At 66.8% G+C, this 113,459-nt stretch carries 101 protein-coding genes (2 of these 101 cut by a window edge); 53 read left to right on the forward strand and 48 right to left on the reverse strand.

What is annotated here, in order from left to right; all coding sequences use genetic code 11:
* From corA to RT282_RS03570, 6 genes are all read left to right on the forward strand, one after another.
* A protein-coding gene (gene corA, locus RT282_RS03545; protein ID WP_313311793.1) for a magnesium/cobalt transporter CorA crosses the window boundary here: on the forward strand, positions 1-927 show its 3' portion. Its footprint begins 216 nt before the window's first position; the window shows 927 of its 1,143 coding nt (coding positions 217-1,143); its start codon lies off the left edge, out of view; its stop codon occupies positions 925-927.
* A 208-nt stretch (positions 928-1,135) separates the two neighbouring features.
* The gene (locus tag RT282_RS03550; protein WP_312306836.1) at positions 1,136-1,807 is read left to right on the forward strand and encodes a glycosyltransferase family A protein; all 672 of its coding nucleotides are present in this window, start codon (positions 1,136-1,138) and stop codon (positions 1,805-1,807) included.
* A complete protein-coding gene (locus RT282_RS03555; RefSeq protein WP_313311795.1) occupies positions 1,804-2,853 on the forward strand; it encodes an acyl-CoA dehydrogenase in 1,050 nt (349 codons plus the stop codon). Before RT282_RS03550 ends, RT282_RS03555 begins: the two co-directional genes overlap by 4 nt.
* Positions 2,850-3,611, forward strand: a complete 762-nt coding sequence (locus RT282_RS03560; RefSeq protein WP_313081702.1) for a PIG-L deacetylase family protein — start codon at positions 2,850-2,852, stop codon at positions 3,609-3,611. The genes RT282_RS03555 and RT282_RS03560 overlap by 4 nt, the downstream gene beginning before the upstream one ends.
* Positions 3,598-4,224 carry an SAM-dependent methyltransferase gene (locus tag RT282_RS03565; protein WP_313311797.1) on the forward strand — a complete coding sequence of 209 codons (627 nt, stop codon included), beginning with the start codon at positions 3,598-3,600 and terminating at the stop codon, positions 4,222-4,224. The genes RT282_RS03560 and RT282_RS03565 overlap by 14 nt, the downstream gene beginning before the upstream one ends.
* Positions 4,225-4,361: 137 nt before the next feature.
* Positions 4,362-4,634: a hypothetical protein gene (locus RT282_RS03570; protein WP_312756677.1), complete on the forward strand. Its 273-nt coding sequence runs from the start codon at positions 4,362-4,364 to the stop codon at positions 4,632-4,634.
* A 167-nt stretch (positions 4,635-4,801) separates the two neighbouring features.
* Here the strand turns inward: RT282_RS03570 and RT282_RS03575 are convergent, their stop codons facing one another.
* Positions 4,802-5,173 (reverse strand): ribbon-helix-helix domain-containing protein, encoded by a 372-nt coding sequence (locus RT282_RS03575; RefSeq protein ID WP_313311798.1) that lies wholly within the window; start codon positions 5,171-5,173, stop codon positions 4,802-4,804.
* Positions 5,174-5,244: 71 nt separating this feature from the next.
* Positions 5,245-5,826, reverse strand: a complete 582-nt coding sequence (locus RT282_RS03580; RefSeq protein ID WP_312305045.1) for a DJ-1/PfpI family protein — start codon at positions 5,824-5,826, stop codon at positions 5,245-5,247.
* 198 nt (positions 5,827-6,024) lie between these two features.
* On the opposite strand from RT282_RS03580, the gene RT282_RS03585 reads away from it, so the two are divergent.
* The 4 genes from RT282_RS03585 to RT282_RS03600 are packed head-to-tail and all read left to right on the forward strand — an operon-like array spanning position 6,025 to position 12,076.
* Positions 6,025-9,477 (forward strand): response regulator, encoded by a 3,453-nt coding sequence (locus RT282_RS03585; protein WP_313311799.1) that lies wholly within the window; start codon positions 6,025-6,027, stop codon positions 9,475-9,477.
* A gap of 15 nt (positions 9,478-9,492) precedes the next feature.
* Positions 9,493-10,326, forward strand: coding sequence for a protein-glutamate O-methyltransferase CheR (locus RT282_RS03590; protein ID WP_312305041.1), 834 nt, complete (start codon positions 9,493-9,495; stop codon positions 10,324-10,326).
* Positions 10,323-10,913 (forward strand): chemotaxis protein CheB, encoded by a 591-nt coding sequence (locus RT282_RS03595; protein WP_313311800.1) that lies wholly within the window; start codon positions 10,323-10,325, stop codon positions 10,911-10,913. The genes RT282_RS03590 and RT282_RS03595 overlap by 4 nt, the downstream gene beginning before the upstream one ends.
* Positions 10,910-12,076 carry an ATP-binding protein gene (locus tag RT282_RS03600; RefSeq protein WP_409519441.1) on the forward strand — a complete coding sequence of 389 codons (1,167 nt, stop codon included), beginning with the start codon at positions 10,910-10,912 and terminating at the stop codon, positions 12,074-12,076. The genes RT282_RS03595 and RT282_RS03600 overlap by 4 nt, the downstream gene beginning before the upstream one ends.
* Positions 12,077-12,078: 2 nt before the next feature.
* On the opposite strand, the gene RT282_RS03605 is transcribed toward RT282_RS03600, so the two are convergent.
* Positions 12,079-12,450: a response regulator gene (locus tag RT282_RS03605; RefSeq protein WP_313311802.1), complete on the reverse strand. Its 372-nt coding sequence runs from the start codon at positions 12,448-12,450 to the stop codon at positions 12,079-12,081.
* A gap of 246 nt (positions 12,451-12,696) precedes the next feature.
* On the opposite strand from RT282_RS03605, the gene RT282_RS03610 reads away from it, so the two are divergent.
* Both RT282_RS03610 and RT282_RS03615 read left to right on the forward strand, forming a co-directional pair.
* Entirely contained in the window at positions 12,697-14,238 is a 1,542-nt protein-coding gene (locus RT282_RS03610) for an AMP-binding protein (protein WP_313311804.1), read from the forward strand.
* Between the two features lie 10 nt (positions 14,239-14,248).
* Positions 14,249-14,920 carry a DsbA family oxidoreductase gene (locus tag RT282_RS03615; RefSeq protein WP_409519442.1) on the forward strand — a complete coding sequence of 224 codons (672 nt, stop codon included), beginning with the start codon at positions 14,249-14,251 and terminating at the stop codon, positions 14,918-14,920.
* Between the two features lie 78 nt (positions 14,921-14,998).
* Here the strand turns inward: RT282_RS03615 and RT282_RS03620 are convergent, their stop codons facing one another.
* From RT282_RS03620 to cphA (RT282_RS03630), 3 genes are all read right to left on the reverse strand, one after another.
* Entirely contained in the window at positions 14,999-15,481 is a 483-nt protein-coding gene (locus RT282_RS03620; protein ID WP_312756663.1) for a CreA family protein, read from the reverse strand.
* Positions 15,481-18,066, reverse strand: coding sequence for a cyanophycin synthetase (gene cphA, locus RT282_RS03625; protein WP_313311806.1), 2,586 nt, complete (start codon positions 18,064-18,066; stop codon positions 15,481-15,483). The genes RT282_RS03620 and cphA (RT282_RS03625) overlap by 1 nt, the downstream gene beginning before the upstream one ends.
* A 96-nt stretch (positions 18,067-18,162) precedes the next feature.
* Entirely contained in the window at positions 18,163-20,334 is a 2,172-nt protein-coding gene (cphA, locus tag RT282_RS03630; protein WP_313311809.1) for a cyanophycin synthetase, read from the reverse strand.
* 296 nt (positions 20,335-20,630) lie between these two features.
* Between cphA (RT282_RS03630) and RT282_RS03635 the strand changes: the two genes are divergently transcribed.
* The 3 genes from RT282_RS03635 (at position 20,631) to RT282_RS03645 (ending at position 24,090) form a co-directional block, all read left to right on the forward strand.
* Positions 20,631-22,934 (forward strand): ABC transporter ATP-binding protein, encoded by a 2,304-nt coding sequence (locus RT282_RS03635; RefSeq protein ID WP_313311811.1) that lies wholly within the window; start codon positions 20,631-20,633, stop codon positions 22,932-22,934.
* Positions 22,935-22,948: 14 nt separating this feature from the next.
* Positions 22,949-23,446 (forward strand): DUF1854 domain-containing protein, encoded by a 498-nt coding sequence (locus tag RT282_RS03640; protein ID WP_312305021.1) that lies wholly within the window; start codon positions 22,949-22,951, stop codon positions 23,444-23,446.
* A gap of 200 nt (positions 23,447-23,646) precedes the next feature.
* Positions 23,647-24,090 carry a hypothetical protein gene (locus RT282_RS03645; RefSeq protein ID WP_313311813.1) on the forward strand — a complete coding sequence of 148 codons (444 nt, stop codon included), beginning with the start codon at positions 23,647-23,649 and terminating at the stop codon, positions 24,088-24,090.
* Between the two features lie 78 nt (positions 24,091-24,168).
* Here the strand turns inward: RT282_RS03645 and RT282_RS03650 are convergent, their stop codons facing one another.
* The 3 genes from RT282_RS03650 to RT282_RS03660 all read right to left on the reverse strand — a co-directional run bounded on the left by RT282_RS03650 (position 24,169) and on the right by RT282_RS03660 (position 27,548).
* Positions 24,169-25,095, reverse strand: a complete 927-nt coding sequence (locus tag RT282_RS03650; RefSeq protein WP_313311815.1) for a 5'-nucleotidase — start codon at positions 25,093-25,095, stop codon at positions 24,169-24,171.
* 148 nt (positions 25,096-25,243) lie between these two features.
* Entirely contained in the window at positions 25,244-26,470 is a 1,227-nt protein-coding gene (gene gspF, locus RT282_RS03655) for a type II secretion system inner membrane protein GspF (protein ID WP_313311817.1), read from the reverse strand.
* A 79-nt stretch (positions 26,471-26,549) separates the two neighbouring features.
* The gene (locus tag RT282_RS03660; protein ID WP_313311819.1) at positions 26,550-27,548 is read right to left on the reverse strand and encodes an LLM class flavin-dependent oxidoreductase; all 999 of its coding nucleotides are present in this window, start codon (positions 27,546-27,548) and stop codon (positions 26,550-26,552) included.
* Between the two features lie 181 nt (positions 27,549-27,729).
* Here RT282_RS03660 and RT282_RS03665 point away from each other — a divergent pair, with 181 nt between their 5' ends.
* Positions 27,730-28,251, forward strand: coding sequence for a CZB domain-containing protein (locus tag RT282_RS03665; RefSeq protein WP_313311821.1), 522 nt, complete (start codon positions 27,730-27,732; stop codon positions 28,249-28,251).
* Between the two features lie 148 nt (positions 28,252-28,399).
* Here RT282_RS03665 and RT282_RS03670 read toward each other — a convergent pair whose 3' ends face one another.
* The 10 genes from RT282_RS03670 to gspG form a co-directional block, all read right to left on the reverse strand.
* Positions 28,400-29,788, reverse strand: coding sequence for a GspE/PulE family protein (locus tag RT282_RS03670; protein WP_313311824.1), 1,389 nt, complete (start codon positions 29,786-29,788; stop codon positions 28,400-28,402).
* A gap of 12 nt (positions 29,789-29,800) precedes the next feature.
* Complete coding sequence (gene gspD, locus RT282_RS03675; protein ID WP_313311827.1) at positions 29,801-32,131, reverse strand: type II secretion system secretin GspD; 2,331 nt, start codon at positions 32,129-32,131, stop codon at positions 29,801-29,803.
* Positions 32,132-32,141: 10 nt separating this feature from the next.
* Entirely contained in the window at positions 32,142-32,951 is an 810-nt protein-coding gene (gene gspN / locus RT282_RS03680) for a type II secretion system protein N (protein ID WP_313311830.1), read from the reverse strand.
* Positions 32,952-32,962: 11 nt separating this feature from the next.
* A complete protein-coding gene (gspM, locus tag RT282_RS03685) occupies positions 32,963-33,463 on the reverse strand; it encodes a type II secretion system protein GspM (protein WP_312304996.1) in 501 nt (166 codons plus the stop codon).
* The gene (gene gspL / locus RT282_RS03690; RefSeq protein WP_313311834.1) at positions 33,460-34,698 is read right to left on the reverse strand and encodes a type II secretion system protein GspL; all 1,239 of its coding nucleotides are present in this window, start codon (positions 34,696-34,698) and stop codon (positions 33,460-33,462) included. The genes gspM and gspL overlap by 4 nt, the downstream gene beginning before the upstream one ends.
* A complete protein-coding gene (gene gspK, locus RT282_RS03695; RefSeq protein WP_313311837.1) occupies positions 34,695-35,708 on the reverse strand; it encodes a type II secretion system minor pseudopilin GspK in 1,014 nt (337 codons plus the stop codon). Before gspK ends, gspL begins: the two co-directional genes overlap by 4 nt.
* Complete coding sequence (locus tag RT282_RS03700) at positions 35,705-36,358, reverse strand: type II secretion system protein J (protein ID WP_409519443.1); 654 nt, start codon at positions 36,356-36,358, stop codon at positions 35,705-35,707. The genes gspK and RT282_RS03700 overlap by 4 nt, the downstream gene beginning before the upstream one ends.
* A gap of 151 nt (positions 36,359-36,509) precedes the next feature.
* Positions 36,510-36,890: a type II secretion system minor pseudopilin GspI gene (gene gspI / locus RT282_RS03705; RefSeq protein WP_312756636.1), complete on the reverse strand. Its 381-nt coding sequence runs from the start codon at positions 36,888-36,890 to the stop codon at positions 36,510-36,512.
* Positions 36,887-37,360: a prepilin-type N-terminal cleavage/methylation domain-containing protein gene (locus tag RT282_RS03710; RefSeq protein WP_313312610.1), complete on the reverse strand. Its 474-nt coding sequence runs from the start codon at positions 37,358-37,360 to the stop codon at positions 36,887-36,889. Before RT282_RS03710 ends, gspI begins: the two co-directional genes overlap by 4 nt.
* A gap of 88 nt (positions 37,361-37,448) precedes the next feature.
* On the reverse strand, positions 37,449-37,937 hold the full coding sequence (gene gspG / locus RT282_RS03715) for a type II secretion system major pseudopilin GspG (RefSeq protein WP_313311841.1): 489 nt from the start codon (positions 37,935-37,937) through the stop codon (positions 37,449-37,451).
* A 27-nt stretch (positions 37,938-37,964) separates the two neighbouring features.
* On the opposite strand from gspG, the gene RT282_RS03720 reads away from it, so the two are divergent.
* Complete coding sequence (locus tag RT282_RS03720; protein WP_313311844.1) at positions 37,965-38,435, forward strand: type II secretion system protein N; 471 nt, start codon at positions 37,965-37,967, stop codon at positions 38,433-38,435.
* On the opposite strand, the gene RT282_RS03725 is transcribed toward RT282_RS03720, so the two are convergent.
* The 3 genes from RT282_RS03725 to ilvA form a co-directional block, all read right to left on the reverse strand.
* Positions 38,432-39,016 carry a histidine phosphatase family protein gene (locus RT282_RS03725; RefSeq protein WP_313311847.1) on the reverse strand — a complete coding sequence of 195 codons (585 nt, stop codon included), beginning with the start codon at positions 39,014-39,016 and terminating at the stop codon, positions 38,432-38,434. The genes RT282_RS03720 and RT282_RS03725 overlap by 4 nt on opposite strands.
* The gene (locus RT282_RS03730; RefSeq protein WP_313311849.1) at positions 39,013-39,834 is read right to left on the reverse strand and encodes an adenosylcobinamide-GDP ribazoletransferase; all 822 of its coding nucleotides are present in this window, start codon (positions 39,832-39,834) and stop codon (positions 39,013-39,015) included. Before RT282_RS03730 ends, RT282_RS03725 begins: the two co-directional genes overlap by 4 nt.
* A gap of 79 nt (positions 39,835-39,913) precedes the next feature.
* A complete protein-coding gene (ilvA, locus tag RT282_RS03735) occupies positions 39,914-41,476 on the reverse strand; it encodes a threonine ammonia-lyase, biosynthetic (protein WP_313311851.1) in 1,563 nt (520 codons plus the stop codon).
* A 293-nt stretch (positions 41,477-41,769) separates the two neighbouring features.
* On the opposite strand from ilvA, the gene RT282_RS03740 reads away from it, so the two are divergent.
* Entirely contained in the window at positions 41,770-42,219 is a 450-nt protein-coding gene (locus tag RT282_RS03740) for an OsmC family protein (RefSeq protein WP_312307362.1), read from the forward strand.
* A gap of 8 nt (positions 42,220-42,227) precedes the next feature.
* Here RT282_RS03740 and coq7 read toward each other — a convergent pair whose 3' ends face one another.
* Positions 42,228-42,812: a 2-polyprenyl-3-methyl-6-methoxy-1,4-benzoquinone monooxygenase gene (gene coq7 / locus RT282_RS03745; protein ID WP_313312613.1), complete on the reverse strand. Its 585-nt coding sequence runs from the start codon at positions 42,810-42,812 to the stop codon at positions 42,228-42,230.
* Between coq7 and RT282_RS03750 the strand changes: the two genes are divergently transcribed.
* From RT282_RS03750 to RT282_RS03795, 10 genes are all read left to right on the forward strand, one after another.
* Positions 42,697-43,038 carry a hypothetical protein gene (locus RT282_RS03750; protein ID WP_313312655.1) on the forward strand — a complete coding sequence of 114 codons (342 nt, stop codon included), beginning with the start codon at positions 42,697-42,699 and terminating at the stop codon, positions 43,036-43,038. The two genes, coq7 and RT282_RS03750, sit on opposite strands and share 116 nt — an antisense overlap.
* Before the next feature lie 114 nt (positions 43,039-43,152).
* The gene (locus tag RT282_RS03755; RefSeq protein WP_313311854.1) at positions 43,153-44,205 is read left to right on the forward strand and encodes a porin; all 1,053 of its coding nucleotides are present in this window, start codon (positions 43,153-43,155) and stop codon (positions 44,203-44,205) included.
* A gap of 200 nt (positions 44,206-44,405) precedes the next feature.
* Entirely contained in the window at positions 44,406-45,653 is a 1,248-nt protein-coding gene (locus tag RT282_RS03760) for a porin (RefSeq protein ID WP_312307206.1), read from the forward strand.
* Between the two features lie 207 nt (positions 45,654-45,860).
* Entirely contained in the window at positions 45,861-47,441 is a 1,581-nt protein-coding gene (locus tag RT282_RS03765) for an ABC transporter substrate-binding protein (protein WP_313311857.1), read from the forward strand.
* A gap of 128 nt (positions 47,442-47,569) precedes the next feature.
* On the forward strand, positions 47,570-48,547 hold the full coding sequence (locus tag RT282_RS03770) for an ABC transporter permease (RefSeq protein WP_312307204.1): 978 nt from the start codon (positions 47,570-47,572) through the stop codon (positions 48,545-48,547).
* Between the two features lie 4 nt (positions 48,548-48,551).
* Positions 48,552-49,778, forward strand: a complete 1,227-nt coding sequence (locus tag RT282_RS03775; RefSeq protein WP_313311865.1) for a M20 aminoacylase family protein — start codon at positions 48,552-48,554, stop codon at positions 49,776-49,778.
* A 164-nt stretch (positions 49,779-49,942) separates the two neighbouring features.
* The gene (locus RT282_RS03780) at positions 49,943-50,854 is read left to right on the forward strand and encodes an ABC transporter permease (protein ID WP_312756619.1); all 912 of its coding nucleotides are present in this window, start codon (positions 49,943-49,945) and stop codon (positions 50,852-50,854) included.
* Between the two features lie 16 nt (positions 50,855-50,870).
* Positions 50,871-51,848 (forward strand): ABC transporter ATP-binding protein, encoded by a 978-nt coding sequence (locus tag RT282_RS03785; RefSeq protein WP_313311870.1) that lies wholly within the window; start codon positions 50,871-50,873, stop codon positions 51,846-51,848.
* Positions 51,849-51,985: 137 nt separating this feature from the next.
* Positions 51,986-52,990, forward strand: a complete 1,005-nt coding sequence (locus tag RT282_RS03790) for an oligopeptide/dipeptide ABC transporter ATP-binding protein (RefSeq protein ID WP_313081716.1) — start codon at positions 51,986-51,988, stop codon at positions 52,988-52,990.
* 62 nt (positions 52,991-53,052) lie between these two features.
* Positions 53,053-53,550, forward strand: a complete 498-nt coding sequence (locus tag RT282_RS03795) for a YbhB/YbcL family Raf kinase inhibitor-like protein (RefSeq protein WP_313311875.1) — start codon at positions 53,053-53,055, stop codon at positions 53,548-53,550.
* A 90-nt stretch (positions 53,551-53,640) separates the two neighbouring features.
* Here RT282_RS03795 and RT282_RS03800 read toward each other — a convergent pair whose 3' ends face one another.
* Positions 53,641-54,267 (reverse strand): TetR/AcrR family transcriptional regulator, encoded by a 627-nt coding sequence (locus RT282_RS03800; RefSeq protein ID WP_313311878.1) that lies wholly within the window; start codon positions 54,265-54,267, stop codon positions 53,641-53,643.
* An 88-nt stretch (positions 54,268-54,355) separates the two neighbouring features.
* Here RT282_RS03800 and fabF point away from each other — a divergent pair, with 88 nt between their 5' ends.
* Positions 54,356-55,645, forward strand: coding sequence for a beta-ketoacyl-ACP synthase II (fabF, locus tag RT282_RS03805; RefSeq protein ID WP_313311881.1), 1,290 nt, complete (start codon positions 54,356-54,358; stop codon positions 55,643-55,645).
* Positions 55,646-55,648: 3 nt separating this feature from the next.
* On the opposite strand, the gene RT282_RS03810 is transcribed toward fabF, so the two are convergent.
* Together RT282_RS03810 and zwf are read right to left on the reverse strand one after the other, a co-directional pair.
* On the reverse strand, positions 55,649-56,494 hold the full coding sequence (locus RT282_RS03810) for an SIS domain-containing protein (protein ID WP_312756609.1): 846 nt from the start codon (positions 56,492-56,494) through the stop codon (positions 55,649-55,651).
* On the reverse strand, positions 56,488-57,969 hold the full coding sequence (gene zwf, locus RT282_RS03815) for a glucose-6-phosphate dehydrogenase (RefSeq protein WP_313311885.1): 1,482 nt from the start codon (positions 57,967-57,969) through the stop codon (positions 56,488-56,490). The genes RT282_RS03810 and zwf overlap by 7 nt, the downstream gene beginning before the upstream one ends.
* 133 nt (positions 57,970-58,102) lie before the next feature.
* Between zwf and tal the strand changes: the two genes are divergently transcribed.
* Together tal and pgi are read left to right on the forward strand one after the other, a co-directional pair.
* A complete protein-coding gene (gene tal / locus RT282_RS03820; RefSeq protein ID WP_313311887.1) occupies positions 58,103-59,059 on the forward strand; it encodes a transaldolase in 957 nt (318 codons plus the stop codon).
* Positions 59,056-60,642, forward strand: coding sequence for a glucose-6-phosphate isomerase (gene pgi / locus RT282_RS03825; protein WP_313311889.1), 1,587 nt, complete (start codon positions 59,056-59,058; stop codon positions 60,640-60,642). Before tal ends, pgi begins: the two co-directional genes overlap by 4 nt.
* A 157-nt stretch (positions 60,643-60,799) precedes the next feature.
* On the opposite strand, the gene groL is transcribed toward pgi, so the two are convergent.
* Both groL and groES read right to left on the reverse strand, forming a co-directional pair.
* Positions 60,800-62,446: a chaperonin GroEL gene (gene groL / locus RT282_RS03830; RefSeq protein WP_313311891.1), complete on the reverse strand. Its 1,647-nt coding sequence runs from the start codon at positions 62,444-62,446 to the stop codon at positions 60,800-60,802.
* A 99-nt stretch (positions 62,447-62,545) separates the two neighbouring features.
* A complete protein-coding gene (groES, locus tag RT282_RS03835) occupies positions 62,546-62,836 on the reverse strand; it encodes a co-chaperone GroES (RefSeq protein WP_313311893.1) in 291 nt (96 codons plus the stop codon).
* Between the two features lie 346 nt (positions 62,837-63,182).
* On the opposite strand from groES, the gene RT282_RS03840 reads away from it, so the two are divergent.
* The 16 genes from RT282_RS03840 (at position 63,183) to RT282_RS03915 (ending at position 82,487) form a co-directional block, all read left to right on the forward strand.
* Positions 63,183-63,566: a DUF2304 domain-containing protein gene (locus RT282_RS03840; RefSeq protein WP_313311894.1), complete on the forward strand. Its 384-nt coding sequence runs from the start codon at positions 63,183-63,185 to the stop codon at positions 63,564-63,566.
* On the forward strand, positions 63,566-65,026 hold the full coding sequence (locus tag RT282_RS03845) for a mannose-1-phosphate guanylyltransferase/mannose-6-phosphate isomerase (protein WP_313311896.1): 1,461 nt from the start codon (positions 63,566-63,568) through the stop codon (positions 65,024-65,026). The genes RT282_RS03840 and RT282_RS03845 overlap by 1 nt, the downstream gene beginning before the upstream one ends.
* Positions 65,027-65,142: 116 nt before the next feature.
* Positions 65,143-66,168 (forward strand): glycosyltransferase, encoded by a 1,026-nt coding sequence (locus tag RT282_RS03850; RefSeq protein WP_313311898.1) that lies wholly within the window; start codon positions 65,143-65,145, stop codon positions 66,166-66,168.
* Positions 66,165-67,229: a dTDP-glucose 4,6-dehydratase gene (gene rfbB, locus RT282_RS03855; protein WP_313311901.1), complete on the forward strand. Its 1,065-nt coding sequence runs from the start codon at positions 66,165-66,167 to the stop codon at positions 67,227-67,229. The genes RT282_RS03850 and rfbB overlap by 4 nt, the downstream gene beginning before the upstream one ends.
* Positions 67,230-67,238: 9 nt before the next feature.
* On the forward strand, positions 67,239-68,132 hold the full coding sequence (gene rfbA / locus RT282_RS03860; protein ID WP_313311903.1) for a glucose-1-phosphate thymidylyltransferase RfbA: 894 nt from the start codon (positions 67,239-67,241) through the stop codon (positions 68,130-68,132).
* Between the two features lie 2 nt (positions 68,133-68,134).
* Positions 68,135-68,680 (forward strand): dTDP-4-dehydrorhamnose 3,5-epimerase, encoded by a 546-nt coding sequence (gene rfbC / locus RT282_RS03865; protein WP_313311905.1) that lies wholly within the window; start codon positions 68,135-68,137, stop codon positions 68,678-68,680.
* Entirely contained in the window at positions 68,680-69,498 is an 819-nt protein-coding gene (locus tag RT282_RS03870; RefSeq protein ID WP_313311908.1) for an ABC transporter permease, read from the forward strand. The genes rfbC and RT282_RS03870 overlap by 1 nt, the downstream gene beginning before the upstream one ends.
* Positions 69,488-70,819 (forward strand): ABC transporter ATP-binding protein, encoded by a 1,332-nt coding sequence (locus RT282_RS03875; RefSeq protein ID WP_313311911.1) that lies wholly within the window; start codon positions 69,488-69,490, stop codon positions 70,817-70,819. The genes RT282_RS03870 and RT282_RS03875 overlap by 11 nt, the downstream gene beginning before the upstream one ends.
* Before the next feature lie 3 nt (positions 70,820-70,822).
* Entirely contained in the window at positions 70,823-74,863 is a 4,041-nt protein-coding gene (locus RT282_RS03880) for a glycosyltransferase (RefSeq protein WP_313311913.1), read from the forward strand.
* A 19-nt stretch (positions 74,864-74,882) separates the two neighbouring features.
* Positions 74,883-76,709, forward strand: a complete 1,827-nt coding sequence (locus RT282_RS03885) for a hypothetical protein (RefSeq protein WP_313311915.1) — start codon at positions 74,883-74,885, stop codon at positions 76,707-76,709.
* Between the two features lie 121 nt (positions 76,710-76,830).
* On the forward strand, positions 76,831-78,198 hold the full coding sequence (locus tag RT282_RS03890) for a hypothetical protein (protein ID WP_313311917.1): 1,368 nt from the start codon (positions 76,831-76,833) through the stop codon (positions 78,196-78,198).
* Between the two features lie 23 nt (positions 78,199-78,221).
* A complete protein-coding gene (locus RT282_RS03895) occupies positions 78,222-79,316 on the forward strand; it encodes a DegT/DnrJ/EryC1/StrS family aminotransferase (RefSeq protein ID WP_313311918.1) in 1,095 nt (364 codons plus the stop codon).
* Positions 79,313-80,254 carry a glycosyltransferase family 2 protein gene (locus RT282_RS03900; protein WP_313311920.1) on the forward strand — a complete coding sequence of 314 codons (942 nt, stop codon included), beginning with the start codon at positions 79,313-79,315 and terminating at the stop codon, positions 80,252-80,254. Before RT282_RS03895 ends, RT282_RS03900 begins: the two co-directional genes overlap by 4 nt.
* Positions 80,251-81,165, forward strand: coding sequence for a hypothetical protein (locus tag RT282_RS03905; RefSeq protein WP_313311922.1), 915 nt, complete (start codon positions 80,251-80,253; stop codon positions 81,163-81,165). The genes RT282_RS03900 and RT282_RS03905 overlap by 4 nt, the downstream gene beginning before the upstream one ends.
* Positions 81,166-82,044 (forward strand): WxcM-like domain-containing protein, encoded by an 879-nt coding sequence (locus RT282_RS03910; RefSeq protein ID WP_313311924.1) that lies wholly within the window; start codon positions 81,166-81,168, stop codon positions 82,042-82,044.
* Positions 82,041-82,487 carry a GtrA family protein gene (locus tag RT282_RS03915; RefSeq protein ID WP_313311926.1) on the forward strand — a complete coding sequence of 149 codons (447 nt, stop codon included), beginning with the start codon at positions 82,041-82,043 and terminating at the stop codon, positions 82,485-82,487. Before RT282_RS03910 ends, RT282_RS03915 begins: the two co-directional genes overlap by 4 nt.
* Positions 82,488-82,500: 13 nt before the next feature.
* Here the strand turns inward: RT282_RS03915 and RT282_RS03920 are convergent, their stop codons facing one another.
* From RT282_RS03920 to RT282_RS03995, 16 genes are all read right to left on the reverse strand, one after another.
* Positions 82,501-84,351, reverse strand: a complete 1,851-nt coding sequence (locus RT282_RS03920; RefSeq protein WP_313311929.1) for a glycosyltransferase — start codon at positions 84,349-84,351, stop codon at positions 82,501-82,503.
* Positions 84,352-84,387: 36 nt separating this feature from the next.
* Positions 84,388-86,403 (reverse strand): tetratricopeptide repeat protein, encoded by a 2,016-nt coding sequence (locus RT282_RS03925; protein ID WP_313311931.1) that lies wholly within the window; start codon positions 86,401-86,403, stop codon positions 84,388-84,390.
* A gap of 132 nt (positions 86,404-86,535) precedes the next feature.
* Positions 86,536-87,411 carry an alpha/beta hydrolase gene (locus RT282_RS03930; RefSeq protein WP_313311933.1) on the reverse strand — a complete coding sequence of 292 codons (876 nt, stop codon included), beginning with the start codon at positions 87,409-87,411 and terminating at the stop codon, positions 86,536-86,538.
* 28 nt (positions 87,412-87,439) lie between these two features.
* The gene (locus RT282_RS03935) at positions 87,440-88,597 is read right to left on the reverse strand and encodes an ABC transporter substrate-binding protein (protein ID WP_313311935.1); all 1,158 of its coding nucleotides are present in this window, start codon (positions 88,595-88,597) and stop codon (positions 87,440-87,442) included.
* A gap of 7 nt (positions 88,598-88,604) precedes the next feature.
* Positions 88,605-90,803 carry a 3-hydroxybutyrate oligomer hydrolase family protein gene (locus tag RT282_RS03940; protein ID WP_313311937.1) on the reverse strand — a complete coding sequence of 733 codons (2,199 nt, stop codon included), beginning with the start codon at positions 90,801-90,803 and terminating at the stop codon, positions 88,605-88,607.
* Between the two features lie 25 nt (positions 90,804-90,828).
* A complete protein-coding gene (locus RT282_RS03945; protein ID WP_313311939.1) occupies positions 90,829-91,887 on the reverse strand; it encodes a branched-chain amino acid ABC transporter permease in 1,059 nt (352 codons plus the stop codon).
* A gap of 160 nt (positions 91,888-92,047) precedes the next feature.
* Positions 92,048-93,031 (reverse strand): branched-chain amino acid ABC transporter permease, encoded by a 984-nt coding sequence (locus tag RT282_RS03950; RefSeq protein WP_313311941.1) that lies wholly within the window; start codon positions 93,029-93,031, stop codon positions 92,048-92,050.
* Between the two features lie 82 nt (positions 93,032-93,113).
* Complete coding sequence (locus tag RT282_RS03955) at positions 93,114-93,854, reverse strand: ABC transporter ATP-binding protein (RefSeq protein WP_313311943.1); 741 nt, start codon at positions 93,852-93,854, stop codon at positions 93,114-93,116.
* Entirely contained in the window at positions 93,851-94,624 is a 774-nt protein-coding gene (locus RT282_RS03960) for an ABC transporter ATP-binding protein (protein WP_312759722.1), read from the reverse strand. Before RT282_RS03960 ends, RT282_RS03955 begins: the two co-directional genes overlap by 4 nt.
* A gap of 33 nt (positions 94,625-94,657) precedes the next feature.
* Positions 94,658-96,196, reverse strand: a complete 1,539-nt coding sequence (locus RT282_RS03965) for a fibronectin type III domain-containing protein (protein ID WP_313311946.1) — start codon at positions 96,194-96,196, stop codon at positions 94,658-94,660.
* A 120-nt stretch (positions 96,197-96,316) separates the two neighbouring features.
* The gene (locus tag RT282_RS03970; RefSeq protein WP_313311949.1) at positions 96,317-97,507 is read right to left on the reverse strand and encodes a substrate-binding domain-containing protein; all 1,191 of its coding nucleotides are present in this window, start codon (positions 97,505-97,507) and stop codon (positions 96,317-96,319) included.
* Positions 97,508-97,656: 149 nt separating this feature from the next.
* Positions 97,657-99,168, reverse strand: a complete 1,512-nt coding sequence (locus tag RT282_RS03975; protein WP_313311951.1) for a sigma 54-interacting transcriptional regulator — start codon at positions 99,166-99,168, stop codon at positions 97,657-97,659.
* A gap of 28 nt (positions 99,169-99,196) precedes the next feature.
* Positions 99,197-100,237 (reverse strand): bifunctional nicotinamide-nucleotide adenylyltransferase/Nudix hydroxylase, encoded by a 1,041-nt coding sequence (locus RT282_RS03980; protein ID WP_313311955.1) that lies wholly within the window; start codon positions 100,235-100,237, stop codon positions 99,197-99,199.
* An 84-nt stretch (positions 100,238-100,321) separates the two neighbouring features.
* Entirely contained in the window at positions 100,322-102,013 is a 1,692-nt protein-coding gene (locus tag RT282_RS03985) for an NAD+ synthase (protein ID WP_313311957.1), read from the reverse strand.
* 16 nt (positions 102,014-102,029) lie between these two features.
* A complete protein-coding gene (gene pncB, locus RT282_RS03990; protein ID WP_312307114.1) occupies positions 102,030-103,220 on the reverse strand; it encodes a nicotinate phosphoribosyltransferase in 1,191 nt (396 codons plus the stop codon).
* 45 nt (positions 103,221-103,265) lie between these two features.
* Positions 103,266-104,120 (reverse strand): cysteine hydrolase, encoded by an 855-nt coding sequence (locus tag RT282_RS03995; protein WP_313311959.1) that lies wholly within the window; start codon positions 104,118-104,120, stop codon positions 103,266-103,268.
* Between the two features lie 118 nt (positions 104,121-104,238).
* Here RT282_RS03995 and RT282_RS04000 point away from each other — a divergent pair, with 118 nt between their 5' ends.
* The gene (locus tag RT282_RS04000; RefSeq protein ID WP_313311960.1) at positions 104,239-104,931 is read left to right on the forward strand and encodes an NUDIX hydrolase; all 693 of its coding nucleotides are present in this window, start codon (positions 104,239-104,241) and stop codon (positions 104,929-104,931) included.
* A gap of 2 nt (positions 104,932-104,933) precedes the next feature.
* Here the strand turns inward: RT282_RS04000 and RT282_RS04005 are convergent, their stop codons facing one another.
* Positions 104,934-105,119 (reverse strand): DUF1328 domain-containing protein, encoded by a 186-nt coding sequence (locus RT282_RS04005; RefSeq protein WP_312760109.1) that lies wholly within the window; start codon positions 105,117-105,119, stop codon positions 104,934-104,936.
* Between the two features lie 267 nt (positions 105,120-105,386).
* Positions 105,387-106,568, reverse strand: coding sequence for a methionine adenosyltransferase (gene metK / locus RT282_RS04010; protein WP_312307117.1), 1,182 nt, complete (start codon positions 106,566-106,568; stop codon positions 105,387-105,389).
* 144 nt (positions 106,569-106,712) lie between these two features.
* Here metK and RT282_RS04015 point away from each other — a divergent pair, with 144 nt between their 5' ends.
* A complete protein-coding gene (locus RT282_RS04015) occupies positions 106,713-107,582 on the forward strand; it encodes a lysophospholipid acyltransferase family protein (RefSeq protein WP_313311963.1) in 870 nt (289 codons plus the stop codon).
* Between the two features lie 2 nt (positions 107,583-107,584).
* Positions 107,585-108,457 carry a lipid A biosynthesis acyltransferase gene (locus RT282_RS04020; RefSeq protein WP_312307033.1) on the forward strand — a complete coding sequence of 291 codons (873 nt, stop codon included), beginning with the start codon at positions 107,585-107,587 and terminating at the stop codon, positions 108,455-108,457.
* A 55-nt stretch (positions 108,458-108,512) separates the two neighbouring features.
* Here the strand turns inward: RT282_RS04020 and RT282_RS04025 are convergent, their stop codons facing one another.
* Together RT282_RS04025 and yihA are read right to left on the reverse strand one after the other, a co-directional pair.
* Positions 108,513-109,415 carry an alpha/beta hydrolase gene (locus RT282_RS04025; RefSeq protein ID WP_313311966.1) on the reverse strand — a complete coding sequence of 301 codons (903 nt, stop codon included), beginning with the start codon at positions 109,413-109,415 and terminating at the stop codon, positions 108,513-108,515.
* Between the two features lie 43 nt (positions 109,416-109,458).
* Entirely contained in the window at positions 109,459-110,169 is a 711-nt protein-coding gene (gene yihA / locus RT282_RS04030) for a ribosome biogenesis GTP-binding protein YihA/YsxC (RefSeq protein ID WP_312307027.1), read from the reverse strand.
* A gap of 107 nt (positions 110,170-110,276) precedes the next feature.
* Between yihA and RT282_RS04035 the strand changes: the two genes are divergently transcribed.
* From RT282_RS04035 to ccsB, 3 genes are all read left to right on the forward strand, one after another.
* A complete protein-coding gene (locus tag RT282_RS04035; protein WP_312307028.1) occupies positions 110,277-110,924 on the forward strand; it encodes a c-type cytochrome in 648 nt (215 codons plus the stop codon).
* Between the two features lie 160 nt (positions 110,925-111,084).
* Entirely contained in the window at positions 111,085-113,235 is a 2,151-nt protein-coding gene (locus RT282_RS04040) for a cytochrome c biogenesis protein ResB (protein ID WP_313311967.1), read from the forward strand.
* Positions 113,232-113,459: the 5' end (the start) of a c-type cytochrome biogenesis protein CcsB gene (gene ccsB / locus RT282_RS04045; protein WP_312307030.1), read on the forward strand. The gene runs 1,125 nt beyond the window's last position; only the first 228 of its 1,353 coding nucleotides appear in the window; it begins with the start codon at positions 113,232-113,234; the stop codon falls past the right edge of the window. Before RT282_RS04040 ends, ccsB begins: the two co-directional genes overlap by 4 nt.

The raw sequence follows: 113,459 nt of genomic DNA on the forward strand, positions 1-113,459 counted from the left end.
GCCCTGGCAGAGACCAGGCATGTCTTTTGGCTGCACCTGCAGGGCCTGCCCAGTCCGCAGCAGCTGCAAAGCCTGAAGGAGTCCATGGGCCTGCACCCGCTGGCGCTGGAGGACGTATTGCACCGCGGCCAGCGCGCCAAGGCCGAGGCCTACGACGCGCACCAGTTCGTCATCCTGAACCTGGTGCGGCGCGACAAGGGCGGCGATGGCGAATGCGGAGCCTGCCGGGTGGACCAGGTCAGCCTGTTCCTCGGCCGCAACTTCGTGGTCAGCATCAACGACGGCAGCCAGGACATCTTCGAGCCGGTGCGCCAGCGCATCCGGGCCAACGGCAAGATCCGCCGCCTGGGCGCCGACTACCTGCTGTACGCGCTGCTGGACACCATCGTGGACTCGGGCTTTCCCCTGCTGGACGAACTGGGTGACGAGCTGGAGGCGCTGGAGGACGAGATACTGCTCGACGACGACCGCGACGCGCGCAACAAGCTGCACTACGCCAAGCGCGAGCTGGTGGTCATGCGCCGCGCCTGGTGGCCGCAGCGTGAGGCCATCGCCAGCCTCATGCGGGGGGATGCCCCGTTCATCCACGAGAGCACGCGCGTGTACCTGCGCGACTGCCACGACCACAGCGTGGTCATGATCGATTTTGTCGAGACCTATCGCGAGATGGCCTCCAGCCTGCTGGATGTGTACCTGTCGGCCGTCAGCCGGCGCATGAACAACATCATGAAGGGGCTGACCATCGTCGCCACCATCTTCCTGCCGCTGACCTTCATCACCGGGCTGTACGGCATGAATTTCGACACCGGCAGCCGTTTCAACATGCCCGAGCTGCACTGGCGCTACGGGTATCTGTATGTGCTGGGCGTCATGGCGGCCGTGGTGCTGGGCATGCTGGTGTACTTCCGGCGCAAGCGCTGGCTTTGACGGCGTGAGCCTGCCCGAAGGGCAGGTGCCGCACCCACGGCCGGGCTGGCGGCGGATGGGTCCGCTCCCGCTTGTCCTACACCCCCTGTCGAGCGGAATTTCTACGATCAGGCAGCCGCGCCGCTGTGCGCGTCCAAAACACTGTCGTGGAAAACTTGCCCATGCTCCCCACCCCTTGGCCCGCGTGCCGCCGCACGGAGAGGGCATCTTGATTGCGGTCATCATTCCTGCGCACGATGAGGAGCGGCACCTGCCGGCCTGTCTGCGCTCGGTGGCGCGTGCCGCCGAGTGTGCCGAGCTGGCGGGCGAGTCGGTGCGCGTGATCGTGGTGCTGGACGCCTGCACCGATGGCTCGGCCCGCGTCGCCGCACGGCATGGGGCACAGGCCGTGCGGCTGCAGGCGCGCAACGTCGGCAAGGCGCGGGCCGCGGGGGCGGCCCTGGCGCTGGAGCAAGGCGCTCGCTGGCTCAGTTTCACCGACGCCGACAGCGAAGTGGCTCCGGACTGGATCGCCGCGCAGTTGGCCGAGGCGGCGCAGTGCGTCTGCGGCACAGTGCAGGTGGCGGACTGGAGCGGCTACGGAACGGCCGTGCGCCGCCAGTACGAGGCAGCCTACCGGGACGAACCGGGACACCGTCACATCCACGGCGCCAACCTGGGCGTGTGCGCGCAGTCCTACCAGGCCGCAGGGGGGTTCGCGCCGCTGCGTTCGCATGAGGACGTGGCTTTGGTAGAGGCGCTGGCGGTCAGCGGCGCGCGCATTGCCTGGTCCAACCGCCCGCGGGTGCGCACCAGCGCGCGCGCCGACTACCGGGCGCCGCAGGGCTTTGGCGCCTATCTGGATCGGCTGCACGCAGAAGCGTTAGGGGTGGCGGCATGAACTCGCACGCATCGTTGATCGAGCGGCTGACGTGCCAGCTGGGCCAGCTGGCCGTGCCACTCGCATACCCGTCGCAGGAGCTGCGACAGCTGGTGGAGGCCAGACTGGACGCCCTGCCATTGCCCGGCCGCGGCTGCACCTTGGAACGCTGGCGCGCCCTTGCCGCCGTGGGGGCATGTGACCTCTCGCTGGCGAAACTGTATGAGGGCCACACCGATGCACTGGCCATCCTGCACGAGCTGGGCGCGGCGGGCCATGCAGAGGCCGATACCCCGAGCACCTGGGCTGTCTGGGCCGCCGAGGCGCCCGGTGCCAGGGTGCGGCTGCATGTCGATGGTGACAGTGCCCGCATCAGCGGCACCAAGGCCTGGTGCTCGGGCGCGCAGGACGTGAGCCACGCCGTGCTGACGGCCTGGGCCCCGGATGCAGAGCAACCCCAGCTGGTGGCAGTGGCCTTGCGCCAGCCCGGAGTGTCGATCTCCACCGCTGCCTGGCAGGCGGTCGGCATGGCCGCCAGCGCCAGCGCGGATGTGCATTTCGACGAGGTGCCGGCGCAGCAGGTGGGCGCTGCAGGTGCCTATCTGGCCCGGCCAGGCTTCTGGCAGGGCGGCGCGGGCGTGGCCGCTTGCTGGCTGGGTGGTGCCGCGGCGCTGGCGCAGGCGCTGCACCGCGCCTGCGATCCTGCCAGCGGGCGGCCGCCCGACGTCCATCGCCTGGCTGCGTTGGGGCGGGTGGATGTGCAGCTCGCTGCCGCCGCCGCGCTGCTGCGCGAGACGGCGGCGTGGATCGACGCCCATCCACAGGCCGATGCCCAGTGGATGGCATTGCGCGCGCGCCAATGCGTGGAGGCCGCAGCGCGGCAGGTGCTGGACGAAACCACGCGTGCATTGGGCGCGACGTCGCTATGCCGCGACGCAGCCTTTGCCCGCCGCGCCGCCGATTTGTCCGTGTTCATCCGACAGAGCCATGCCGCTCGCGACGACGCCGCCATCGGCGGGCAGTTGGCGCAGCGGCACAGCCCAGGAGTACCCGCTTGGACACTGTGAACAACGCCGCATCGCGCCGTATTACGGCGGCCCAGGTGCCGGCCGCGCAGTGGCATGGCTGGCTGATGCACTGTGTGCCCACAAGCGTGCGGCCGCTCGTGGCACCCGAACGGCGCCTGGTGGTGCTGACCCCGCACCCAGACGATGAGGTGCTGGCCTGCGCGCTGCTGATGCAGCAGCACGCCGAGTCCGGCGGCGCAGTGCACATCGTGGCCGCCACCGACGGGGAGGCCAGCCACGCCGAGGCATGCTGGCCCATGCCGCAAGTGCAGGCCATCCGCTGCAGCGAGCGCGATGAAGGACTGGCGGCCTTGGGCCTGGGGCATGTGCCTGTCACCCATCTGCACCTGCCCGACGGCGGCGTGGCCGAAGCTGGCGGGCGGCTGCACGCAGCCCTGCTGGAGCTGGTAGAGCCGTCGGATGCACTGGTGACGACCTGGCGCCTGGACGGCCACCCTGACCATGAATGCTGTGGCCGCGTGGCGTTGGATGTGGCGCGCCGCCTGCGCATTCCTTTGCTACAGGCGCCGGTGTGGATGTGGCACTGGGCCCGACCAGGCGCACCGCAGATTCCGTGGCAGGACCTGTACGCCCTGGACGCTCCCCCCGCCGCGCTGCAGCGCAAGATCGCGGCGCTGCAGGCACACCGCTCGCAGCTGCAGCCACGCTCGGCGCGGCTGGGCGCCGTGCTGGATGCGGCCATCGTCGAGCGCGCGCATTGGCCGCGCGAATACTTCTTCTGTCATGGCTCCTCTTGATCCGCCGCACACATGGACGGCCCAGCGCTTCGACGGCCTGTATGCCGCGTCGACCGACCCCTGGGCCATGGATGGCAGCTGGTATGAGGAACGCAAACGCGCGCTGCTGTTGGCCAGCCTGCCCGGACGCCGCTACGCCCATGCCTTCGAGCCGGGCTGCGGCCATGGGCTGCTGAGCGCACAACTGGCCCTGCGCTGCGATCGGCTGCAGGCCTGGGACTGCTCGGCCCGGGCGCTGGAGACCGCCCGCCTGCGGCTGGAGAGCAACAATTGCCAAGCCTGGTTCAGGCAGGCCTGCGTGCCCGACCAGTGGCCGCAGGAGGTTTTCGATCTGGTGGTGCTGAGCGAGTTGCTGTACTACCTGACGTACGAGGATCTGGATCAGCTCATGACACGCCTGCTTCAGGGGCTGGCGCCGCAGGCCACGGTCGTGGCCTGCCATTGGACGCATGCCATTGAAGGCTGCGCCCAGACGGGAAGCCAGGTGCACGAGCGCTTGCACGCCGGCCTGTCCTTGCCGCGCGTCACGCATGTGCGGGATGCGGATTTTGTGCTCGACGTGTGGACCCGAGGCGAGGCAGAAAGCCTGGCCCTGCGGGAAGGGCGGGGCTGAGCACGACAAGCTAAGGCCCTTGTCCGACAAATGGAAGCAGCATGCAGGAAGGCCGGTGGCGCCCGCAGACATGCACCATGACACCACGATAGGCCGCAATGACAGCAGCCATACTCTTCTTTCAGAGAGGCAGATGCATGACCAATCCCTCTTCACGCCTGGATAAGCTGCTGGACTCCGAGCAGCGGGACCGTGCCCGCGACCAGGGGCACTTCACCATGTACGGGATGCGCGTGGACGCGCGCGAGCACAAGGGGCCGGAAAGCGAGAATCCCGGCAATGGCGACAACGCACGGCGCTTCGCCTCCGGCGGCGACCTGTCTACCTATGCCAATCGCTCACCAGAAGCGGAGCAGGTTCCCGGGCGCGATACCGGCTCCGATGCGCCGGCGCACAAGCCTATTCCCTGACATGGCATATTGCTCGTCCATTCCCACGCCCCAGCCCAGCGTGCCGCAGGCTCCGCCACCTGCGCCTGTGCACTGGCCTTCGGAGGTGCCAATCGAAGACCCGCCGGCGCAGCCCGTCGAGCCTCCCGTGCAGGATCCGCCGGCCCATCATTGATGAGCGACCGACTTCACACAGCGCGCAAGCGGCGCTGTGGCGGCGCATCCAACTGGCTGGCTAGCACCTGCGCCGCATCGAGGCTTCGGATCGAAACGCGCGTATCGCGCGGAATGCCGCCCGATAGCTGCAGCGCCAGATAGCGGCCACAGCACACGCGCAGGAAGGAAGCAAAATTCTCCACCTGCCCACACTGCTGCGTCAGTTCGTCGTGCAGCCGGGCGCACAACTGCGGCACTGTCATGCCATCGCGCGCGGAGATTTCCTCCAGCACCTGCCAGAATAGGTTTTCCAGCCTGATGCTTGTCGCCACACCGTGCAGCCGTACGGAGCGCGCACGGCTTTCGTACAGGGCGGGATCGGCGCTGGTGAATACCTGGCACATCGCTCATCTCCTCGTCATCGTCGCTGCGCGCCAGCCGTGGCGGCTGCGCTGCATTGTGCCGCTGGCGCGGCTCAGTGCGTGACGCGCGTTCCCAGCAGAACCAGGAACTGGGCGATCCAGTCCGGGTGCGCCGGCCAAGCCGGTGCGGATACCAGATTGCCCTCGGTATAGGCCTTGTCCACAGCGATGTCGGCATAGGTGCCGCCGGCCAGCTCCACCTCCGCGCGGCAGGCGGGGTAGGCGGAACATGTCCTGCCCTTAAGCACACCGGCGCCGGCCAGCAACTGCGCGCCATGGCACACGGCGGCCACCGGCTTGTTGGCCTCGAAGAAGTGGCGCACCGCCGAGAGCACCGCCGGGTAGCCGCGCAGGTACTCGGGTCCCCGGCCGCCGGGCACGACCAGAGCGTCATAGTCCTCCGGCCGGACCTCGGCAAAGCTGGCGTTCAGCACGAAGTTGTGGCCCGGCTTCTCGCTGTAGGTCTGAGCGCCCTCGAAATCGTGAATGGCTGTCTTGATGTGGTCGCCGGCGCTCTTGTCGGGACATACGGCATGCACCGCGTGCCCCACGGCCTGCAGTGCCTGGAAGGGCACCATGGTCTCGTAGTCCTCGCAGTAGTCGCCACAGATCATCAATATCTTCTTGCCTGCCATGTCATGTCTCCTGTTGCTTTCGGGTTAGGCTCAGGCATTGTTGGACCGGCTGCGCGCAAGCGGGTGTTAGCCCGCTACTACAACAGATCTGGCCCGACGGCAAGCAGCGCATCTCTGCGCCGCCATGCGGCGTTGCCCTACAGGGCAAGGCCACGGCGCTCCCTATCATCGCGCGGCGCCATTTACCAGAAGTCACAAATGCCAGCTTCCTCCCTTCCCTCACGGCCTCTCGTAAGGCCGGGTTCAGGTTTTCCGTTTCGCATTCTGTCCGGCTTCATGGTGGCCGCCGTGGCCGCCTTCTTGATTGCCGTGCTGACTTGGCGCTCCAGCGAAGACCGGGCGCAGATCGTCACCGACATGAATACCGCGGTGGACTCCATCGCGCAGGTTCAGCTGGTGTGGGCTCACATCAAGAACGGCGAAACGGCCCAGCGTGGCTACCTGGTCACGAATGACGAAGAGTTGCTGGCGCCCTACACCGTGGCAGAGGCAGCGCTGCCGGTGGAGTTGGCCAAGCTGCAGCGCTTTGCCAATGGTTCCCTCACCAAGAAACAGCGCCTGGACCAGCTGCAGGGCCTGGCCAGCAAGAAGATGGGCGAGCTGGCCCGCATGATCGCGCTGCAGCGCGAGGGCCGGCGCGACGAAGCCGTGACCATCATGCGCACCGAGGCGCGCGTGACCATGGAAAGCCTGCGCGCCGTGGTGCGTGACCTGCTGAACGCCGAGCGCGAGGATCTGCAGCAGCGCCGTACGGTGTGGGAGAGCGAATTCAGCACCGCCACATACCTGGTCTGGGTCAGCACGGCGCTGCTGCTGGCGCTGATCTGCGCTGCCGGGGCCATGGCCCTGACCGACCACCGCAAGCGCGAGCGGGAGAACTGGATCAAGAGCGGCATCGTGGGGCTGGGCACGCGCCTGCAGGGCGAGCAGCGCATCCAAGAGCTGGCCCCGGCCATCGTCGAATACCTCGCCTACTGGCTGGATGCCAGGGTGGGTGCCATGTACGTCACCCAGGGCCATGGCGTGTACGAGCGCCAGGGCAGCTACGCCCTCATGCCGGGCAGCGCGGCGGACGTGGTGCACCCGGGCGAAGGCCTGGTGGGGCAGGCGCTGCAGTCGCGCACGCTGATGCACGTGCGCGATGTGCCGGCGGGCTACCTGCCGGTCAGCTCCAGCAGCGGCCAGGCCGCGCCGTCCGAGCTGGTCATCCTGCCCATCCGGCTCAGCGGCGTGACGCTGGCCGTGGTGGAGTTGGGCCTGTTCACGCCCCTGGGCGAGGAGGGCCGCGAGTTCCTGGACCGGGCTGACGAGCAACTGGCCCAAGCGGTGCGCGGCGCGCTGGACCGCTCGCGTCTTGAGGCGCTGCTGGATGAAACCCAGCGCCAGGCAGAGGAGCTGCAGGCGCAGCAGGAAGAGCTGCGCGTGAATAACGAGGAGCTGGAGCAACAAAGCAATTCGCTGCAGGAGTCGCAGCGGCTCATGCAGGCGCAGCAGGTGGCGCTGGAGGAATCCAATGCCCAGCTGGAGGAGCAGACCCAGGAGCTGGAATACCAGAAGGAGCAGTTGCTGCGCACCCAGGACACACTGCAGGCCCAGGCGGAGCAGCTGAGCCGCGCCAGCCAGTACAAAAGCGAGTTTTTGGCCAACATGAGCCACGAGCTGCGCACGCCGCTCAACTCCAGCCTCATCCTGTCCAAGCTGCTGGCCGACAACAAGAACGGCAACCTGACACCCGAGCAGGTGCGCTACGCCCAGACCATCCAGAGCGCCGGCAACGACCTGCTGGCCCTGATCAACGACATCCTGGACCTGGCCAAGATCGAGGCTGGCCAGACCAGCGTGGACATCGACGACGTGAGCCTGGCCAGATTGGCGCGCGAGGTCGTCGACCCGTTGCGCCCCCTGGCCGAGGAAAAGGGCCTGGCGCTGCACATGAAGATCGAGCCGGGCGTCCCCGAGAGCATCGCCACCGACGCGCAGCGCCTCTCGCAGATTCTCAAGAACCTGCTGTTCAACGCCCTCAAGTTCACGGAACGCGGGGAGGTCTCGCTGCGCATCTACCGCGGCAGCGCCGAGCAGGTCTGCCTGGCCGTGAACGACACCGGTATCGGGATCGCACCCGACCAGCAGGAAGAGATGTTCGAGGCCTTCCGCCAGGCCGACGGCAGCATGCACCGCAAGTACGGCGGCACCGGCCTGGGGCTGTCGATCTCGCGCAAGCTGGCCGGCGTGCTGGGCGGCACCCTGTCCGTGCAGAGCGCACTGGGACAGGGCAGCACCTTCACCTTGACGCTGCCCCTGACGGCGCCCGCCGTGGCGTCCCTGCCGGCGGTGGCGCCGCTGCCCATGCCGCCCGCCGTGACCCCGCCCGTGATCCGGCGCGACGCGCCGTCTCCTTCGCCCACCGCCGCCCGGGCCTCCGGGGATCCTCTGGCCGACGACCGCGAGCAGATCGAGCCCGGCCGCCGCCTGATCCTGGTGATCGAAGACGACCCCTACTTCGCCGGCATCCTGTACGAGCTGGTGCACGAGATGGACTTCCAGTGCATCGTCTGCGACACCGGCCGCGAGGGTCTGGCCGCCGCCCAGCAGTACAGCCCCAGCGGCGTGCTGCTGGACATGAACCTGCCTGACTACTCGGGCCTGGGTGTGCTGGACCAGCTCAAGCGCGACCCGGCCACGCGCCACATCCCGGTGCACGTGGTGTCGGTGGCGGACTATTCGCAAAAGGCCATGGAGCAGGGCGCCATCGGTTACGCCCTCAAGCCCGTGCAGCGCGACGAGCTGGTGGAAGCGCTGCAGCGCATGGAGGCCAAGTTCACCCAGAGCATGCGCCGCCTGCTGGTGGTAGAGGATGACGAGCGCCAGCGCCAGAGCATGTGCGAGCTGCTGGCCGCCGACGACGTGGAGATCGCCGGCGCCGCCACGGCGCAGGAAGCACTGAAGCTCCTGAGCGCAGGCAGCTTCGACTGCATGGTCATGGATCTGAACCTGCCCGACCTGTCCGGCTATGAGCTGCTCCAGCAGATGGCCGAGCAGGAAGGCATGGATTTCCCGCCCGTCATCGTCTACACCGGCCGCTCGCTGTCGGCGGGCGAAGAGCAGGAGCTGCGGCGTTTTTCCAAGTCCATCATCATCAAGGACGCACGTTCGCCCGAGCGGCTGCTGGATGAGGTCACGCTGTTTCTGCACCAGGTGGAGTCTTCCCTGCCCGACGACCGGCGCCGGCTGCTGCAGCGCGCCCGCGCGCGCGACGAGGCCTTCGAGGGCCGCACCATCCTGGTGGTGGAGGACGATGTGCGCAACGTGTTCGCGCTGTCCAGCGTGCTGGAGCCCACGGGTGTGCAGGTGCAGATCGCGCGCAACGGCCGCGAGGCGCTGCAGGCGCTGGAGCGCGCCGGCAGCGAGGGCCGCCCGCCCGTGGACCTGGTGCTGATGGACATCATGATGCCGGAGATGGACGGCCTGACCGCCATGCGCGAGATCCGCAAGCGCGCGCAATGGCGCCGTCTGCCCATCATCGCCCTCACGGCCAAGGCCATGAAGGACGACCAGGACAAGTGCCTGGCCGCCGGCGCCAGCGACTACATCGCCAAGCCGCTGGACGTGGAAAAGCTCCTGTCCCTGCTGCGCGTCTGGATGCCCAAGTAACGCCGCCCTGATACCGTGCCGCACACCCGCAAGACCGCCGAGATCGAGCAGCATCTGCTGATCGAGGCCATCTATCGCCGCTACCACTATGACTTCCGGGGCTATGCCCAGGCCTCGCTCAAGCGCCGGCTGCAGACCGCGCTGGTGCACTTCAACTGCCGCACCCTGTCGCAGCTGCAGCACCTGGTGCTGCATGAGCCGACCGTGTTCCCGGCGCTGCTGCAATACCTCACGGTGCAGGTCAGCGAGATGTTCCGCGACCCGGAGTATTTCCGCGCGCTGCGCGAGAAGGTGGTGCCGATACTGCGCACCTACCCCTCGCTCAAGATCTGGGTGGCCGGCTGCAGCGCGGGCGAGGAGGTCTATTCCATGGCCATCCTGCTGCGCGAGGAAGGGCTGCTGGAGCGCTCCCTGATCTACGCCACCGACATCAACGCCAGCGCCCTGCAAAAGGCCGAGGCCGGTGTGTACGACATCGACCGCGTGCCCGGCTTCACCGAAAACCATGCGCGCTCGGGAGGCCACACCTCGCTGTCGGAGCACTACAGCGCCGCCTACGGCCGCGTGGTGTTCGACAAGAGCTTGCGCCGGCACATCGTGTTTTCCGACCACAGCCTGGCCACGGACAGCGTGTTTGCCGAGGTGCAGCTGATTTCCTGCCGCAACGTGCTGATCTACTTTGACCGGCAGTTGCAGGACCGCGCCCTGGCGCTGTTCCACGAGGCGCTGTGCCGCCGGGGCTTTCTGGGCCTGGGCTCCAAGGAATCACTGCGCTTTTCCTCCCACGCGGCGCAGTTCGACGAGTTCGTGCCCGGCCAGCGCATCTACCAAAAGCGAGGCGACGCATGACCGGCGCTGCGTCCGTGCCGCGAGCAGTGGTCATCGGCGGCTCGGCCGGCAGCCTTGAGGTGCTGAGCCAGGTGCTGCCGGCGCTGGCCGGCCAGCTCGACGCCGTGGTGGTGGTGGCGCTGCACCTGCCGCGCGAACAGCCCAGCCTGCTGTGCGACATCTTCCGCCACCGGTGCGCGCTGGCCGTTCGCGAGGCGCAGGACAAGGAGCCCCTGAAGGCAGGGCAGATTTTCTTTGCGCCACCCGACTACCATCTGCTGGTGGATGCGGGGCCGTCGCTGGCCCTGTCCATCGATCCGCCGCTGCACTTTTCGCGGCCTTCCATCGACGTGCTGTTCGAGTCCGCCGCCGACGTGTACGGCCCGGCGCTCACGGCACTGCTGCTGTCGGGCGCCAATGCCGACGGTGCACGCGGCCTGGCCGTGGTGCAGCGCATGGGCGGCACCACCTGCGTGCAGTCGCCCGCCAGCGCCAGCGCCGCGGCCATGCCAGAGGCGGCTTTGGCACTGCTCCAGCCGGACTACGTGCTGGCGCCCGCGGACATGGCGCCCCTGCTGAACCAATTGCACCAAGGGAGAGTTTCGTGATCTTCGCCAATGCTGCCAAAGCCACCTGCGCCAGCATTTCCTGCCCCCAGCAGGGTGCGCGGGTGCGCTGCCTGCTGGTGGACGACGTGCCGGAAAACCTGGTGGCCCTGGAGGCGTTGTTGCAGGGCGAGGACGTGGACATCCTCAAGGCGGCCTCCGGCGCCGAAGCGCTGGAGCTGCTGCTGCGCGAAAACGATGTGGCCCTGGCACTGCTGGACGTGCAGATGCCCGAGATGAACGGCTTCGAGCTGGCCGAGCTGATCCGCGGGGCCGAGCGCACGCGCCACATTCCGCTGATCTTCATGACCGCCGGCGCGCACGACCAGCGGCGCCAGTTCGTGGGCTATGAAAGCGGCGCGGTGGACTTTCTGTACAAGCCCATCGATCCGCACATGCTGATCAACAAGGCGCGCGTGTTCTTCGACCTGCACCGGCAAAAGCACGCCCTGGCCTGCGAGTTGCAGCAGCGCACCGAGGCGCTGTACATCAACGAGATGTTCATGGCGGTGCTGGGGCACGACCTGCGCACGCCGTTGTCGGCCATCCTGGCCAGCACGGCCGTGCTGCAGCGGCCGCTGGAGCCGCAGAAGGTGCAGGCGTTGGCGATCAAGGCCGAGCAGGCAGGCCGGCGCATGCTGGCGATGATCGAGGACCTGCTGGACGTGACGCGCGCGCGCCAGAACGGGGGGCTGGTCATGCTGGCCGCGCCCACCGATCTGGCCGAGCAGGCCGAGCGCGTGCTGCAGGAAGTGCGGGCCAGCCACCCACAGCGCGAACTGCAGCTGCAGTGTCAGGGCGACCTCCATGGCTCTTGGGACGGCGAACGCCTGGGCCAGATGCTGGCCAACCTGCTGGGCAACGCCATGCACCATGGCACGCCGCAGGTGCCGGTGCAGCTGCGGCTGGACGGCAGCGCCCCCGATGGCGTGACGGTCTGCGTCACCAACGGCGGCGAGATACCGCAAGAGCTGCTGCCGCGCCTGTTCGAGCCCTTTCGCGGGCGCACCAGCGGCACGGGCGGAGGGCACAACGGCCTGGGCCTGGGGCTGTTCATCGTGCACCAGATCGTGCAGGCGCACTGCGGCAGCATCGAGGCCACCTCGCGGGATGGGCGCACCTGCTTCACGGTCTGGCTGCCGCGCACGAGTGCGCAGCGGGGCTGAAATCAGCTGGCGGAGCTTTGCAGCTGGGCCTGGGCGTCGTCCAGCAGCTCCTCCAGCGCCCCGATATCGAAGGGTTTGTGCAGCAGCTGCACCTGGGCGCCGCAGCCGGCCAGCTCTTCCTCCAGGTGGTAGCCCGAGCACAGCACGATGCGCTGCTGCCCGTGGCGCGCCAGCAGGGCGCGGCACAGCTCGGGCCCGCTCATGCCGGGCAGGCTGACGTCCGTCATCACCAGGTCGAAGGGCCCCTGATCGCCGTCGTGGGCCAGCGCCTCCTCGGCGCTGGCGCAGCTGACGATGCTGCGCCCTGGCGCTTCCATGAGCATGGCAATGGTGTCGCGCAGTTCGGGGTTGTCTTCGACGTACAGGATGCGCAAGGCGGAGTTCCTCAAAAGATGGACTGACAGCAGAAAGGCAAGCCCGCATTGTGGGCAAGCCAGGAATGTCCTGGGCGTAGGACGCCGCCGATGGGTGCCAGGCTCTATGCATGAAAAGTGCCTCCAGGCGTTACTGGAAAAGCGCAAGCAGCTATGTTTTGCATAGCGGTACAGGGTGTGCGACTGCAAATCCCGGGCAGGCTGCCTATAGTGGGGCGACCGTTTTTCTTTCCTCTTCATCACGCCATGAATATCTCCCGATTGCTTGCTCGCAGCGCCCAGGTGCACGGCGCGCGCCCTGCCGTGCTGGCGGGTGCGCGCGTGCTGCACGACTACCGCACCCTGGGCGCCCGCGTGGCGGCGCTGGCAGGGCACCTGCGCCAGCACTGCTGCGTGGCGCCGGGCGACCGGGTGGTGCTGTTTTCGGCCAACTGCCCGCAGTACCTGGAGGCGCTGCACGCCATCCACTGGGCCGGCGCCATCAGCGTGCCCGTCAACTACAAGCTGCACGAGCGCGAGCTGGCCTACGTGCTGCAGCACAGCGGCGCGCGCGTGGTCTGTGCCTCGCAGGTGCTGCACGGCGCGGTGCTGGCGGCGGGAGCCGATCCTGCCGCCGTGCTGCAGATGGGCAGCGCCGAATGGGAGCGCGCCGCCGCCGGGGCGCCGCTGGCGCTGCAGGAGCGCGCCCCGCAGGACGTGGCCTCGCTGTTCTACACCTCCGGCACCACCGGCCGGCCCAAGGGCGTCATGCAGACGCACCGCAACCTGCTGGCCATGACCATGGCCTATTTCACCGACGTGGACGAGGTGGACGCGGCCGACGCCATGGTCTACGCCGCGCCGCTGTCGCACGGCGCCGGCCTGTACAACTATGCCCATATGCTGCGCGGCGCACGCCACGTGCTGCCTGAGTCCGGCGGGTTCGATCCGGCCGAGCTGGTGCAGCTGGCCGCCGACGTCGGCCGGCTGTCGCTGTTTGCCGCGCCCACCATGGTGCAGCGCCTGGTGGCGCACGTGGAGGCCACGGGTGCCAGCACCGACGGCTTCAAGACCATCGTCTACGGCGGCGGCCCCATGTACGTGGAAGACCTGCGCCGGGCGCTGGCCGCCATGGGCCAGAAGTTCGTGCAGATCTACGGCCAGGGCGAGTGCCCCATGACCATCACCGCGCTGTCGCGCCAGCACATCGCCGATGCGCAGCACCCGCGCTGGGCCGAGCGCATCGCCTCGGTCGGTGTGGCGCATTCCTGCGTCGAAGTGCGGGTGGTCGATGCCGATGGCGCGCCCGTGCCCGCCGGCGAGCTGGGCGAGGTGGCCGTGCGCGGCGAGACCGTCATGGCCGGCTACTGGGCCAACGAGCAGGCCAGCAGCGACACGCTGCGCGGCGGCTGGCTGCACACGGGCGACGTCGGCAGCCTGGACGAGGACGGCTTTCTCACCCTGCGCGACCGCGCCAAGGACGTGATCATCTCCGGCGGCTCCAACATCTACCCGCGCGAGGTGGAGGAGGTGCTGCTGCTGCACCCCGGCGTGCAGGAGGTGGCCGTCATCGGCCAGCCCGACGCCGAGTGGGGCGAGGTGGTGCTGGCCTTCGTCGTCGCCGCGCCGGGCGCCGCACCCGTGACCGGCGACGAGCTGGACGCGCTGTGCCTGGCGCACATCGCCCGCTTCAAGCGGCCCAAGGCCTACCGCTTCGTGCCGGCGCTGCCCAAGAACAGCTACGGCAAGGTGCTCAAGACCGGGCTGCGGCAGTGGGCAAGCGATCCCGCTGCCGCTCTCCAGGTCTAGGATCGCTGTGATGAGCATGACCCTGAGCCGCAAACCCCTGCACCTGGACTTCGTCTCCGACATCACTTGCCCGTGGTGCGCCATCGCCCACAAGACGCTGGAGCTGGTGCGCCAGCGCCTGGCCGGCGAGGTGAGCTTCACTCTGCACCTGCAGCCCTTCGAACTCAATCCCGCCATGGGCTCCGACGGCGAGCCGCTGCTGCAGCACCTGGCGGGCAAGTATGGCAGCACGCCCGAGCAGCTGGCGCAGATGCACCAGAGCATCGCCGAGCGCGGGCGCGAGCTGGGCTTTGCCTTCAACGACGAGCGCCGCACCCACATCTACAACACCTTCGACGCGCACCGGCTGCTGTACTGGGCGCTGAAGGAGGGTTCTGCCGCGCAGCAGCTGGCGCTGGGCGGGGCGCTGCTGCAGGCTTACTTCGGCCGCGGCGAGAACCCGGGCGACCATGCCCTGCTGCAGCGCCTGGCGGCCGAGGCGGGGCTGGACGCCCAGCGCGCCGCCCAGGTGCTGGCCAGCGATGAATTCGCCACCGAGGTGCGCGAGCGCGAGAACCACTGGCAGGCCCAGGGCATCCGCTCGGTGCCGGCCGTCATCATCAACGGACGCCACCTGGTGCAGGGCGGCCAGCCGGTGCAAGTGTTCGAGCAGGCGTTGCGCCAGGTCGCGGCGCAGGGCTGAAAACTCCCTTTTTGATAGCTGCCAGCGCTTGACTGGCAAGGGTTTGAGGCCGATTTGGCTTGAAACCCTGCCGGCGCGCTACTTGACCGGAATCGGCGTTTCGCGCGGCACCGGCACGGCCGACACGCTGTTTTGCGGCGAGCCATCGATCAGCTTGTCCGAATACGTGAGGTAGACCAGGGCGTTGCGCTGCGCGTCCACCATGCGCACCACGCGCAGGCGCTTGAACAGCACGGAAATGCGTTCGCTGAAGACCTGCTGCTGGCGCGCCAGCGGCTCGGCGATGCGGATGGGCCCGACCTGATGGCAGGAAATCGACGCCTCGGCCCGGTCCTCCGCCAGACCCAGCGTGCCCTTGATGCCGCCCGTGCGAGCGCGCGAGACGTAGCACGTCACGCCCTGCACGAGCGGGTCGTCGTAGGCCTCCACGACGATGTCGTGGTCGCGCCCCAGCCACTGGAAGGCCGTGTCCACGCTGCCAATGCGCTCGGGCTGGGCCCAGGCGCCACCGGCGGCCAGCAGGACCAGGGCGGCAGCGGCCAGGCGGGCGGCGCGGCGCATCAGCGGGCCTCGGCGGCAGCGGCGTCGCAGCGGCCGGCCAGGTGCGCCAGGGCCTCTTCCACCTGGTCCACCAGCACCAGGCACAGGTCGCCGGGGCGCAGGCGCTCCAAAGCGTGGTCGATGGCGGCGAACTCGCCGTGGATCTCCGTCACGTAGCCGGTGCGCTCGGCGCCCTGCAGGCCCTTTTGCAGCAGGGCCAGCACCTCGCCGTCCTCGCGCCCGCGCTGGCAGGCGTCCTGGTACAGCACCACTTCGTCGAAGGCCCCGCCCAAGATCTGCGTCTGCTCGGTGATGTCCTCGTCGCGTCGGTCGCCCGCACCGCTGATGACCACGCTGCGCCGCTGCGCCGGCATGGCCTGCACGGCCTGCACCAGGGCGCGCATGGCGTCCGGGTTGTGGCCGTAGTCGGCGATCACGGTGGCGCCGCGGTAGTCCATGACGTTGAAGCGGCCGGGAGCGTTGTCGCTGTCGTTCATGAAGCCGGCCAGGCCCCGGCGGATGGTGTCCCACGGCAGGCCGGCGGCCCAGGCGGCGCCGATGGAGGCCATGGCGTTCTCCACCTGGAAGCCGATGGTCCCGCCGCGCGTGAGCGGGATGTCGCGCAGCGGCACGCTCTCGCGCCACGAGCCCTCGGCCGCCACGATGTGGTCGCCGTCCACGTAGACCACGCGGTTGCCCTGGGCGCGGTGCGTGGCCATGACCGGGTGGTGGCGGTCGGCGGCGAAGAAGATGACCTTGCCCGGGCACACCGTGGCCATGGCGGCCACGTGCGGGTCGGCGGCGTTCAGCACGGCCCAGCCGGTGGGCGCCACGTTCTGCACGATGACGCGCTTGAGCACGGCCACGTCGTCCACCGTGGTGATGAAGTTCAGCCCCAGGTGGTCGCCCGCGCCCACGTTGGTGACCACGGCCACCTCGCAGCGGTCGAAGCCCAGGCCCTCGCGCAGGATGCCGCCGCGCGCGCACTCCAGCACGGCGGCGTCCACCTCGGGGTGGAACAGCACGTTGCGGGCGCTCTTCGGGCCCGAGCAGTCGCCGCTGTCGATCTGCCGGCCGGCGACGTACACGCCGTCGGTGTTGGTCATGCCCACGCGCAGGCCGTGCGAGGCCATCAGGTGGGTGATCAGGCGCGTGGTGGTGGTCTTGCCGTTGGTGCCGGTGACGGCAATCACGGGGATGCGCCCGTCCTCGCCCGGGGCGAACAGCTCATCCACCATGGGCGCGCCCACATTGCGCGGCCGCCCGAACGAGGGCGACAGGTGCATGCGCAGGCCGGGCGCGGCGTTGACCTCGACGATGCCGCCGTTTTGCTCCTCCAGCGGGCGCAGCATGGTCTCGCAGACCACGTCCACGCCGCAGATGTGCAGGCCGATGGTCTGCGCGGCCTCCACGGCCCGGGCAGCGATGTCCGGGTGCACGTCGTCCGTCACGTCGGTGGCGCTGCCGCCGGTGGACAGGTTGGCGTTGTTGCGCAGCACCACGCGCTGGCCCTGCACGGGCACGGACTCGGGCGTGAGGCCCTCGGCGGCCAGGCGGCCCAGGGCGATGTCGTCCAGGCGGATGCGCGTCAGCGCCGTGCCGTGGCCGGTGCCGCGGCGCGGGTCCTGGTTGACGATGTCGACCAGCTCGCGCACTGTGTGCTGGCCGTCGCCCAGCACCTGCGGCGGGTCGCGCCGCGCGGCGGCCACCAGCTGGCGGCCCACCACCAGCAGACGGAAGTCGTGCCCGGGCAGAAAGCGCTCGACCATGATCTCGTCGCCGTACTCGCGCGCCGCGTTCCACGCGGCCTCCAGCTGCTCGCGGGTGGCGATGTTCACCGTCACGCCCTTGCCCTGGTTGCCGTCCTGGGGCTTGACGACCACCGGCAGACCGACCTCCTGGGCCACGGCCCAGGCGTCCTCCAGGTCGGCCACGGGGCGGCCCAGGGGCACGGGCACGCCGGCGGCGTGCAACAGGCGCTTGGTCAGGTCCTTGTCCTGGGCGATGGATTCGGCCACGGCGCTGGTGGTGTCCAGCTCGGCAGCCTGAATGCGCCGCGCCTTGGAGCCCCAGCCCAGCTGCACCAGCGATCCGCTGGTCAGCCGCCGGAATGGGATACCGCGCGCCACAGCCGCGTCGACGATGGAGCCGGTGGACGGGCCGATGCGCTCGTCCTCGTCCAGCTCGCGCAGGCGGGCGATGACGGCGTCGGCGTCGAACGGCGTGTCCTGCAGCGTGGCCTGGATCAGCGCGCCGGCCTGCTCCATGGCCAGGCGGCCCACGGCTTCCTCGGTGTACTCCACCACCACTTGGTAGGTGCCGGCTTCCACCGTCTGCTGGGTGCGGCTGAACGTGACGGGGCAGCCGGCCTGCGCCTGCAGCTGCAGCGCGGCCACCTCCAGCACGTGCGCCAGCGTCAGGACGTGATCGGCGCCGTGCGGCTGCAGCGCGCCGATGGCCGGAAAGCGCGCGCGCAGCCGGTCCTCGAAGCCGGGCAGGGCGGCGTGGTTGCACTCGCCGGGGTCGCAGTGCACGACGGCCTCGATGGCGGTGGCGCGGGTCCAGAGGTTGGGGCCGCGCAGGGGGCGGATGCGGGTGATCTGCATGGGGTTTCTTCTCTCAGCAGTCTTTGAAGTCAAATAGGCCTCTAGGGCTTATGGAGCATGCGCTGACAGCTATTGTTTTGATAGTTTCCGGGACGCTCACGCCAGGTATTCGAAGGTCTTGATGCCCGCGGCGATCAGCTCCGGGGTGATGTCCAGCGCCCAGGCCGTGGCGATGGCCGCCAGCAGCGGCGCCGTGTCCGGCTGCTGCCCGCCGGGCAGGCTGAGCGTGGCCAGCGTGCCCAGCACGCGCTCGCTGGCGCCGGTGGCCAGGATGACCTGGCCAGCGCGGGCGAACACCGCCCGGCCCTCGCCCTGTGCGCGGTGCTCCGTCACCCGCGGGTTGTCGGCCTCGGTGGAGTACAGCAGCACCTCGCCGTCGCACAGGCGAGCCAGGTCGGCCACCTGGGCGATGTCGGCGTTCAGCACGCCGGCGCCATCGCCCAGCACCACGTCGATCTGGGTGCGCAGCACGCGCGTCATCTGCGCGGCCTCGCGCACGTCGTGGTCGGCCAGGTCTTCGAAGCCGTCCATGTCGGTGACCACGCCTACCAGGCAGCGGTCATAGGCCAGGCCCTCGTCCAGGATGGAGCGGGCCGTGGTCTGGATGACGGCGGCCTCGGCCAGGCGGTTGGTCAGCAGGCGGTGCGCGCCGGCCCAGTGCGCGGCGCTGCCGGCCTGCGTGCGGCGGTTGGCCAGGAACATGCCTTCGCTGCTGGCCACGCCCGTCAGGCGGCCGGACAGCTGCAGCAGCCAGCCCACCAGGCGGGCGGTGAAGGCGTTGCCCTGCGTGCCGGCGATGCCCACGATGGGGATGCGCCCGCCCTCCGCGCTGCCTTCGGTACGCGGAAAGAGGTGGTCCACGATGGCCATGCCCACCGGGCGCGGCGCGCCGCTGGTGGGTTTGAGGTGCATCAGCAGGCCGGGGCCGGCGTTCACCTCCAGGATGGCGCCGCCCTGGGGCTTCATCGGCTGGGAGACGTCCTTCAGGATCATGTCCATGCCGGCGATGTCCAGGCCGACGATCTTCGCGGCCAGCTGCGCGTAGTAGGCAACGTCGGGATGCACCTCGTCGGTACAGTCGATGGCCATGTTGCCGTTGCGCTGCAGCAGCACCGTCTGGCCCTGAGGAATGACGCTGTCGGGCGTGACCTGCTGGCGCTTGAGCTCCAGCTGCACGGCCGGCGCCTGCAGGTTGATCCAGTCCAGCGGGTATTCCTGCTCGGGACCGCGGCGCGGGTCCTGGTTGACCACGTCTACCAGGGCGCGCAGGGTGTCGGTGCCGTTGCCGGTCACGCTGACCTGCTCACCACGGCAGGCGGCCACCACCTTGCCGCCCACCACCAGCAGGCGGTGCTCGGTGCCCTCGATGAAGCGCTCGACGATGACCTCCGAGCCCTCGGGCTCGGCCAGGGCGAAGGCCGCCTTGATCTCGGCCTCGCCGGACAGCTCCAGCGTCACGCCGCGCGCATGGTTGCCGTCGCTGGGCTTGACGGTGACGGGCAGGCCGATCTCCTGCGCCACTTCCCAGCCCTCGTCGGCGCTGGCCACCACCTGGCCCTCGGGCACGGGCACGCCGCAGGAGGCCAGCAGGCGCTTGGTGAAGTCCTTGTCCTGGGCGATGCCCTCGGCGATGGCGCTGGTCTGGTCGCTCTCGGCCGTCCAGATGCGCCGCTGCGCCGCGCCGTAGCCCAGCTGTACCAGGTTGCCGTCGTTCAGGCGGATGTGCGGGATGCGCCGCTCGCCGGCCGCGGCCACGATGCAGCCGGTGCTGGGGCCCAGGTAGCGGTCGTTGATGGCGGTCTTGATGTCCTGGATGGCGGCGGCCAGGTCGAACGGCTGGTCGTTGATGGCGGCCATGGTCAGGCGGTGGCCATGGGTCAGCGCCACGCGGGCCACGGCCTCCTCGGGGCAGCGGAAGACCATGCGGTAGACGCCGCGCTGCGAGGTCTCGCGCGTCTGGCCGAACTCCGCCGGCATGCCCGAGAGGTTGAGCAGCTCGATGATGACGTGCTCCAGCACGTGGCCGCACCAGGTGCCGCCCTCCAGCCGCTGCAAAAAGCCTCCGCGCTCGCCCACGCCGCAGTGGTGCTCGACCAGGTCGGGCAGCCAGCGCGTCAGGCGCTCGCTGAAGCCCGGCAGCTTGTTGGAGGGGTAGTCCTCCAGCGCGCCCAGGTCCAGCCAGACCTCCAGGACGGGGCGGTAGGTCCAGACGCTGGGGCCGCGCAGATAGGTGGTGCGCAGCAGTCGGATGTCTTCGAATGTGGCCATGGGAAACAGCGTGGGAGGAAAAGCGGCGGGCGAGGGCTGCGGCCCGGCCCGCGAGGGAGATTCTTCGGTCAGCGGCAGGCCGGCAGGGGCAGGCCGCTCTGGCCGATTGTGCGCCGGAAGTATGGTGCGGACAGCGGGGCGGCGCATGTCAGCCGGCACCGGGTGCGGTGCGTTACAGGGCGATACGGGCATTGCGGCGCCTTGCGCCTTCCGCTCCGGGACAATCCCCCGTCATCCTGTGGCGCGCCAGCCTGGCGGCGCCCGCGGCCCCGGCCTTCAAGGCCCGACCCAACGACATGCAACATCAACATCCCCTGGACGCACCTGGCGTCCTGTCTGGCCCCTGTGCGGAGCAGGTGCGAGCGGCGCTCGCCCCCGAGGAGAACGTGCTGGCCGCGTTCGAGGTTGACCTCACCCCCGGTTTGAACTTCGCCCCCGGCCTGCTGGCGCTGACCGGCACCCGCCTGCTGGCCTGCGGGCCGGAGGGCGCCGTGCAGTCCTGGCCGCTGGCGCCCGGCCAGCAATTGCGCCTGCTGGACCATGGTGGCGTGGGCACCGTGGAGCTGCACGATGCACAGCAGCGCCTGGGGCTGTGGCGCTTCACCCTGGCGCGCCACGCCCAGGCGCTGGGCTTTGCGCAGCGGCTGGAGCAGCAGCTGGAGCACCTGCAGCATCCGGACCGGGCGCTGGCCGCCCAGGACGACGTGCCGCGCTGCCCCGTCTGCCAGACGCCGCTGCCGCAGGACGCCGAGGAATGCCCGGCCTGCGCCCGCCAGCAGGCGCCGCAGACGTCCACCTGGGTGCTGCTGCGCCTGTGGCGCTTCGCCCGGCCCTACAAGAAGCAGCTGGCCGCCGGCTTCACGCTGACCCTGGCCTCCACCGCTGCGTCGCTGGTGCCGCCGTACATGACCATCCCGCTCATGGACGATATCCTCATCCCCTACCAGAACGGCCAGCAGATCCCCGCCAGCCAGGTGGCGCTGTACCTGGGCGGCCTGCTGCTGGCGGCGCTGCTGGCCTGGGGCCTGGGGTGGGCGCGCACCTACATCCTGGCCCTGGTCTCCGAGCGCATCGGCGCCGATCTGCGCACGGCCACCTACGAGCATCTGCTGCGCCTGTCGCTGGAGTATTTCGGCAGCAAGCGCACGGGCGACCTGATGGCGCGCATCGGCTCGGAAACCGACCGCATCAACGTCTTTCTGTCGCTGAACGCGCTGGATTTCGCCACCGACGTGCTGATGATCGTCATGACGGCGGCCATCCTGTTTTCCATCAACCCCTGGCTGGCCCTGGTCACGCTGGTGCCGCTGCCCTTCATTGCCTGGCTGATCCACACCGTGCGCGACAAGCTGCGCACCGGCTTCGAGCGCATCGACCGCGTCTGGAGCGAGGTGACCAACGTGCTGGCCGACACCATCCCCGGCATCCGCGTGGTCAAGGCCTTCGCCCAGGAAAAGCGCGAGGCCGAGCGCTTTCGCGCCGCCAACCAGCACAACCTGGAAGTCAATGACCGCCTGAACAAGACCTGGAGCCTGTTCTCGCCCACCGTCTCGCTGATGACCGAAATCGGCCTGCTGGTGGTCTGGGCCTTCGGCATCTGGCTGGTGGCGAAGAACCAGATCACGGTGGGCGTGCTGGCGGCCTTCATTGCCTACATCGGGCGCTTCTACACGCGGCTCGACTCCATGAGCCGCATCGTTTCGGTCACGCAGAAGGCGGCCGCCGGCGCCAAGCGCATCTTCGACATCCTGGACCACGTGAGCAACGTGCCCGACCCGGTCAACCCGGTGCGGGTGCCGCGTGTGGCCGGTGCCATCGAGATGCAGGGCGTGGGCTTCCGCTACGGCAGCCGCACGGTGATCAAGAACCTGTCCCTGTCCATCCGCCCCGGCGAGATGATCGGCCTGGTAGGCCACAGCGGCTCGGGCAAGAGCACGCTGGTCAACCTGATCAGCCGTTTTTACGACGTCAGCGACGGCGCCATCCTGGTCGACGGCGTGGACATCCGCCGCATGGCCGTGGCGGACTTCCGCCGTCACATCGGCCTGGTGCTGCAGGAGCCGTTTCTGTTCTTCGGCACCATTGCCGAGAACATCGCCTATGGCAAGCCGGAGGCCACGCGCGAGGAGATCGTGGCCGCCGCGCGCGCCGCGCACGCGCACGAGTTCATCCTGCGCCTGCCCCACGGCTACGACAGCCTGGTGGGCGAGCGCGGCCAGGGCCTGTCGGGCGGCGAGCGCCAGCGCATCAGCATCGCCCGCGCGCTGCTCATCGACCCACGCATTCTGATATTGGACGAGGCCACCTCCGCCGTGGACACCGAGACCGAGCGCGAGATCCAGAAGGCCCTGGACAACCTGGTGCAGGGCCGCACCACCATCGCCATTGCCCACCGCCTGTCCACGCTGCGCAAGGCCGACCGGCTGGTGGTCATGGACCGCGGCGAGATCGTGGAGGTCGGCCCGCACGACGAGCTGATGGACAAGCAGGGCGCCTACTGGCGCCTGTACGAGGCCCAGGCCCGCCGCGCCGAGGAAGACGCCCAGGCCGCCGGCCTGCAGATCACCAGCCACCCGCGCCACCTGGCGGGGCTGGCGTGAAAGGAGCCAGCGCCATGGCCAACGACCCCACTCACGCACCGCAGCAGGGCGACATCACCCTGACGCGCAACGCCCACGGCCGCCTGGTGCTGCGCCTGCCCGATGGCACGCAGCACGAGGGCGTCACGCCCGTGCGCGCCTTCCCCATCGCCGCGCCGGATGAGGGCGTGTCGCTGGTCGGCAGCGACGGGCGCGAGATCGCCTGGCTGCCCCGGCTGGGCGACGTGGCCTCGCCCGTGCGGGCGCTGATCCAGGAGGAACTGGCCGCGCGCGAGTTCGTGCCCGTCGTCACGCGGCTGGTGTCGGTCTCGGGCTTTGCTACGCCCAGCACCTGGCAGGTGGAGACCGACCGCGGTCCGGCCGAACTGATCCTCAAGGGCGAGGAGGACATCCGCCGGCTGGAGGAACGCACCCACCTGCTCATCACCGCCAGCGGCGGCCTGCAGTTCCGTGTGCCGGATGTGACGGCGCTGGACCGGCATTCGCGCAAGCTGCTGGAGCGCTTTCTATAGCAGCCAGCGCAGGCTGGACGGGCGCTGGAGTCCGAAAAGGCCGTCAATCCCGTTGAGTGCGAGAAGCAAGGGTAAACACCTAATTTCGGCCGATCGCCGAAAAAAGGCTTAATTCACCCTTCTTTTTGCCGTTATGGATGTACGACGAGGCGCTGGCTGCGACCAGCGCGTTTGCATTCATGCACTGGAGGGCCTTCGCCATGCAATTGCCACCCGTTGACCGTTCGACCCAGCCTTGGCGCCCGGCCACGGCGGGCGACCTGTATTCCACAGGAGCGGGCGGAGCCGTGCCCGTGCGCCCCGTGCAGTCTCCCAATGCCGTCGAGTCCACCGACCGCCTGGGTGAAGGCTCGGTCATCCGCGAACCCAATCGTCCCAGCGACCCGGACGAGACCCACCGCGACTGGACCCTGGCCGAGACTAAGAAGGAAGCGCCCGAGCAGCCCGAGGAGCCGCCGCGCGAGCCGCCGCTGTACCAGCAGATGCTGGAGTTCATCCAGTCCATGTGGCGCGCCAGCGGCAGCGCCGTGGAGATGGCGCAGGACATCAACAAGACGACCCTGGCCGAGCGCATGGCCCAGCAGGTCAAGAATAACGAGCCGCTGACCTACGCCGATCCCAAGGTCAAGCGCACGGGCGGTTGATTCCCGCCTTCGAGGTCTGCGAGTTGCTATTGAAAAAATAGCTATCAGCGTTTTCCCCGCGGGCGTTTGAGGCGCTTTTTACCGTATTGTTTGCACATTGGCTGGCGGCGCGTTGGCGATGCCCGCGCTGACGTGCCCGGCCGGCACATGCCGCGCGGCGGAGCTGACGTGGCCGCTCTGGTCGTCGAAGAAGAAATCGGGCTCGAACTCGCGCAGGAACGGCCCCTTGTCCAGCCCGCCCAGGAACATCGCCTCGTCCACCGTGATGCCCCAGTCCAGCAGCGTGCGCACGGCGCGCTCGTGCGCCGGGGCGCTGCGCGCGGTGACCAGGGCGGTGCGGATGCGCATCTGCGACGCGTCCGCCTGCTGCTGCAGCCGGTGCAGCGCCGCCAGCAGCGGCTTGAACGGTCCCTCGGCCAGCGGCGTGGCGGCCAGCGAGACCTCGTGCTGCAAGAAGGCCGGCAGGCCGCCGTCCTGGTACACGCGCTCGGCTTCGTCGGAGAACAGTACGGCGTCGCCGTCGAAGGCGATGCGCACCTCGCGCGGGTAGCGGTCGCCGGCCGGGGTCGAGTCCACCATCACCCGCGCGGCGGGAAAGCCGATGGACAGCGCCTGGCGCACGTCCGCCTCGTTGGCCGACAAAAACAGGTGCGCGCCCAGCGGGCGCAGGTAGCCGAAAGGGTCGCGCCCGCGCGTGAACACGCCGCGCTCGATGCGCATGCCCGCCGCCTGGGCCGAGGCGAACACCCGCATGCCACTGGCCGGGTCGTTGCGCGAGAGCATGACCACCTCCACCCGCGGCGCGCCGGGCGTGTTGAAGGCCAGCAGCTTCCTGACCAGCGCAAAGGCGATGCCCGGCCGCGCCGGCTGCTGCACCAGCTCCAGCTGCCGCCGCATGTAGGCCTGCTCGTCGCCGGCCTCGAACAGCCGGTTCTCCTCCTCGAAGTCAAACAGCGCCCGCGACGAAATCGCGACGACCAGCTTGTCAGCCAACGTGGTGGCCATGGTCAGCCTGCCTCCATGCAAAGGCGCGCCCGAAGCGAGCGCAGCCGAGCAAGGGCCGCCCCGCAGCGAGGGCTGCGTCCCCTGCCCGCAACGCGCAGCGTTGCGAGAGCGGGGGGGAAGGCGCGCAGCGCCTCAGGGGGGTGTCCCGTCACTTCACGAATTGGTTGAGCTGAATGATGGGCATCAGCACCGCCAGCACGATCAGCATGACGACCAGGCCCATGCCGACGATCAGCAGCGGCTCCAGGATGGTGGCCAGCTGCAGGGCGCGGCGCTGCACCTCGGTGCCCAGCTGGGTGGCGGCGCGGTCCAGCATCTGCGGCAGCCGGCCGGTCTGCTCGCCCAGGCGGGCGAACATGGCCAGCAGGCCGGGGAAGCGCTTTTTCTGCCCCAGGGCCGAGGCCAGCGGCGCGCCCTCGCGCACCAGGGCCAGGGCGTCCAGCGCGTCGGCGCGCAGGGCGCGGTTGTTCAGCGTCTCGGCGGCGGCTTGCAGCGCGCGCAGGATGGGCACGCCGGCGCCGGCCAGCATGGCCAGGGTGCTGGCAAAGCGCGCCGCGTTGTAGCCGCGCGCCAGCCGGCCGACCAGCGGCAGGCGCAGCCAGGCGCCGTCGAATTTTTCACGAAAAGCGGGGCGGGACAAGGCTGCGCGCGCGCTGGCAGCTATCAATACCAGAGCGCCCAGCAGTGCCCAGCCATAGCCGCGCACGAAATCGCTCAGGGCCAGCATGGCCACCGTCAGGAAGGGCAGGGCGCGCTTGGTGCCGGCGAACACGCTGGCCACCTGCGGCACCACGTAGCCCACCAGGAACAGCACGATGACAATGGCCACCACGGTGACGATGGCCGGGTACAGCGCCGCGCCGACCAGCTTGGCGCGCAGCTGCTGGCGCGCCTCCAGGTCGTCGGCCAGGCGCTCCAGCACCTCGCCCAGCGCGCCGCTGGCCTCGCCGGCGCCGATCACGGCGCAGTAGATGTCGGAGAACTCGGGGTGCAGCGCCAGCGCGCGGGCGAAGGGCGAGCCGGCGTTGACCTCGGCGCGCAGGGCGGCCACCAGGTGGCGCTGCGGCTGGGTGTCGGCCTCCTCGGCCAGGGCGGTGAGGGCGCGCTCCAACGGCAGGCCCGATGACACCAGCCCGGCCAGCTGGCGCGTCCAAATGGCCAGGCCCGTGGCGTTGAACACCGGCCGCGTGAACAGCCGCTGCAGCCCGCCCTGGCCGGCGCCGGTGCGGGCCTCGGCGGCCAGCGCCTGCACGTCCAGCGGCACCAGGGCCTGGGCGCGCAGCAGGCCGCGCGCCGCCTTGGGGGTGTCGGCATCCACCGTGCCGCGGCGCACGCGGCCTTCGGCGTCCAGGGCTTCAAAGGAATAGGCAGGCATGCGCTAGGCGGGCGATGGGTCGGCGGGGCGGCGAGCCTGCCATGGTAGCGCCGCTACAGCGGTCGGGGGGCTTTTTACGCTAGGCGTGCGCCTGGGCGGTGATCTGCAGCGAGCGCAGGCGCAGCTCAGGGTCGTACACGTCCGACACCAGCATGAACTCATCCGCCTGCGTGCTGCTGGCCAGCGCGCGCAGGCCGGCGCGCACGGTGTCCGGCCCGCCCACGACGCCCACGGCGAGAAAGTCGGCGATTGCCTGGCGCTCCTGATAGCCCAGGCTTTCCAGGTAGCCGGGCACGGGCGGGGCGAGCAGGCCGCGCTGGCCGGTCAAGATGCACAGCACGCGCTGGTAGGTGCTGCTGGCCAGCAGCTGCGCCTCCTCGTCGGTGGGAGCGGCGATGACCGGCACGCCGATCATCACGTAGGGCTTGGCCAGCACCTTGGAGGGCTTAAACAGCCGGCGGTACAGCTCGATGGCCGAGTGCAGCATGCGCGGCGCGAAGTGCGAGGCAAAGGCGTAGGGCAGGCCCATGTGCGCCGCCAGCTGGGCCGAGAACAGGCTGGAGCCGAGCAGCCAGATGGGCACCTCGGTGCCGGCGCCAGGCACGGCGATCAGCCGCTGGCCTGCTTCAGCCGGCGCCAGCAGGCGCTGCAGCTCGGCCACATCGCGCGGGAAGTCCTCCTCGCGCTCCACGCGGTCGCGGCGCAGGGCGCGCATGGTGGGGCCGTCGGTGCCGGGGGCGCGGCCCAGCCCCAGGTCGATGCGGCCCGGGTAGAGCTCGGCCAGCGTGCCGAAGGCCTCGGCCACCACCAGCGGCGCGTGGTTGGGCAGCATGATGCCGCCCGAGCCCACGCGGATGGTCTGCGTGGCGCCGGCAAGGTGGCCCACCAGCACGGCGGTGGCGGAGCTGGCGATGCCCGGCATGTTGTGGTGCTCGGCCACCCAGTAGCGGGTAAAGCCCAGGATTTCAGCATGACGCGCGGTGCGCACGGCCAGCTCCAGCGCCTGGGCGACGCTGCCGCCCTCGCGCACGGCGACCAGATCCAGGAAGGAAAGCAGGGGAAGGCGTGGTGTGCTCATGGCTGCCATTGTGGACACGGCGGCGTTTCCCTGCTGGCGTGGGCCATTGCTGTCGCTATCGCATAGTTGACATTCATAGCAGGCACTTGATACATCTTGAGGCGGATAATTCAGTCTGCACCACAATAGTAGAAATGCTCTGCAGCGGCGCGCGCAGTGCCTGATGAACGGGGGGAGCGCCATGGGGTTTTTCAGCCGACTATTCCAACCACGCTCAGACGGGCTGAAGGCTCCGTCCGACTGGTCGTCGCTGCCCGGCGGCGAGGCCAGCGAACTGGTGCTGTTCGACGAGGAGGCCGGCCGCGTGATGGCGCAGTTCGACATCGACGCGGCCATCGTCGGACACGAGCGCTGGCTGCCCTGGCTGGGCTCCCTGCTGCAGGGCCAGCGCGACGAGCGCCTGCGCGCCGACGTGGTGGCCGACGACCGCTGCTCCGAGCTGGGCCAGTGGCTGCACGACAGCGGCCGGACGGCGCTGGGGCACTTTCCGGCGTTCGACATGCTGATGAGCCGCCACCGCTACTTCCACCAGCAGGCGGCGGTCCTCATCCGGCATGCCGAGGCCGGCGAGATGGCGCAGGCCGAGCAGGCCTACAAGCGTTGCCAGCACGCATCGCGCCAGGTCGTGCTGCTGCTGCGGGAACTGCAGCGCGGGCTGCCCGGCGCGCGCCTTCAGGCCGCACTGCCGCAGCGCCAGCCGTGACGCTCCGCTGAGGGCCCCCAGGCGCGAGGTGAAACCGGGTTGCTGCAAAAACAATAGCTGCTAGCGCTTGATCTCTGCGGCTTTCAAGTTGTTTTGCCGTCGAGATCCTTGCTGGAAAAGCGCCAGCAGCTTACTTTTTGATAGCTGCTCAATCGCGCGTGACGCGCAGCACTTCCTCGGGGCTGGTGATGCCGGCCTGCACCAGCCGCTGGCCGTCGTCGCGCATCAGCGTCATGCCGCCGGCCAGGGCCTGGGCGCGGATGTCGGACTCCGCCGCGCCGGCGTGGATCTGCGCGCGGATGGCGTCATCCACCACCAGCAGCTCGAACACGCCGGTGCGCCCGGCGTAGCCGGTCTGGCCGCAGTGCTCGCAGCCGCTGCCGTGGCACTGCGGGCAGTACTTGCGCACCAGGCGCTGGGCCAGCACGCCCAGCAGCGACGACGAGAGCAGGAACGGCTCCACGCCCATGTCCACCAGCCGCGTGACGGCGCTGGCCGCGTCGTTGGTGTGCAGCGTGGCCAGCACCAGGTGGCCGGTCAGGCTGGCCTGGATGGCGATCTGCGCGGTCTCGAAGTCGCGGATCTCGCCGATCATGATCACGTCCGGGTCCTGGCGCAGGATGGCGCGCAGGGCCTTGGCGAAGGTCAGCTCGATCTTGGAGTTGACCTGCGTCTGGCCCACGCCGGGCAGCTCGTACTCGATGGGGTCTTCCACCGTCATGATGTTGCTGCGCGCCGCGTCCAGGCGCGCCAGCGCGGCGTACAGCGTGGTGGTCTTGCCCGAGCCGGTGGGGCCGGTCACCAGCACGATGCCGTGCGGCTGGGCGATCAGGTGCTCCATGCGCGCCAGCACGTCGCCCTGCATGCCCACCGACTCCAGCGACAGGCGGCTCTCGCTCTTGTCCAGCAGGCGCAGCACGGCACGCTCGCCGTGGGCGCTGGGCAGGGTGGAGACGCGCACGTCGATGGCGCGCGTGCCCAGGCGCAGGCTGATGCGGCCGTCCTGGGGCAGGCGCTTTTCGGAAATGTCCAGGTCCGCCATGATCTTCAGGCGGCTGATGAGGGCGGCGTGCAGCGCGCGGTTGGGCTGCACCACCTCGCGCAAGGACCCGTCCACGCGAAAGCGCACGCTGGAATGGCGCTCGTAGGGCTCGATGTGGATGTCGCTGGCGCCGTCGCGCACGGCCTGCGTCAGCAGGGCGTTGAGCATGCGGATGATGGGCGCATCGCCGGCGGACTCCAGCAGGTCCTCCACGGCGGGCAGCTCCTGCATCATGCGCGACAGGTCGGCGCCGCCTTCCACCTCGCTGACCACCGTGGCGGCGCTGGACTCGCTTTGCGAATAGGCCTGGCTGATGCGCTGGGCCAGCGGCGCTGCCTCCAGCGCCATGAGCTGCTGCACGCGGTGCTTGCGCAGCACCTCCGACAGCGCAGCCGGCGCCGGCTGCGGGCCGTGCCACAGCACGAGTTGCTGGCCGTCGTCCTCCAGCAGCAGCTGGTGCGAGCGCGCGAAGGCGTAGGGCAGGGGGTGGCGCATGGCGGGCGCGCCTTACTGCGGGCTGTACGGGTCGCCGAGCGGTGCGGCAGGCGCGACAGGCGCTGCCGGGCGCGGCTCGGGCACCACCGGGGCGAGCGGCGCGGGCAGCGCGGCGGGAGCCGCGGCACCGGCGGGCACCGGCAGGGCCGGCAGCACCGGCGCGTCGGAGACGGCGCGCATGACCATGCTGGGCGCCGGCTGGCTGCCCTGCTGCAGCGCGCGGATGGCCTCGTAGCGGTCGACCATCAGCGCGTCGCTGGTGGCGTTGTCGCGGATGACCATGGGGCGCAGGAAGACCATCAGGTTGGTCTTCTCGCGCGAGCGCCGCTCGCTGCGAAACAGGCTGCCCAGCAGCGGCAGGTCGCCGGCCACCGGCACCTTGTCCTGGTTCAGGCCGTAGTTGTCTTCCAGCAGGCCGCCGATGACGATGACGCTGCCGTCGTCCACCAGCACGGTGGATTCGATGGAGCGCTTGCTGGTGGTGGGTCCGTTGGCGTTGTTCAGCGTGTTGCCGGCGACCTTGGAGACCTCCTGGTACAGCGTCAGCTTGACGGTGCCGTTCTCGTTGATGGTGGGGCGCACGCGCAGCATCAGGCCCACGTCCTTGCGCTCCACGGTGGTGAAGGGGTTCACGGCGCCGCCGTTGCCGCCGGTGTTGGCGTACGAGCCGGTCACGAAGGGCACGTTGTCGCCGATGATGATCTGCGCTTCCTCGTTGTCCAGCGTCATCAGGTTGGGCGTGGACAGCACGTTGGCGTCGCCCGTGCCCTCCAGGAAGTTGGCCAGCGCCCCCAGGTAGTACTTGCCGTTGATGCGCGGGACGACGGCGGCGTTCAGGCCGGCCGAGGGTTTCACGTTGGCCAGGCTGGACAGGTTGCCCGTGCTGGCGCCGGCGGCGGCGATGGCCAGGTCCAGGATGTTGGTGCCCGTCACGCCGGAGTTGGTGCCCAGCACGCCCAGCGTGCTGCCGTAGTTGCCCAGCACGCCCTGCCACTGGATGCCGAACTCGGCCACCTTGCTGGCGCGCACCTCGACGATCAGACTCTCCACCAGCACCTGGGCGCGGCGGCCGTCCAGCTGATCGATGACGGTGCGGATCTGGCGGAACAGCGGCTCGGGCGCCGTGATGATCAGCGAGTTGGTGGACGGGTCGGCCTGGATGATGCCGCCCGTGGACGGCTGGCTGCCCTGGCTGCCGCTGCCGGACAGCTGCCCGCCCATCCCCAGCCCGCCCTGCTGGCCCAGGCCGCCCGCACCCTGCTGGCCCAGGCTGCTGCCGGACTGCCCCAGGCCGCCGGCCGCGCCGCCCAGCGCGCCGGTGCGCTGGCCCAGCCCGCCGGTGGTTCCGGTGCTCGTATCGGCCCCGCCGCCGCCGGCCCCGCCCGACAGCGCCGCGCGCAGCGTGGTGGCCAGCTTCACGGCGTCGGCGTTCTTCAGGTAGACCACGTGGATGTTGCCGCTGGCGGCGCTGGAGCCGGGCGCGGCCGGCTGGTCCAGCTTGGCCACCAGCGAGCGCACCAGGGCCACGCGCGCCGGGTTGGCGGCGCGCACGACGATGGCGTTGCTGCGCGGCTCGGCCAGCAGCGTGGTTTTGAAGGACGTATCGGTCTGCCCCTGGGCCGCGGCCGGCGTGGCGGCATTGGCCGAGCCGCCCTCGATCAGGCGCGCCACCAGCGGCACCAGGTCGGTGGCCACGGCGTGCTGCAGCGGGATGACCTCCACGTCGCTGGCGTTCGACACGTCCATGGCCGCCACGATGCGCGCCAGGCGCTGCAGGTTGTCGGCGTAGTCGGTGATGACCAGCGAGTTGTTGCCCGGGTTGACGTTGATGGTGTTGTTCGGGCTGATGAGCGGGCGCAGCACCGGCACCAGGTTGGCGGCGTTCTCGAAGTTCAGCTTGAAGATCTGCGTGACCACCTGCCCGCCCGCGGGCGCGCGGCCCGACGGGCCCTGGGTGACCTTGACGGCGTCGGCCTGCAGCTTGGCGTCGGCCTCGGGCACCACCTTGTACAGGCCGGCAGATTCGACCACCGTGAAGCCCTGCAGCCGCAGCGCCGCCAGGAACTGCTGGAACGCCGCCTGGGGCGGCACCGCCTTTTCGGTCACCAGCGTCAGCTGGCCCTTCACACGCGGGTCCACCACCACGTTGCGCCCGGTGATGGTGGCCATGGTGCGGGCCACGGCCTCGATGTCGGCGCCGGCGAAGTTCAGCGTCACCGGCTCGCTCGCGCGCACGCTACCGGTTTGGGCATGAATTTGGCCTATAAGCCCCGCCAGCAAAGCGCTGGCAGCTATCAAATGCAGAGCGTTGGTGCGGCCGGGCCGGAAAATCTTGATGGTCATGAGCAGCTTCTCAGCCCAGTGTGATGACGGAACGCGCGCCGCTGCGCCGCCCGATGATATTCAGAAGATTGGCCAGGGCTGCCTCGCTGCCCGGCGCGGCGCTGGCCTCGCCCGTGAAGCGCAGGCGCTGCCCCACCCACTGGCCGCTGCCCGACAGCAGCAGCGCACCGTCCAGCGTGGACAGCTGCAGCGTCGGCGCTTCGCCGCCGGCCAGCTGCAGGCGGTAGCTGCCCATGGGCCTGAGCGTGGACAGGCGCGAGGACATGGCCAGCGCATCCAGCTGCACGCTGCCGGCCAGGGCCAGCCGCCCCTGCGCCCAGGCCAGCGACAGGCCGTGCGTGGCCAGCTGCAGCTGGCCCTGGGGCTGGACAGTGTTCCACGGCGTGCCCAGGCCGGCCAGCACGGCGGCCGGCCACTGGCTGGCGCCGTCGGCCACCTGCAGGTGCAGCGTGCGCCAGCCAGCATCCGCGCGCAGGCGCAGGGGTGTGCTGGTGCAGCAATCGGCCGCCAGCTGCACGCGCGCGCCCAGCCAGGCCGGACGCAGCTGCCAGTGCAGGCGGCCCGGCAGGGCCGACTGGTCGCCGCTGCCGGCGCCGCCCGTGAGCACCAGCTGGGCCGAGCCGTTCCACAGCGTGCCCTGGGCGTCGTGCAGCAGCACCTGGCCACCGCTGGCGCGCTCCACCTGGGCCGCCAGCCAGCGCGCGGGCGCGGCCAGCACGGCCACCGCCAGCAGCCCCAGGCACAGCCCGGCGGCGGCCCAGCCCCAGGGCGCGCGGGCGCCCTGGGCGGCGGATGCGAAGCGGCGGGAGGCAGTTGACACGGGCAGCGGCCTCAGGGTGCGGGCAGGGCCAGCACCACGGTGCCGCTCCACACGGCGTCGGTGCCGGCGTCGCGCGTCAGCTGCGCCTCCAGCGGCACGGCGCGGGCGGCGGCGCGGGCCTGGCCCAGCCAGTGGGCCAGCGCCTCGGCCGGCACGGCGCGCAGGGTGACGGTGGCGCGCTCGCCGGCCAGCACGACCTGGCCGCCCTGGCCCAGGGCCTCGGCCACACCGGCCTGCAGCGCGGCGGCCGGGTTGCCGCCCTGGGCGCGCGGCGCGTCCTGCAGCTGCAGCGCCTCGGCCTGCAGCAGCTGCATCTGGCGCAGCTGGGCGTCGGCCTGGGCGTGGCGCGCGGCGGAGGTTTTCAGGGTGGACAGGGCCGGCGCCAGCAGCAGCCACCAGGCCAGTGCCAGCAGCACCAGGGCGGCGGCGGCCAGCACCAGCGTCTGCTCGCGCGGGGCCAAGCGCGCCCAGCGCGCACGGGCGGCGGCGAGGGTGTGGTTGTCGCTATTCATGGCGTGCCTCCGGCGGGCGTGGCGCGCACCAGCAGGGCATCGTCCTGCACGCTGGCGCTGGCACCGGCAGCAGCCAGGCGCTGCTGCGCCGCGGCCAGCTCGGCGTCGGCCAGCTGCAGGCCGCGCAGGCGCAGCTCGCCGCCCGCGTACTGCAGGGCGGCCGGGGTGGCGCCGGGCGGCAGGGCGGCGCCGGCGGCGGCCATCAGCGGCTCCAGGTCGTGCGGCGAGATGCCGCCGGCCTGCTGGCGCAGGCGGGCCAGCTCGCGCTCCATCTGCACCGGTGCGTCGACCACCACCTGCACCTGCGGGAAGGTCTGGGTCAGCAGGCCGCGGGCGGCGGCCTGCTTGGCGGCGACGGCCTGGCGGTCCTGCCAGGCCCACAGGTTCAGGCCGATGACCTGCACCAGCAGCGCCGCGGCCAGGCCCCAGCGGGCGGCGCGCCACTGCGGCGCGCGCAGGAAGGCGTTGGTGGCGCCAGCGGCCTTGCGCAGGGCGCGCTTGCGGCCGCTGCTGGCCAGGTCGAACTGCGCCAAGTCCCAGGGACCGCGGGCGGCGGCCAGCAGGCGTTCCGCGGCCGGCTGCATGGCGACGCGGCGCGGCGCCAGCAGGCGCTCGGCCAGCGCCACCACGGCAGGTTCGGCGCGCACGGGCGGCGCATCCTCGGCGGGCGGCGCCAGCAGGGCCGGCGCGGCTGCCAGCGGCAGGACGGCCACGGCCTGCTGCTCGCCTTGGCCCGCCAGCACCAGCTGGGCGTCCTCGGGCGGGCCCAGTACGGTGATTTCTTCCTGGCCGCTGGTCGTGGGGCCGGGCGCAAACTCGGGCACCACGCGGTCGGCGGGGCGGCCTGCCGCCTCCAGCGCCTGCAGGGCGCCGTGCAGCCAGGCGCGGTCGCACACGGCCACCCAGGCCGGAGCGCCGGACTGCGCGCCGGGCGCGAGGGCGAAGTGCAGCGTGGCTGGGTCGTCCAGCAGGTGTTCTTCCAGCAGCCCTTCGAGCACGGCGCGCACGCGCGCGGCCTGGGCCAGGGCGCCGGGGGGCAGCGTCACGCGTTGCCACGACAGCGCACGCGCTGGCACCACGGCCACGATCTCGCCGGCGCGGCCCGGGTCGGGCAGCAGCGCGGCGCTGGTGGTGGCGTGGCGGGTGACGGCGTGGCCGTCGCTGGACAGGGCGTAGCCGTAGCTGTCGGCGGCCTCCGGCGCGGCCAGGGGCAGGGTGATGACGAGGGTGCTCATGGCGCGTTGGTTGGCGGCGCATTGTAGGTGCCGGCCCCGGGCGCGGCAGCCACGGCGGGCAGGGCGCCGCGCTCGCGCCACAGGGTGCGCACGTCGCCGCGCTGCTTGAGCACCAGCGAGCGCTCCTGCACCACGGCGCCATCCAGCCGCAGCTGGCCGCGCACCTCGAAGTACTGCGAGGCCACGGTGTGCGTGGCTGGGGTGATGGCGTTGCCGGCGTTGCCCAGCAGCTTGGCGGCGTCGGCCTCGCTCTTGAAGTGCTGGCGCTCGCGCGACTGCACCAGCTGCTGGGCCTGGGCCATGGACAGGCCGTCGGCGCTGGCCCACAGCACCACGGCGCCGGCGGTGTTGACGTTGACCTTGGTGCGCACCGGCAGCAGCGTGACGTAGGGCGACAGCTGCTCCACCATGGCCGGCGCCAGGCCCCACCAGGTCAGCTGGGAGGCGCTTTGCGGCAGCAGCGGGGCGCTGCTGGCATCGCCCTCGGCCGCCAGGGCGCGCACCGTCTGGCGCGCCAGGGCGTCCAGCTGCTGCGCCGGCAGGCCCAGGTATTCGAACAGCCGGGCGAACTGGCGCAGCGCGGCCGGGTCCATCTGGTTGTCCTGCACCAGGTTGCGCAGGTTCAGCAGGGCCTGCTGGTCGGTGATCTGACCGGACAGGAAGGCGTCGGCGGTGTCGGTGCTGGCGTCCTCCACCTGGGCGACGTTGCGGTTGGCCGCTAAGAAGGTGGACAAGCGCGCCTCGGCCAGCGGCACGGACCAGGGCTCGGTCAGGTTGTCGGTGCCGTCGCCGCTGCGCGCCAGCGAGTCCTCGCGCAGAATCAGGCGCGACCAGTCCAGCGCACCCACCAATATCCACGCCGACTGCACGCGGGCGCGCTCGGCCGTCTCTACCTCGCCGGCGCGCCACTGCTGCCACAGGGCGGCGGCAGCAAAGCTGGCCACCAGCGTCACGGTGAGCATGGCCAGCAGCAGGGCCGCCCCTTTTTGGGCCCGCGCGTTCCGCCTCACGACTTGCCACCCCCCAGCAGCGGATTGGCCCAGTCGCGGACGATGGTGCCGGCCAGCGCCCCGCCGGGCGCCAGGGTGAGCTGCAGGCGCACGCCCTCGGGGATGCGCGCCGCGGCCTCGTTCAGGTCGCCCATGGCGCGGGGCTGGCCGCTGTCGGCGCCGCTGGACTGGGCATTGGCCCAGGCGCCGCCGCGAAAGTAAAACAGCTGCCAGCCGGCCAGCGGCAGCAGCACCGTCTCGCCGCGGCGCTCGGCCTGGCCGGGAGTGCGCGCCCACACGGCGGCCTGCTGCCAAGCGGCGGCCCACTCGGCGCGCGTGCGCACCGGCGGCGACTGCCAGCGCAGCCAGCGCGGCCCCTGGTCGGTATTGCGCTGCGCCCAGGCCACCACCAGCGCGCCCTCCTCGGGCAGGCGGGTGCTGCGCCGTGTCAGCCGCAGCACCTGGCCGTCCCAGGCGATGGGCTCCGTATGGGCGATGGGCTGCAGCGCGTCCAGGTCGGCCGACCACTGCGCCAGCACCGTCTGCAGCACCATCAGCTCGTCAGCACGTGCGCGTGTTTGCTCCTGCGAGCGCACCATGCCATCCAGCCCACGCCAGCTGACGATGGCCAGCAGCGCCATCACCGCAATCGCCACCAGCAGCTCGATCAATGTGAAACCCCGCGCCCCCCGCCACCGCCGGCTTTTAGTCGGGCGGCCGCGGAGCAGGCCATACCAGCAGACGCCGTGGATCTGGCTCCGCCAGTCCACCAGCGTCGTCCCCCTTGGGGGGGAAGCGGCGTAGCCGCTCAGGGGGGGCATTTCAATACCTCCCCACGATGGTGGACAGGCGCAGCACCGGGTAGCGGCCGTCGGTCACCTGTGCGTCCACGCGGCGGAACTGCGGGTTGGGCGTGGGCGAGGTGGTCAGCGCCACGCCGTACTGCCTCCCGGCCTGCTCGCAGGTGCCCGAGGCGTCGCCGATGGAGGGCATCTGCCGCGCCAGGCGCACGCGCACCAATTCGTTCTCGGCACACAGGTGGGCCAGCACCACGTCGGTCTGGCGCGAGGCGCTGCGCGTGAGGGCGGAAGTCGCCTGCAGCCCGGCCATGAGCGCAATGGCCACGATGGCCAGCGCCACCAGCACCTCCACCAGGGTGAAGCCGCGCTGGCTCTGGCGGCTGCTGCGGCGCCGGTGGTTCATTGCAGCGTCTGCACGGAAAACGGCCGCAGCCCGTCCGTGGCGACGGCCACGGCGCGGCCAGGGTGCGCCTGGCTGACCAGCACCACCTGCTGCGCGCCGATCAGGGGCTCCGGCCCCAGCCAGAGCGCGCCGGTGCCGCCGCGCACGCCGGTGGCGGCGTCCAGCCAGGTGCGCGGCGCACCCGCCGGGCCGGGCAGCCCGTCGAAGCGAAAGCTGCCGCCCTGGGCGCGCCAGCGCACCGGCGCTCCGGAGGCGCGCGACTGCGCCCGGGCGCCCTCCAGCAGCGCCGCCAGGCGTTCGCCCTCGCGCTCCAGCTGGGTGTCGCCGCTGTCGCGCAGGGCAAAGCCCACGCCGGCCGTGGCCAGGGCGACGATGGACAGCACGACTAGCAGTTCGAGAAGAGTAAACCCCCCCGAGCCGCTGCGCGGCTCCCCCCCTTTCTCGCGGCGCGGATGGGGGGGCGACGCCAGCGGCCTGGCGAAGCCAGATCCGCGGCGTCCGCTGGCCTGGTGGGGCGCCAGGGTCATGCGTGGGGCGGCTGAGCCTGGTGTGATGGCTTCACTGCCAGCTGCCGATGTCGGCATCCTTGCCTTCGCCGCCGGACTGGCCGTCCGCGCCGAAGGACATCACGTCCACCTCGCCCTTGATGCCCGGGTTCAAGTATTGGTAGGGGCGGCCCCAGGGATCGTTGGGCAGCTTTTCCAGGTAGGGGCGCCAGTTGTTCGGCGCCGGGCCCGCGCCGGGTCGCACGATCAACGCCTGCAGGCCCTGCTCGGCCGTGGGGTAGCGCTGGTTATCCAGGCGGTAGAGCTTGAGCGCCTGCATCAGGTTGGTGATGTCGGTGCGCGCGGCGGTGCTGCGGGCGTCGTCGGCGCGGTCCAGCACGTTGGGCACGATGAGCGCGGCCAGCACGCCGATGATGACCAGCACCACCATCAGCTCGATCAGGGTGAAGCCCGCGGCGATGCGGCGGCGCACGGAGCGCGCCAGGCGGCGGGGCAGGGCGGGGGAGGGCTGCGCCTCGGGGCGGCGGATCAGGTGGGGCATAGCCGGGCAATGATAAATAATCGCGCGATGGTGACACATACATTCCGCGGCCCCGGGGCCGGCCTCTGGGCGCCGCGCCTGGTCACGCTGGCGCTGTGGACGCTGGCGGGGGGCGCCGCGCTGTACTGGGCGCTGGCGCTGTCGGCGCGGCCCGAGGCGCCGGTGCCGGCGGCGCTGGCGCCGGCTCCGCAGGCCGATGCGCAGGCGGTGGCGCGGCTGCTGGGCGCGGGCGCGCCCGCGGTGGTGGCGCAGACCGCCGCGCCGGCTGCGCCCAGCCGCTTCGTGCTGCAGGGCGTGCTGGCGGGCACGACCAGCGGCCACGGCGCGGCGCTGGTCAGCGTGGACGGGCAGCCGCCCAAGCCCTTCCGCGTGGGCGCCACTGTGGCGCCGGGCCTGGTGCTGCAGTCGCTGTCGCGGCGCGAGGCGCGACTGGGCCCGTCGCCGGACGGCGCCGCCACGGTGACGTTGCAGATGCCGCTGGGCAGCAGCAAGCCCTAGATTGCTTGCCCGGGTGCCGGCAGCGGCACCACCGTCCAGCCGCCAAAGGGCGGCGCGGCGGCGGGCCATTCCTGCGCCTGCGGGGCGCGGCCCGGGCCGTGGGCCAGCAGCCAGGCCACGCAGCGCGCCACGCCGGCATGGGTGATCCAGACCACGTCGCCACAGGGCAGGCGGCGGGCGTCCTGCAGCGCCTGCCAGACGCGCTCAAGCATGGCGCGCAGGGGCTCGCCGCCTCCGGGGGCGTATTCGTGCAGCTGGCTGGCCCAGGCGTCGAGGGCGGTGCGGTCGATGCCCTGCCAGCCGCGGCCTTCCCAGTGGCCGAAGTCCAGCTCCAGAAGGCGCGGTTCGGGTTTGGGTGCCAAATTGGGCCTCAGCCCTTGCAGCTCAAGCGCCAGCAGCTCACATCTTTGTAGCGGGGAGTGCCAGACGGTGATGGCCTCGGCCGGCAGGGCCTGCGCCAGCGCCCGGGCGGCGGCGCGGCTGGCGGCGGGGTCGGCAGGCAGGTCCAGCCGTCCGTAGCAGATGCCCAGCGCCACCTCGGGCTGGGCGTGGCGCACCAGCCACAGCCGGGCGGCCGTCACGCTGCCGCCCGCTGCGCCAGGGCCACGGCCGCGCCCAGGTAAAAGCCCAGCTCGGCCAGTTGCTGCGACGCGCCCAGGCAGTCGCCGGTGAAGCCGCGCAGCCGCCGCACGAAGCGCCAGTGCATCCAGGCAGCACCCATTGCGCTACCCAGCAGCGCGGTGGCGGCCACGCCCGCACCCAAAAGCCACCCCACCAGCAGCAGCGGCGGCAGGGCCCACAGGGCGGCCACGGCCAGTGCACCAGGGCTGATGCGGTCGGCCAGGGGCTTGCTCTTGGAGGTGGCGCTGTCGCCCACGTGCGGCAGTGCGCGGATGGTCAGCAGCGGCCACAGGCGCGACAGCGGGTGCGCTCCGGCCAATGCAACCAGGGGCGCCAGCAGGCCGTGGCCGCCCAGCTGGACCAGCAGCGCCAGCTTGGTCACCAGCGCCATGACCAACGCCATGGCGCCGAAGGCGCCGATGCGCGAGTCCTTCATGATCTCCAGCGCCCGCTCGGGCGTGTAGGCGCCGCCCAGGCCGTCGGCCACGTCGGCCAGGCCGTCCTCGTGAAAGCCCCCGGTCATGAGCAGCGTGGCGGCGGTGGACAGCGCCGCCGCCACCGCGCCGGCCAGCGGCCCGCCCGCCAGCGCCCGGTACACGGCCGCGTACACGCCCAGCGCCAGCAGGCCCACCAGCCAGCCCACGCCGGGGAAATGCCCGCTGCTGGCGCGCAGCAGCGCCGGGCTGTAGCCCACCCAGGCGGCCAGCCGCCCGGTGACGGGCACGCGGGTGAAGAACTGCACGGCCAGCAGGTAGTGGCGCAGGGCGTTCTTCAGCATGGTCGTGAGGTGCTATGCAAAGAGTAGCTGCCGGCGCTTGGCTGGTACGCGCTGGAGGTCGATTGGATGCTTGAAATGCCTAGGCGCCGTTGGCCTGCAGGAACAGGCGGTAGGCGGGGTTGTCCGTTTCTTCCACCCAGGGGTAGCCCAGGGTGTGCAGGAAGGCGTCGAAGGCGGCGGCCTCGTCCGGCGGCACCTGCATGCCCACCAGGATGCGGCCGTAGTCCGCGCCCTGGTTGCGGTAGTGAAACAGCGAGATGTTCCAGGTCGGCTGCATCAGGCTGAGGAACTTGAACAGCGCGCCCGGCCGCTCGGGGAAGGTGAAGCGCATCAGCCGCTCGTCGCGCGCCAGATGGGCGTGGCCGCCGACCAAGTGGCGCAGGTGCTCCTTGGCCAGTTCGTCGTGCGTCAGGTCCAGCGCGGCAAAGCCGGCCTTGTGGAAGACGCGGGCGATCTTCTCCGACTCGCCTCGGCCGTGCGTGGACAGGCCGACGAAGACGTGCGCGCGCTGCTCGTGGCTGATGCGGTAGTTGAACTCGGTCACGCTGCGCGGGCCGCCCGGCAGGGCGCCCACCACTTCGCAAAAGCGGCGGAAGGAGCCGCGCTCCTCGGGGATGGTGACGGCGAACAGGGCTTCCTTTTCCTCGCCCACGTCGGCGCGCTCGGCCACGAAGCGCAGCCGGTCGAAGTTCATGTTGGCGCCCGACAGGATGGCCGCGTAGGTCTGGCCGCGCGTCTTGTGCCGCGCCACGTAGGCCTTCAGGCCGGCCAGGGCCAGCGCGCCGGCCGGCTCGACGATGCTGCGGGTGTCGGCAAAGATGTCCTTGATGGCGGCGCACACGGCGTCCGTGTCCACGGTGACGTAGTCGTCGACCAGCTCGTGGGCGATGCGGAAGGTCTCCTCGCCCACCAGCTTGACGGCCGTGCCGTCGGAAAACAGGCCCACGTCGGCCAGCTGCACGCGCTGGTGCGCGCGGGCGGACTGCGCCATGGCGTCCGAGTCGCTCATCTGCACGCCGATGACCCGGATCTGCGGACGCACGGCCTTGATGTAGTTGGCCACGCCGGCGATCAGCCCGCCCCCGCCAATGCCGACGAACACGGCGTCCAGGTGCCCGCCCAGCTGCTGCACCTGGCGCAGGATCTCCATGGCCACCGTGCCCTGGCCGGCGATGACGTCCGGGTCGTCGAAGGGGTGGACGAAGGTCAGGCCCTGCTCGGCCTGCAGGCGGATGGCGTGCTCGTAGGCGTCGGAATAGCTGTCGCCGGCCAGCACCACCTCGCCGCCGAGGGTCTTCACCGCGTCGATCTTCACCTGCGGCGTGGTGATGGGCATGACCACCACGGCGCGCGTGCCCAGCTTGGCCGCGCTCATGGCCACGCCCTGGGCGTGGTTGCCGGCCGAGGCGCAGATCACGCCGCGCGCCAGCTGCTCGGGCGGCAGCTGGGCCATCTTGTTGTAGGCGCCGCGCAACTTGAAGCTGAACACGGGCTGTTGGTCCTCGCGCTTGAGCAGCACCTTGTTGTGCAGCCGGCGCGACAGCGCCCGCGCGGGCTGCAGGTCGGTCTCCACCGCCACGTCGTACACGCGGGCGTTGAGGATTTTTGTGAGGTAGTCGAACGGAGTCAGGGGCTGGGTCATGGCGGCAGGGGCGGATGCTGCGCCGCAGCAAGCGTGGCGCGGGCGCCCATCATAGTGGCCGCCCAGGAGGCCGGCCGAGGCAAAAAAAAGCCCCGGACGGTAAGGTCCGGGGCTGAATCCATCCTTTTGAGGAGATGGAGGAGACAAACGGTGCGGGCCGCGGCTTTCGGGTAAACCCTGCTGCAGCCGGTGCATGGGCGGATTGTAGCCCAGCTCTTGCTGCGTTGCAGCAAAATCGCGTACCGGCGGTTGCCCGCCTTTGATGGACCTCACGCTTTTTGGAGAAGACAGACATGGAATGCACCGTCAGCTGGACCGGTAGCACCGGCGCGCGCTCGGGCATGGGCTTTATCGCGGAGACCGGCAGCGGCCATGTCCTGGCGATGGACGGCGCGCCCGACGCCGCCAGGCCCGACAATGGCGGCCGCAACCTGGCGCCCCGGCCCATGGAGACTGTACTCGCCGGCACCGGCGGCTGCACCGCCTACGACGTGGTGCTCATCCTGCGCCGAGGTCGGCACGACGTGCGCGGTTGCAGCGTGCACCTGACGTCCGAGCGGGCCGAGAGCGAGCCCAAGGTGTTCACCAAGATTCACATGCACTTCACCGTGACGGGCAAGGGCCTGGCACCGGAGGCCGTGGAGCGTGCCATCGCCCTCAGCCACGAAAAGTACTGCTCGGCCAGCATCATGCTGGGCAAGACCGCGGTGATCACCACGGGCTTCGAGATTGTCGAGGCCTGACCAGCTTCTTATATGTAATGTGCTGTGCCGGTCATGACCCTGGCCGCGCCGCGCATCAGCCAGCGGGCCGGCGCCGGCAGTTCCATGGCGCCGGCCGCAAGGGCCTGGGTGGCGTGGCGTTCCTCGTCCTCCTTCATGCGCTCCACCACGGCGCGCGAGGGCAGGTCTTCGGCGGGCAGGCGTGACAGATGACCTTGCAGGTGTTCGGACACCTGGCGTTCGGTTTCCACCACGAAACCCAGGCTGGCACGGTCGCTGACGCGTGCGGCGGCCAAGCCGATGGCGAAAGCACCCGCGAACCACAGTGGATTCAGCAGGCTGGGACGGCTGCCGAGCGCATCCAACCTCTCGCGCGTCCAGGCCAGGTGGTCGGTTTCTTCCCGAGCGGCATCCATGAGGCTTCCGCGCAAGGCCTCGTCGCGTGTCACGCAGGCCTGCGCCATGTACAGGGCCTGGGCGCAGACCTCGCCCACGTGGTTGACGCGCATCAAGGCCCCGGCGAGGCGCCTGTCGGCCTCCCGCAAGGCGGCGTCCGGCAAGCCATGGGCCGGTGACGGCTGGCTGGCCGAAGGCGAAGCGAAGAGCGTGCGCAGCGCGGTATCGGCGGCGATCAAGAAACGGTCCATGGGCGAAAGGCTGTCAAAAATCTTCAACTGCGGCTTTTTCTTGCGAACTCCATCCGCTTCTTTCGTATGGTTCGGCAACAATGGAAAGTTTTTGCGACCAGAGGTGGATGTTGCGGTCCTGCAACGAAACGCCGCTTTCCGCCCGATTGTGAGGGAATTTCTTTGCGAATCCCCGGTGGCTCTGTTGCAATAGGATCAGCTTCCCCACCAGGAGGTTGGCCCGGGGACACGGTGGCTGCACGTGAGCTGCGTCCGCACGCGTCCTCCCGATCCGGGGCCCTCTGTTTAAACCTTGGAGTAACACGCAATGAAAAAATCTCTGATTGCCCTGGCCGTGCTGGCCGCTTCCGGCGCCGCGATGGCACAGTCTTCCGTGACGCTGTTCGGTATCGTTGACACCAACGTTAGCTACGTGACCAACGCTAACGCAGCAGGCGACAACAAGTACGGCCTGGGTACCAGCGGCAATGCAACGAGCCGTCTGGGCTTTCGCGGCGTGGAAGATCTGGGCGGTGGCCTCAAGGCCGGCTTCTGGCTCGAAGGCGAAATCTTTGGCGACGATGGCAATGCCTCCGGCGTCAACTTCCGTCGCCGTTCCACGCTCAGCCTGATGGGCGGCTTCGGTGAAGTGCGTCTGGGTCGTGACCTGGTGCCTTCCTACACCAAGGTCAGCTCGTACGACGTCTTCGGCCAGGTTGGTATTGGCCAATTCATGGGCTGGAGCGCTTGGGGTCAGACAGCTACGCCTGACGCGAACGGCTTCCGTCAAGACAATATGCTGGCTTACTACACCCCCAACTTTGGCGGGTTCACGGCAGGCCTGGCCTATGGCTTTGATGAGCAGACCTCCGGTCACAATGGCCGTTACATGGGTGGTTTTGCCGCCTATGACAACGGTCCTCTGAGCGTCACGGTCGCCCTGGACCGCCGCGACATCGCCTACGGCGCAGCGCTGGCTGACGGCAACAAGGACATGTTCTCCGTGGGCGCTTCGTACGATCTGGGCATGGCCAAGATCAGCGCCCTGGCTCAGCAAAGCCGTTTCCAGGACATCCCCGGCGCTAGCGATCGCAAGATCAACAGCTACATGATTGGTGCTGCCGCTCCCGTGGGCGCCGGTCAGGTTCGTCTGCAGTACGCTCTGTACGACCAGAAGTTCATCGATTCCAAGGCTCACCAGCTGAGCCTGGGTTATGTGCACAACCTGTCCAAGCGTACGGCTGTGTACGGCACGGTGGCTTACCTGAAGAACAATGACGCTTCCAGCCTGGCACTGGGTGCCAAGGGCCTGGGCAACATCACTCCTGCCGCTGGTGAGAACCAGACTGGTGTGCAGGTCGGTATCCGTCACTCCTTCTAAGCAACAGCTGGCATTCGCCAGCTTTGCAAAAGGAAAGAAAGCCGCTGCCTTCGGGCAGCGGCTTTTTGTTTTTTCTTGATCTCTGATGTAACAAAAGCCTAGGGAAAACTCCTGTGGCTGGAATGCGATCCAGGCTTGTCCGCAAGAAGTGCTTTTTGAAGAATGGAACTTCCCCTACCCTTTGAAGAAAGACTTCTAAAATGGCCTCCTTCGTCAAGAAAACCCTGGCGCTTGCTGTGCTTGCAGCGTCTGCACCGGCTCTTTACGCCCAAACCAGCACCAGCAAGGTTCAGCTGTGGGGCATCGTGGACGCGGCCGTGCGCCACACTAACAATGAGGGGCCGGGCCAGGACGGCAAGACCCAGCTCATGGGCGGCGGCATGTCGCAAAGCCGCTGGGGCATCAACGTCGAAGAGGACCTGGGCGGCGGCAGCAAGGCGCTTGTGGTGCTGGAAAACCGCCTCAATGCTGACGATGGGTCCGTCTCCACGCCGTTCTTCCAATTGGCGCACGTGGGCTTGCAGGGGCCTTATGGCCGCATCACCGCCGGCCGCCAGTGGAACGTACTGTTCGACGTAGTGACCAGTACCTACGCATCTTTCCCCTACTCGCCCTACATGGAAGCTTACAAGCCCGAGCTGGGCATGGCCATGGGCGCGCGCACTAGTAATGCGTTGAAGTACACGTTCGCCACGCCTGACCGCAGCTTCGTCGGTTCGCTGCAATATTCGTTTGACGAAAAAAATGATTCAAGGGCGATTGACGCTATTACACCGAGCGGCGCTACGCCCGAAGCTCTCAACGCTTACGCAAATAACCTGAGGAATGCGATTGCTGCACAGACCGCAAGCACCCTGCAAGGTGGCGCCTTCAAGACCATGGGCGGCTATCTGCGCTACGCAGCCAGCGGCGCAGCGGTAGGCGCAGGGTATATGCGCACCACTCTGCCGGGAGGCACGGATGTCGACGCCTACACCTTAGGCGGCTCGTATCGCACCGGTCCCTGGTATTTTTCTACAGGCTATGGCCTGAATAAAGCCAAATTCACCGCGACCGCCAACCCCTTGTCCGTGCAAGCGCGCCGTAACGCCCTGGATGGTGCCATCCTGGGCCAGTTCTGGTCCGGTCAGACGAATGGAGGCTTCCAGCCGGGCGATGCAAACAAGCGCCAACTGTTCAAGATCGGCGTGGGCTATCAGGTCACCTCTCAGCTCAACGTGGGCATGCACTACTTCCGCGGCAAGCAGTCGGGCTCTGCCACTGGCACTTACAACGGAAACGCCAACTTCTACGTGGCCGTTGCGGACTATGCTTTCAGCAAGCGCACCGATGCCTATTTCGGTGTGGACCACACCAGTATCAGCGGCGGCAGCGAGATTAAGCTGGATCAGGCCAGCGGCGCCCGCAATCGCACCGGCATTACAGTCGGCCTGCGTCACCGCTTCTAATCTGACGCCTTCGTTCGCGCATGCGTCAGCCATGCGCGGATGGCCGTAGGCAAGACCCCCTTTGGGGGTTTTGCTTTTTTCTGCTGTTGATTTACGTCAGCGGCCACCCGCATATTTGCCGCCCGCTCCGACCCGGTGCTTTCCCTATGCCCGGGTCGGCTGCGGCATGCGGCATAGTTCAGTTTTCACATTCTGAAGGGTTCTCCAATGCAGCTCAAAAGGTTGCTTCTTTCCATGCTGGCGGCCAGCGCTCTGACCGTGGTGCCCGCCGTGCACGCCAAGACCTTCAAGTGGGCCAGCCAGGGCGAAATCTCCACCTGGGACATCCATTCGCAAAACAACGCACTGCAAAACGGCATCCATGCATACGTGTATGAGAGCCTGGTCTACTACAACAGCAAGACGTTCGAGGTGGAGCCCCAGCTGGCCACGGCGTGGACCAACGTCAGCCCCACCCAGATGCGCATCACGCTGCGCCAGGGCGTGAAGTTCCATGACGGCTCGGCGTTCACCGCGGACGATGCGGTGTACTCCATCCAGCGCGCAATGGCCAAGACGTCCAACTATGGCCCGTTCGTGCAGGGCATCGACCGCGTGGCCAAGGTGGATGCCGGCACCATCGACATCTTCCTGAAGGGGCCCAACCCCGTGCTGCTGCGCCAGCTGACCGAGCTGCGCATGATGAGCAAGGCTTGGGCCGAGAAGAACCGCTCCGTCGAGCCCAAGGACATCAAGGGCACGGATGAGAACTTCGCCCATCGCAACGCCATGGGCACCGGCCCCTTCACGCTTGAATCCTGGCAGCCGGATGTGCGCATGGTGCTGAAGCGCAACCCCAACTGGTGGGGCACGATGGCCAGCAACGTGACCGAGATCGTCTACACGCCGATCAAGTCGGGCGCCACGCGCATTGCTGCGCTACTGTCGGGCGAGGTGGACATGGTGCTCGACCCGGCGCCCCAGGATCTGCAGCGCCTGCGCAGCAGCGCCGACCTGAAGGTCATCGACGGGCTGGAGAACCGCACGCTGTTCCTGGGCATGGACCAGTTCCGCGACGAACTGGTGGGCTCCAGCGTGAAGGGCAAGAACCCGCTCAAGGACGTGCGCGTGCGCAAGGCCCTGTACCAGGCCATCGACGTCAACGCCCTCACGCGCAACATTCTGCGCGGCTTGGGCAAGCCCGCCGGCACGCTGGTGGCGCCCCAGGTGGCCGGCTGGTCCGAAACCGTGGGCAAGCGCTTCCCCTATGACGTGGAGGCCTCCAAGAAGCTGCTGGCCGAGGCTGGCTACGGCGACGGCTTCGAGGTCGATTTCGCCTGCCCCAACAACCGCTACATCAGCGACGAGGCCATCTGCCAGGCCATCACCGCCATGTGGGCGCGCGTGGGCGTGAAGGCCAGGCTGCGCACGCTGCCCACGGTGAACTATTTCCCCATGATCCAGCGCAGCGAAGCCAGCATCTACTTGCTGGGCTGGGGCGTGCCGACGTTCGACGGCCTGTACAGCCTGCAGTCGCTGGTGCGCAGCGTGGGCACGGGCGGCGACGGCAACTACAACGTCGGCAAGTACAGCAACGAGCGCATGGACTATCTGGTCGACCGCATCAAGGTCGAAACCGACGCGCCGGTGCGCGCGCGCATGATGACCGAGGCGCTGCAGCTGTCCAACGACACCGTCTCGCACATCCCGCTGTACGACCAGGTCATCCCCTGGGCGATGAAGAAGAACGTGGACTTGGTGCACCGCGCCGACAACCGTGTGGACATCCGCACGGTGAAGATCAACTGATCTTTTTCCCGGCTGAACGCCGCCGTCGCGCGGCCGGTGCGCCAAACGCCCGGCCGCGCTGTGCCTTTGCCGGCCGGGCCTTTTCGGCCTGCTAGCATGCGCCACTCTTTTCAGGCCGCCCGACCCGAATGCTTGCCTTCATACTCCGCCGCCTTGTGCAGGCCGTGATCGTCATGGTCACCGTGGCTTTCATCTCCTTCATGCTGTTCCAGTTCGTGGGCGACCCGGTCGTCTTCATGCTGGGGCAGGACGCCACGCCCGAGCAGATCGCCGAGATGCGCGCCGCCCTGGGCCTGGACAAGCCCTTCATCGTGCAGTTCTGGCAGTTCCTGGTGAACGCCGCGCAGGGCGACTTCGGTCTGTCGCTGCGCCAGGGTGCCAAGGTCTCGCGCCTGATCGCCGAGCGCTTCCCCGCCACGCTGGAGCTGGCCCTGGTGGCCGCCGCCATCGCTCTGCTGGTGGGCGTGCCCATGGGCGTGTATGCGGCCTTGAAGCGCGGCACCTTCACCAGCCAGGTGTTCATGACGCTGTCGCTGCTGGGCGTGTCGCTGCCCACCTTCCTGATCGGCATCCTGCTGATCCTGGTGTTCTCGGTGACGCTGGGCTGGTTCCCCAGTTACGGCCGGGGCGAGGTCACGCAGCTGGGCTGGTGGAGCACGGGCCTGCTCAGCGCCAAGGGCTGGCACCACCTGGTGCTGCCGGCCATCACGCTGGCGATCTTCCAGCTCACTCTGATCATGCGCCTGGTGCGCGCCGAGATGCTGGAGGTGCTGCGCACCGACTACATCAAGTTCGCCCGTGCGCGCGGCCTGACCGACCGGGCCATCCACTTCGGCCATGCGCTGAAGAACACGCTGGTGCCCGTGATGACCATCACCGGCCTGCAGATCGGCGGCCTGATCGCCTTTGCCATCATCACCGAGACCGTGTTCCAGTGGCCCGGCATGGGCCTGCTGTTCATCCAGGCCGTGACGTTCGCCGACATCCCCGTCATGGCCGCCTACCTGTGCCTGATCGCGCTGATCTTCGTCATCATCAACCTGGTGGTGGATCTGCTGTACTTCGTCGTGGACCCGCGCCTGCGCGTGTCCGGCAAGGGGCATTGAGGCCATGCAGCAACCAGCCCAGCGCTACAAGGCGGGCGGACGCGCATTCGCCCACATCGCCCAGTTCCACCCCGAGCTCACGGCCCTGCGGCGCGACCTGCACGCCCACCCGGAGATCGGCTTCGAAGAGGTCTACACCGGCGCGCGCGTGCGCGAAGCCCTGCGCGCCTGCGGCGTGGACGAGGTACACGAGGGCATCGGCAAGACCGGCCTGGTGGGCGTCATCCACGGCCGCGGGCGCGGCAGCGGCGCCATGATCGGCCTGCGCGCCGACATGGACGCGCTGCCCATGACCGAGCACAACGACTTCCCCTGGCGCTCGGCCAAAAGCGGCCTGATGCACGGCTGCGGCCATGACGGCCACACCGCCATGCTGGTGGGTGCGGCGCGCTACCTGGCGGCCACGCGGCAGTTCGACGGCACGGCCGTGCTGATCTTCCAGCCGGGCGAGGAGGGCCTGGGCGGCGCGCGCGTGATGATCGAGGACGGCCTGTTCGAGCGCTGGCCCGTGCAGGCCGTCTATGCCATGCACAACTGGCCGGCCATGCGGCCCGGCACCGTCGGCATCAACGACGGCCCCATGATGGCCGCCGCCGACCGCATCACCATCGAGATCACCGGCCGCGGCGGCCATGGTGCACACCCCTACCAGACGGTGGACGTGGTGCTGGTGGCGGCCCAAATCATCACGGCGGTGCAGAGCATCGTCGCGCGCAACGTGCGGCCGCTGGACAGCGCCGTCGTCAGCCTGTGCGCCATGCAGGCCGGCGACCTGGGTGCTTTCAGCGTGCTGCCCGGCACGGCCACGCTGGTGGGCACCGTGCGCGCGTTCGATCCGGCCGTGCAGGACATGCTGGAGCGGCGCATCAAGGAGCTGTGCAGCGCCGTCGCCCTCGGCTTTGGCGCCAGCGCCACCGTGCGCTACGAGCGCATCTACCCCGCCACCATCAACACCGAAGGCGAGGCGCGCTTCGCTGGCGACGTGGCGGCCAGCCTGCTGGGCGCCGAGAACGTGGTGCGCGACCTGGAGCCCAGCATGGGTGCGGAGGATTTCTCCTTCATGCTGCAGGCCCGGCCCGGCGCCTACCTGCGCCTGGGGCAGGGCATGGGCGCGGGCCACAGCCTGCTGCACAGCAGCCGCTATGACTTCAACGACGACATCCTGCCGCTGGGCGCCGCGCTGCACGCCAGCCTGGTGGAGCAGGCCATGCCGCTGGCCGGGGCGCTGTAGGCAGCCGGGTAGGCACCATCGAAGATGGCAGTCAATTTCAAGCAAAAAACGGCTCTAGCCCTTGTCCAGCAAGCGGCAGCAGCTATTAAATCAGTAGTAAATGGCAAGACTTGGCGCCAGCGCACCGCGCACCGCCACGGTTTGTCTCTCGCGGGCACGCATCCATGAAACAAACCCTTTTGCGCTGGTACGACAGCGACGTCGCGCACAGCTTCCGAACCTCGCCCGTGGCCATGCTCGCCGCGGCCATCGCCCTGGTGTGCGTGGTCTGCGCGCTGTTCGCCGGCTGGGTGGCGCCGCACAACCCCTTCGACCTGGCCACGCTGGAGCTGGGCGACGCGCGCCTGCCGCCCGCCTGGCAGGAGGGCGGCGGCACCAAGTACCTGCTGGGCACGGACGACCAGGGCCGCGACATCCTGTCCGCGCTGATCTACGGCGCGCGCATCTCGCTCATCGTCGGCCTGGCCTCGGTGCTGCTGTCGGTGGTGGTGGGTGTGGGCCTGGGCCTGTGGGCGGGCTTCCAGGGCGGCTGGGTCGACGCGGTGCTGATGCGCCTGTGCGACGTGATGCTGTCCTTCCCTGCCATCCTGATCGCCCTTTTGATCGCCGGCGTGGGCCGGGCGGTGTTCCCCAATGCGCCCGAGTCGCTGGCCTTCGGCGTGCTGATTTTGTCCATCTCGCTGACCGGCTGGGTGCAGTACGCGCGCACCGTGCGCGGCAGCACGCTGGTGGAGCGCAACAAGGAATACGTGCAGGCCGCGCGCGTCACCGGCGTGGGCCCGCTGTCCATCATGCGCCGTCACGTGCTGCCCAACGTGCTGGGCCCGGTCATGGTGCTGGCCACCATCCAGGTGGCCACGGCCATCATCACCGAGGCCACGCTGTCCTTCCTGGGCGTGGGCGCGCCGCCCACCTCGCCGTCGCTGGGCACGCTGATCCGCATCGGCAACGACTACCTGTTCTCGGGCGAGTGGTGGATCACCGTCTTCCCCGGCGTCATGCTGGTGCTGATCGCCCTGTCGGTGAACCTGCTGGGCGACTGGCTGCGGGATGCCCTCAACCCCCGTCTGCGCTAACCACAGGGCGACCGCCATGTCTTTACTTGAAGTCCAAAACCTCGTCGTCGAATTCCCGGGCCGCCGCGGCACGCTGCGGGCGCTGGACAACGTCAGCTTTTCCATCGCGCCGGGCGAGATCCTGGGCGTGGTGGGCGAGTCCGGCGCCGGCAAGTCGCTGACCGGCGCGTCCATCATCGGCCTGCTGGAGCCGCCGGGCCATATCGCCAGCGGGCAGATCCTGCTGGAGGGCCAGCGCATCGACAACTTGGCCGCGGAACAGATGCGCCACGTGCGCGGGCGGCGCATCGGCGCCATCTTCCAGGACCCGCTGACTTCGCTGAACCCGCTGTACACCGTGGGCCAGCAGCTCATCGAGACCATCCGCACCCACCTGCCGGTGAGCGCGGCGGAGGCGCGCCAGCGCGCCATCGGGCTGCTGAAAGACACCGGCATCCCCGCGGCCGAGCAGCGCATCGACCACTACCCGCACCAGTTCTCCGGCGGCATGCGCCAGCGCGTGGTGATCGCCCTGGCCCTGGCCGCCGAGCCCCAGCTCATCGTGGCCGACGAGCCCACCACGGCGCTGGACGTGTCCATCCAGGCGCAGATCATTCAGCTGCTCAAGAGCATCTGCAAGACGCGCGGCGCCGCCGTCATGCTGATCACGCACGACATGGGCGTGATCGCCGAGACCTGCGACCGCGTGGCCGTCATGTACGCCGGCCGCGTGGCCGAGATCGGCCCGGTGGACGAGGTCATCAACCGCCCGGCCCACCCCTACACGGCCGGGCTGATGGCCTCCATCCCCGACATGGACAGCGAGCGCGAGCGGCTGAACCAGATCGACGGCGCCATGCCGCGCCTGAACGCCATCCCGCGCGGCTGCGCCTTCAACCCGCGCTGCCCGCGCGTCTTCGACCGCTGCCGCGTCGAGCGGCCCGACCTGATGCCCGCCGGCGCCACCCAGGCGGCGTGCTGGCTGCACGCCCCGGCACGCAAGGAGGCCGCATGAACAACAGCTACAGCAACAACCTCGGCCCGCTGAAGGCCGCGCTGCCCCTGCTGGGCGAGCGTGCCGGCCTGGCCGAGCCCGGCAACGCCGGCGCCGCTGCTTCGCCCGCGGGCGGGCAGGGCGCCGGCCAGCCGCTGGTGCGCGCGCACGACCTGGCGCGCACCTTCGACGTCTCCCCGCCGTGGCTGAACCGCGTGCTGGAGCGCAAGCCGCGCCTGCTGCTGCACGCTGTCGACGGCGTCAGCTTCGAGATCGAGCGTGGCAAGACGCTGGCCCTGGTGGGCGAATCCGGCTGCGGCAAGAGCACGGTGGCGCGGCTGCTGGTGGGCCTGTACGAGCCCACGCGCGGCGGTTTCACTTTCGACGGGCAGGATGCGCACGCTGCCTTCAAGGGCGGCAACGCCAAGGCCATGCGCCGGCGCATCCAGATGATCTTCCAGGACCCCTACGCCAGCCTGAACCCGCGCTGGCTGGTGCGCGACATCGTGGGCGAGCCGCTGCGCGAGCACGGCATCCTGAAGACCAAGGCCGAGCTGTCCGAACGCGTGGGCCAGCTGCTGCAGTCCGTGGGCCTGTCGCCGCTGGACATGGCCAAGTACCCGCACCAGTTCTCGGGTGGGCAGCGCCAGCGCATCTCGATTGCCCGCGCCCTGGCCACCGAGCCCGAGTTCCTGGTCTGCGACGAGCCCACCAGCGCGCTGGACGTGTCGGTGCAGGCGCAGGTGCTCAACATCATGAAGGACCTGCAGCGCAAGCAGGGCCTCACGTACCTGTTCATCAGCCACAACCTGGCCGTGGTGCGCCACGTGAGCGACCAGGTCGGCGTGATGTACCTGGGCCGCCTGGTGGAGCTGGCCGACAAGCCGCGCCTGTTCGCCCAGCCGCGCCATCCCTACACCCGCATGCTGCTGGACGCCATCCCCAAGATGCACGACACCGGCCGCGCGCGCACGCCCGTGCAGGGCGAGGTGCCCAACCCGCTCAACCCGCCCAGCGGCTGCGCCTTCAACCCGCGCTGCCCGTTCGCCAACGACCGCTGCCGCGTCGAGCGCCCGCAGCTGCTGGACGACGGCTTGGGCACGCGCGTGGCCTGCCACGGCGTGGAGGAAGGGCGCATTCCCTTGAGCGTGGTGCCGGGCTGACGGCTGTGCGATAAAGGCCGTTGCCCTTCTTTCACCCCAGCCTCTTTGCGAAAGGAACCGCCATGGCCGCCACCTTCACCCTCACCAGCCCCGACATTGCCGCCGGCAGCAGCATCGACGCGCGCTTCGAGTTTGACGACTTCGGCTGCGGCGGCGACAACCGCTCGCCCGTGCTGGCCTGGAGCGGCGCGCCCGAGGGCACGAAGAGCTTCGCCGTCACCGTCTATGACCCGGATGCGCCCACCGGCTCGGGCTTCTGGCACTGGTACGTGATCGACCTGCCGGGCGGCACCACGGAGCTGGCCGCGAACGCCGGCGCCAAGGGCGGCGCAAACCTGCCGGCGGGCGCACGCCACATCCGCAACGACTACGGCCAGTACGCCTGGGGCGGCATGTGCCCGCCGCCGGGCGACAAGCCGCACCGCTACATCTTCACGGTGCACGCGCTGTCGGTGGAGCGCATCGACGTGCCCGACGACGCCCCGGCGGCGCTGGCCGGCTTCAACGTCAACGCGCACACGCTGGCCAAGGCCAGCTTCACGGCGACCTACGGTCGGTGATATGAAAAAGTGAGCTGGCCGCGCAGGCTGCGCCTGGGTTTGCGCATGAAAAATGCCTGAAACCCAGTACTAAAAAGCGCAAATAGCTCCTTATTTGGTAGCGTCGCGGCCGCGCCGCTTTGGCCGCGGCGCCGTGAGGTGCGTGCGCACCGTCGCCAATATCTCATCCGACAGCGCAGCGTCCGCCGGTGCGGTTGCTCGCGCCAGCACCAGCGCGCCCACCAGCGTGGCCAGCGTGAACACCGCATCGGTGCGCTGCGCCGGGCTTGGCTTCTGGCCCGGCGCCAGGCCGTGCGCCAGGGCGGCAAAACGGGTGATGTTGCCCTTCACGCCCTGCGTGAAGGCCTCTGCCACGCCGCCGCCCGCGCGCCCCACGTCCACCGCCAGCGCAGCCACGGGGCAGCCTTCCCCCGGCTGGTCGCGGTGTGCGGCAGACAGATAGGCCTGCACGAACGCCGGCCGCGCCTGGTCTGGCGAGGCGCGCTGCAGCGCGTCCTGCAGCACAGCCTTGGGCAGCTCGAACGCGCTTGCGCAGGCCTCGCGCACCAGCGCGTCCTTGGACTCGAAATGCCGGTACAGCCCGCCGTGCGTCAGCCCGGCGCCGCGCGTCACCTCGGCCACGCCCACGCCGGCCAGCCCGTGCTCGCGGTACAGCCGGGCAGCGGCCTCCAGGATGTCCTGCCGGTTCTGCGCGGCCTGCGCCTTGGACACTTTCATGCAACGGCTCCATTGATTGCTTGCATCATCAAAACCTATTTATGATGATGCGCGTCATCATAAACGCCGGAAGCGGCAGGGATTCGCCATGGACAACAGCACGAGCGCAGGCGCCAGCCGCCGCGTGGTCATCACCGGCATGGGACTGGTTTCGCCGCTGGGGCGCGGCGTGGAGCGCTGCTGGCAGCGGCTGCGCGCCGGCGCCTCGGGCCTGGTGCGGCTGCCGCCGGAGCTGGCGCCCGACGTGCCGGGCCAGGTCGCCGGCCTGGTCCCCAGCCTGGCGCAGGACGCCGAGGGCGGCTGGGACGAGGGCGCCGTGGCGCCACCCAAGGAGCTGCGCAAGATGGATCGCTTCATCCCCCTGGCGCTGGACGCCGCCGCGCAGGCCCTGGCCCAGGCCGGCTGGCCGCCTGCGGACGAGCGCGCAAGAGAGCGCACGGCCTGCGTCATCGGCTCAGGCATCGGCGGCTTCGGCGCCATCGTCCAGGCCGTGCGCACCACCGACAGCCGGGGCGCGGGACGCTTGTCGCCCTTCACCGTGCCGTCCTTCCTGGCCAACCTGGCGGCGGGGCACGTGTCGATCCGCCATGGCCTGAAAGGGCCGCTGGGCGCGCCCGTCACGGCCTGCGCGGCCAGCGTGCAGGCGCTGGGCGATGGGCTGCGGCTGATCCGCTCGGGCGAGGCCGACGTGGCCCTGTGCGGCGGCACCGAGGCGGCCATCGACCGCGTGAGCCTGGGCGCCTTCGCCGCGGCCAAGGCGCTGTCCACCGGCTACAACGACCGCCCGCGCGAGGCCTCGCGCCCGTTCGACGCCGGCCGCGACGGTTTCGTGATGGGCGAGGGCGCGGGCGCGCTGGTGCTCGAATCGCTGGAGCACGCCTTGGCGCGCGGCGCCGTGCCGCTGGCCGAGGTGGCGGGCTACGGCACTTCGGCCGACGCCTTCCACATCACCGCCGGCCCCGAGGACGGCGACGGCGCGCGCCGCAGCATGGCGCAGGCGCTGGCCATGGCCGGTGTGCTACCGACCCAGGTGCAGTACCTGAACGCGCACGCCACCTCCACGCCGGTAGGCGACCGGGGCGAGCTGGCGGCGATCCGCAGCCTGTTCGGCACGGACGGCGGCCTGGCCGTCAGCTCCACCAAGTCCGCCACCGGCCACCTGCTGGGCGCGGCGGGTGCGGTGGCCGCCATCTTCACCGTGCTGGCGCTGCGCGACCAAGTGGCGCCGGCCACGCTGAACCTGGAGCAGTCCGACCCGCTGGCCCGCGGCATCGACTTGGTGGCCGGCAGCGCGCGGCCCATGGCCATGGATTTGGCGCTGGTCAACGGCTTCGGCTTCGGCGGGGTGAACGCGTCGCTGCTGCTGCGCCGCGTCTAGGCTTCAGGTATAGCGCTTGGCGCGCAGGTTGTTCTTCATCTGCTGCAGCACGGGCTGCAGCGGCTCGCCAATGGACAGCGCCACGCGCGTGGCCAGCACGTCGATGATGAGCAGGTGCAACAGGCGCGAGACCATGGGGCTGTAGCGGTCGTAGCCCTCGGGGTGGTCGGCGGCCAGGTGGATCTGGCAGCTGTGCGCCAGGGGCGAGCCGCTGGCGGTGATGGCGATCGTGGTGGCGCCGCGCTTGCGGGCGATGTCGGCCGCGTCCATCAGGTCGCGCGTGCGCCCGGAGTTGCTGATGATGACGGCGCAGTCGCCGGGCTGCAGCAGCGTGGCGCTCATGACCTGCATGTGGCCGTCGCTGGTGGACAGGCTGGTGATGCCGAGGCGAAAGAACTTGTGCTGCGCGTCCTGCGCCACGATGCCGGAGTTGCCCGCGCCGTAGAACTCGATGCGCCGCCCGGTCTGCCAGGTGGCGGCGATCGCCTCCGCCGCGCGGTCCAGCGCCTGCACGCTGGCCGCGTTGCGGTACTGCAAAAAGGCGGCCACGGCGTTGTCCACCACCTTGACCAGCACGTCCGAGGTCTTGTCGTCGGCGTCCACGCTGCGGTGGATGAAGGGCACGCCCTCGCTCACGCTGCCGGCCAGCTTCAGCTTGAAGTCCGCCAGCCCGTCGTAGCCCATGCTGCGGCAAAAGCGCACCACCGTGGGCTTGCTGACCTGCGCCCGCGCTGCCAGCTCGCGCACCGGCAGCCGGGCGAAGGCGCGCGCGTCCGCCAGCACCAGCCGCGCCACGCGCTGCTCGGCGGGCGCGAGCGAGGGCAGCGAGGCGGTGATGCGGTCTAGCATTCCTCTATCCAAGTGTTGCCGTCGCGCGCCACCAGAGCGCTGGCGGCGCCCGGGCCCCAGGTGCCGGCGGCATACAGGCGCGGTCCTTCACCGCGCGCGTCCTGCTCCTGCCAGGACTGCATGATGGGCTCCACCCAGCGCCACGCGGCCTCCTGTTCGTCGGCGCGCACGAACAGGTTCAGCCGCCCGGCGATCACGTCCAGCAGCAGCCGCTCGTAGGCACCTACGCGCCGGGAGCCGAAGCGCTGCTCGAAGTCCAGGTCCAGCTGCACGGGGGTGAGGCCCGGCGCCTCGGCCAGGGCCTGGGCGCCGCGTGTTTCGCTGGCCGCGGCGAACAGGTGCAGCGCCAGCCCGTCGCGCGGCTGCAGGTGGATCACCAGGCGGTTGGCGCCGCACACCAGCGGCGTGGGGTAGATGGCGTGCGGCGTGGGCCGCAGGTGGATGGCGATGTGCGCCTCGCGCGCGGCCAGGCGCTTGCCGGTGCGGATGTAGAACGGCACACCGGCCCAGCGCCAGTTGGCGATCTGCGTGCGCAGGGCGACGAAGGTCTCGGTGTGGCTGGCCGGGGCCACGCCGTCCTCTTCGCGGTAGCCGGGCACGCGCTGGCCGGCGAGCGAGCCGGCGGCGTACTGGCCGCGCACCACGTCCTGCGCCAGGGTGGTGGGCGTCCAGGGGCTGAGCGAGCGCAGCACCTTCAGCTTTTCGTCGCGGATGGCGTCGGCGTGGGCGTTGATGGGCGGCTCCATGGCAATGGCGCACAGCAGCTGCAGTGCGTGGTTCTGCACCATGTCGCGCAGCGCGCCGGTGCCGTCGTAGAAGGCGCCACGCGCCTCCACGCCCAGTTGCTCGGCGATGGTGATCTCGATGCTGGCAATCGTCTCGCGCCGCCACCAGGGCTCGAACAGCGCGTTGCCGAAGCGCAGCGCCAGCAGGTTCTGCACCGAGGGCTTGCCCAGGTAGTGGTCGATGCGAAAGATCTGCCCTTCATCGAACACGCGGCGCACGGCGGCGTTGATGGCGCGGTTGGACTGCAGGTCGTGGCCCAGGGGCTTTTCCAGCACCACGCGGGTCTGTGGCGTGGCCAGGCCGGCGGCACCCAGCTGCTCGCAGGCCACGGTGAACAGCTGCGGCGCGGTGGCCAGGTACATGACCACCACGTCAGCGTTGCGCTCGGCCAGGCGGCTTTTCAGCTGCTGGTAGTCGTCCGGCTGGGTCAGGTCCATGCGCTGGTAGTGCAGCAGCTGCGCAAAGCGCTGGAATTCCTCGCCCGTGGGCTGCTTGTCGTCCTCCACGCCCTCGAAGCGGCTGCGGATGAGGGCGCGGTATTCGTCGTCCGTCAGGCTGTCGCGTGCCACGCCGATGATGCGTCCGCCCTGCGGCAGCGAGCCGTGGCGGTATGCCTGCGCCAGCGCCGGCAGCAGCTTGCGCCAGGCCAGGTCGCCCGTGCCGCCAAAGAGAACCAGGTCAAAGCTCATGGCGGCAGATGTTATCGAGTTTCATGCGCGGCGCCGGCCGACAGGCGCCGCCCCCCGGGGCGCATACACTGCCTGCGCTTTTGTCCGGGCCTGCCAGCCGAGCGGCCCTGTTCACGTTAGAGGATCTGCCCTGATGAACCAGCTCGAAGCTCTCCGCCAGTACACCACCGTAGTCGCCGACACGGGCGACTTCCGCCAGCTGGCCCAGTTCCAGCCCCAGGACGCGACCACCAACCCCTCGCTGATCCTCAAGGCCGTGCAGAAGGCCGAGTACGCGCCGCTGTTGCAGCAAAGCGTGGCCGGCGGCGCCGGCCGCCACATCGACGAGCTGATGGACCGCCTGATCGTGCGCTTTGGCTGCGAGATCCTGCAGCTCATCCCCGGGCGTGTGTCCACCGAGGTCGACGCGCGCCTGTCCTTCGACACGGCAGCCACCGTGGCGCGCGCCGAGCGCATCGTCGCCATGTACCGCGCCGAGGGCCAGGACCCCTCGCGCGTGCTGATCAAGGTGGCCGCCACCTGGGAGGGCATCGAGGCCGCGCGCATCCTGGAAGAGCGCGGCATTCGCACCAACCTGACGCTGCTGTTCTCCTTCGCCCAGGCCGTGGCCTGCGGGCAGGCCAAGGTGCAGCTCATCTCGCCCTTCGTCGGCCGCATCTACGACTGGTACAAAAGCCGAGCAGGCAGCAGCTGGGACGAGGCCGCCATGGCGGGCGCGAGCGACCCCGGCGTGCAGAGCGTGCGCGCCATCTACCACCACTACAAGCACTTCGGCATCGTCACCGAGGTCATGGGCGCGAGCTTTCGCAACGTGGGCCAGATCACGGCCCTGGCTGGCTGCGACCTGCTGACCATCTCGCCCGAGCTGATGGCGCAGCTGCAGGCCAGCGACGCCCCGCTGCAGCGCGCGCTCGACCCCGAGGCGGCGCGCACGCTGCAGCTGGAGCCCGTGCGCTACGACGAGGCGGGCTTTCGCTACGCGCTCAACCAGGACGCCATGGCCACCGAGAAGCTGGCCGAAGGCATACGCGCCTTCGCGGCCGACGCGGCCAAGCTGGAGCAGCTGATGCAGGCAGCCGCGGCAGCATGAGTACGCCGGCACCCCCCTATACCGACCCGCGCACCCGCTGCGACCGCACGCCGGCCTGGGGTCTGCTGGCCGCCCACTACGCCCGGGCGGGGCGTTCGTTTGACATGCGCCAGGCCCTGATGCAGGACGCGGGGCGCGTGCAGCGCTTCAGCCAGCAGGCGCCGCACATCCATGCCGACCTGTCCAAGAACCTGATCGACGAGGCCACCGAGGCACTGCTGCTGCAGCTGGCGCGCGAGTGCGGCGTGGAGGCTTACCGCGACGCCATGTTCGCCGGCTGCCCCATCAACCACACCGAGCGGCGCTCCGTCATGCACTGGCTGCTGCGCGAGCCGGCGCGCGCGCTACCCGCGGCCACGCCCTTCGTGGCCGATGCGCTGCGCGAGGTGCACGTCACGCTGGACGCCATGCTGCAGCTGGCCGAGCAGGTGCGTGCCGACGACGCCATCACCGACATCGTCAATATCGGCATCGGCGGCTCCGACCTGGGCCCTGCCATGGCCGTGAAGGCGCTGGACGACCTGCGCCCTTCGCGAAAGCGCCTGCACTTCATCAGCAACGTGGACGGCATGGAGCTGGGCAGCCTGCTGGCTACGCTCAAGCCCGAAAGCACGCTGTTCCTGATCGCCTCCAAGACCTTCACCACGCTGGAGACCATGACCAACGCCCAGGCCGCGCGCGCGTGGTTTGTGGCGCAGGGCGGCAGCGACGTGGCGCGCCACTTCTGGGCGCTGACCACCAACCTGGAGGCCGCCGCGCAGTTCGGCATCCGCACCACGCTGGGTTTCTGGGACTGGGTGGGCGGGCGCTACTCACTGTGGTCGGCCATCGGCCTGCCCATCGCCATCGCCATCGGCGCCGAGAACTTCCGCCACCTGCTGGCGGGGGCGCACGCCATGGATCAGCACTTCCGCCAGGCCCCGCTGGAGCAGAACCTGCCTATGCGCCTGGCGCTGCTGGACGTGTGGTATCGCAACTTCCACGGCTTTGCCAGCCGCTGCGTGGCGCCCTACAGCCACGGCCTGCGCCGCCTGCCGGCCTATCTGCAGCAGCTGGAGATGGAGAGCAACGGCAAGGGCGTGGACGCCGCCGGCGCGCCACTGCCCTACGCCACCTCGCCGGTGGTCTGGGGCGAGCCCGGCACCAACGGCCAGCACGCCTTCTTCCAGATGATCCACCAGGGGCCCGATGTCATCCCCGTGGAGTTCATCGCCCTGCGCCAGCCCGGGCGCGACCTGCCGGGCCAGCACCCACGGCTGGTGGCCAACGCGCTGGCCCAGGCCCGGGCGCTGGCCATGGGCCGCGAGTCGCCCGACGGCAACCCGCACCGTGCCTTCGGCGGTAACCGGCCCAGCACCTTCTTGCTGCTGGAGGCGCTGACGCCCGAGGCGCTGGGCGCCCTGATCGCGCTGTACGAGCACCGGGTGTTCGTGGCTGGCGCCATCTGGGGCATCAACAGCTTCGACCAGTGGGGCGTGGAACTGGGCAAGGTGCTGGCCCAGGATCTGGAGCCGCGGCTGGCCAGCGGCGATGCCACGGGGCTGGATGCCTCCACCGCCGACCTGCTGCACCGACTGGTTTGATCAGCCAAATCCGCCTCCAGCCCTTGCTGGACAAGCGCTGGAAGCTATTCAAACAATAGCACTCAGACGAAAGAAAACCCCGCAGGCCTTGCGACCTGCGGGGTTTTTCGTTTCCCTGGGGAAAAGGCGTGAAGGGCCGCGGCCCTTCACCGGGCCATTACATGCCCATGCCGCCCATGCCACCCATGCCGCCCATGTCGGGCATGCCGCCGGCGGGGGCGTCGTCCTTCGGGGCCTCGGCCACCATGGCCTCGGTCGTCAGCAGCAGCGAGGCCACGGAAGCGGCGTTCTGCAGCGCGGTGCGGGTCACCTTGGTCGGGTCCAGGATGCCCATTTCCAGCATGTCGCCGTAGGTGTCGTTGGAGGCGTTGAAGCCGTAGTTGCCCGTGCCTTCCAGCACCTTGTTCACGACCACCGAGGGCTCGCCGCCGCCGTTGGCCACGATCTCGCGCAGGGGCGACTCGATGGCCTTGAGCACCAGCTTGATGCCGGCGTCCTGCTCGGCGTTGTCGCCCTTCAGGTCGCCCAGTGCCTGGCGTGCGCGCAGCAGGGCCACGCCGCCACCGGCCACGATGCCTTCTTCCACGGCAGCGCGGGTGGCGTGCAGGGCGTCTTCCACGCGGGCCTTCTTTTCCTTCATCTCGACTTCGGTGGCAGCGCCCACCTTGATCACGGCCACGCCGCCGGCCAGCTTGGCTACGCGCTCTTGCAGCTTCTCGCGGTCGTAGTCGCTGGTGGCTTCCTCGATCTGCACGCGGATCTGCTTGACGCGCGCCTGGATGTCGTCAGCGTTGCCGGCACCGTCGATGATGATGGTGTTTTCCTTGCCCACTTCGATGGTCTTGGCCTGGCCCAGGTCGGCCAGCGTCACCTTCTCCAGCGACAGGCCCACTTCCTCGGCGATCACCTTACCGCCCGTCAGGATGGCGATGTCTTCCAGCATGGCCTTGCGGCGGTCGCCGAAGCCAGGAGCCTTGACAGCCACAACCTTCAGGATGCCGCGGATGGTGTTCACCACCAGGGTCGCCAGGGCTTCGCCCTCGACTTCCTCGGCGATGATCAGCAGCGGACGGCCGGCCTTGGCAACCTGCTCCAGCGTGGGCAGCAGGTCACGGATGTTGCTGATCTTCTTGTCGAACAGCAGCACGAAGGGGTTGTCCAGGATCGCGGCCTGCTTCTCGGGGTTGTTGATGAAGTAGGGGCTCAGGTAGCCGCGGTCGAACTGCATGCCTTCCACGACGTCCAGCTCGTTGTCCAGGCTCTTGCCGTCTTCGACGGTGATCACGCCTTCCTTGCCGACCTTGTCCATGGCGTCGGCAATGATCTTGCCCACCGACTCGTCGGAGTTGGCCGAGATCGAACCCACCTGGGCGATTTCCTTGGAGGTGGTGGTGGCCTTGGACTGCTTCTTCAGCTGCTCGACCAGGGCGACGACGGCCTTGTCGATGCCGCGCTTCAGATCCATCGGGTTCAGGCCGGCGGCCACGTACTTGGAGCCTTCGCGCACGATGGACTGGGCCAGCACCGTGGCGGTGGTGGTGCCGTCACCGGCGATGTCGTTGGTCTTGGAGGCCACTTCCTTCACGAGCTGGGCGCCCATGTTCTGCAGCTTGTCCTTGAGCTCGATTTCCTTGGCCACGGACACGCCGTCCTTGGTCACCGTGGGGGCGCCGAACGAGCGCTCCAGCACCACGTTGCGGCCCTTGGGGCCCAGAGTCACCTTGACCGCGTTGGCCAGGATGTTCACGCCTTCAACCATGCGGGCGCGGGCTTCGCCGCCGAAAACTACGTCTTTTGCTGCCATGTTTGGCTCCTCAAGAATATGCGTCAAATCCGCTGCTAACGCTTGTCTGGCAAGCGCTGGCAGCTATGAAAATTGATAGGTCTGCGAGGTGGCGGAGAATTACTTCTCAACGACTGCGAACAGGTCGTCTTCCTTCATGACCAGCAGCTCCTCGCCGTGCAGCTTGACGGTCTGGCCGCTGTACTTGCCGAACAGCACGCGGTCGCCGACCTTGACGCCCATGGCAATGCGGTCGCCGTCCTCGTCCAGCTTGCCCGGGCCCACGGCCAGCACTTCACCCTGATCGGGCTTCTCGGCAGCGTTGTCGGGGATCACGATGCCCGAAGCGGTGGTGGTTTCGCTCTCGATACGCTTGACGATCACGCGATCGTGCAGGGGGCGAAGGTTCATGGCTCTCTCCTGTGAAGAAAAAGGGTTGCTGTAGAGGTCAAACAGTGCGCCCGCTGTGGAGGGCGGGCGCTTGGGGTGTCAGCCTACGGTGCTGCTAGCACTCGTCTGCTTCGAGTGCTAATGATACGGGTGTCTGAGACCTTTTCAAGGGCTTGGCCCCGAAATGCTCGCGTAAGCCGCGTTTGTACAATCCGCCCGGCGCCGCAGATCGTCTGGCCTGCGCGCCCCCTACACCCATTTCCATCTTTGCCACGGCTGCAGGCCAGCGGCGCTGCGCTGCAACCATGCGCCCGCGGCACACGCACAGCTTTGCGTCTGGCTTGTCTATGAGGAGCGCAAGCGTCCGATGGCTTCCTTGCAAATGACCACGGCCCTGCTCGGCATCGGGCTGGCGGTGCTGATCCTGTACCTCATCCGCCGCGACCATCTCTACTTGATGCACGGTCTGTTCTGGGTGGTGGTCGCAGGCGCCGCGGCTGTGCTGGGAGCGTGGCCTGGGCTGATCGACCGGTTGGCGCGCTGGACGGGTTTCAGCTACCCGCCAGCACTGCTACTGCTATTGGCGAGCATCGTGCTGCTGGTCAAGGCGCTGCACGCTGATATGGTCAACACTCGTATCGAGCGTGACGTGCGGCGGCTGAACCAGCGGTTGGCATTGTTGGAGGCAGACCTTGAGAGCCTGCGCCAGGAGGCTGCCGAAGAACTCGCCCCTCATACGAAGCGACCGTAATGCTGTTGCCTGTCATTCTGTCTGGCGGCTCTGGCACCCGCCTGTGGCCCCTGTCGCGCAAGAACCATCCTAAGCAATTCTTGGCGCTGAACGGAAGCCGAACCATGCTGCAGCAGACGGCTCGACGGTTGCAGGCTCTGTCGACCTCTGTTCCACAGGCACCAGCCCCTGTGCTGGTGTGCAATGAAGAACATCGGTTCTTAGCAGCGGGGCAGTTGATGGAAGCTGGTATCCACCATGCTGCCATTCTGTTGGAGCCTTCTGCTCGCAATACGGCGCCGGCACTCACCTTGGCTGCGCTGTTTGCCACTGCAAATGGTGAAGACCCCGTGATGCTGGCCATGCCTGCAGACCATGTGATAGAAGATTTGCCCGCTTTTCAAGCAGCCGTGCAGACAGCCTATAAGGTCGCGTGCCTGGGAGAGATCGTCACTTTTGGCGTGGTGCCCCAATATCCCGAAACTGGCTATGGCTATATCCAATACCGCCCTGCGCATGGCCAAGAGATATTCGCGGTTGAGGGGTTTTCTGAAAAGCCTAGCCATGCAGTGGCACAGCAGTATCTGGAGTCAGGTACCTATCTGTGGAACAGCGGAATTTTCATGCTGCGCGCCAGCACCTGGGTTCAAGCCATGGGGCGCACCCGGAACGACATTCTTCAGGCCTGTCGGGCTGCCATGCAGGCGGCACGGCAGGATCTGGACTTCATCCGGCCGGATGCCGCAGCATTTAACGATTGCCCGCCAGACTCCATCGACTACGCCGTTATGGAGAAACTGCCGGCCCATCCAGAATGGGGTATTGCGGCCCGTGTAGTACCCCTGCAGGCGGGCTGGTCCGACGTTGGCGCATGGGACGCGTTCTGGAGCGTGAGTGACCGCGATCCCCAAGGCAACGCATTGGTAGGTGAATCGGTGTTGCACCATGGCTGTCGCGACTCCCTGCTGATGTCCAGTAGCCGCCTGGTGGCAGGGGTGGGGCTGCAAAACCTTATCGTGGTCGAAACTCCCGACGCTGTCTTGGTCGCCGACAAGCGCTGTACCCAAGAGGTCAAGCACGTGGTAGCTCGCTTGGTACGCGGTAGTGACCAGACCTTGGCGCAACAGCACCGCAAGGTGCACCGGCCCTGGGGCTGGTACGACCGTATCGATGGCGGTGAACGTTTCCAGGTCAAGCGCATCGTTGTTAACCCCGGGGCCAGCTTGAGCCTGCAAATGCACCGGCATCGCGCCGAGCATTGGGTGGTAGTCAAAGGGGTGGCAGAGGTCACACACGGCGAACGCTGCTTTCAGCTACAGGAGAACGAATCTACCTATATCCCGCCGGGGCACATCCACCGGCTGCACAACCCAGGCACCGTGCCGTTGGAGATCATTGAGGTCCAGTCCGGCAGCTACTTGGGCGAGGACGATATCGTTCGTCTGGACGACTCCTATGGCCGGGCGCCCCAAGTGGGCTGATGTACATGGCGGCACTAGCACCACCTACAGAAGCTCCCGCAGTCAAAGAAGTTCTGTGTCTTCGGGCTGCTTCTGCGGTTTTGGCAGGATGCAGGGGCACTGGCCAAGGCATTGGCGTGCTTGTCATCAACTACAACACGGCGCGCCAGACGCTACGTTGCCTGGAGTCCATCCAGCAATCCACCCTGCTGCCGGATTGGGTACTGGTGCTGGACAACGCCTCTTCTCCCGATGACTACCAGCAGCTGCTTCAAGGTGCGCAGCCGCCAAGGGAGGGTGCTCTCTATATCTACCGCTCAGAGCACAACCTGGGTTTTGCCCAGGGCAGCAATGTGCTGATCGACCTGCTGCTTCAGCAGCAAGCGTGCCAGTACGTCATGTTGCTGAACAACGATGCGGTGGCACAGAAAGACATGCTCGCTGTACTGAGCGCTGCGTTGGATGAGGCAGGAGAGGGAGCCGGCCTTGCAGGAGGGCGCATGCACAGGTTAGCGGACCCCACGCAGGTGGACACGCTGGGAATTGCCCTTTATGCCAGCCTGATGCCCGCGGATCGGAAGACCTTGGATGACCATTACGTGGGCCCCACGGGCGGCTGCTGCATGCTCACCAGAGAACTGGTTGATCGTCTGAATTCCGTCTCAGGTTACTGCTTCGACCCACGGTTCTTCTGTTACTGCGAAGACACCGACATGGTGGTGCGTGCGGTGCTGCTCGGATATCGCCCACTCTATGTAGACCAACTGCTGGCATTACATGAAGGACAAGCCAGCAGCGGCGGTGGACACAACCCTTTTATTGCGTATCACGGACTACGCAACACGCTATGGATGCATATCAAGCTCATGCCGGCAGGCCTGCTGTGGCGATATGGCCTTTTGCTACTGCTTGCGCATGGACTGATGGTTGCGCGCCATACCCTGTCCGGGCGCTTTTCGTTGACGCTGCGCATATATCGGGATGCTTTGCGCCGGTTACCAGAGTTTCTGGCCGAGCGCAAACAACTCAGTGACCATGTTCAGGCTCACCGCGAAATTCTCAAAACTTGCATCACCCCTCGCTTCTATCGCAAGGGCTACTTGCAATTGGTTTTGCAGGGGCATGCAGTACTCAAACGCTTTTTCTTTAATTCAAGAACATGACAATCTTGGTCACTGGCGGCGCCGGCTTCATCGGCGCCAATTTCGTGCTCGACTGGCTGGCCGGCTCCGATGAGCCTGTTGTCAACCTGGACAAGCTGACCTACGCCGGCAACGTGCACAACCTGGACAGCCTGTCGGGCGATGCGCGCCACGTGTTCGTGCAGGGCGACATCGGCGACAGCGCGCTGGTCGAGCGCCTGCTGGCCGAGCACCGTCCGCGGGCTATTGTGAACTTCGCGGCCGAATCGCACGTGGACCGCTCCATCCACGGCCCGGCGGACTTCATCCAGACCAACATCGTCGGCACCTTCAGGCTGCTGGAGGCGGCGCGGCACTACTGGAGCACGCTGGATGCTACAAAAAGGGAAGCATTCCGCTTCCTGCACGTGTCCACCGACGAGGTTTATGGGACGCTGGCCCCTGACGCCCCGGCCTTCACCGAAGAGCACAACTACGAGCCCAACAGCCCGTACTCGGCCAGCAAGGCCGCCAGCGACCACCTGGTGCGGGCCTGGCACCACACCTACGGCCTGCCGGTGCTCACCACCAACTGCAGCAACAACTACGGCCCGCTGCACTTTCCCGAAAAACTCATCCCGCTGATGATCGTCAACGCCCTGGCCGGCAAGAGCCTGCCGGTGTACGGCGACGGCATGCAGGTGCGCGACTGGCTGTACGTGCGCGACCACTGCAGCGCCATCCGCCGGGTGCTGCAGGCGGGGCGCCTGGGCGAGACCTACAACATCGGCGGCTGGAACGAGAAGGCCAACATCGACATCGTGACAACCGTGTGCGCACTGCTGGACGAGCTGCGCCCGCGCGCCGATGGCAAGAGCTACGCCGCGCAGATCGCCTACGTGGCCGACCGGCCCGGCCACGACCGGCGCTATGCCATCGACGCACGCAAGATCGAGCGCGAGCTGGGCTGGACGCCGGCCGAGACCTTCGAGACCGGCATCCGCAAGACCGTGCAGTGGTATCTGGACCACCCGGGCTGGGTGGCGCAGGTGCAAAGCGGCGCCTACCGCGACTGGGTGCAGAAGCAATACGCAATCGCTTAGAACAGAAATATGACGACCACCACACAACGCAAGGGCATTATCCTGGCCGGCGGCTCCGGCACGCGGCTGCATCCGGCCACGCTGGCCATCAGCAAGCAGCTGCTGCCCGTCTACGACAAGCCCATGATCTACTACCCGCTCAGCACCCTGATGTTGGCGGGCATCCGCGAGATCCTGATCATCAGCACGCCCCAGGACACGCCGCGCTTTGCGCAATTGCTGGGCGACGGCAGCCAGTGGGGCCTGCAGCTGCACTACGCCGTGCAGGAGAGCCCGGACGGCCTGGCGCAGGCCTTCCTGATCGGCGAACAGTTCCTGGCCGGCAGCCCCAGCGCCCTGGTGCTGGGCGACAACATCTTCTACGGCCACGACTTCCACGACCTGCTGGCCAGCGCCGATGCACGCAGCGGCGGCGCCAGCGTCTTCGCCTACCACGTGCACGACCCCGAGCGCTACGGCGTGGCCGAGTTCGACGGCTCAGGACGCGTGCTGTCCATCGAAGAAAAGCCCGCGAGCCCGAAGAGCAGCTACGCCGTCACCGGCTTGTACTTCTACGACAGCCAAGTGGTGGAGCTGGCCAAGCGCCTGAAGCCTTCTGCCCGCGGCGAGCTGGAGATCACCGACCTGAACCGCCTGTACCTGGAGCAGGGCCAACTGCACGTGGAAATCATGGGCCGCGGCTACGCCTGGCTGGACACCGGCACGCACGAGAGCCTGCTGGACGCCGGCCAGTTCATCGCCACGCTGGAGCAGCGCCAGGGCCTGAAGATCGCCTGCCCGGAAGAGATCGCCTGGCGCAGCGGCTGGATCGATGGCCCGCAGCTCGAGCGCCTGGCCCAACCCCTGGCCAAGAACGGCTACGGCCAGTACCTGCAGCGGCTGCTCAAAGAGAAGGTGTATTGACGATGAAAGCCACCCGACTGGCCATCCCCGACGTCGTGCTGATCGAGCCCAAGGTCTTCGGCGACGCACGCGGCTTCTTCTTCGAGAGCTTCAACCAGCGCGCCTTCGACGAGGCCACCGGCACGAGCCACCAATTCGTGCAGGACAACCACAGCCGAAGCAGCCGCGGCGTGCTGCGCGGCCTGCACTACCAGATCCAGCAGCCGCAGGGCAAGCTGGTGCGCGTGGCGCGCGGCGCCGTGTGGGACGTGGCGGTGGACATCCGCAAAAGCTCGCCCACCTTCGGGCAATGGGTGGGTGTGGAGCTCTCCGAAGACAACCAGCGCCAGCTGTGGTTGCCGCCAGGGTTCGCGCACGGCTTCGTGGTGCTGAGCGAGACGGCGGATTTTCTGTACAAGACCACGGACTACTACGCGCCGGAGCACGAGCGCTGCATTGTTTGGAACGATGCGCGGCTGGGCATCCAGTGGCCGTATCAGGGGCAGCCCAGCCTGTCGGCCAAGGATGCGCAGGGCGCGGCGCTGGCGCGGGCGGAGGTGTTTGTTTGATGCAGAACTTCTCTATTGCCCCCCGGGAGTTGTTTGCAAGCGCGTGGCGTCATCGGGAGTTGATTGCAGCTTCGACAAAAAGAGAAGTCTTAGGGCGCTACCGAGGCTCAGTCCTCGGCATCTTTTGGTCTTTTGCCAACCCGCTGTTCATGCTAGCGGTATACACGTTCGTTTTTAGTACGGTTTTTAAGGCGCGTTGGGTTGGGGGGAATGGGTCCAAGATTGAATTTGCACTGGTCCTCTTTGCTGGATTGATTGTTTTCAACCTGTTTGCGGAATGCATTAGCAGAGCGCCCACTTACATTGTTTCCAATGTGAATTATGTGAAGAAAGTGGTTTTCCCCCTGGAAATACTGCCATCTGTTGGCTTGTTATCTGCACTGTTTCATGCTGCAGTCAGTTTGGCGGTCTGGCTGCTGGCATATTTTTTTTTGGTAGGTATTCCTCACGTTACTGTCCTGTATCTACCATTGATTGTGATGCCGCTCCTGTTATTCATCATGGGCTTGTCTTGGATATTGGCGTCACTGGGTGTATTTTTGCGTGACGTTGCGCAGTTTGTCAATATAGTGATAACTGTCATTATGTTTTTGAGCCCGATTTTCTATCCTGTCACTGCTCTGCCTGAAGCATATCGTGAAATACTGTTGCTCAATCCGTTAGTACCGGTAATCGAGCAAACCAGGGCGGTTCTTTATTTTGGGGTTCCGCCAGATTTCCAGGCCCTTCTAATATGTTGGATTGTTGCCCTGCTTATGGCTTGGTTTGGATTTGCTTGGTTTCAGAAGACGCGCAGAGGGTTTGCTGATGTTCTCTGAAGTTGCCATAAAAGTCGAGAATATCACAAAATGCTTTCATATTTATGAACAGCCCCGTGATCGCCTTAAGCAGTTTTTGTTGCCGGCGCTGCAAAAAATGGCTGGAATGCCACTGGGAAAGTATTATCGTGAATTCTTGGCGCTTAACGGCGTAAGTTTCGAAGTGCGAAAAGGTGAGACTGTTGGTGTTATTGGGCATAACGGCAGTGGTAAGTCGACACTTTTGCAAATCATCTGCGGCACTCTCGATGCGACGAGTGGTAGCGTGCAGACCCAAGGGAGGGTTGCGGCGCTGCTGGAGTTGGGCTCTGGATTTAACCCGGAATTCACAGGTCGGGAAAATATATACCTAAATGCAAGCGTGCTCGGGCTGAGTCGTGAAGAAATCGATGACCGCCTTGCCAATATAATTGACTTCGCAGATATCGGTCAGTTTGTCGATCAGCCTGTAAAAACCTATTCAAGTGGCATGGTGGTGCGATTGGCATTCGCGGTGCAGTCGCAAATCGATCCTGATATTTTGATTGTTGATGAGGCACTGTCGGTAGGGGATGCAAAGTTCCAGGCAAAATGCTTCGATAGGCTCAAGAGTCTAAAAAAACGTGGGACCAGTATATTGTTGGTAACGCACGCAAGTGAGCAAATCGTTACCCATTGTGATCGGGCCATTTTGTTGAGTGGTGGGTCGATGCTGGAGATTGGTGAGCCGCGCCATATCGTGAATCGTTATCTTGATTTGCTATTCGGGCGCGTGCGCAATTCTGCCGAACCGTTAAAAGACAGTAGCGGTTTGGCGGAAAGCAGGGCTGTTCAGCCCAATGCCTCGATCAGCTTGACTGAAGATATCTTTTTCACGCACCATGGCTATAACCCTCATGAATATCGATGGGGCGATGGGTCGGCACGTATCTTGGATTTCTTTTTGTCGGCCGATGGCGAACCCTATCCATCCACTGTTAAAACTGGCCAACAGATCGTCTTGGCGGTATCGATCCAGTTTGAGGCAGCGTTGATCCGCCCCATACTTGGTGTCACTATAAAAACAAAAGAGGGTGTAACGGTGTATGGGGTCAACTCTGAAACCTTGGAAGTCGATGCCTTCGGCACCCTAGGTGAGGCTAACTCTGTCGTCGTCCCCGAACTTAGGTTTTGCTGCCGCCTCGCTCCGGGTGACTATTTTGTTTCTTTGGGCATAGCTACACGCCAGGGTGCGGATATTGTTCCGCATGATCGCCGGTACGATGCCATTCACCTGCACGTATCTCCCTGCGCTAGTTTTTTTGGACTTGTGAATCTCGACGCCACACTGAGTGTAAATTAAAAAATGAAAAATCTATTAGAACAGGCCGGTTACGTGAGGGAACCTGAAGTAAACATTTGGGTAAAACCAGGTTTTACAAGCATTGCCTACAGCGATGGTGATGAAGTGGAACAACGGCTGGCGCGCATAATGACCGAGGTGCCAGATCTGAGCGTATTGTCAGATAGTTTGAAAAAACATATCACCGATTGGCCATCGCTTTACCATTTGAGCAGTAGCCGCGCAAATATTTTGCGGCCGTTCGAATCCCGTCTGGCTGGAGCGCGGGTATTGGAAATAGGCGCAGGTTGCGGTGCAATTACACGGTACATGGGTGAAAGTGGCGCCTGCGTGCTCGCACTGGAAGGATCTGTCCGCCGAGCGAATATTGCGCGCAAACGCACTCATGACTTGCCCAATGTGGAGATCTTGGCTGAAAGCTTCGATCAATTCGGCGTTAACACGCAATTTGATATTGTTACCCTTATTGGGGTGCTTGAATACGCAAATATGTTTGTGCCCAGCACGCAGCCGGCGCTGACCATGCTGGAGCGCGCACGGTCATTGCTGAAGCCGGGCGGTTTGCTATTGCTTGCAATTGAAAATCAGTTAGGGATGAAATACTGGGCTGGCGCCCCTGAAGACCACTTGGGGGTGCCAATGTACGGTATCGAGGGGCGCTATCGCACGGATCAACCGCAAACCTATGGGCGTAAAAAGCTGCAGGATCTGATTGCAGCAGCAGGCTTTATGCATGCCGAATTTCTATCTGCCCTGCCAGATTACAAACTGCCTATCTCCATCGTTACCGCCAGCGGTTTTGAAAACCCCAACTTTGACCCGGCGGCGCTGGCATCACAAAGCGTGAGGCGTGATCCGCAGTTGCCACAGCAACTGGCCTTCGCGCCCGAATTGGCGTGGCCTGCCGTAGTGGAAAACGGTATGGGTGTGGACTTTGCCAACTCATTCCTGGTGGCTGCAAGTGTCTCGGAGGCATCTGCGCTCAACCCTCATGTATTGGCCTTTCACTACAGTACTGGGCGCAAACGTGAGTTTTGCAAAAAAACTGTTTTCCAAAAAAATGCGCACGATGAGATTGGTGTTTATTGCGAATTGATTGAGCCTGGGGCAGAAGAAAATTCCAAAATACTGCTGCAATTAGAAGTTCCGAAATATACAAAATATATCAAGGGACGAACGCTCGCTGACGAATTGGTGCACCTTGTTTCAGACGATGGATGGTCTCTCGAAAGTCTTGGTCAATATTTGCGGTCATATATTGAAATAGTCAGATCCATCGTTTCCTGCGATCGATCTTTAACGCTGCCTTTGACAGTGGATTCCGTTATTCCTGGGATATCTTTTGATTTATTGCCGCAAAATATAATCCGCGACTCGAGCGGCAATTGCTATGCCATAGACAGAGAGTGGAGATTGAAGGAGGATATGCCTGTTGGGTGGCTCCTTTGCCGTGCACTTCAACTATTGGTGCGCGACGTCACTCGTTTTGGAGCAGCAAGGGATTTGTTTGAGAAAACAGTATCCGGTTTTATTTTGGCGGCTATTAAAAGCGCTGGATATGAAGTCGATTTGGCGGCTCTAAAGAAATTCTCGGCCATGGAAAGGCAAGTCCAAGCAGAGGCCGCTGGGTTACCTGTGGAGCTGGTACCCGAACTACTTTCCAGTGCGCCCTTGCAGATTGGCGTGTCCGGACCGGTATCTCTTGCCCTTGCCCATCGCGTAGAGCAGCTCGAAGGCCAGTTCTCTTCGCGTGATCAGCAGTTGATCAATCTGACGCAGACCCTGACCTCACGGGATGAGCAGCTTGGAACACTCACTCGGACGCTGGCCTCGCAAGACAAGCAATTGGCGAGCCTCACAAAAACTCTCTTGGCCTTCCAAGATCGGCACATCACAGGCGTGGCAGAAGAACTGCTGCAGTCGCAAAAGCGGCAACTATCAGAGATGACAGATGCCTTGGCAGCGCAGCAGCAGCAATTAACCCACCTCGCCCACGCGTTGGCCGCCAAAGATATCCAAATCAACGCGCTATACAACTCCGCGAGTTGGCGAGTCACTGGCCCTGTGCGCTGGGCTGCCCAGCCGCTAGCGCACGTCCGCGCATCCGCACGGGCGATCAATACAGTCCTTCAACGCAATGGAGGGTTGCTGCGCACAGCCAAGTTGGCACACCGGGTGTTGCGCCAGCAAGGCATGCCTGCTTTGCTGCAGACCGTCAAGACAGCGGTCAAACCGCTTGAGTTACCGCATGCCAACTTGCTAGCGCTCCCGCAGCCCGCAGACGGTATGGCGGGTGACGCCTCAGCCCATCAAGCCCCCGTGCAAGATCGCAATGACTACACCGAATGGGTGCGCCGCTATGACACCTTGACCGCCGCTGACCGGCAGCGCATGCGCGACGTTCAAGCTGCATTTGCACTCCAGCCGTTGGTATCAGTGGTAATGCCCACGTACAACCCCAAGCCGGAATGGTTGGTGGAGGCCATCGAATCGGTGCGCGCACAGATCTACCCCCATTGGGAGTTGTGCATTGCCGACGACGCGTCCACCGACCCCGCGATCCGCCCCATCCTGGAGCGGTATGCCGAACAGGACAAGCGCATCAAGATTGTGTTCCGAAAGGAAAACGGCCACATATCGGCTGCGTCCAACAGTGCGCTTGAATTGGCGACAGGCGAATGGATTTCACTGCTGGATCACGATGATTTATTGAACGAAAACGCCTTGTTTTGGGTGGTTGAAGCGATCAATCGGGCGCCTGATGCGCGCTTGATTTATTCCGATGAAGACAAAATCTCTGAGAATGGGCGCCGCAGCGACCCTTATTTCAAGTGCGACTGGAATCCTGATCTGTTCTATTCCCACAATATGATTTGCCACTTGGGTTCATATAAGGCCAGCTTGGTGAAATCAGTGGGAGGTTTTCGTGAGGGATTCGAGGGCTCACAAGATTATGACATTGCACTGAGGTGCATAGAAAAGATCGATCCAGCGCAGATCGTTCATGTGCCCAGGGTGCTTTATCACTGGCGTGTGCATTCAGAAAGCACGGCCATGTCTGGGGACAGCAAGCCCTATGCGGCCTTGGCGGGCGAACGCGCGATCAATGAACACTTTGCCAGAACAGGTGTCAATGGTCGTGTAACGTATGCGGGTTATGGCTATGCGCCTTCTTATGATTTGCCTACGAATCTGCCTTTGGTCTCCATCATCATCCCTACGCGCAATGGTAAAGCACTCCTGAAGCAGTGCATAGACAGTATTATTAATAAAACAACCTATAAGAATTATGAAATTTTAGTCATTGATAATGGCTCCAACGAACCAGATGCTTTGGCCTATTTTGACCAATTGGCTAAAAAGAAAAATACTCGTGTTGTGAGGGATGATAGTCCGTTTAATTATTCCCGCTTGAATAATGAAGCTGTCAAAATGGCTCGGGGGGATGTGATCGCGCTTGTGAATAACGATATTGAAGTCATCTCTCCGGGCTGGCTGAGTGTGATGGTGGCACATGCCTTGCGTCCTGGGGTGGGGGCAGTGGGCGCCAAGCTTTGGTATCCCGATAAGACATTGCAGCATGGCGGTGTTATCTTGGGCATCGGCGGCGTGGCTGGTCATTCGCATAAATACTCAAGAGAAGGCGCGCATGGATATTTTTCACGCCTGCTCATAACGCAATCATTATCTGCAGTCACCGCAGCCTGCCTTGTGATCAAAAAGACCGTTTTCAATGAAATAGGTGGCTTGGAGGAAAAAAGGCTGCAGATTGCATTCAACGACATAGATTTCTGCTTGCGCGTGCGAGAAGCTGGATATCGAAATATATGGACACCCTTGGCGGAGCTTTTTCACCATGAAAGCGTGAGCCGGGGTCATGAGGACACACCAGAAAAGCAGGCGCGTTTTGCCGCCGAAGTTGCCTACATGAAGGAGCGCTGGGGCGAGCAGTTGCTGAACGATCCGGCATACAGCCCAAATCTCACATTGGATTATGAGGATTTCAGCTACGCGTGGCCTCCTCGGATGCCTGCTGTTCAGTGAGCTGATTTCTGGAGATTGAATGATGTTGCGCGTTTCTGAACGTAAGGAGACCTTCTATGATTTCAATGGTGGTGCAGAATTTTTTGAGAAGATTTCGATAGGTATTGTCATAGTTACTTTTGGATGCTTTGTCCTTTGGTACGCAGCAAGCGGGCCGACAATGCCATTTTGGGATGACTGGAGGTATTTTTTGAAGAATTCAATGAATGCCTTTGGTGCCGGTAAATGGATCTATGTCGGAAATGATACTTTAACTATTGCCACTTTTTTCGATGTGACGATATTTAAGGCTGTGAACTTTAATTTTGCATTTGCTAGATATCTTTCCCTCGTTTGGTTGCTTTTTTATCTGTTCTTTGCTGTTTTCGCCCTGCGATTGGTCTATGAAGGATATGCGCGTGCGGCAGCCACGTTGCTTTTGATGATGCCGCTGTCAATAAATGGATATTGGGATGATGGCACATATATCGCATATCACCAGGGGCTTCCGGTTGTTTTTGCCGTTGTTTCTTTTTATCTGGTGATGTCGGCATTGCGGAAGAGTGAAGCATCTCTTTTAGGGACGCTTGTTGTAGCGCTGCTTAGTGTTGTTTCTGGCTTGACGTATATATCTGGGTTTATTCCTGTTCTCGGTCTCGGGGCTGCTTTGCTAATGGGCGCATTTCTCGAGGCTGAAGGGGAGAGTTTTAAGAAGAAGCTACGGCGCCTTGGCGTTTTCCTAATTCTTCTTGCGTTGGGTGTTCTGGCCATCCAGTTTTTTATGGTTAGTACGGCTCAGGGGAGTCTTTTGGAAAAAAGTCACGCATCTTCTGTTGTTACGCCATTTGATGCGAGATTTTGGATATTCTTTCTTGGGGTTATTGGTAAGGGGGTTGGTTTTCGTGGAACTGCTATCTGGTTTGATGCCCTGATTGCAGTTGTGTTATTTTCTCCTATGGCTGTGATCGGTTATCAAATAGTTTTAGAGAAAAAATCTTTGAAAGGTGCGCCGCAGCATGATCTTTTGTTGATTACTTATGTCTATTCATCGGTAATTATTCTGATGTATGCGGCAATGGTTTCTTATGGAAGAGGTGGGTTACTCCCAGTCCATGACTATCACTCTGCCTCGATCGTTTCCAAGGCGAGATTCCATCATTGGTGGGTATCTGCTCTTGCTCCTTTTTGGATTTCTGGTTTAGTGTGGGTTTTTCTATCGAAGTTCCGATTGCGATTTTTCTCGATTTTTTTGTTTCTTACTGTTGCTCTTTGTTTGTTAAAATTTTGTGATTTGGGATTGTGGGGCTACGAAAAGGTTTTTTCATACCAAAAAAATAGGGAGCTGAATGGTATTGCATGTGTGAGAGATAATATTGACCGTAAAGAAATATTATGCCGTGATTTTTATCCTTCGAATATCAAGTATGCGATCGATCTGGTCATTGAAAAGAAAATTTGGATTGGAAATGCATTTGATAGTGCGTTGAGAAGGTGGAGGAGGGGGGATATTGTTGATGTGGAGACAACTGTAGGCGGGGGTCATGTAGATGTGCTGGAGGTGGATGGAAGAGATGTGAGGGTTTTGGGTTGGATTCCGCTGAATGCTGCTGAATCTGATGTGGCCCTGCATGTGAGTAACCGGTTAGGCGATGTTGATGTGAGTGAATATGAGTATGGAATTGTCAACCGCCCGGATGTTGCAAAAGCACTGCAAAATGACAGATTGATTAATTCTGGATTTTCTGTCGTATTCAGAGCGTCACGTCCGCTTGACGTCGACGTGGTGAAGAAACACTTCTGCATTTACGGCGTTAAAGGGCGTCAAGCGGTTTCTCCGACTTATTCGGATGGCTATCGCTGCAAATGAATTATGTTTGATGCTGGGGCTGGATTCGGTATAAATTGAGAAGTTTATGCTAATTATTAAAGTGAGGCCATTCCATGTTTTTGTGTTTTGCCTTCTGTCTTATGCCTTGATGTATTGGTTGGTGGGATTCATTCCCGTGGGGGATGGCATGGGATGGGATGGTGGAGCTTATCTTGGGTACATTATGAAGTTGACTTTGGGCGACCATATTCATGGCGACCCATATCGTCTCATACGAATTTCAGGTTTCCTGCCAAGCGTTCTGATGGCTCGTCTCAGTGTTGAGCCGCTGGGAATCATCTTTTTTCAGATGGTGGTCAATGTAATTATCTTGTCTGCGGCGGCTGCATTGTTTTTCAGGGTAATAAAATATCTGATAAATAATTCTCTCAAGGCGGTTGTTTTAACGGGGTGCCTGTTTTTTAGTTGGCCCTACCTTGTACTCCCTGTTTATTATCCAATTCTCAGTGATCATCTGGCCTTGGCCCTCACGATTTTTGCGATATGGGCATGGGTTGAGTCTCGGTTCACGATTCTTTTGGTGCTGATTTTTTACGCATGCTGGGTGATGCCAGGATTATTTTTTGTTCCGCTTGTATTGGCAGTTATGCCTTTTAATGAGCCAATCCGTCCTTTGTGTAATGAGGGTGTGAGAAAATATTTCTCTGTGTTTGCTTTTGCGGGGGCTGCATGCGCAGGTTATTATTTTTTATCCAGTATTGCAGCCCTCACTGATGATGAAATTATCGGCCGTCCTATGGGTGTTGCTGTGGGGTTTCCTGAGCTTAGATATTGGACGCTTCTTGCACTTGCTCTTTGCTTTGTCTGTGTGGCATATATATTTTCTAGAGTCTTTGCCCCAGTGCTTTCTGTAATTGGAGGTGTGAATATCAAGAGGGGTGCGCTTGCTTTGGGTGTGCTCTTGGTTGGCTTTTTCTCTATTCGCACCTTGATTGACTGGGATCATGGATTTCAAGGGCCGCCGTTGTTTTATTTTCTTAGAATGCAGGCGTCATCTGCCCCGCTCAAGCCATTGGTCGCTCATTTTCTCTACTTTGGACCAGTTTTTATATTAGCATTAATGTCGTTGATATTCGCTGGCAGAAATTTTGAAAGGGATCGGAGTTTCCCCCTTTTTCTAATTTTGGCGGCGTATCTCCCGGTTCTTATCGTTGGGTCTGAAAGCCGTCAGTGGATTGCTGCTTTTCCTGTGGCTGTCGCATTGGTTGCGATGAGTAATTTTAATATTAGAACTCTCTTGTTATTTTTGTTTTTTGCTCTGGCATTGTGTGTGCCGGCTATTTATCTTCGTGATGGGGTGAACGCTGCATTTTCTAGTGGGGCGCAAGATTATTTTAGTACTGGGTGGCAATTATATTTCGGTCGGCAGGGGCCATGGACTTCACGGAATACCTATGTGATCGGTCTTGTTTCTATATTTGTGTTTTTTATGGCATATGCTTGCATTCCGAAGTGCAAGGATAAATAATATTCTTTTAAAAATGGAATTTTATGCTTATTAATGATTTATCGGCGCACATCAATGCTTATGATGAAGCTATCAAGACTGCAGTAGGCCGCGTGATTAACAGTGGCTGGCTGGTGCTGGGGCCAGAAGTGAAGCAATTTGAGCAATCTTTTGCCGACTATATTGGGGTTGCACATTGCATCAGCTTGGCCAATGGCACGGATGCCATTGAATTGGCTCTAAGAGCGTTAGATGTTGAAAAGGGTGACAAGGTTGCCACGATTGCAAACGCCGGTATGTACACCACGACGGCGATGCTGGCTATTGGGGCGGTGCCGTTCTTTCTTGATGTGGATTTGTCTTCGCACAATGTGACTTTGCTCGAGGTGGAGCGTGCGCTGGCTGCAGGGGTAAAAGCCGTCGTGGCCACCCATTTATATGGCCTGGCGGTGCCAGAGATTGAAGCAATTGCCGAGCTTTGCGCGCGGCGGGGTGTCCCTTTACTGGAGGACTGCGCGCAGGCACACGGCGCCAGTGTTAATGGGCGGCGCGTTGGGTCGTTCGGCGATGCTGCTTCATTCAGTTTTTATCCCACCAAGAACTTGGGCGCCTTGGGTGACGGCGGCGCAGTGGTCACAGGCAGGAAGGCCGTTGCCGAGAAGGTCGCGCGCTTGCGACAGTACGGATGGACTGCCAAATACCAGGTGGAGGTCAGTGGTGCGCGCAACAGTCGCCTTGACGAAATGCAGGCGGCGATTCTGTCCGTGTTCTTGCCTGATCTTGATAGCACGAATGACCGCAGGCGTGCCATCGCGGCGCAGTATTCGGCTGAGATCACTCATCGGAGTGTGCAACTCCCTGCACAGGGCGGACCAGAGTACGTGGCGCACCTGTATGTGGTGCGCAGTGCTCGGCGCGACGCTTTGCGCGCGCACCTGCGCGAGATGGACATTGCAGCCGAAATCCATTACCCCATTCCGGACTATCGTCAGCCCGTGTTTGGCACTCGTTTCGAAACTGTCTGTTTGGAAAACACAGAGTGCCTCAGCCGCGAAGTCCTGACCTTGCCTTGCTATCCAGAAATGACGGATGCACAGGTCGGGCAAGTAATCGCAGCGGTCAATGAGTGGCAGCCATGAAATTCTCGGTCGTCATTCCCGTTTACAGGAACGAGGCTTCTATTCCGCGCCTGCTGGTGGCATTGTCAAGCATGGGCCGCCAGTTGGATGGCCGCATGGAGGCAGTGTTTGTCGTCGATGGCAGTCCCGATCAATCCTTTGCATTGCTGCGAGCTGCGCTGGATGGGCTGGAGTTTCCAGCGCAGCTACTTGCCCATTCGCGCAATTTCGGCTCCTTTCCAGCGATCCGAACGGGCCTGGCCGCCGCGCGGGGCGAGTACTTCGGGGTCATGGCTGCCGATCTTCAGGAGCCGCCTGAGTTGCTGATTGCTTTCTTCCAGGCGCTTGAATTGGATGAATGCGACGTGGCCATCGGTACTCGCACAGGGCGTCATGATCCCTACACATCAAGGCTGGCATCAGCGCTTTTTTGGGGCCTTTATCGTCGGCTCGTGGTTCCTGAAATGCCTGAAGGGGGGGTGGATGTATTTGGATGCAACCGAATTTTCCGTGATCAGTTGCTCAAGTTGGAAGAATCTCGGTCATCACTGATTGCACTGATTTTCTGGCTTGGATTTCGTCGCAAGTTGGTCAGCTATGAACGGCTCGAACGCCAGGAAGGTAAGTCGAGTTGGACTTTCAGGAAGAAAGTCGATTACATGATGGACAGCGTTTTTGCGTTCACGGACTTGCCCATCCGTTTGTTGATCCGGATTGGAGTGGCGGGGTGCGTGCTATCTGCTTTATTGGGTGTGCTGGTCTTGATTGGGAATTTGTCGGGGCGAATTACCGTGCCAGGCTATGCCGCGACGATGTTAACTGTCCTCTTTTTCGGAATGCTTAATTTGCTTGGTCTTGGTCTGGTTGGTACATATTCATGGCGGGGTTATGAAAATAGTAAAATAAGACCGCTGGCAGTGCTTGCATCGGTTATAAGAAATAATAAGGATTCACAATGATAAATACTATTTCTTCAGAAAGGGCTTTTTTCTATTCTCCCTTTGGATTTTTGAAAGGTGCTGACGATATTGGCGTGGCGTGGCTGTCAGAGCTCAGCCAGGCTATTTGTAGCGGGGTGGAGGTTTTTGAGGGAAATTCTGGTGTTTTAATTTATTTCCGAAAACTTGACTGGGATACGCAGTTTTTTGGTGTGCCGTTTTTTAGAATAGAGTTTGTGGATTTTTCTGAAAATGCTGATGCCTATGACCTTCGGCAGGCTTTTTTGAGTTTTAAAAATTATATAAGTGCATCTTGTTCAGAGTATTATATTTTTTCGGAAATACCCTGTGAAGATATAAGAATTATTGCGGGTATTACGTTATCAGGATGGCGACTGGTTGAAACAAGAATCACATGCTACCGAGATGACTTGCAGAGTTTTTCCTACCCTAGGCGAATTCCGATTCGCAGTGCTACGATAGACGATATCGAGGATCTGAGAAGGGTGGCCGTAGAGGCGGTGAATCATTATGATAGATTTCATGCGGATGATTTTTTTTTAAAAAAGGAGGCCGATGATTTTCTTGCAATTTTTATTGAGAACTCTGTTAGAGGGTTCGCTGATGAGGTAATTGTCCCGAGGGATGGTCCGGCAAATGCTTTCCTGACAGGTAATTACTTGAAATCGCCTCCCTCTCTTTCTAAAAGAAAAATTGGGAAAATGGTTTTATCTGCGGTAAGCAGTGAAAGGAGTGGTTGGTATGTCAGGCTTATTGCTGAATTGAGCTATAAATTTAAAGAAAAGGGGCTTGATACAGTTTTTATGACGACTCAGGCAACAAATAGGACGGTTTTGAAAGTGTGGCATCGGCATGGATACCAGGTTGGCAGATGCTCGCATATATTTTCAACTTATGTGAGAAATAGATAAATGCCTGTTTCAAGTTCTGCGCTGCTTCATGGGAATGTATTTATTCCTGCTTCCGCAAAAATTGGGGATTTTGTATCTGTGTATGAGGGGGCCTGCATTTCAGAGCATTGTGCTATACATGGATTTACACAAATTTGGTCGAATGTCAGGCTGGGTGCTGGCAGTAGTCTTGGCTCGGGTGTTATCTTGGAGGAGCCATCTAGGGTAAATAGTCAAGGCATTTCGCTTGGCGCGGGAGCGCAGGTAGGTGCAGGGGTGATTATTTGTCAAGGGGTAGTGATTGGTGAGGGGTCTATTGTTAAGCCGGGCTCAGTTGTGGAGCAGGGCGTTCCCCCATATGCAATTGTTTCAGGGGTTCCGGCAAGGGTGACAGGGTATGTGGAAAACCTTGAAGGTGGTAAATTAAGTCCTTGGCATCTTCAGGCTAATTTTCCAGCTTCGATCGATGCTCACCCATTGGGGGTTGGTGGTGTGACCCTACATCGACTAAAGAAGGTTTGTGACCCGCGAGGCGATTTGTCTGTTGGGGAATTTCCCAAGGACATTCCTTTTGACCCCAAGCGCTATTTTCTAGTGTTCAACGTCCCCAGTGAAAAAACGCGTGGAGAGCACGCACATCATCAGTGCCATCAGTTTTTGATTTGCGTTAAGGGAAGCTGTGCGGTGGTGGTGGACGATGGAAAATCTCGCTGCGAGGTTCTGCTTGAGTCTCCAGATATGGGCATTCATTTGCCTCCCATGACCTGGGGGATTCAATATAAGTATTCCAATGATGCGGTTTTGCTGGTCTTTGCTTCGCATGTATACGATTCCGCTGATTACATTCGAAACTATGCAGAGTTCATTGACATTGTGAATGGGCAAGCTGGCGTGTCATGAAATCGGCCAAAAAGGCAAACCTCGCGCGTGGGTTGCGATTTATTGTTGGCGGTGGAGCCAACACAGCCTTTAGCTATGTGATATATCTACTGCTGAAAACTACTATGCCCTACCAGTGGGCATATCTAATTGCCTATACAATGGGTATAGTTTTTGCGTATTGGGTTAATGCGCGCTGGGTTTTCCGGGTCCCACTGTCTTGGCGGGGGCTTCTGTCTTATCCTATTGTCTATGTGGTGCAGTATTTGATATCTGCTCTACTTCTTGGAGTGCTTGTTGAGGTGTTAGGCATTAACGTGACTTTTGCCCCTATATTTGTCGTTGTCGCGTCATTGCCACTTACCTACTTGATGAATCGTTTTGTCCTTAATTCTGGAATCAAAGAAAAAGGGCGCAAAAATCACGATTCCACAAACGTTGTCGATGCGGAGCCAAGATCCTGAGAGATTCAGGCTATCAATTCCTTGCGTTGTTCGGTGCTGTATGCCCACGCCGCCCATGCGCGATGCTGAGCAGCGAAGACACGGCCACATACCGCACGGCATTGGCCCATGAGCGAAAAATCCTGGACCGGTCCACCTTGGGCGTGTGCATGGCCAGTGCCACTTCCGTGATGCGCAGCCCCTGGCGGCGCATCAGCAGCAGGGTGCCGATGTCCTGGTAGTCCAGCAGGGTGGCTTCGGCGGATGCGGCCACTTCCATCGCCGCGCGGTTGTACAGCCGAAAGCCCGAGACGAAGTCGCGCAGGCCCAGGCCCGTGATCCAGCGGAACCATTGCCACGCGGCGCGGCGCGGCAGGCTGTCGCGCGCGGCGAAGTAAGCCACGGCCATGTCGGCCTGGCCGCGCGCGGCCAGCAGCGTGGGCAGTTCCTCCACTTCGTAGCGGCCCTGGGCGTCGATGGTGACCACGGATTCGTAGCCCTGTGCCAGCGCGTGCCGTATGCCGGTTTGCAGGCTGCCCCAGGGCGTCATGGCCAGCAGGGGGCGCAGCACGCGGGCGCCGTTGCGCTCGGCCAGGTGGTCGGTGGCGTCGGTGCTGCGGTTGTCCACCACCAGCACGGGGGCGTTGACGAGCGCGCGCACCCGCTGCAGCAGGTGGGCGATGTCGGCGGCATTGTTGTGGGTGGAGATGACCACCATCAACCCCCGCGTGGGCGGCGCGATGGTGGAGCCCGGCGCCAGGCCGCGGTAGTGGCGGGCGGTGACGCGTTCGCAGGGCCCGATGCCGAAGTGCCGGTGCAGGGCCTTAGCGCCCGCTTGGCCGAGGCGGGCGCGCAGGCCGGGGTCGTGCTGCAGGCGGGCGATGGTGCTGCGCCAGGCGTCCACATCCTCATACGGCACGTGCAGGCCGCAGCGTGCGTGTGACACGACCCACGGCATGCCCGAGCCGGGCAGGTCGGTCACCAGGCAGGGTTTGGCATGCTGCATGGCCTCCAGCAGCACGATGCCGAAGGCCTCGGTGCGCTCGCGCGATGCCAGGCAGAACAGGTCGCACTGTGCCAGCAGGGCGTGCTTCTGCGCCTCGTCCACGGCGCCCAACAGGCGTGTGGCGGGCAGGGCGCCGGGCGGGGTGGCGCTGGCGATCAGGACGTGCAGGGCGTCGTGCAGCTCGCCATCGCCGGCGATCAGCAGTTCCACCCCGGGCAGGGTAGCCACCGCACGGATCAGGGTTTCAAACCCTTTGTAGTAGGTCAACCGGCCGATGGACAGCAGGCGCAGCTGCATGCCGGCGCGCCACTGCATGGATTCGGGCAGGTCGGAGTTGGGCGGCGCATTGCGCAGGTCGATGCCCAGCGGCACCACTTCGCACTTGCCCCGCCAGCGGCGCAGCGCAGCGCTGGCCTCCAGATAGGGCGGCGACGTGGCGAACACCTGCTGCGCGCGCTCCAGCAGCGCCTGCTCGAACGGCCGGTACAGCATGTACGCCAGTGCCACCGACCATTTGATGTTGGACACCACCACGTCCGAATGCCAGTGCACCACCCACGGCACCTTGCGCGCGCCGGGCAGCGTCAGCGCCCATAGCGCCGAGTTGTTGGGCATGTGCAGGTGCAGCACGTGGGGCTTGACGCGGTCGATGGCCTGGTTCAGTGCGCGCCTGAAGCCCAGCGCCATCGGCGCATAGACCAGGTTGAACTGCACCGGCACGCGCTGCACCCAGGGCGGGTCATCGGGCAGGGGTTCGCCATGCACCAGCGCGTGGGCGTCGATGCCCTGGCGCCGCTGCTCGCTGATGAGGTCGGCCAGAAACACCTCCATGCCGCCCCGATAGGGGGGATAGAACTTGCCGACGTGCAGGACGCGCATGTAGTGGGGCTCCGCTGACCAGCGCTGGCTGCCGGCTCAGCGCTGCGGGCCGCGTGCGGCCTTAGTGCCGGCTTCAGCGACCACTTGCTCGCGCACCGCGCGGTATTGCGGGTTGCGTGGGTCCAGCTTCAGGGCCCGGTCCAGGTCTTTCAGGCTCTGGGGCAGGTTGCCGGCGGTGCGATAGGCCATGGCGCGGCCGTAGAAGGTGCTGGCCGTGGGGGCACGCGCCAGCAGCTGGTCGAACAGGGCGATGGCGCGCTCCGTCTCGCCCTTGCCCACCAAGGCCATGCCCAAGCCCATCTCCAGGCGCGGGTTGCCGGGGCTTTCCTTGAGCAGTTCGGTGAAGGCCTCGATGGCCGCATCGAACTGGTTGGCGCCGATGGCCGTCTCCGCCCGGCGCAGGCGGATGAGCTGCTGAAGCTTGTCGCCGCCGTCCAGCGCGTCGCTGGCCTCGCGGTGGGCGGCGTCGAAGGCCTGGAAGGCCAGCGCATAGTTGCCCTTGGCAAAGGCCGATTCACCGCGGTGGTAGTGCAGCGACTGCCCGGTGAAGCCCTGGGCTTCGGCGGCGGCGAAGGCGCTCAAGGCTTCGGCATGCTTCTTTTGCTGCTGCAGCGTCACGCCAATGTTGAAGCGGGCCTTGCCGCCCGTGTCGCCCAGGGCCTCGGCCATGGCAAAGTCGCGCTCGGCCTGGGCGTACAGGCCTTTTTCCAGGTGGTGCGCGCCCAGGTTCAGATAGGCGCGGCTGCGGCCCACGGCGTTGGCTGGCGCCTTGCGGTCGATCTTCTCGGCGGCGTCGGCCCAGGCGGTGCCGGCGTTTTGCAGCGACAGCACGCGCTCCAGCGCCAAGGCGCCGAAGGCCAGCCCGGCCACCACGCCCAAGATGTAGATGCTGCGCGGCCGAAAGCCGGTCAGCACGATGGCAGCCAGCCCCGGCAGGGCCACGGCCCACAGGTAGCTGCGGTACAGCACGAACGGGTCCTGCACCCACACGGAGGCAAATTCGGTGAAGTACCACAGCAGTGGCATCAGCAGCAGCAGCGCCGCCAGGCCCCACAGGTTGCTGCGGCGCAGCACCAGCCAGCCAGCGCCCAGCAGCAGCGCCAGGTAGCCCAGGGCGCCCAGCAGGTGCCAGGCAGAGGCAAAGCCCAGCGGGAAGGGCGGGCGCACGTCGATGGACATCCACTGCACGTTCGGCAGCACCCACAGCAGGCCGTAGAAGAAGAACAGCGCCGCTTCGTTGAGGATGCTCAAGGGATAGATGCGCTGCGCGACGCCGGGGCGCAGGGCGTCGAGCTGCTGCACCAGCTCCTGCGATTGCGCGTCAAACACCTGGCCGATGACGCCGCCATAAACGCGCCATAGCACGGCCACGGCTGCGGCGACGAGCAGCAGCGCCGCCGCCGCCACCTGTGCCACCTGCTTGTACGGCGGGCGGCGCACGTACACGTACAGCGGCACGGCCAGCGCGGCGGTCATCACCGCGTATTCCTTGGACAGCAGTGCCAGCACATAGGCCAGCAGCGCCCCAGCGAACCATGCAGCGGCACGCGTCTGCAGGCCGCGCACGAACATCCAGCACGCCAGCAGCGCGAACAGCGTGGCCATGACGATGGAGCGCTGCACCAGGTACGCCACCGCATACACCGCCACCGGGTTGAGCGCGAACAGAGCCACGCCCACGCGCAGCGCGGCAGTGCGCGACGCGGCGAAGTGCGCCTGCTCCTCGAAGCTGGCCGGAAAGCGCGCCGTCAGCAGCAGCGAGCGCAGCAGCGCATACAGCGCCGCCACCACGCCCAGGTGCAGCAGCACGTTGACCAGGCGCTGCTTCCACCAGCCCTCGCCGAAGACCTCCTGCACCCAAACGAAGCTGCCATACGACAGCATGCGCTGGCGTGGCTCGAGCAGGCTGCCGTAGGCCTGGAAGATCGTGCCGTCCTCCAGGCGCAGGTCATCGAACAGCAGGCCGTTGTGCAGGCCGGGCAGATACACGCCCAGCACGGCCAGGACGAGCAGCGCGGCGAACAGCCAGCGGGAGGCGGAGGGAGAAACCATGGGAAGCGGCGGCAAAAAACGGTCGCGTGAGTCTAAGCCACCGGCTTGACCGGGCCCTGACGCCGACGGGCCGGCCTTGTTGTTGGGATAAAAAAGGCATACAGCCCTTGCCAGTCAAGCGTGGGCAGCTATCTATTTTGATTCAACCCGGGCCAGAAACCCGTCCACCAGTGCATAGTGCGCCGGCACGTTCAGCGCCGGCGCATGCCCGCAGCCGGGCACTTCCACCACCTCCAGCAGGCCGCGCGCCCCAGGGCCGCGGGTGCGCATCTCGGCCACGGTCTCGGGCAGCACCAGGTCGGACGATTCGCCGCGCAGCAGCAGCACCGGCAGGCGCAGCGCGTCCCAGTGCGGCCAGATCAGGTAGTCGTTCTCGTGCGCGGTGAACTGGCGCACCATGGCCGGGTCGTAGTGCGGCGTCAGGCGGCCGTCGGGCAGGCGGCGGGCCGAGGTTTCGGCCAGGCGGCGCCACTGATCGTCGCTCAGCCAGCCGTAGGGCGCGTAGACCTGGCGAAAGAACGTCTCCAGCTCGGCCATGGTGGCAAAGCTGGGGGGCTGGCCCGCGTAGGCGCGGATGCGCTGCAGCGCGGCCTCGGCCAGGCGCGGGGCGTTGTCGTTGAGCAGCAGGCTGCGGATGCGCCCGGCCAGGGTGCTCTCCTGCAGCCCGGCCGCGCAGACCGTGCCGATGGCCCCGCCCATGGAGGTGCCGACCCAGTGGGCGTGCTCCACGTCCAACCGGTCGAACAGCTCGGCCGTCAGGCGCGCGTAGAAGGCCAGGCTGTACTCGGTGTCTGGCCGGCCGGCCCACTGGCTCAGGCCCCGGCCCAGGGTGTCGGGGCAGATGACGCGGTAGCGGTCGGACAGGTGGGCGGCCAAGTCGTCCATGTCGCGCCCGGTGCGCGCCAGGCCGTGCCAGGCGATGACCACCGGCGCGTGCGGATCGCCCCACTCCATGTAGTGGATTTCATAGCCGGCGCAGCTGGCGTAGCGGGATCGGGGTGCGGTCATGGGAAGAAGCCTTCAGGCGTGGGATGCATCAGCGCACGAGCCGCCCGCTGCTGCCGATGACAGTGACTTCAACCATGCGCGAGCCGACGCGGTTGCGCGGCGAATAGCTGACGGTCATGCCCCCTAAGTCGAACTCCTGCAGCGACTCCAGGCTCCTGAGCACCTTGGCGCGCGTGGGCTGCGGGCCGGCGCGGCGCAGGGCCTCGACCAGCACCTTGGCGCCCAGGAATTCCTCGAAGCTGGTGTAGTTCACCTCGGCGCCGGGCGCGTACTCCTTCAGCAGCTTCTGGTACTCACGCACCACGGGCAGCATGGGCCGGTAAGGGTAGGGCACGACCTGGGTGATGCCCACGCCGTGGGCGTTCTTCAGGCCGGCCAGCTGCACGATCTCGGACGGGTCGACCACCGAGATGTTGTACAGCTGCGCACCGCCGCCCAGCTCGCGGTAGCGCTTGATGAAGGCTGCGGCCGGGCGGTTGATGGCGATCAGGATCACGGCCTGCGCGTCGGCCGCCTTGATGGCCTGCACGGCCGATTCGACCTGGTCGGTGTTGCGCTCGTAGGGCGCCTCGGCGATGGCCGTGCGCCCGCGCTTGGCCAGCGCCGCCTGCACACCTGCCAGGCCGGCCTTGCCGAAGCCGTCGTCCTGGTACATCACGGCCACGCGTTCCACACCGATGGTAGTCAGCTGCTGCACCATGTGTTCGGCCTCGTCGGCGTAGCCGGCGCGCACGTGGAAGATCCACGGGTTGAACGGCGTGCGCAGCGACTCGCCGCCGGTGTAGGGCGCCACCAGCGCAGCGCCGCCCTGCTCCAGCACGCCGTCCGCCAGCAGCTGCGTGATGTTGGCCGTGCCGGCGAAGCCGAACAGCGCCACCACCTCGGGGCGGGACAGCAGTTCGCGCGTCAGGCGCACGGTCTCGGGCACCTTGTAGCCGTCGTCCACCACCTCCTGGCGGATGGTGGCGCCGTGCACGCCGCCCTGGGCGTTGACCCAGTCGAAATAGATCTTGCCGCCCAGCACCATCTGCTGGCCGGTGGAGGCCAGCACGCCCGACAGCGGCGCTACCTGGCCTACCACCACCTCGGCCGCCAGGGCCGGCCGGCCCGTGGCGCCGAGGGCGCACAGCGCCAGGGCGGCCAGCAGCCTCCTGGCGCGCCTGCCGATGGGCAGTGCTTGCTGCATGCCGGCCTCAGCGGGGCACGGTGAGGGACGAGCCGGCAAAGCCGATCTGCTCGCCCGCTGCCGGCGCGGCCACGAAGGGCGGCACGTTGGCCGCGGTGATCGCGGGCGCCGCACCGGGCGTGCCGCCGCGCGGCGTGGTGCGCACCACCTGGCTGGCGGGCAGGGCTGCGCCGTTCTTCAGGTGGGCCCACATCGCGTCCATGGCCTGGTTGAAGTACGGGTGCAGCGGCACGAAGCGGGTGTCAAAGCCCGCAAACGGCAAGAAAGCGTCGAAGTGCTGGCCGTTCACGACCTCGATGTAGCGCAGCTTGCTCGACGTGCCTTCGATCGTGCGGTTGAGCGCCGTGTAGGCGCGCGCGTTGTTGTTCACCGGCACCAGCGCATCGCTGCGGCCGGCCACGATGATGGCCGGCTTGCCGCGCAGGTTGGCGCTGTGCAGCACCTCCTGGATGCCGGCACGCACCTTGTCGCTGTCGGCCTTGGTGGGCGTGCTCGAGGCCGTGAGCGCGACACCCGTCGCCAGGTCCTTGCCGCTGACCAGCGCGTGCTGGCACAGCGCGTTGTCCAGCCCCAGGTCGGCCGCGCCGGTGGAGGGCGAGACGGCGAACTGCCAGGCCTTGGCCCCGCCCACCGAATCGTTGTAGATCACCGTGGCCGGCGTGCCGTTGGCCGTGCCGTTGGCGGTGGCAAAGCTCTGCGCCAGCGCGGTGGGCGTGGCGGCGACCACGTCGCCCGTCAGGCTGGCGGCCGCGAAGCTGGTGGCGCACAGGTTGGCGTCGGCGGCGAAGCGGCCGTAGGCCATGGTGTACATGGCCGACAGGATGGGCCCGTTGCCCAAAGCGTAGTGGGCGTTGTGCATGGTGTCGTTCTCGGCTGACCAGCCGTAGGTGTGCAGCCGGGCCAGCGCATCGGCCGCGCGCTCGGCGGTGGTGGCGCCGCTCACCAGACCCTTGGCGGCCAGGCCATCGCAGCGCGCGGTGGCGCGCGCCGTCATGGACGTCAGGCCGATGTAGTTGTAGATCGAGACCTCGGTCAGTGCCGCGTCGGCCGCCAGCGCGGCGCAGGGCTGGTAGATGTTGCCGTAGGTGGTGTACTCGGCCAGCGTGCGGCCGTAGCCGGCCACGGGCGCGCCGCCGAACTGGATGCCATAGCCGCTGGCGGTGGGCATCTCGGTGACGGGCTCGGAGGCCACCACGCCGTCGATCAGGCCTTCGCCGTCCTGCTCGGCCGCACGCAGCGAGGCCGCGCCGCCATTGGAGGCCGAGCCCGCGATGACCACCGTGTTGCCCTTGGTGAACGGCACCGGATTGGCGGCCGTGCCGTAGCGCGCATTCAGCACGTACAGCGCGTAGCGGCCGGCGGCCAGCGTGTCGCTGCCCCAGTCCTTCTCGGGGTTTTGCTGCGAATGCGCGTGCTTGACGGCGATGCGATTGGGGAAGGCTGCGTTGTAGGCCGCACGCGCCGCGTCGCCCAGGGCGGTGAAGAAGCTCTGGTTGCCGGCTGCGCTGCGCGTGGCGCGCGTGCCGTCGAGCTGGTTTACCGTGTCGTCGGCCAGGTTGTGCAGGCCCACGCCCTTGCCGGCGTCGGTCAACGCCACGGCGCAGCCCTTCTTCAGGCCCCACTCGCCGGCCGTGCCGATGGCGCCGTAGACGCCGCGCGAGCCCGAGGAGGCGCCCAGCACGATGCAGGGGTTGGCGGCGCTGAAGCTGTCGGGCACCTGCACCGCGATCACGGTCTGCTTGCGGCTGGAGCCGTCGTCGAGCACCGCCAGATATTCGTGGCCGGGGATCAGGCCTTCGCTGCTGGTCACCTGGCCGTCGGCCGTGACGTTGGGGCCATACAAAGTGCCGTAGCCACCGCCGGGCAGCGGGTCGAGGATGCCGCGGTAGTTGGAGTACAGGGCGTTGCGGCGCAGCTCGGCGGCCGTCGGGTGGGCCGGGTCGGCGTAGGCCGGCGCGGCGGCAGCGCCCAGGCCGGTCTTGCCGATGCCGCCCGTCAGCAGGTCTTGCGTGGCGGCGGTGCTGCCACTGCCGACGGTGGTGGCCGGGTAGGCGGTGGCGCTGATCTCGCGCACGCCCGCCGGCAACTCGTTGGATGGCCCCAGGGAGCCGCCGCTGCCGCCGCCGCAGGCGGCCAGGACGGCGGCTGCGGCGGCCGTCAACGCCCAGCGCGCTGCGCTGTGGTGGGAAAGGTGGGTCTCTTGCATGCTTGTCTCCTGGTAGTAGTGGGTTTCAATGGCGTGAACGCAAGCGCCCCACCACGCCGGTGGGGAAGTAATAAACCGACAACACGAACAGCAGGCCCAGCCACAGCAGCCAGCGGTCGGGGCTGAGCAGGGCGGACAGCCAGGGCAGGCCTGTGGTGGCCTCGCTCCCCAGGCGCAGCAGGTCCTGCAGATAGCTTTGGGCGACGAGGAACAGCACGGCGCCGATGGCCGAGCCGTACAGCGTGCCCATGCCGCCGATGACCACGATCAGCAGCACATCCATCATGATTTCGAAGGACAGCGAGGTGTCGGGCCCGTTGTAGCGCAGCCAGAGGGCCAGCATGCAGCCGGCCAGGGTGGCGAACAGCGCCGACAGCACCGACGACAGGGTGCGGTACACCACCACCCGGTAGCCGATGGCCTCGGCGCGGAACTCGTTCTCGCGGATGGCCTGCAGCACCCGGCCGAAGGGCGAATTGACGATGCGCAGCAGCGCCAGCACCAGCAGCGTGGCCATCACGAACAGCAGGTAGTACGAGATCAGCCGCCCGTCGATGGACACGCCCAGGAAGGGCTCCTCGAACGGCTCGAAGCTCGGCGACAGCAGCTCGGGCACGCGGAAGGTGAGGCCGTCCTCGCCGCCCGTCAGCTCCGACAGCTGCGAGGCCAGCGTCTGGAACGCCGCCGCCACGGCCAGCGTGATCATGGCGAAGAAGATGGCACGCACCCGCAGCGAAAACAGTCCCACCGCCAGCGACAGCAGCAGCGACAGGGCCAGCGCCCCGGCCGTGCCCGCGGCCAGTGCGCCCCAGGTGGCGCCCATGCGTGTGGTGGCGATGGCGATGCCGTAGGCGCCGATGCCGAAGAACATGGTGTGCGCAAAACTGACGATGCCGGTGTAGCCCAGCAGCAGGTCGAAGCTGGCCACCAGCACCACGAAGATCAGCACCTTGGCCGCCACGTTCAGCGCCTTGACGCCGGGAAACAGGAAGGGCGCCAGCAGCAGCCCGACGAAGATGGCCACCAGAAGGGCCGCCAGCACGCGGTTGCGCGGGTAGTCGCCGGAGAGAAGGCGGTTCAGCATGCGGATGTGCCTTTCTTCTGTGCCCCGGTGCGCCCTGCGCAGGGCTGCGGCGCCCTGCTTGGGCGCCACCTGGGCCAGCGGCCACCGTGCAAGGGCCGCCCCGCCGCACGGGTGGCGTCTCCCTTGCAGGGTGAAGGCGCGAAGCGACTCAGGGGGTATCTCATCGGCTCGTGACTGGAAACAGGCCCTGCGGCCGCCACAGCAGGATGGCCACCATCAGTGCGATGTTGGAAAACAGCGCTACCTTGGGCAGCAAAAAGCCCGTGTAGTTGGCCATCAGCCCCACCAGCAGCGCGCCGATCAGCGCGCCGGAGGTAGAGCCCAGGCCGCCGATGATGATGACGATGAAGATCAGGATGTTGACCTGCGCGCCCATCTGCGGCACCACGCTCTGCTGGTACAGCCCCCACATCACGCCGCCCAGGCCGGCCAGCGCCGAGCCCACCACGAACACGCCCACGAACAGCCGCCGGATGCGGTAGCCCAGGCTCTCGACCATCTCGCGGTCCTGCACGCCGGCGCGAATCAGCAGGCCGACCTTGGTGCGCGCCAGCGTCCAGGCCAGCAGGGCGAACACCGCCAGGCCCACGACCACCGCGATCAGGCGGTACTTCTCGATGGCCGCGTCACCCACCAGCAGCGAGCCACGCATGCCCGCGGGCAGCGGCAGCGGGATCTGCTGCGGGCCCCAGACCACCTTGATCAGCTCCTCGCCGATGATCATCCCGCCCATGGTGATGAGGATCTGCTTGAGGTGCTGGCCGTACACGGGCCGCACGATGAAGCGCTCGAAGGCCAGGCCCACGGCGCCGGCCACCAGCATCGCCACCACCATGGCCGGCAGCACCGCCACCAGGTTGCGCCACAGCGCGGCTGAAGCTGTCCAGTCGCCCATGGCGCCCAGCACGCTGGTGGCCACGAAGGCGCCCAGGGCGATGAACACGCCGTGGCCGAAGTTCAGCACGTCCATTAGGCCGAAGACCAGCGTCAGGCCCGAGGCGATGATGAAGATGATCATGCCCATGGCCAGCCCGGCCACGGTCAGCGTCAGCCAGGTCGAGGCCGAGCCGACCAGCGGCGCGGCGATCAGCGCCAGCAGCGGCACCAGGGCCAGGGGGCGCCAGTCCAGGTCGCGGGCGCTCATCTCGCTGCCTCCTGGAATGCTATGGTTCGAATAGCTGCCAACGCTTGTCTGGCAAGGGCTGGAGGCCAAAAAAGTTTGAAGTTCATAGGGCCAGCCCCAGCAGCGAGCGCTGCAGCTGCTCGTCGGCCGCCAGCGCGGCCATGCGGCCTGAATGCACCACGCGGCCGTTGTCCATCACGGCCACGCCGTCGCCCAGCTGGCGCGCGAAGTCCAGGTTCTGCTCCACCAGCAGGATCGTCGCGCCGCCGGCTTTCAGCTGCGCGAAGGCGTCGATCATGTTGTCGATGATGGCCGGCGCCAGGCCCTTGCTGGGCTCGTCCACGATGAGCAGGTCGCGTGGCTCGACGATGGCGCGGGCCACGGCCAGCATCTGCTTTTGCCCGCCCGAGAGCTTGCCCGCCGGGTGGCGCCAGAACTTCTCCACGGCCGGGAAGAGCTGGAAGATCCACTGCAGCCGCGCCTGGTCCATCTGCGCGGCGCGCTGTGCGCCGCGGGCGGCCAGCAGCAGGTTTTCCTGCACCGTCAGGTCCGCGAAGATGCCCATGTTCTCGGGCACGTAGGCGATGTTCGAACGGGCGATCTGCGGCGTGGCCAGCTGCGTGATGTCCTGCCCGCCAAAGCGCACGCTGCCCTGCGAGGCCCGCCACAGGCCCATGATGGTGCGCAGCGTGGTGGTCTTGCCGGCGCCGTTGCGCCCCAGCAGCATGGTCAGCTCGCCGCGCGGCACGGCCAGGTCGACGCCGTGCAGGATGTGGTACGCGCCGATGTGCGTGTGCACGCCTTGCAGGGTCAGCAGGTCGTCGTTGCCGCTGCTGCTGCTCATGCGGCCTCCTGCCGGCGGCGGCCCAGGTAGGCCTCCTGCACCACGCTGCTGGCCATGACCTCCTCGGGCGGGCCGTCGGCCACCAGCTGGCCATTGGTCAGCACCACGATGCGGTCCGCCAGCTCGCGCACCACGTCCATCTTGTGCTCGACCAGCAAAATGGTCTTGCTGCGGTCCTGCTTCAAGCGGCGGATCAGGTCGAGGATGACGGGCGCCTCATCGTGGCTCATGCCGGCCGTGGGCTCGTCGAACATGTAGACCTGCGGCTCCAGCGCCATCAACAGCGCCACCTCCAGCTTGCGCTGGTCGCCGTGCGGCAGGCTGGCCACGGGGCTGTCGGCGCGCGATTGCAGAGCGACGGATTCCAGGATGCCCCTGGCGCGGTCGGTCAGCTGGCGGTGGTCGCTCCACACGCTCCACAGGTTCAGACCGCGCCGGTGCGCGCCGCGCTGCGTGGCCTGCACGGCCAGGCGCACGTTCTCCAGCACGGACAGGGACGGGAACAGGTTGGTCAGCTGAAAGGCCCGCCCCAACCCGGCGCGCGTGCGCGCCGAGGCCGGCAGCCCGGTCAACTCGCGCCCGCCCAGCCGCACCCGGCCGCTGCTGGCCTTGAGCTGGCCCGAGATCAGGTTGAAGTACGTCGTCTTGCCGGCCCCGTTGGGCCCGACGATGGCGGTGAGCGTGCCCGGCTCGAACGAGCAGCTCACCCCATCCACGGCCACGTGGCCGCCGAAGCGGATGGTCAGGTTCTCGGTGGTCAGTGTGCCCATGGATGCATCTGCAGGAGGAAACGGCCGCGTGGCTCAGCCGCAGGTGCCGATCACGTAGTAGTCGGGGCCGGTCTGCTTGAGCGGGGTGGTCACGAAGACGTTCCACAGCCCCATGTTCTGCCCGGAACCTTTGGCGATGGCGTAGCCGCCCTGCAGCACGGCGCGGCCGGCCTGCACGTGGGCGTAGTTGCTGGCCGTGGTGCAGGTTCCGGGGGTGACCGGAGGCGCCAGCGTGGCGGCGCTGACGGCGGCGGACGCCGCACCCTCGGCGCCGCTGCCGTCCAGCGCGCGCACCGTCCAGCTGTAGGTGGTGGCGGCGGCGAGGGCCGAATCGGTGTAGGCCGTGGCGTGGACGGTGAGCGCATTGGCCTTGCTGCCGTTGCGGTAGACGTTGTAGCCGCTGGCGCGGGGCACGGCGCTCCAGGCCAGGTCCATGCTGGTGGTGGTGGCGTTGGAAGCGCTCAGGCCGGCCGGCGCGGGCAGGACCGGGTCGGGCGGGTTGGTGCCCCCGCCGTCATCGCCGCCGCCGTTGCCGGGGCCGGAGCCCGGGCCCGAGGCGATGCGGTCCACCATGGCCTTGATGGCGGCCATCTGCGTGCCGCTCTTTTGCGCGAAGTTGCCGCCGTACCAGCCCACCCAGTCCCAGCAGGCATTGGGGTTGGGCAGCATGCCGCTCTTGGCCGTGGAGCGGCTGTTATTGTCGATCTTGGCCTGTGGGTACAGCACCACGATGTTGTTGGTGTCGGCCCAGCGGCTGAAGCCGGTGTTCTTCACGAACTTGTCGCCGATCTTGTCCGTGCTCTGCTGGCAGCCGTGCAGCACGACGTGCAGCTTGCACTGTGTGCCCGTGGCGCAGTTGTGCGGCACGTACAGCCAGCCGTTGCTGGCCATGCCGGGGTTGGCCTGGGTGTAGGCGGCCTGGTCGAACTCGACGTAGTTGCCGGCCGCCGGCGCGTTGCTGCGCGCGTTGAGCGGGCCGTAGAAGTGGCTCAGGGCGGCCTTGGCGCCGTCGTAGCCGCAATTGCTGATGTAGGGCGAGGTGCTGCTGCTGCAGGCGTTGTTGCCCGTGCTGTCGAAGTCGGTGGGCAGCACGTGCGCCGTGCCGGGGCGCTTGACGTATTCGATGTTGCCCGCCGGCACGCCGTTGTTCAGGTACTGGGTCTGCAGCGCGTCCGTCAGGTTGGGGCCGACGGTGTAGTCGCTGGTGCCGGTGAAGAGGTAGATCTTCTGCCGGGCCAGCTGCGCCTTGGGATCGATGGCGCCGCTGGCGGCGTAGCCGTCCAGGCTGGACTGCATGCCGCTGAGCTGCGCGGCGCTGATGGTGGCGTTGTACATGCACGCCGTGTAGTTGCTCTGCCCGGCGCACAAGTACGGCCCGGCCGCGAAGATGCCCACGCCCATGAAGGTAGCCGAGTAGGCGGTGCCCAGCTGGTTGGCCATGAAGCCGCCCGAGGACAGGCCGGAGACGCTGATGCGGGTCGTGTCGATGTTGTACTGACCCAGCGGCGGCGCGGCGTGCGCCAGGCCGGCGGCGGCCAGTGCCGCGGCCGCCACATACTGATGCAAAGACATGGCTGATCTCTCCTGTGCAGTGGGAAATGGGAGCGACGCTGCGCCCCAGGAGCGGTGCCCAGCGCCCGTGGGCTGGGCCGGTACAAGCCGGGCGGCGTGTGCGGCCCGGGCGCGGCCGGTTCAGCGCGTGTTGCGGATCGGCACCTGCATTTCCGCAGGCTTGATTTCGCGCACCAGCTCGGGCACGCCCCAGGCGAAGGCCGGGTCGTCCTTGATGCGGAAGTGGTACATGCTCTGCATGGCCTGGTGATCCTCCTTGCGGAAGGTCATCGTGCCCTTGGGCGTCTCGAAGCTCATGCCTTCCATGGCCTTGATGAGCTTGTTCGTGCCCGTCTCACCGTTCGTGCTCTTGAGCGCCGTGACCAGCGCCATGGCGGCCGAGAAGCCTCCGGCGGTGAAGAAGTCTGGCGGCGTCTTGTACTGCTTGTAGTGCATGGCGACCATGGCGTCGTTCACCGGGTTCTTGGGGATGCCGAAGTAGTAGTACGTCGCGCCTTCCATGCCGGGGAAGTTCTTGTACGCGGCCATGGCCGGCAGGATGTTGCCGCCGGTGAAGACCTCGATGCCGAAGCGCTTCTTCAGGTCCTGCGCCGCCAGGGCGTTGAAGGGCGGGGTGCCGCCGGCCCAGATGACTTCGATGGCCTTGCGCCCGGGCTTGTCCTTGAGCGCATCGACAATGCGCTGGATGCCGGCCGTGAAGTCGGTGGTGTTTTGCGGCAGGTATTCCTCGTGCGCGATCTTGGCGTGCTTGAGCGCGTCCTTGAAGGCTTTCACGCCATCGCGGCCGAAGGCGTAGTCCTGCGCCAGCGTGGCCACGGTGACGCCTTCCTTGTCCATGGCCACGGCGTTGCTGATGGCGTCCTGGCTGCTGTTGCGGCCGGTGCGGAAGATGTACTTGTTCCACTTGTCGCCGGTGATGGCGTCGGCCACGGCGGGCTCGACCAGCAGGATTTTCTTGTACTCCTCGGCCACCGGCAGCATGGCCAGCGCCACGCCGGAGGACGTGGGGCCGACGGCGATGTCGGCCTTGTCATCGGAGTAGGCCGCCGCCAGCAGGCTCTTGCCCAGGTCGGGCTTGCCCTGGTCGTCGCGCTCGAGCACCAGCAGCTTCTTGCCGGCCACGGTCATGGTGCCGCCGGTGGCGTAGTCCAGCCCCATCATCAAGCCGGCCTGGGTCTGCTTGCCGTAGGCCTCCAGCGGGCCGGTCTTACTGTAGACGTGGGCGATGCGGATCTCGGACTGCGCGAAGGCGGGGGCAGACAGCGTGGCGCTGGCGAGGGCGGCCAGAGCCACCAGGGTGCGGCGTTGCATGGCGGTTGTCTCCTGTAGTGATGCACGAGAGACTGCACAAGCCGTGCCAGGAAGCAAGCCGTTGATTTATTATGGAATTTTCCGTTGCAGCGACGGGATTGTCCGAATTTCAGACAATTGCATTGCCTGAAAAACAGACAGTTGTCTGTTCAGCGATCAGGGTTTTCCAGCCGTTCGTAGAGCTTGGCGCGCGAGATGCCCAGGGTGCGCGCGCTGGCCAGCTTGTTGCCGCCGTGGGCCCGCAGGGCGGCGGCGATGGCGCGGCGCTCCAGCTCGGCCACTTGCACGGCCAGCGGGCGCAGCCACTGCTCGTCGCCGGCGTCGGCGCGGGCCTCCATAGGCTCCAGCGGGGCGGCGGGCTCCACGCCGGCCTCGCGCAGCACGCGCGCCAGCTGCTCGGCGTCCAGGCTCTGGCTGTCGCTGCGCATGGCGGCCTGCTCCAGCACGTTGCGCAGCTCGCGGATGTTGCCGCGCCAGGGCTGGCCGGCCAGCAGGGCCAGAGCGCCGGGCAGCAGTTCGGGCGGGGCGTCGCCGCCCCGCAGGGCCAGGTCTTCGCACAGCGCCTCGACCAGCGCCGGGATGTCGCCGCGCCGCTCGCGCAGCGGCGGCACGCGGATGGGCAGCACATGCAGCCGGTAGAACAGGTCTTCGCGGAAGCGCCCCTCGCGCACCAGCGCGGCGAGGTCGCGCGAGGTGGCGGCCAGCACGCGCACGTCGAACGGCACCAGGCGGTTGCTGCCCAGCGGCTCGGCCTCACCCTCCTGCAGCGCGCGCAGCAGCTTGGCCTGCAGGCTGGCCGGCATGTCGCCGATCTCGTCCAGGAACAGCGTGCCGCCATCGGCCAGCTTGAACTTGCCGTCGCGCCCGCGCCGGTCGGCGCCGGTATAGGCGCCCGGGGCCACGCCGAAGAACTCGGCCTCCAGCAGCGTGTCGGGGATGGCGGCGATGTTCACGCTGACGAACGGCCCGCCGGCGCGGCTGGAGGCGGCGTGGATGGCGTGCGCCAGCAGCTCCTTGCCGGTGCCGGTCTCGCCCAGCAGCAGCACCGGGCTGGCCGACTGTGCAGCGCGCCGCGCCTGGCGCTTGACCTCGGCCGCCGCGGGGCTGGAGCCGATGAAGCTGGCAAAGGTGTACTTGGCGCGGCGCTCGCCCGTGCCCGGCGCCGCCAGGCTGCGGTTGCGCTGCGCGGCCAGCTCGCGCCGGGCGTCGTCCAGGTCGCGCTGCATCTGCGCGAACTTGCTGATCAGCGGGCGCAGCGTGGTCTCCGGATGGTCGAAGAACACGATGCCGATGGCGCCGATGACGCTGCCGCCCTCGTCGCGCAGCGGGATGCGGCTGACCACGAAGGTGCCGGCACGGTTGGTGAGCAGGTCGATCAGCTCCGGCTTGCCGGTCTCCAGCACGCGGCGCATCTGGGTGCCGGGGATGGCGTCCTCGACCATCTGGCCGACGAAGTCCTGCACCGAGCCCAGGCCCAGGGCGGGCAGAAAGCGCTGGTAGCTGTCGTTGACCCAGACGATGCGCCCCGAGCGGTCGATGAGGAACATGCCCTCGCTGATGCTGGAAAACAGCTCGAACATGGAGCGCGCCGCCAGGGCGTGGATGCTCTCGGCATCCAGCGGCAGCGAGGCGGTGGGCAGGGAGGCTGTCATCGGCGGCATCGGACGATGGTAGCGCCGGCCGCGGCGCTCACAAGGGCGGCGTCAACCCCAGGAAGTGGTCCAGGATGTGGAAGTGGTCGTCGTGGAACTGGGGCTCCATGGCGCCCAGCTGCGCCAGCGGCACCCAGCGGGCCTCGCTGGCATCGTCGGCGGCCTGCACGGCGGGCAGCGGGCCGCTGCCTTCCAGGTCGAAGTAGTGCACGTGGCTGATGACGCGCCCGCGCTGGCTGCGGTCCGGGTGGTCGAACACGGCCACGCCGCGCAGCGCGGCGCGCAGCTGCGCCTCGGGCAGGGCGCACTGCGTCTCCTCGGCCAGCTCGCGCAGGCAGGACTGCCACAGCGTCTCGCGCTGCTCGATGAAGCCGCCGGGCAGCGCCATCAGGCCGCGCCCGGGCGCCTGGGCGCGGCGGATCAGCAGCACCTGGTCCTGGCAGCGCAACAGCGCGTCCACGGTGACGAACACGGGCGGGTAGGGCGCACCGGCCCAGGCGGCGCGGTACGCGCGCAGCATGCGCCACTCCTGCTGCAGATCGGCGTAGTGGGGCGTGGCGGCCAGCGCCTGCAGCTGGGCGCGCGTGGCCTCGGGCAGGCTGGCGGCCAGCGGCGCCAGGGCGGCGTCCAGCGCGCCAGGGGCAGCACCCAGCCAGGCGTCGCGGATGCGGGTGGCGTCGATGTCGCCCTGGCGCGGCAGGTCGACCAGCTGCCAGTCGGGGAACCACGCCAGATAGCTGCTGCTGGCGTCCTTGAAGTGCCCGACCAGCGCGATGCGCGCGCCGGCTTCCACATGCGGCGCCACGGCTGCGCGCACGGCCGACACCCAGCGCGCCTGGTCGTAGTAGTCGCGCACGGGCAGCACGCGCAGGCGCGCAGCCTCCTGCGGCGCCAGTGCGCCGCGCAGCATGGCCGCGCGCTCTTCCCAGGTGAAGGGGTTCTTGGGTGTGCGCGCCTGGAAGGCCGAGCCGGCGATGACGATGACCTGGCGCGCCTGCGCCAGCGCCTCGCGCAGCAGGGCCAGGTGGCCGCTGTGCACGGGCTGGAAGCGGCCGATCAGGATGGCGGTGTCGAGCATGCGGGATTGACTATCAAAAAGAGAGCTGCCAGCGCTTGATGGGCAAGCGCTGGAGGCCATTTTGGCTGTTATTTTGCGGCGGGCTCAGCCCAGGCGCGCGGCGATCGGCATCTGCCGACCGTAGGCGCCGAAGGGGCGCGGGCGCAGGCGCAGCACGGGCGCGGCCTGGTGGCGCTTGTACTCGCTGATGGCCATCAGGCGGCGCACGCGCTGCACCAGGGCGCGGCCTTCCTCGCTGCGCTGCTGCTCCTCGACGAAGGCGCGGGCGGCCTGGTACTGCGCCGGCGGCAGAGCCGGGCCTTCGACCAGGAACTTCAGCACCTCGTCGAGCACCGGGTAGGGCGGCAGGCTGTCGTCGTCGCGCTGGCCCGGGGACAGCTCGGCCGATGGCGGCTTGTCGATGACGGCCTGTGGTACCAGCTCGCGCCCGGCCCGGGCGTTGAGGTGGCGCGCCAGCTCGAAGGCCTCGGTCTTGTAGATGTCGCCGATCAGGCCCAGGCCGCCGCAGGTGTCGCCGTACAGCGTGCAGTAGCCCACGGAGATTTCGGACTTGTTGCCGGTGGTCAGCAGCAGGTGGCCGAAGGTGTTGGAGTACTCCATCAGTACCGTGCCGCGGATGCGCGCCTGCACGTTCTCCAGCGCCAGGCCGGCCAGCGGCTGGCCGAAGCTGCCCTGGAACTGCCCGCCATAGGCGGCCACCAGGTCGGCGATGGGGTGGCTGAGCAGCTCGATGCCCAGGTTGCGGCCCAGCGCCAGCGAATCCTGAACCGAGCCGGCGGTGGAAAAACGCGAGGGCATGGTGACGCCCACCACGTTCTGCGCGCCCAGCGCCTGCACGGCCAGGGCCAGGGTCAGGGCGCTGTCCAGCCCGCCCGAGCTGCCCACCAGCACCTTGGCAAAGCCGCAGCGGCGCGCATAGTCCTGCAGGCCCAGCACGATCTGGCGGCGGTAGAACTCCATGAGCGGCAGGCCCTGGGTCAGCACGTCCGCCAGCGCCTGGCCGCGCGCGCCGCTCAGGCGGCCGCCGTCGTGCAGCTCCAGCAGGGGCGCGTCCTCCTCGAAGCGCAGCGCCTCGAAGACCACGCCGGCGCCCGGCACGGCGGCCAGCGAGCCGCCGTCGTAGACCAGGTCATCGTGCCCGCCCACCTGCTGCACGCTGACCAGCGGCGCGCGCAGGCGCTCGCTGGCCTGGGCGCACTCGGCATGGTGCCGGGCGCGCCGGCCCAGGCAGCTGCTGCGCGCGCCGATGTGCACCACCAGCCCGGGGGCTGCGCCGGCCAGGGCGGCGGTGGTTGCCTCGTCCTGAAGGTCCTCGCCCACCACGAAGCCCACCCGCACGCCGCCAATGTCCAGCAGTTGGGGCGCGCCGGCCGGGCCTGGCGCGAAGTGGCGGCGCAGGTCCGGATCGCCCTGCGCGGCCAGTTGCCGGCGCGCCACGGACAGGCGCAGCTGTCCGCCCTGCAGCACCAGCAGGCTGTCGTGCGGCAGGGCGTTCGGACCGCCCGCGTGGGCCGTGGGCGCGCCCAGCACCCAGTGCAGGTCGGGCAGGGCCGCGCTTTCGCGCTGCAGCAGGGCCAGGGCGGCGTCCACGCGGTCCAGGAAGCCGGGTTCGGCCAGCAGGTCGCCGGGCTGAAAGCCCGTGACGGCCAGTTCGCCGAACACGATGAGCTGGGCGCCTTCGCCAGCCGCCTGCCGCGCGGCGGCGGCCATGCGCTGCGTGTTGCCTTCGATGTCGCCCACGGTCGGGTTGAGCTGGGCCAGGGTGATGCGGAGCATGGTGTGACTCGTTGATTCAGTCGTTGACGTTGAAGACCTGGCGCAGGTAGGCCAGGAACGTAGCATCGTCGCACAGCGTCTTGCCGGGCGTATCGGAAAGTTTCGCCACCGGTTGGCCGTTGGCGCGCACCAGCTTCATGACGATGTTCAGGGGCGTGAGGCCCAGGTCGTTGGTCAGCTGGGTGCCGATGCCAAAGCCCAGCTGCACCCGGTCGCCGAAGTGGGCGTACAGCTGCAGCGCGCGCTCCAGGTTCAGCCCGTCGGAGAACACGAAGCGCTTGGTGGAGGCGTCGATGCGCAGTCGCGCGTAGTGCGCCAGGGCCTTTTCACCCCACGCGACGGGGTCGCCCGAGTCATGCCGCAGGCCGTCGAAGAGCTTGGCAAAGTACAGGTCGAAGTCGGCCAGGAAGGCGTCCATGCCCACGGTGTCCGTCAGCGCGATGCCGAGGTCGCCGCGGTATTCCTGCACCCAGTCCTCCAGCGCGGCGATCTGGAAGTCGCGCAGCCGCACGCCCAGCGCCTGGTAGGTCTGCAGGTATTCGTGCGCCATGGTGCCGATGGGCACCAGCCCCAGGTCGCGCGCCAGCAGCACGTTGCTGGTGCCCTTGAACCAGGCGGGCGCTTGTTGCGCGAAGGCCTGCACCACCTCGCGCTGCCAGGCGCCGCTGTAGCGCCGGCGCAGGCCGAAGTCGAACATCTCGAAGGGGTGGCGCAGGCGCGGGCCTTGCGCTGCGCAGCGCTGCAGGCGGGCCACCTTGGCGGACAGGCGCGCGCGGCCCTCGGCGAGCGCCGCTGCGCTGTCGAACTGGCGGAAGTACAGCTCGTTGACGATGGCCAGCACGTAGATCTCGAAACCCATCACGTGCACCTGCGGGCCGCGCGCCACGATGGTGAGCTGCTCGCCCTGGGCCCGCGCCTCGATGAAGCCGCGCTGGAACTGGAAGATGCGCAGGAAGTCGATGAAGTCGCTCTTGATGAAGCGCAGGCCGGCCAGATAGTCCAGCTCATCGGGCGCGAAGCGCAGGCGGCACAGCGCGTCCAGCTCGGCGTTGACCGCGTCCACCAGCGAGGCCAGCGGGTAGGCCGGCTGGTTGCGGCAGACGAAGCGGTACTCGGCCTGCGTCTGCGGGTGGCGGTGCAGCAGCGCCTGCCACATGGTGAACTTGTACAGGTCGGTGTCCAGCAGGCTGGTGATGATGGGGGCCATGGATCACTCCTTGTTTGATAGCTGCTGGCGCTTGACTGGAGCGCGTTAGAGGCTGATTTCGCTTGAAACTGCCAGCCGTGCGCCCTGGGCCTGCATGGCCTGTAGGAAGGCGGCGTGCTGGGCCTCGAAGCCAGCCACCGGACTCATGCAGTCGGTCAGCAGCACCAGGCGGCTGGGCTGCCATCCGGGCACGCGCTGCGGCAGGTGGCGCAGCAGGTCCTCGGTGGTGGCGCGCACGCAGTGGCTGCTGGCCTGGCCGGCGACCAGGAGCAGCTCGGCCTGGCCCAGCGCGTCCAGCAGCCGGGTGTTGGTGTCGGTGCCGGGATCGAGCGGGTCGGGCACTTCGGCAAGCACGGCGCTGTAGTGCTCGGTCCAGGGGTTCATGCCCTTGAAGACGTTGGCGACCGCACGCTGGCGGCGCGCCTGCCATTGGCCGCAGGCGGCCAGAACATCGGCGTGCACGCCGTGGCCCCAGCTGCCGATCTCGCAGTGCACGGGCCAGACCATGAGCGTGTAGCGGCCCTGGGCCTCCAGCGCGTCCATGTAGGCCAGCACGCGCCCGCGGGCGCTGGCGTCGCACGGGGCGTATTCGCCGCTGCGCACCTGCGCCGCCGTGATCGGCGTGAAGGGCGCCACCGGGGCGCCGCCCTCGCGCTGCCAGAACAGCGGGTGGGCCACGTCGTAGCGCTGGTGCGAGTCCAGCGTGACGGTGATCTGGTCGATGCGATCGCCCTGCGCAGCAATCAGGGCGGCCAGGCGCTGCAGGTCGGCATGGGCGCCCGCCACGGGCAGGGTAGGGGCGATGGCCGCGCCGCTAGCGGCGTCGCGCCCGTGCCAGCTGGCGGGCAGGTCGCAAAAGTCGTTCTGGGGGTCGATGGCGAGCAGGTGGATGGCGGTCATGTCGGCTTCCCGGTGCGATGGGGCCAGTGTAGTGGCGTTAGTTTATGTGCGCAACTAACTGGCGCGTCCGACCTTTGCCCAGCGGCCGGCGGGGCGCCGGTGGTAGTCTTGTTAGTCCATGCCTGATCCAAAGTCCTCAAACCCAGCTTCCGGCACCGTGCTGTGCACGGTCGATGCCGTCCTGCTCACGCTGCAGCAGGGCGCGCTGCAGGTGCTGCTGGCACGCCGCGAACGCGCGCCGTTTGCAGGCACCTGGGCCCTGCCGGGCGGCTTCATCCATCCCTGGGAAGACGCCGACGCGCAGGCCAGCGCCCTGCGCGTGCTGCAGGAGAAGGCAGGCGTGCGCCCGCCCTACCTGGAGCAGCTGGCCACCTTCTCCGGCCCGGCGCGCGACCCGCGCGGCTGGTCGCTGGCGGTGGTGTACTGCGCCCTGGTGCCGGCCGAGCGGCTGCAGGGCTTGGGTGAAGGTGTGTGCCTGGCTCCGGTGGACGGCCTGCCGGCGCTGCCCTTCGACCATGGCGACATCGTGCGCCAGGCGGTGGGGCGGGTTCGCGGCAAGAGCCAGTATTCGTCGCTGCCCGTGCATCTGTGCGGCGAGCAGTTCACGCTGCCGCAGCTGCAGGCGGTCTACGAGGCGGTGCTGGGCGAGCCGCTCAACAAAGTGAGCTTTCGCCGCAAGATGGACGAGCTCGCCATGCTGGAGCCCGTGCCCGGGGCGCTGCAGGGCGGCGGCGCCCACCGCCCGGCCCAGCTGTACCGGCTGCGGCCGGCGTTCCGGCGCAGCCTGTCGCTATCGGCGCGCGGCCTGTAGCCTTATCGCAGTGCCTTGCGCGCCGCGCCCACGCCCAGCATGGCCAGCACCACGAACAGCACGGCGAGGGCCACGAAGATGAAGAACAGGACCTTCGCGATGCCGGCTGCGCCGGCGGCAACGCCGGTGAAGCCCAGGGCGCCCGCGATGAGCGAGATGATGGCGAAGATGAGGGCGTACTTGAGCATGTGGAGCCTCCTTGTGCAGTAAGCCGACGGCGGGTGCCGCGGTGTTGCCTAAGGTAGGAGCTGCCCCGATCCAATCCCGTCGGCCGCTGAAGTCGGCCTGCGTAGGAGCCTGCTGATAACGCTACCGGTTTGCGCGAATAAGCTCCTGAGGCCACGGCCACGCCGCCACTCGAGCGGGCCGCGGGGCCTTACAGCCCCGCCGCTGCACGCAGCGCCTGGGCCTTGTGCCGCAAGGCTGCCGAACCCGCTGGCGCGGGTCGCCGGGCCTTACAGTCCGGCCGCTGCCCGCAGCGCGGCAGCCTTGTCCGTCCTCTCCCAGGTGAACTCGGGCTCCTCGCGGCCGAAGTGGCCGTAGGCGGCGGTCTTGGCGTAGATGGGGCGCAGCAGGTCCAGCATCTGGATGATGCCCTTGGGCCGCAGGTCGAAGTGCTCGTGCACCAGCGCGGCGATCTGCTCGTCGGGGATGACGCCCGTGCCCTCGGTGTAGACCGTGATGTTCATCGGCCGCGCCACGCCGATGGCGTAGGCCACCTGGATCTGGCACTGGCGTGCCAGGCCCGCGGCGACGATGTTCTTGGCCACGTAGCGCGCGGCGTAGGCGGCCGAGCGGTCGACCTTCGTCGGGTCCTTGCCCGAGAACGCGCCGCCGCCGTGCGGGCAGGCGCCGCCGTAGGTGTCCACGATGATCTTGCGGCCGGTGAGACCGCAGTCACCCTGCGGGCCGCCGATGACGAAGCGGCCGGTGGGGTTGATCAGGTACTTGGTGTCCTGCAGCCACTCCTTGGGCAGCACGGGCTTGATGATTTCCTCAATGACGGCCTCGGTGAAGCTGGCCTTCATCTTGGTCGCGCTCTCGCTCTGGTCGGGGCTGTGCTGGGTGGACAGCACCACGGTGTCGATCGAGTGTGGCTTGCCGTCCACGTAGCGCATGGTCACCTGGCTCTTGGCGTCCGGGCGCAGGAAGGGCAGGCGGCCGTCCTTCCTCAGCTGGGCCTGGCGCTCGACCAGGCGGTGCGCGTAATAGATGGGCGCGGGCATCAGCTCGGGCGTTTCGTCGCAGGCGTAGCCGAACATCAGGCCCTGGTCGCCGGCGCCGGTGTTCAGGTGGTCGTCGCTGGCGTGGTCCACGCCCTGGGCGATGTCGTTGCTCTGCTTGTCGTAGGCCACCAGCACCGCGCAGCCCTTGTAATCGATGCCGTAGTCGGTGTTGTCGTAGCCAATGCGGCGGATGGTGTCGCGCGCCACCTGGATGTAGTCCACGTGGGCGTTGGTGGTGATCTCGCCCGCCAGCACCACCAGGCCGGTGTTGGTCAGCGTCTCGGCGGCCACGCGCGAGCGCGGGTCCTGTTCGAGGATGGCGTCAAGGATGGCGTCCGAGATCTGGTCAGCCACCTTGTCGGGGTGGCCTTCGGAGACCGATTCGGACGTGAAGAGGAAGTCGTTCGCCATTTGAATAAACTCCGGTGTTTGTCGTCAGCAGCTTGTTTGGGCGTTGCCCAAAGCCCTGCGGGAGCTTCATGGCGAACGCTTTAGCAGTTGTGTTTAACGTCGCCCTGCAAGTTGCTCATTTAACTCGGCGACCCCGTCATTTTAATGCCAACCGTTTTTCGCCTTTTCTCTGCGCTGCCTTTGTGGCTGCTGCATGCCGTCGGCGCGGCGCTCGGATGGGTGGTGTTTTTCGTCTCGCCCACCTACCGGCGCCGTTTCATCGACAACGCCGCGGGCGCGGGGTATTCGCTCGCCGACGTGCGCGCGGCCGTGGCCCATGCCGGGCGCATGGTGGCCGAGGCGCCACGCCTGTGGTCCGCCCAGAAGCTGCCGCCCTGCGAGATGCGCAACGCCGAATGCGTGCAGCGCGCCTGGGCCGCCGGCCGGGGCGTGGTGTTCCTCACGCCGCACATCGGCTGCTTCGAGCTGTCGGTGCAGGCAACCGCCCAGCGCTGGTCACCGGTGCACGGCCCCATCACCATCCTGTACCGCCCGGCGCGCCAGCCCTGGCTGGCCCGGGTGATGGAGACGGCGCGCAACCGCCCCGGCATCGAGGCCGTGCCCACCACGCTGCAAGGCGTGCGCCAGCTGCTCAAGGCGCTGCGCCGTGGCGAGGCCGTGGGCCTGCTGCCCGACCAGGTGCCGCCGCTCGGCCTGGGCGTGTGGTCGCCCTTCTTCGGCCGCGAGGCCTACACCATGACGCTGGCCGCGCGCCTGGCGCAGCAGACGGGCGCCGCCGTGGTGCTGGTGCGGTGCGAGCGGCTGCCGCGCGGGCGCGGCTACGTGCTGCACTTCGAGGACATGCCGCAGCAGCCCCTGGCGCCCGAGCTGGACGCGGCCGTGCTGCAGATCAACCAGGCCATGGAACACCTGATTCGCCAAAGTCCCGGGCAGTACCTGTGGGGTTACGCCCGCTACAAGCACCCGCGCAGCGAAAAGCATGCCGGCGCCCCGGCGCCGGAGGCCGGCGCGTGAGCGTGGCGCTGTCGCGCCTGGGCGTGGCGCTGATGGGGCTGCTGGCGCGCCTGCCGCTGCCCCTGCTGCGCGCCTTGGGGGCCGGCATCGGCCGGGTGCTGTTCGTGCTGGCCGTGCCGCGCCGCCGCGTGGCACTGCGCAACCTGGAGCTGTGCTTTCCCGAGGTGCCGGCGGCGCAGCGCCGCGCCTGGGCGCGCGAGTCCTTCGTGCTGTTTTGCCAGACCTTCCTGGACCGCAGCTGGCTGTGGTCGGCGCCAGAGGACGTAGTGCGCAGCCGCCTGAAGCTGGTGGGCGCCACCTCGGAGCTGGAGGGCGACACGCCCACCATCATCTTCGCGCCGCACTTCTACGGCATGGACGCCTGCGGCCTGGCGCTGCTGCTGCAGGCGCCGCGCCCCTCCACCTCCATCTTCGCGACCCACCCCAATCCCGTGCTGGACGCCTGGTTCATGGCCGGGCGCCAGCGCTTTGGCAACGTGCGCATGCTCAACCGCGCCGCCGGGGTCAAGCCCATCGTCTCCTGCCTGCGCAAGGGCGGCATGTTGTACCTGCTGCCCGACATGGACTATGGCCGCCAGGACTCGGTCTTCGTGCCCTTCTTCGCCGTGCCCGACGCGGCCACCATCCCGTCGCTGTCGCGCTTTGCGCGGCTCGGCAAGGCCAAGGTGGTCGCGCTGTACAGCCGCATGACGCCGGACGGCTACGTGGCCGAGCTGACGCCCGCCTGGGAGAACTTCCCCACCGACGACCACGTGGCCGACACCGCCCGCATGAACCGCGAGCTGGAGGCGGCCATCCGCACCATGCCGGCGCAGTACTACTGGGTGCACCGGCGCTTCAAGACGCGGCCCGAGGGGCAGCCGCCGCTTTACTAGCAAAATTGGCCTCCAACGCCCGCCATTCAAGCGCGAGCAGCTATCAAAACGGGAGTTATTCGGCCAGAAAACCGGCCAGCGCGGCCTGTACCAGGTCGGGCTGCTCGTGCACGATCCAGTGCGAGGCGCCGGGCACGGGCTGCACCCGCAGGCGCGGCACCCAGGCGTCCAGTCCGTCTAGCAGACCGGGGAGCAGGGCCGGGTCGTCCATGCCCCACAGCACCAGCGTGGGCCGGGCCACGGTGAGCAGCTGCGGCGGCAGCTGCACGGCGTGGACGCGCTCGTCGCCGTCGCGCGGCGGCGCCAGCGGACTGGCGCGGTAGTAGTGGCAGGCGCCCGTCAGCCCGGCGCTCCACACGGCGCGGTACTGCGCGCGCAGCGCGGGCGTGAGCCAGTCGGGCGCGCTGCCGTCCGGCCGGTCGAAGAAGCCGAACAGGCGCCGGAAGCCGTCCTCGGCCAGCAGCTGTTCGGCGTCCGGGCGGCGCAGGAAGTGCATGTAGGCGCTGGCCGCCTGCTGCGCCGGGCTGTGCTGCAGCTCGCGCAGGAAGGCGCCGGGGTGGGGCGCGTTCAGGATCATCAGGCGCTGCAGCAGCTGCGGGTGCAGCGCGGCCAGATTCCAGGCCAGGGCGCCGCCCCAGTCGTGCGCCACCACCGCGGCGGCGCCGGCCGGGCCCGCCTCGGCGGCGATCAGTGCCGCCAGGTCCTGCACCAGGGGTTGGGCGCGGTAGCTGGCTTCATCGGCCGGGCTGCTCGACGGTGCATAGCCGCGCAGGTAGGGCGCCACGCAGCGGTAACCGCCGTGGGCGGCCTGGGCGAAGTGCGCGGCCAGCGCGTCCCACACAAAGGCGCCTTCGGGAAAGCCGTGCAGGAATAGCAGCAGCGGGCGGCCCGGCGCGCCCGCCACGCGGCAGTGCAGGGTGATGCCGTGCGGCAGGTGGTGTTCGATGGTGTCCATCATGCGCTATGCCTTTCGTAGCTGCCAGCGCTTGATGGGCAAGCGCTCAGGGCTGATTTGGTTCGGAGTCTGGTTCGGCTTCGGGCGCGGGCTCGACCGGCGGGTGTGCCCACTGCCACAGCAGCTGGGCCACCTCGTCCACGCCCTGGCGCTTGAGCGCGGAGAACATCCTGACCTCGCCACCGCCCGCCTGCAGTCGCGTGATCGACAGCGCCTTGGCCTGCTCGGCGCGGGTCAGCTTGTCGGCCTTGGTCAGCAGTACCAGGAATTTCAGGCCGGCTTCGACGCGCGGACGCACGGCGTCCAGCAGCGCCTCGTCCAGCTCGGTCAACCCTAAGCGCGGGTCGCACAGCAGCACGATGGCCGTCAGGCTCTCCCGCTGCAGGAGGTAATTGAGCATCACGCGCTGCCAGCGCTGCTTGTCCTCGCGCGAGACGGCGGCGTAGCCGTAGCCGGGCAGGTCGGTCAGCACGGCGTCCATGACGCCCTGGCGGCCCAGGGCGAACAGGTTGATGTGCTGGGTGCGGCCGGGCTTCTTGGAGGCGAAGGCCAGCTGGCGCTGCTGCGTCAGGGTGTTGATGCAGGTGGACTTGCCGGCGTTGGAGCGGCCGACGAAGGCGATCTCCGGCACGTCGATGGGGGGCAGCTGGTGCAGCTGGGCGGCGGTGGTCAGAAAGCGCGCGGTGTGCATCCAGCCGAGGGCGACCTTGGCGTCAGGCTCGGGTGCGGCGGCTGGCGCGGCGGGTGGGGTCGTCATCACGGGGCGGGTTTAATCCAGGACAAGGTTTGGCGCGCAGGGGCGCCGTGGCGTGCATTGTAGAATCGCGGGGTTTTGCGCCCTTCACACAAGAACCAGTCCACGTTATGAAGTTGCTCGCCTCCCTGCTGATGGCTGCCGCGCTCGCAGCCCCCGCCCTTCCGGCCGCCGCTGCCGACGCCGCTGCGGCCCCGGCCGCGTCAAAGGCTCCTGCGAAGCCCGACCTGGCCAAGGGCGAGGCGACCTACGGCACGGTGTGCGTGGCCTGCCATGCCGCCGACGGCAACTCCACCATCGCCGCGAATCCCAAGCTGGCCCAGCAGCACCCCGAGTACCTGGTCAAGCAGCTGCAGGAGTTCAAGTCTGGCAAGCGCGCCGACCCGGTGATGCAGGGCATGGCCGCCATGCTGAGCGAGGACGACATGCGCAACGTCTCCTGGTGGCTGGCCTCCAAGGCAGCCAAGGACGGCTTTGCCAAGGACAAGGACCTGGTCGCCCTGGGCGAGCGCATCTACCGCGGCGGCCTGCAGGACCGCAACATCGCCGCCTGCGCCGGCTGCCACAGCCCCAACGGTGCCGGCGTGCCCGCCCAGTACCCGCGCCTGTCGGGCCAGCATGCCGACTACACCGTCAAGCAGCTCAACGACTTCCGCGCCGGCAAGCGCGGCAACAGCGCGCAGATGACGGACGTGGCCTCCAAGCTGAACGACCGCGAGATCCGCGCCGTCTCCGACTACATCGCCGGGCTGCGCTGACCGGCAGGTTGATTCACATCAAGCCAGTGGGGGCTCGCTAGGCCCTGCTGGAACCTGCGGCCGATAATGCCACCCAAGACGGGCGGGCCCATCTGAACGGATGGCCCGCCCTTTGTTCGTTTGCACCACCCGAACGCCCGAGCCTTCGTCTTCCTCTTCCATGTCTGACACCACCCTGGGCGCGCGCAGCGCCCCGCGCCTGCAACAGGCGCTGCGCCCGGTCACCGAGCTGCTGGCGTCCATGCGTTTCGCCATCGCGCTGCTGACGGTGATCTGCATCGCCTCGGTCATCGGCACGGTGATGAAGCAGCATGAGCCGCTGAACAACTACGTCAACCAGTTCGGCCCGTTCTGGGCCGAGCTGTTCCTGGCGCTCAAGCTCAACGCGGTCTATAGCGCCTGGTGGTTCCTGCTGATCCTGGCCTTCCTGGTCATCAGCACTTCGCTGTGCATCGCCCGGCACGCGCCCAAGTACCTGGCAGACATCCGCAACTACAAGGAAGACATCCGCGAGAAAAGCCTGCAGGCCTTCGGCATGAAGGCCAGCGGCAGCCTGGCCGCCGAGGCCCCCGAAGCCGCGGCCAGGCGCATCAGCCACCAGCTCGCGCACCGCGGCTGGAAGGTGCGCGTGCAGCCGCGCGAGACCAGCGCGGGCCACGGCTTCATGGTGGCGGCCAAGGCCGGCGCGGCGCACAAGCTGGGCTACATCGCCGCGCACAGTGCCATCGTGCTGATCTGTCTGGGCGGCCTGCTGGATGGCGACCTGATCGTGCGCGCCCAGATGTGGCTGGGCGGCAAGACGCCCTACCAGGGCGGCGGGCTGATCTCCGAGGTGGCGCCCGAGCACTGGCTGTCTCCTCGCAACCCCACCTTCCGCGGCAACCTGGTGGTGTCCGAGGGCACGCAGTCCAGCACCGCCATCCTGAACCAGTCGGACGGCCTGCTGCTGCAGGAGCTGCCGTTCTCCGTCGAGCTGAAGAAGTTCATCGTGGAGCACTACTCCACCGGCATGCCCAAGCTGTTCGCCAGCGAGGTGGTGATCCACGACAAGGCCACGGGCGAGGCCACGCCGGCGCGCATCGAGGTCAACCATCCGGCCAGTTACAAGGGCGTGGAGATCTACCAGTCCAGCTTCGACGACGGCGGCTCGCAGGTGCGCCTGCGTGCCCGCCCGCTGGTGCCCGGCGTGGCGCCGTTCGAGGTGGACGGCGTGATCGGCGCGTCCGCCCAGCTCGAGCGCGGCAAGCTGCCCGAGGCGGCCACGCTGGAGTTCACCGCGCTGCGTGTGCTGAACGTGGAGAACATGGGCGAGGAGGGCCCGGGCTCGGGCGCCGACGTGCGCAAGGTGGATCTGCGCGGCTCCATCGAGTCGCGCCTGGGCGCCGGCAACAAGACCGTGACGCGGCGCGAGTTGCGCAACGTCGGCCCCAGCATCGGCTACAAGCTGCGCGACGCCTCGGGCCAGGCGCGCGAGTTCCACAACTACATGCTGCCCGTGGACATGGGCGACGGCCAGCTGCCGGTGTACCTGCTGGGCGTGCGCGACACCCCGACCGAACCGCTGCGCTACCTGCGCGTGCCGGTGGACACCGAGGGTGGCATGGACGGCTTCGTGCGCCTGCGCGTGGCCCTGGCCGATGCGCAGCTGCGCGCGCAGGCCGTGCGCCGCTACGCCGCCCTGGCGGTGGACGAGTCCCGCCCCGACCTCGCCGAGCAGCTGATCCAGTCCGCCACACGCGCGCTGGCGCTGTTTGCCGGCGACGGCCAGGACGCCCAGGGCCGTGGCAACGGCGGGCTGCAGGCGGTCTCGCAGTTCATCGAGGCCAACGTGCCCGAGGCCGAGCGCGAGCGCGCCGGCGAGGTGCTGGTGCGCATCCTGAATGGCGCGCTGTTCGAGCTGGCCCAGCTCACCCGCGCCCAGGCCGGCCTGGCGCCCATGCCGCTGGACGATCGCACGCGTGCCTACATGACGCAGACCGTGCTCTCGTTGAGCGACGCGCAGGCCTACCCGGCGCCGGTGGCGCTGGAGCTGGTCAACTTCAAGCAGGTGCAGGCCAGCGTCTTTCAGGTCGCACGCGCGCCGGGCAAGAACGTGGTCTACCTGGGCTGCGCGCTGCTGATCCTGGGCGTGTTCGCCATGCTCTACGTGCGCGACCGGCGCCTGTGGGTCTGGCTCACGCCCGAGGGCGGCGGCGCGCACGCCACCATGGCCATGTCCACCAACCGCAAGGTGCTGGACAACGGCCGCGAATTCGCCCAGCTCACCACTCAGGTCCTTGGCTCGCCGCCTTCCGGAGGTACATCCACATGAATACCGCTGCCACCTCAACCACTCCCGCCGCCTACACGCTGGACCAGGGCTACTTCGCCCGGCGCACCTGGGTGGACTGGCTGTTCGCCCTGGTCGTCACGGTGGGCGGGCTGTTCGCGCTGCAGCGCTACGGCGCGCACATGGACGTGTACGAGAAGGGCATCCTGCTGGGCTCCATCCCCACCGCCGTCTGGCTGGGCTGGTTCTGGCGCCCGCTCATGTGG

This window comes from Pulveribacter sp., from assembly GCF_032079985.1.
GTDB lineage: Bacteria > Pseudomonadota > Gammaproteobacteria > Burkholderiales > Burkholderiaceae_C > Melaminivora.

What these genes read in the sequence shown, in the direction of transcription:
- RT282_RS03555 (WP_313311795.1), top strand. Translation starts at nt 1,804, where the DNA reads ATGAACTCGCACGCATCGTTGATCGAGCGGCTGACGTGCCAGCTGGGC.
- RT282_RS03565 (WP_313311797.1), top strand. Translation starts at nt 3,598, where the DNA reads ATGGCTCCTCTTGATCCGCCGCACACATGGACGGCCCAGCGCTTCGAC.
- RT282_RS03570 (WP_312756677.1), top strand. Translation starts at nt 4,362, where the DNA reads ATGACCAATCCCTCTTCACGCCTGGATAAGCTGCTGGACTCCGAGCAG.
- RT282_RS03575 (WP_313311798.1), bottom strand. Translation starts at nt 5,173, where the DNA reads ATGTGCCAGGTATTCACCAGCGCCGATCCCGCCCTGTACGAAAGCCGT.
- RT282_RS03580 (WP_312305045.1), bottom strand. Translation starts at nt 5,826, where the DNA reads ATGGCAGGCAAGAAGATATTGATGATCTGTGGCGACTACTGCGAGGAC.
- RT282_RS03585 (WP_313311799.1), top strand. Translation starts at nt 6,025, where the DNA reads ATGCCAGCTTCCTCCCTTCCCTCACGGCCTCTCGTAAGGCCGGGTTCA.
- RT282_RS03595 (WP_313311800.1), top strand. Translation starts at nt 10,323, where the DNA reads ATGACCGGCGCTGCGTCCGTGCCGCGAGCAGTGGTCATCGGCGGCTCG.
- RT282_RS03610 (WP_313311804.1), top strand. Translation starts at nt 12,697, where the DNA reads ATGAATATCTCCCGATTGCTTGCTCGCAGCGCCCAGGTGCACGGCGCG.
- RT282_RS03615 (WP_409519442.1), top strand. Translation starts at nt 14,249, where the DNA reads ATGAGCATGACCCTGAGCCGCAAACCCCTGCACCTGGACTTCGTCTCC.
- RT282_RS03620 (WP_312756663.1), bottom strand. Translation starts at nt 15,481, where the DNA reads ATGCGCCGCGCCGCCCGCCTGGCCGCTGCCGCCCTGGTCCTGCTGGCC.
- cphA (WP_313311806.1), bottom strand. Translation starts at nt 18,066, where the DNA reads ATGCAGATCACCCGCATCCGCCCCCTGCGCGGCCCCAACCTCTGGACC.
- cphA (WP_313311809.1), bottom strand. Translation starts at nt 20,334, where the DNA reads ATGGCCACATTCGAAGACATCCGACTGCTGCGCACCACCTATCTGCGC.
- RT282_RS03635 (WP_313311811.1), top strand. Translation starts at nt 20,631, where the DNA reads ATGCAACATCAACATCCCCTGGACGCACCTGGCGTCCTGTCTGGCCCC.
- RT282_RS03640 (WP_312305021.1), top strand. Translation starts at nt 22,949, where the DNA reads ATGGCCAACGACCCCACTCACGCACCGCAGCAGGGCGACATCACCCTG.
- RT282_RS03645 (WP_313311813.1), top strand. Translation starts at nt 23,647, where the DNA reads ATGCAATTGCCACCCGTTGACCGTTCGACCCAGCCTTGGCGCCCGGCC.
- RT282_RS03650 (WP_313311815.1), bottom strand. Translation starts at nt 25,095, where the DNA reads ATGGCCACCACGTTGGCTGACAAGCTGGTCGTCGCGATTTCGTCGCGG.
- gspF (WP_313311817.1), bottom strand. Translation starts at nt 26,470, where the DNA reads ATGCCTGCCTATTCCTTTGAAGCCCTGGACGCCGAAGGCCGCGTGCGC.
- RT282_RS03660 (WP_313311819.1), bottom strand. Translation starts at nt 27,548, where the DNA reads ATGAGCACACCACGCCTTCCCCTGCTTTCCTTCCTGGATCTGGTCGCC.
- RT282_RS03665 (WP_313311821.1), top strand. Translation starts at nt 27,730, where the DNA reads ATGGGGTTTTTCAGCCGACTATTCCAACCACGCTCAGACGGGCTGAAG.
- RT282_RS03670 (WP_313311824.1), bottom strand. Translation starts at nt 29,788, where the DNA reads ATGCGCCACCCCCTGCCCTACGCCTTCGCGCGCTCGCACCAGCTGCTG.
- gspD (WP_313311827.1), bottom strand. Translation starts at nt 32,131, where the DNA reads ATGACCATCAAGATTTTCCGGCCCGGCCGCACCAACGCTCTGCATTTG.
- gspM (WP_312304996.1), bottom strand. Translation starts at nt 33,463, where the DNA reads ATGAATAGCGACAACCACACCCTCGCCGCCGCCCGTGCGCGCTGGGCG.
- gspL (WP_313311834.1), bottom strand. Translation starts at nt 34,698, where the DNA reads ATGAGCACCCTCGTCATCACCCTGCCCCTGGCCGCGCCGGAGGCCGCC.
- gspI (WP_312756636.1), bottom strand. Translation starts at nt 36,890, where the DNA reads ATGAACCACCGGCGCCGCAGCAGCCGCCAGAGCCAGCGCGGCTTCACC.
- gspG (WP_313311841.1), bottom strand. Translation starts at nt 37,937, where the DNA reads ATGCCCCACCTGATCCGCCGCCCCGAGGCGCAGCCCTCCCCCGCCCTG.
- RT282_RS03720 (WP_313311844.1), top strand. Translation starts at nt 37,965, where the DNA reads ATGGTGACACATACATTCCGCGGCCCCGGGGCCGGCCTCTGGGCGCCG.
- RT282_RS03730 (WP_313311849.1), bottom strand. Translation starts at nt 39,834, where the DNA reads ATGCTGAAGAACGCCCTGCGCCACTACCTGCTGGCCGTGCAGTTCTTC.
- ilvA (WP_313311851.1), bottom strand. Translation starts at nt 41,476, where the DNA reads ATGACCCAGCCCCTGACTCCGTTCGACTACCTCACAAAAATCCTCAAC.
- RT282_RS03740 (WP_312307362.1), top strand. Translation starts at nt 41,770, where the DNA reads ATGGAATGCACCGTCAGCTGGACCGGTAGCACCGGCGCGCGCTCGGGC.
- RT282_RS03755 (WP_313311854.1), top strand. Translation starts at nt 43,153, where the DNA reads ATGAAAAAATCTCTGATTGCCCTGGCCGTGCTGGCCGCTTCCGGCGCC.
- RT282_RS03760 (WP_312307206.1), top strand. Translation starts at nt 44,406, where the DNA reads ATGGCCTCCTTCGTCAAGAAAACCCTGGCGCTTGCTGTGCTTGCAGCG.
- RT282_RS03765 (WP_313311857.1), top strand. Translation starts at nt 45,861, where the DNA reads ATGCAGCTCAAAAGGTTGCTTCTTTCCATGCTGGCGGCCAGCGCTCTG.
- RT282_RS03770 (WP_312307204.1), top strand. Translation starts at nt 47,570, where the DNA reads ATGCTTGCCTTCATACTCCGCCGCCTTGTGCAGGCCGTGATCGTCATG.
- RT282_RS03775 (WP_313311865.1), top strand. Translation starts at nt 48,552, where the DNA reads ATGCAGCAACCAGCCCAGCGCTACAAGGCGGGCGGACGCGCATTCGCC.
- RT282_RS03780 (WP_312756619.1), top strand. Translation starts at nt 49,943, where the DNA reads ATGAAACAAACCCTTTTGCGCTGGTACGACAGCGACGTCGCGCACAGC.
- RT282_RS03785 (WP_313311870.1), top strand. Translation starts at nt 50,871, where the DNA reads ATGTCTTTACTTGAAGTCCAAAACCTCGTCGTCGAATTCCCGGGCCGC.
- RT282_RS03795 (WP_313311875.1), top strand. Translation starts at nt 53,053, where the DNA reads ATGGCCGCCACCTTCACCCTCACCAGCCCCGACATTGCCGCCGGCAGC.
- RT282_RS03800 (WP_313311878.1), bottom strand. Translation starts at nt 54,267, where the DNA reads ATGAAAGTGTCCAAGGCGCAGGCCGCGCAGAACCGGCAGGACATCCTG.
- fabF (WP_313311881.1), top strand. Translation starts at nt 54,356, where the DNA reads ATGGACAACAGCACGAGCGCAGGCGCCAGCCGCCGCGTGGTCATCACC.
- RT282_RS03810 (WP_312756609.1), bottom strand. Translation starts at nt 56,494, where the DNA reads ATGCTAGACCGCATCACCGCCTCGCTGCCCTCGCTCGCGCCCGCCGAG.
- zwf (WP_313311885.1), bottom strand. Translation starts at nt 57,969, where the DNA reads ATGAGCTTTGACCTGGTTCTCTTTGGCGGCACGGGCGACCTGGCCTGG.
- tal (WP_313311887.1), top strand. Translation starts at nt 58,103, where the DNA reads ATGAACCAGCTCGAAGCTCTCCGCCAGTACACCACCGTAGTCGCCGAC.
- pgi (WP_313311889.1), top strand. Translation starts at nt 59,056, where the DNA reads ATGAGTACGCCGGCACCCCCCTATACCGACCCGCGCACCCGCTGCGAC.
- groL (WP_313311891.1), bottom strand. Translation starts at nt 62,446, where the DNA reads ATGGCAGCAAAAGACGTAGTTTTCGGCGGCGAAGCCCGCGCCCGCATG.
- groES (WP_313311893.1), bottom strand. Translation starts at nt 62,836, where the DNA reads ATGAACCTTCGCCCCCTGCACGATCGCGTGATCGTCAAGCGTATCGAG.
- RT282_RS03840 (WP_313311894.1), top strand. Translation starts at nt 63,183, where the DNA reads ATGGCTTCCTTGCAAATGACCACGGCCCTGCTCGGCATCGGGCTGGCG.
- RT282_RS03845 (WP_313311896.1), top strand. Translation starts at nt 63,566, where the DNA reads ATGCTGTTGCCTGTCATTCTGTCTGGCGGCTCTGGCACCCGCCTGTGG.
- rfbB (WP_313311901.1), top strand. Translation starts at nt 66,165, where the DNA reads ATGACAATCTTGGTCACTGGCGGCGCCGGCTTCATCGGCGCCAATTTC.
- rfbA (WP_313311903.1), top strand. Translation starts at nt 67,239, where the DNA reads ATGACGACCACCACACAACGCAAGGGCATTATCCTGGCCGGCGGCTCC.
- rfbC (WP_313311905.1), top strand. Translation starts at nt 68,135, where the DNA reads ATGAAAGCCACCCGACTGGCCATCCCCGACGTCGTGCTGATCGAGCCC.
- RT282_RS03870 (WP_313311908.1), top strand. Translation starts at nt 68,680, where the DNA reads ATGCAGAACTTCTCTATTGCCCCCCGGGAGTTGTTTGCAAGCGCGTGG.
- RT282_RS03875 (WP_313311911.1), top strand. Translation starts at nt 69,488, where the DNA reads ATGTTCTCTGAAGTTGCCATAAAAGTCGAGAATATCACAAAATGCTTT.
- RT282_RS03880 (WP_313311913.1), top strand. Translation starts at nt 70,823, where the DNA reads ATGAAAAATCTATTAGAACAGGCCGGTTACGTGAGGGAACCTGAAGTA.
- RT282_RS03885 (WP_313311915.1), top strand. Translation starts at nt 74,883, where the DNA reads ATGATGTTGCGCGTTTCTGAACGTAAGGAGACCTTCTATGATTTCAAT.
- RT282_RS03895 (WP_313311918.1), top strand. Translation starts at nt 78,222, where the DNA reads ATGCTTATTAATGATTTATCGGCGCACATCAATGCTTATGATGAAGCT.
- RT282_RS03900 (WP_313311920.1), top strand. Translation starts at nt 79,313, where the DNA reads ATGAAATTCTCGGTCGTCATTCCCGTTTACAGGAACGAGGCTTCTATT.
- RT282_RS03905 (WP_313311922.1), top strand. Translation starts at nt 80,251, where the DNA reads ATGATAAATACTATTTCTTCAGAAAGGGCTTTTTTCTATTCTCCCTTT.
- RT282_RS03910 (WP_313311924.1), top strand. Translation starts at nt 81,166, where the DNA reads ATGCCTGTTTCAAGTTCTGCGCTGCTTCATGGGAATGTATTTATTCCT.
- RT282_RS03915 (WP_313311926.1), top strand. Translation starts at nt 82,041, where the DNA reads ATGAAATCGGCCAAAAAGGCAAACCTCGCGCGTGGGTTGCGATTTATT.
- RT282_RS03920 (WP_313311929.1), bottom strand. Translation starts at nt 84,351, where the DNA reads ATGCGCGTCCTGCACGTCGGCAAGTTCTATCCCCCCTATCGGGGCGGC.
- RT282_RS03925 (WP_313311931.1), bottom strand. Translation starts at nt 86,403, where the DNA reads ATGGTTTCTCCCTCCGCCTCCCGCTGGCTGTTCGCCGCGCTGCTCGTC.
- RT282_RS03930 (WP_313311933.1), bottom strand. Translation starts at nt 87,411, where the DNA reads ATGACCGCACCCCGATCCCGCTACGCCAGCTGCGCCGGCTATGAAATC.
- RT282_RS03935 (WP_313311935.1), bottom strand. Translation starts at nt 88,597, where the DNA reads ATGCAGCAAGCACTGCCCATCGGCAGGCGCGCCAGGAGGCTGCTGGCC.
- RT282_RS03940 (WP_313311937.1), bottom strand. Translation starts at nt 90,803, where the DNA reads ATGCAAGAGACCCACCTTTCCCACCACAGCGCAGCGCGCTGGGCGTTG.
- RT282_RS03945 (WP_313311939.1), bottom strand. Translation starts at nt 91,887, where the DNA reads ATGCTGAACCGCCTTCTCTCCGGCGACTACCCGCGCAACCGCGTGCTG.
- RT282_RS03950 (WP_313311941.1), bottom strand. Translation starts at nt 93,031, where the DNA reads ATGAGCGCCCGCGACCTGGACTGGCGCCCCCTGGCCCTGGTGCCGCTG.
- RT282_RS03955 (WP_313311943.1), bottom strand. Translation starts at nt 93,854, where the DNA reads ATGAGCAGCAGCAGCGGCAACGACGACCTGCTGACCCTGCAAGGCGTG.
- RT282_RS03960 (WP_312759722.1), bottom strand. Translation starts at nt 94,624, where the DNA reads ATGGGCACACTGACCACCGAGAACCTGACCATCCGCTTCGGCGGCCAC.
- RT282_RS03965 (WP_313311946.1), bottom strand. Translation starts at nt 96,196, where the DNA reads ATGTCTTTGCATCAGTATGTGGCGGCCGCGGCACTGGCCGCCGCCGGC.
- RT282_RS03970 (WP_313311949.1), bottom strand. Translation starts at nt 97,507, where the DNA reads ATGCAACGCCGCACCCTGGTGGCTCTGGCCGCCCTCGCCAGCGCCACG.
- RT282_RS03975 (WP_313311951.1), bottom strand. Translation starts at nt 99,168, where the DNA reads ATGCCGCCGATGACAGCCTCCCTGCCCACCGCCTCGCTGCCGCTGGAT.
- RT282_RS03980 (WP_313311955.1), bottom strand. Translation starts at nt 100,237, where the DNA reads ATGCTCGACACCGCCATCCTGATCGGCCGCTTCCAGCCCGTGCACAGC.
- RT282_RS03985 (WP_313311957.1), bottom strand. Translation starts at nt 102,013, where the DNA reads ATGCTCCGCATCACCCTGGCCCAGCTCAACCCGACCGTGGGCGACATC.
- pncB (WP_312307114.1), bottom strand. Translation starts at nt 103,220, where the DNA reads ATGGCCCCCATCATCACCAGCCTGCTGGACACCGACCTGTACAAGTTC.
- RT282_RS03995 (WP_313311959.1), bottom strand. Translation starts at nt 104,120, where the DNA reads ATGACCGCCATCCACCTGCTCGCCATCGACCCCCAGAACGACTTTTGC.
- RT282_RS04000 (WP_313311960.1), top strand. Translation starts at nt 104,239, where the DNA reads ATGCCTGATCCAAAGTCCTCAAACCCAGCTTCCGGCACCGTGCTGTGC.
- RT282_RS04005 (WP_312760109.1), bottom strand. Translation starts at nt 105,119, where the DNA reads ATGCTCAAGTACGCCCTCATCTTCGCCATCATCTCGCTCATCGCGGGC.
- metK (WP_312307117.1), bottom strand. Translation starts at nt 106,568, where the DNA reads ATGGCGAACGACTTCCTCTTCACGTCCGAATCGGTCTCCGAAGGCCAC.
- RT282_RS04015 (WP_313311963.1), top strand. Translation starts at nt 106,713, where the DNA reads ATGCCAACCGTTTTTCGCCTTTTCTCTGCGCTGCCTTTGTGGCTGCTG.
- RT282_RS04025 (WP_313311966.1), bottom strand. Translation starts at nt 109,415, where the DNA reads ATGATGGACACCATCGAACACCACCTGCCGCACGGCATCACCCTGCAC.
- yihA (WP_312307027.1), bottom strand. Translation starts at nt 110,169, where the DNA reads ATGACGACCCCACCCGCCGCGCCAGCCGCCGCACCCGAGCCTGACGCC.
- RT282_RS04035 (WP_312307028.1), top strand. Translation starts at nt 110,277, where the DNA reads ATGAAGTTGCTCGCCTCCCTGCTGATGGCTGCCGCGCTCGCAGCCCCC.
- RT282_RS04040 (WP_313311967.1), top strand. Translation starts at nt 111,085, where the DNA reads ATGTCTGACACCACCCTGGGCGCGCGCAGCGCCCCGCGCCTGCAACAG.